General features: G+C 53.4%; 103 protein-coding genes and 3 pseudogenes. 41 read left to right on the top strand and 65 right to left on the bottom strand.

What is annotated here, in order from left to right:
• Window positions 1-404: 404 nt before the first annotated feature.
• Together PAECUDRAFT_RS23310 and PAECUDRAFT_RS26005 are read right to left on the bottom strand one after the other, a co-directional pair.
• Complete coding sequence (locus PAECUDRAFT_RS23310; protein ID WP_006040636.1) at window positions 405-1,190, bottom strand: YheC/YheD family protein; 786 nt, start codon at window positions 1,188-1,190, stop codon at window positions 405-407.
• A gap of 109 nt (window positions 1,191-1,299) precedes the next feature.
• A complete protein-coding gene (locus PAECUDRAFT_RS26005; RefSeq protein ID WP_006040635.1) occupies window positions 1,300-1,458 on the bottom strand; it encodes a hypothetical protein in 159 nt (52 codons plus the stop codon).
• 214 nt (window positions 1,459-1,672) lie between these two features.
• Between PAECUDRAFT_RS26005 and PAECUDRAFT_RS23305 the strand changes: the two genes are divergently transcribed.
• Entirely contained in the window at window positions 1,673-2,629 is a 957-nt protein-coding gene (locus tag PAECUDRAFT_RS23305; RefSeq protein ID WP_006040634.1) for a metallophosphoesterase family protein, read from the top strand.
• A 133-nt stretch (window positions 2,630-2,762) separates the two neighbouring features.
• Complete coding sequence (locus PAECUDRAFT_RS23300) at window positions 2,763-3,776, top strand: ABC transporter substrate-binding protein (protein ID WP_006040633.1); 1,014 nt, start codon at window positions 2,763-2,765, stop codon at window positions 3,774-3,776.
• Between the two features lie 177 nt (window positions 3,777-3,953).
• Here the strand turns inward: PAECUDRAFT_RS23300 and PAECUDRAFT_RS23295 are convergent, their stop codons facing one another.
• The 6 genes from PAECUDRAFT_RS23295 to PAECUDRAFT_RS23270 all read right to left on the bottom strand — a co-directional run bounded on the left by PAECUDRAFT_RS23295 (window position 3,954) and on the right by PAECUDRAFT_RS23270 (window position 8,426).
• A complete protein-coding gene (locus PAECUDRAFT_RS23295) occupies window positions 3,954-4,241 on the bottom strand; it encodes an alpha/beta-type small acid-soluble spore protein (protein ID WP_006040632.1) in 288 nt (95 codons plus the stop codon).
• 155 nt (window positions 4,242-4,396) lie between these two features.
• Window positions 4,397-5,122, bottom strand: coding sequence for a DsbA family oxidoreductase (locus tag PAECUDRAFT_RS23290; protein WP_006040631.1), 726 nt, complete (start codon window positions 5,120-5,122; stop codon window positions 4,397-4,399).
• A gap of 37 nt (window positions 5,123-5,159) precedes the next feature.
• Window positions 5,160-5,510 (bottom strand): DoxX family protein, encoded by a 351-nt coding sequence (locus tag PAECUDRAFT_RS23285; RefSeq protein WP_006040630.1) that lies wholly within the window; start codon window positions 5,508-5,510, stop codon window positions 5,160-5,162.
• A 159-nt stretch (window positions 5,511-5,669) separates the two neighbouring features.
• The gene (locus PAECUDRAFT_RS23280) at window positions 5,670-6,119 is read right to left on the bottom strand and encodes an RrF2 family transcriptional regulator (protein WP_006040629.1); all 450 of its coding nucleotides are present in this window, start codon (window positions 6,117-6,119) and stop codon (window positions 5,670-5,672) included.
• A 144-nt stretch (window positions 6,120-6,263) separates the two neighbouring features.
• Entirely contained in the window at window positions 6,264-7,592 is a 1,329-nt protein-coding gene (locus tag PAECUDRAFT_RS23275; protein ID WP_006040628.1) for a TolB family protein, read from the bottom strand.
• Window positions 7,593-7,628: 36 nt separating this feature from the next.
• Window positions 7,629-8,426, bottom strand: a complete 798-nt coding sequence (locus tag PAECUDRAFT_RS23270; protein WP_006040627.1) for an AraC family transcriptional regulator — start codon at window positions 8,424-8,426, stop codon at window positions 7,629-7,631.
• Window positions 8,427-8,575: 149 nt separating this feature from the next.
• Here PAECUDRAFT_RS23270 and PAECUDRAFT_RS23265 point away from each other — a divergent pair, with 149 nt between their 5' ends.
• Both PAECUDRAFT_RS23265 and PAECUDRAFT_RS23260 read left to right on the top strand, forming a co-directional pair.
• Entirely contained in the window at window positions 8,576-9,802 is a 1,227-nt protein-coding gene (locus PAECUDRAFT_RS23265) for an MFS transporter (protein WP_006040626.1), read from the top strand.
• A gap of 36 nt (window positions 9,803-9,838) precedes the next feature.
• Window positions 9,839-10,054, top strand: a complete 216-nt coding sequence (locus PAECUDRAFT_RS23260; RefSeq protein ID WP_006040625.1) for a hypothetical protein — start codon at window positions 9,839-9,841, stop codon at window positions 10,052-10,054.
• A 417-nt stretch (window positions 10,055-10,471) separates the two neighbouring features.
• On the opposite strand, the gene PAECUDRAFT_RS23255 is transcribed toward PAECUDRAFT_RS23260, so the two are convergent.
• The 11 genes from PAECUDRAFT_RS23255 to PAECUDRAFT_RS23205 form a co-directional block, all read right to left on the bottom strand.
• Entirely contained in the window at window positions 10,472-11,149 is a 678-nt protein-coding gene (locus PAECUDRAFT_RS23255; RefSeq protein ID WP_006040624.1) for an S-layer homology domain-containing protein, read from the bottom strand.
• A 163-nt stretch (window positions 11,150-11,312) separates the two neighbouring features.
• Window positions 11,313-11,603: a FlxA-like family protein gene (locus tag PAECUDRAFT_RS23250; RefSeq protein WP_006040623.1), complete on the bottom strand. Its 291-nt coding sequence runs from the start codon at window positions 11,601-11,603 to the stop codon at window positions 11,313-11,315.
• A gap of 167 nt (window positions 11,604-11,770) precedes the next feature.
• A complete protein-coding gene (locus PAECUDRAFT_RS23245; RefSeq protein ID WP_006040622.1) occupies window positions 11,771-11,971 on the bottom strand; it encodes a cold-shock protein in 201 nt (66 codons plus the stop codon).
• Between the two features lie 188 nt (window positions 11,972-12,159).
• Window positions 12,160-12,726: a class I SAM-dependent methyltransferase gene (locus PAECUDRAFT_RS23240; protein ID WP_006040621.1), complete on the bottom strand. Its 567-nt coding sequence runs from the start codon at window positions 12,724-12,726 to the stop codon at window positions 12,160-12,162.
• An 87-nt stretch (window positions 12,727-12,813) separates the two neighbouring features.
• A complete protein-coding gene (locus PAECUDRAFT_RS23235; protein ID WP_006040620.1) occupies window positions 12,814-13,599 on the bottom strand; it encodes a hypothetical protein in 786 nt (261 codons plus the stop codon).
• A gap of 59 nt (window positions 13,600-13,658) precedes the next feature.
• Window positions 13,659-15,743 carry a molybdopterin-dependent oxidoreductase gene (locus PAECUDRAFT_RS23230; protein ID WP_006040619.1) on the bottom strand — a complete coding sequence of 695 codons (2,085 nt, stop codon included), beginning with the start codon at window positions 15,741-15,743 and terminating at the stop codon, window positions 13,659-13,661.
• Between the two features lie 89 nt (window positions 15,744-15,832).
• Window positions 15,833-16,399 carry a hypothetical protein gene (locus PAECUDRAFT_RS23225; RefSeq protein ID WP_006040618.1) on the bottom strand — a complete coding sequence of 189 codons (567 nt, stop codon included), beginning with the start codon at window positions 16,397-16,399 and terminating at the stop codon, window positions 15,833-15,835.
• Window positions 16,400-16,752: 353 nt separating this feature from the next.
• Window positions 16,753-18,201, bottom strand: a complete 1,449-nt coding sequence (locus tag PAECUDRAFT_RS23220; RefSeq protein ID WP_006040616.1) for a DEAD/DEAH box helicase — start codon at window positions 18,199-18,201, stop codon at window positions 16,753-16,755.
• Entirely contained in the window at window positions 18,198-18,527 is a 330-nt protein-coding gene (locus PAECUDRAFT_RS23215; RefSeq protein WP_006040615.1) for an MGMT family protein, read from the bottom strand. The genes PAECUDRAFT_RS23220 and PAECUDRAFT_RS23215 overlap by 4 nt, the downstream gene beginning before the upstream one ends.
• 339 nt (window positions 18,528-18,866) lie before the next feature.
• A complete protein-coding gene (locus PAECUDRAFT_RS23210) occupies window positions 18,867-19,319 on the bottom strand; it encodes a hypothetical protein (RefSeq protein ID WP_006040613.1) in 453 nt (150 codons plus the stop codon).
• A 78-nt stretch (window positions 19,320-19,397) separates the two neighbouring features.
• On the bottom strand, window positions 19,398-20,069 hold the full coding sequence (locus PAECUDRAFT_RS23205; RefSeq protein ID WP_006040612.1) for a hypothetical protein: 672 nt from the start codon (window positions 20,067-20,069) through the stop codon (window positions 19,398-19,400).
• 264 nt (window positions 20,070-20,333) lie between these two features.
• Between PAECUDRAFT_RS23205 and PAECUDRAFT_RS23200 the strand changes: the two genes are divergently transcribed.
• From PAECUDRAFT_RS23200 to PAECUDRAFT_RS23190, 3 genes are all read left to right on the top strand, one after another.
• Window positions 20,334-20,759 (top strand): DUF1641 domain-containing protein, encoded by a 426-nt coding sequence (locus PAECUDRAFT_RS23200; RefSeq protein WP_006040611.1) that lies wholly within the window; start codon window positions 20,334-20,336, stop codon window positions 20,757-20,759.
• A gap of 37 nt (window positions 20,760-20,796) precedes the next feature.
• Window positions 20,797-21,978, top strand: a complete 1,182-nt coding sequence (locus PAECUDRAFT_RS23195; RefSeq protein ID WP_006040610.1) for an NAD(P)/FAD-dependent oxidoreductase — start codon at window positions 20,797-20,799, stop codon at window positions 21,976-21,978.
• A 153-nt stretch (window positions 21,979-22,131) separates the two neighbouring features.
• Entirely contained in the window at window positions 22,132-23,046 is a 915-nt protein-coding gene (locus tag PAECUDRAFT_RS23190; RefSeq protein ID WP_006040609.1) for a collagen-like domain-containing protein, read from the top strand.
• A 79-nt stretch (window positions 23,047-23,125) separates the two neighbouring features.
• Here the strand turns inward: PAECUDRAFT_RS23190 and PAECUDRAFT_RS25435 are convergent.
• From PAECUDRAFT_RS25435 to PAECUDRAFT_RS23175, 4 genes and pseudogenes are all read right to left on the bottom strand, one after another.
• Window positions 23,126-23,248 (bottom strand): annotated as a pseudogene (locus PAECUDRAFT_RS25435) (IS3 family transposase); the annotation flags it as partial.
• Window positions 23,249-23,574: 326 nt separating this feature from the next.
• Window positions 23,575-24,930, bottom strand: a complete 1,356-nt coding sequence (locus PAECUDRAFT_RS23185) for a polysaccharide deacetylase family protein (RefSeq protein WP_006040607.1) — start codon at window positions 24,928-24,930, stop codon at window positions 23,575-23,577.
• A 47-nt stretch (window positions 24,931-24,977) separates the two neighbouring features.
• The gene (locus PAECUDRAFT_RS23180; protein ID WP_006040606.1) at window positions 24,978-25,694 is read right to left on the bottom strand and encodes a hypothetical protein; all 717 of its coding nucleotides are present in this window, start codon (window positions 25,692-25,694) and stop codon (window positions 24,978-24,980) included.
• Between the two features lie 229 nt (window positions 25,695-25,923).
• On the bottom strand, window positions 25,924-26,856 hold the full coding sequence (locus PAECUDRAFT_RS23175) for an aminoglycoside phosphotransferase family protein (protein ID WP_006040605.1): 933 nt from the start codon (window positions 26,854-26,856) through the stop codon (window positions 25,924-25,926).
• A gap of 221 nt (window positions 26,857-27,077) precedes the next feature.
• Between PAECUDRAFT_RS23175 and PAECUDRAFT_RS25810 the strand changes: the two genes are divergently transcribed.
• The gene (locus PAECUDRAFT_RS25810) at window positions 27,078-27,620 is read left to right on the top strand and encodes a hypothetical protein (protein WP_006040604.1); all 543 of its coding nucleotides are present in this window, start codon (window positions 27,078-27,080) and stop codon (window positions 27,618-27,620) included.
• Here the strand turns inward: PAECUDRAFT_RS25810 and PAECUDRAFT_RS23170 are convergent.
• On the bottom strand, window positions 27,560-28,441 hold the full coding sequence (locus tag PAECUDRAFT_RS23170; RefSeq protein WP_006040603.1) for a TetR/AcrR family transcriptional regulator: 882 nt from the start codon (window positions 28,439-28,441) through the stop codon (window positions 27,560-27,562). The genes PAECUDRAFT_RS25810 and PAECUDRAFT_RS23170 overlap by 61 nt on opposite strands.
• Window positions 28,442-28,612: 171 nt before the next feature.
• Here PAECUDRAFT_RS23170 and PAECUDRAFT_RS23165 point away from each other — a divergent pair, with 171 nt between their 5' ends.
• The 3 genes from PAECUDRAFT_RS23165 to PAECUDRAFT_RS23155 all read left to right on the top strand — a co-directional run bounded on the left by PAECUDRAFT_RS23165 (window position 28,613) and on the right by PAECUDRAFT_RS23155 (window position 31,196).
• Complete coding sequence (locus PAECUDRAFT_RS23165) at window positions 28,613-29,371, top strand: MBL fold metallo-hydrolase (RefSeq protein WP_006040602.1); 759 nt, start codon at window positions 28,613-28,615, stop codon at window positions 29,369-29,371.
• A gap of 5 nt (window positions 29,372-29,376) precedes the next feature.
• A complete protein-coding gene (locus PAECUDRAFT_RS23160; protein ID WP_006040601.1) occupies window positions 29,377-30,531 on the top strand; it encodes an AbrB family transcriptional regulator in 1,155 nt (384 codons plus the stop codon).
• A 227-nt stretch (window positions 30,532-30,758) separates the two neighbouring features.
• Window positions 30,759-31,196, top strand: a complete 438-nt coding sequence (locus PAECUDRAFT_RS23155; protein ID WP_006040600.1) for a MarR family winged helix-turn-helix transcriptional regulator — start codon at window positions 30,759-30,761, stop codon at window positions 31,194-31,196.
• Between the two features lie 84 nt (window positions 31,197-31,280).
• On the opposite strand, the gene PAECUDRAFT_RS23150 is transcribed toward PAECUDRAFT_RS23155, so the two are convergent.
• Entirely contained in the window at window positions 31,281-31,736 is a 456-nt protein-coding gene (locus PAECUDRAFT_RS23150) for a CBS domain-containing protein (protein ID WP_006040599.1), read from the bottom strand.
• A 116-nt stretch (window positions 31,737-31,852) separates the two neighbouring features.
• Entirely contained in the window at window positions 31,853-33,226 is a 1,374-nt protein-coding gene (locus PAECUDRAFT_RS23145; protein WP_040714073.1) for an aldehyde dehydrogenase, read from the bottom strand.
• Window positions 33,227-33,292: 66 nt separating this feature from the next.
• Between PAECUDRAFT_RS23145 and PAECUDRAFT_RS23140 the strand changes: the two genes are divergently transcribed.
• Window positions 33,293-33,967 carry a lysoplasmalogenase gene (locus tag PAECUDRAFT_RS23140; protein ID WP_006040597.1) on the top strand — a complete coding sequence of 225 codons (675 nt, stop codon included), beginning with the start codon at window positions 33,293-33,295 and terminating at the stop codon, window positions 33,965-33,967.
• A gap of 76 nt (window positions 33,968-34,043) precedes the next feature.
• Here PAECUDRAFT_RS23140 and rlmN read toward each other — a convergent pair whose 3' ends face one another.
• From rlmN to PAECUDRAFT_RS23125, 3 genes are all read right to left on the bottom strand, one after another.
• Window positions 34,044-35,117, bottom strand: a complete 1,074-nt coding sequence (rlmN, locus tag PAECUDRAFT_RS23135; RefSeq protein WP_006040596.1) for a 23S rRNA (adenine(2503)-C(2))-methyltransferase RlmN — start codon at window positions 35,115-35,117, stop codon at window positions 34,044-34,046.
• Between the two features lie 200 nt (window positions 35,118-35,317).
• Window positions 35,318-36,550, bottom strand: coding sequence for an MFS transporter (locus PAECUDRAFT_RS23130; protein WP_006040595.1), 1,233 nt, complete (start codon window positions 36,548-36,550; stop codon window positions 35,318-35,320).
• A 6-nt stretch (window positions 36,551-36,556) separates the two neighbouring features.
• Window positions 36,557-36,997 (bottom strand): MerR family transcriptional regulator, encoded by a 441-nt coding sequence (locus tag PAECUDRAFT_RS23125; RefSeq protein WP_006040594.1) that lies wholly within the window; start codon window positions 36,995-36,997, stop codon window positions 36,557-36,559.
• Window positions 36,998-37,333: 336 nt separating this feature from the next.
• Between PAECUDRAFT_RS23125 and PAECUDRAFT_RS23120 the strand changes: the two genes are divergently transcribed.
• Entirely contained in the window at window positions 37,334-38,452 is a 1,119-nt protein-coding gene (locus PAECUDRAFT_RS23120; RefSeq protein WP_006036924.1) for an IS110 family RNA-guided transposase, read from the top strand.
• A gap of 436 nt (window positions 38,453-38,888) precedes the next feature.
• On the opposite strand, the gene PAECUDRAFT_RS23115 is transcribed toward PAECUDRAFT_RS23120, so the two are convergent.
• The 3 genes and pseudogenes from PAECUDRAFT_RS23115 to PAECUDRAFT_RS25585 all read right to left on the bottom strand — a co-directional run.
• Window positions 38,889-39,164, bottom strand: coding sequence for a hypothetical protein (locus PAECUDRAFT_RS23115; RefSeq protein WP_006040593.1), 276 nt, complete (start codon window positions 39,162-39,164; stop codon window positions 38,889-38,891).
• Between the two features lie 110 nt (window positions 39,165-39,274).
• Window positions 39,275-39,508: a hypothetical protein gene (locus PAECUDRAFT_RS23110; RefSeq protein ID WP_006040592.1), complete on the bottom strand. Its 234-nt coding sequence runs from the start codon at window positions 39,506-39,508 to the stop codon at window positions 39,275-39,277.
• Window positions 39,509-39,623: 115 nt separating this feature from the next.
• Window positions 39,624-39,842: pseudogene (locus tag PAECUDRAFT_RS25585) on the bottom strand (SDR family oxidoreductase); the annotation flags it as partial.
• Window positions 39,843-40,769: 927 nt separating this feature from the next.
• Here PAECUDRAFT_RS25585 and ilvB point away from each other — a divergent pair.
• From ilvB to PAECUDRAFT_RS23085, 5 genes and pseudogenes are all read left to right on the top strand, one after another.
• A complete protein-coding gene (ilvB, locus tag PAECUDRAFT_RS23105) occupies window positions 40,770-42,518 on the top strand; it encodes a biosynthetic-type acetolactate synthase large subunit (protein WP_006040591.1) in 1,749 nt (582 codons plus the stop codon).
• Window positions 42,518-43,000: pseudogene (gene ilvN, locus PAECUDRAFT_RS23100) on the top strand (acetolactate synthase small subunit); the annotation flags it as partial. The gene ilvB and the pseudogene ilvN, both read left to right, overlap by 1 nt.
• Before the next feature lie 152 nt (window positions 43,001-43,152).
• A complete protein-coding gene (locus PAECUDRAFT_RS23095) occupies window positions 43,153-43,767 on the top strand; it encodes a Crp/Fnr family transcriptional regulator (RefSeq protein ID WP_006040589.1) in 615 nt (204 codons plus the stop codon).
• A 54-nt stretch (window positions 43,768-43,821) separates the two neighbouring features.
• The gene (locus PAECUDRAFT_RS23090) at window positions 43,822-44,562 is read left to right on the top strand and encodes an SDR family oxidoreductase (RefSeq protein ID WP_006040588.1); all 741 of its coding nucleotides are present in this window, start codon (window positions 43,822-43,824) and stop codon (window positions 44,560-44,562) included.
• 509 nt (window positions 44,563-45,071) lie between these two features.
• The gene (locus tag PAECUDRAFT_RS23085; RefSeq protein WP_006040587.1) at window positions 45,072-45,962 is read left to right on the top strand and encodes a TIGR01777 family oxidoreductase; all 891 of its coding nucleotides are present in this window, start codon (window positions 45,072-45,074) and stop codon (window positions 45,960-45,962) included.
• Here PAECUDRAFT_RS23085 and PAECUDRAFT_RS23080 read toward each other — a convergent pair whose 3' ends face one another.
• The 5 genes from PAECUDRAFT_RS23080 to PAECUDRAFT_RS23060 form a co-directional block, all read right to left on the bottom strand.
• Entirely contained in the window at window positions 45,963-48,755 is a 2,793-nt protein-coding gene (locus PAECUDRAFT_RS23080) for a starch-binding protein (RefSeq protein ID WP_006040586.1), read from the bottom strand.
• Window positions 48,756-49,158: 403 nt separating this feature from the next.
• Window positions 49,159-49,581, bottom strand: a complete 423-nt coding sequence (locus PAECUDRAFT_RS23075) for a hypothetical protein (protein ID WP_006040585.1) — start codon at window positions 49,579-49,581, stop codon at window positions 49,159-49,161.
• Between the two features lie 174 nt (window positions 49,582-49,755).
• The gene (locus PAECUDRAFT_RS23070; protein ID WP_144266641.1) at window positions 49,756-50,223 is read right to left on the bottom strand and encodes a heme-degrading domain-containing protein; all 468 of its coding nucleotides are present in this window, start codon (window positions 50,221-50,223) and stop codon (window positions 49,756-49,758) included.
• A gap of 88 nt (window positions 50,224-50,311) precedes the next feature.
• The gene (locus tag PAECUDRAFT_RS23065) at window positions 50,312-51,751 is read right to left on the bottom strand and encodes a sensor histidine kinase (protein ID WP_006040583.1); all 1,440 of its coding nucleotides are present in this window, start codon (window positions 51,749-51,751) and stop codon (window positions 50,312-50,314) included.
• Window positions 51,752-52,480, bottom strand: coding sequence for a response regulator transcription factor (locus PAECUDRAFT_RS23060; protein WP_006040582.1), 729 nt, complete (start codon window positions 52,478-52,480; stop codon window positions 51,752-51,754).
• Window positions 52,481-52,643: 163 nt separating this feature from the next.
• Between PAECUDRAFT_RS23060 and PAECUDRAFT_RS23055 the strand changes: the two genes are divergently transcribed.
• A complete protein-coding gene (locus tag PAECUDRAFT_RS23055) occupies window positions 52,644-53,540 on the top strand; it encodes a hypothetical protein (RefSeq protein WP_006040581.1) in 897 nt (298 codons plus the stop codon).
• A 91-nt stretch (window positions 53,541-53,631) separates the two neighbouring features.
• Here the strand turns inward: PAECUDRAFT_RS23055 and PAECUDRAFT_RS23050 are convergent, their stop codons facing one another.
• On the bottom strand, window positions 53,632-54,648 hold the full coding sequence (locus PAECUDRAFT_RS23050; RefSeq protein ID WP_006040580.1) for an SDR family oxidoreductase: 1,017 nt from the start codon (window positions 54,646-54,648) through the stop codon (window positions 53,632-53,634).
• Between the two features lie 41 nt (window positions 54,649-54,689).
• A complete protein-coding gene (locus PAECUDRAFT_RS23045) occupies window positions 54,690-55,496 on the bottom strand; it encodes a lipase family protein (protein ID WP_006040579.1) in 807 nt (268 codons plus the stop codon).
• A 201-nt stretch (window positions 55,497-55,697) separates the two neighbouring features.
• On the opposite strand from PAECUDRAFT_RS23045, the gene PAECUDRAFT_RS23040 reads away from it, so the two are divergent.
• Both PAECUDRAFT_RS23040 and PAECUDRAFT_RS23035 read left to right on the top strand, forming a co-directional pair.
• Window positions 55,698-56,759 carry an LLM class flavin-dependent oxidoreductase gene (locus PAECUDRAFT_RS23040; RefSeq protein WP_006040578.1) on the top strand — a complete coding sequence of 354 codons (1,062 nt, stop codon included), beginning with the start codon at window positions 55,698-55,700 and terminating at the stop codon, window positions 56,757-56,759.
• 50 nt (window positions 56,760-56,809) lie between these two features.
• On the top strand, window positions 56,810-57,109 hold the full coding sequence (locus tag PAECUDRAFT_RS23035; RefSeq protein ID WP_006040577.1) for a hypothetical protein: 300 nt from the start codon (window positions 56,810-56,812) through the stop codon (window positions 57,107-57,109).
• A 439-nt stretch (window positions 57,110-57,548) separates the two neighbouring features.
• Here PAECUDRAFT_RS23035 and PAECUDRAFT_RS23025 read toward each other — a convergent pair whose 3' ends face one another.
• Entirely contained in the window at window positions 57,549-58,409 is an 861-nt protein-coding gene (locus PAECUDRAFT_RS23025) for an AraC family transcriptional regulator (RefSeq protein WP_006040576.1), read from the bottom strand.
• Between the two features lie 207 nt (window positions 58,410-58,616).
• Here PAECUDRAFT_RS23025 and PAECUDRAFT_RS23020 point away from each other — a divergent pair, with 207 nt between their 5' ends.
• The 4 genes from PAECUDRAFT_RS23020 to PAECUDRAFT_RS23010 all read left to right on the top strand — a co-directional run bounded on the left by PAECUDRAFT_RS23020 (window position 58,617) and on the right by PAECUDRAFT_RS23010 (window position 60,582).
• The gene (locus PAECUDRAFT_RS23020; protein ID WP_006040575.1) at window positions 58,617-59,267 is read left to right on the top strand and encodes a hypothetical protein; all 651 of its coding nucleotides are present in this window, start codon (window positions 58,617-58,619) and stop codon (window positions 59,265-59,267) included.
• 298 nt (window positions 59,268-59,565) lie between these two features.
• Window positions 59,566-60,168, top strand: coding sequence for a sigma-70 family RNA polymerase sigma factor (locus tag PAECUDRAFT_RS23015; RefSeq protein WP_006040574.1), 603 nt, complete (start codon window positions 59,566-59,568; stop codon window positions 60,166-60,168).
• A 5-nt stretch (window positions 60,169-60,173) separates the two neighbouring features.
• Window positions 60,174-60,344, top strand: a complete 171-nt coding sequence (locus PAECUDRAFT_RS25425; RefSeq protein ID WP_006040573.1) for a YvrJ family protein — start codon at window positions 60,174-60,176, stop codon at window positions 60,342-60,344.
• Entirely contained in the window at window positions 60,334-60,582 is a 249-nt protein-coding gene (locus tag PAECUDRAFT_RS23010; protein WP_006040572.1) for a helix-turn-helix domain-containing protein, read from the top strand. The genes PAECUDRAFT_RS25425 and PAECUDRAFT_RS23010 overlap by 11 nt, the downstream gene beginning before the upstream one ends.
• 311 nt (window positions 60,583-60,893) lie before the next feature.
• Here the strand turns inward: PAECUDRAFT_RS23010 and PAECUDRAFT_RS23000 are convergent, their stop codons facing one another.
• Window positions 60,894-62,066, bottom strand: a complete 1,173-nt coding sequence (locus PAECUDRAFT_RS23000; protein ID WP_006040570.1) for a YhgE/Pip domain-containing protein — start codon at window positions 62,064-62,066, stop codon at window positions 60,894-60,896.
• Window positions 62,067-62,257: 191 nt separating this feature from the next.
• On the opposite strand from PAECUDRAFT_RS23000, the gene PAECUDRAFT_RS22995 reads away from it, so the two are divergent.
• From PAECUDRAFT_RS22995 to PAECUDRAFT_RS22975, 5 genes are all read left to right on the top strand, one after another.
• Window positions 62,258-62,905, top strand: a complete 648-nt coding sequence (locus tag PAECUDRAFT_RS22995; RefSeq protein ID WP_006040569.1) for a TetR/AcrR family transcriptional regulator — start codon at window positions 62,258-62,260, stop codon at window positions 62,903-62,905.
• Window positions 62,906-63,117: 212 nt separating this feature from the next.
• Complete coding sequence (locus tag PAECUDRAFT_RS22990) at window positions 63,118-63,459, top strand: DUF4234 domain-containing protein (RefSeq protein ID WP_006040568.1); 342 nt, start codon at window positions 63,118-63,120, stop codon at window positions 63,457-63,459.
• 68 nt (window positions 63,460-63,527) lie between these two features.
• Window positions 63,528-63,857 carry a DUF2752 domain-containing protein gene (locus PAECUDRAFT_RS22985; protein ID WP_233516810.1) on the top strand — a complete coding sequence of 110 codons (330 nt, stop codon included), beginning with the start codon at window positions 63,528-63,530 and terminating at the stop codon, window positions 63,855-63,857.
• Between the two features lie 145 nt (window positions 63,858-64,002).
• Window positions 64,003-68,349 carry a DUF7507 domain-containing protein gene (locus PAECUDRAFT_RS22980; protein WP_006040566.1) on the top strand — a complete coding sequence of 1,449 codons (4,347 nt, stop codon included), beginning with the start codon at window positions 64,003-64,005 and terminating at the stop codon, window positions 68,347-68,349.
• A gap of 561 nt (window positions 68,350-68,910) precedes the next feature.
• Window positions 68,911-70,377 (top strand): methyl-accepting chemotaxis protein, encoded by a 1,467-nt coding sequence (locus PAECUDRAFT_RS22975; protein ID WP_006040564.1) that lies wholly within the window; start codon window positions 68,911-68,913, stop codon window positions 70,375-70,377.
• Between the two features lie 73 nt (window positions 70,378-70,450).
• Here the strand turns inward: PAECUDRAFT_RS22975 and PAECUDRAFT_RS22970 are convergent, their stop codons facing one another.
• A complete protein-coding gene (locus PAECUDRAFT_RS22970) occupies window positions 70,451-71,695 on the bottom strand; it encodes a chromate transporter (protein WP_006040563.1) in 1,245 nt (414 codons plus the stop codon).
• Between the two features lie 245 nt (window positions 71,696-71,940).
• Here PAECUDRAFT_RS22970 and PAECUDRAFT_RS22965 point away from each other — a divergent pair, with 245 nt between their 5' ends.
• The 3 genes from PAECUDRAFT_RS22965 to PAECUDRAFT_RS22955 are packed head-to-tail and all read left to right on the top strand — an operon-like array spanning window position 71,941 to window position 74,095.
• Window positions 71,941-72,405, top strand: a complete 465-nt coding sequence (locus PAECUDRAFT_RS22965; RefSeq protein ID WP_006040562.1) for a MarR family winged helix-turn-helix transcriptional regulator — start codon at window positions 71,941-71,943, stop codon at window positions 72,403-72,405.
• Window positions 72,406-72,440: 35 nt separating this feature from the next.
• Window positions 72,441-73,736 carry an MFS transporter gene (locus PAECUDRAFT_RS22960; protein WP_006040561.1) on the top strand — a complete coding sequence of 432 codons (1,296 nt, stop codon included), beginning with the start codon at window positions 72,441-72,443 and terminating at the stop codon, window positions 73,734-73,736.
• A 35-nt stretch (window positions 73,737-73,771) separates the two neighbouring features.
• Window positions 73,772-74,095 carry a hypothetical protein gene (locus PAECUDRAFT_RS22955; protein WP_144266639.1) on the top strand — a complete coding sequence of 108 codons (324 nt, stop codon included), beginning with the start codon at window positions 73,772-73,774 and terminating at the stop codon, window positions 74,093-74,095.
• A 320-nt stretch (window positions 74,096-74,415) separates the two neighbouring features.
• On the opposite strand, the gene PAECUDRAFT_RS22950 is transcribed toward PAECUDRAFT_RS22955, so the two are convergent.
• Window positions 74,416-74,943, bottom strand: coding sequence for a hypothetical protein (locus PAECUDRAFT_RS22950; protein ID WP_158306270.1), 528 nt, complete (start codon window positions 74,941-74,943; stop codon window positions 74,416-74,418).
• Between the two features lie 15 nt (window positions 74,944-74,958).
• Entirely contained in the window at window positions 74,959-75,555 is a 597-nt protein-coding gene (locus tag PAECUDRAFT_RS22945; RefSeq protein ID WP_006040557.1) for a TetR/AcrR family transcriptional regulator, read from the bottom strand.
• 157 nt (window positions 75,556-75,712) lie between these two features.
• On the opposite strand from PAECUDRAFT_RS22945, the gene PAECUDRAFT_RS22940 reads away from it, so the two are divergent.
• Both PAECUDRAFT_RS22940 and PAECUDRAFT_RS26530 read left to right on the top strand, forming a co-directional pair.
• The gene (locus PAECUDRAFT_RS22940) at window positions 75,713-76,471 is read left to right on the top strand and encodes an SDR family oxidoreductase (protein ID WP_006040556.1); all 759 of its coding nucleotides are present in this window, start codon (window positions 75,713-75,715) and stop codon (window positions 76,469-76,471) included.
• Window positions 76,472-76,928: 457 nt separating this feature from the next.
• Complete coding sequence (locus tag PAECUDRAFT_RS26530; RefSeq protein ID WP_006040555.1) at window positions 76,929-77,216, top strand: YdeI/OmpD-associated family protein; 288 nt, start codon at window positions 76,929-76,931, stop codon at window positions 77,214-77,216.
• Between the two features lie 48 nt (window positions 77,217-77,264).
• Here the strand turns inward: PAECUDRAFT_RS26530 and PAECUDRAFT_RS22930 are convergent, their stop codons facing one another.
• Window positions 77,265-78,011, bottom strand: coding sequence for a class I SAM-dependent methyltransferase (locus PAECUDRAFT_RS22930; RefSeq protein ID WP_006040554.1), 747 nt, complete (start codon window positions 78,009-78,011; stop codon window positions 77,265-77,267).
• A gap of 51 nt (window positions 78,012-78,062) precedes the next feature.
• Window positions 78,063-78,431, bottom strand: a complete 369-nt coding sequence (locus PAECUDRAFT_RS22925; RefSeq protein ID WP_006040553.1) for a winged helix-turn-helix transcriptional regulator — start codon at window positions 78,429-78,431, stop codon at window positions 78,063-78,065.
• Window positions 78,432-78,589: 158 nt separating this feature from the next.
• On the opposite strand from PAECUDRAFT_RS22925, the gene PAECUDRAFT_RS22920 reads away from it, so the two are divergent.
• Window positions 78,590-79,798, top strand: a complete 1,209-nt coding sequence (locus PAECUDRAFT_RS22920; protein WP_006040552.1) for an MFS transporter — start codon at window positions 78,590-78,592, stop codon at window positions 79,796-79,798.
• Window positions 79,798-80,655, top strand: a complete 858-nt coding sequence (locus PAECUDRAFT_RS22915) for an aldo/keto reductase (protein ID WP_006040551.1) — start codon at window positions 79,798-79,800, stop codon at window positions 80,653-80,655. The genes PAECUDRAFT_RS22920 and PAECUDRAFT_RS22915 overlap by 1 nt, the downstream gene beginning before the upstream one ends.
• Before the next feature lie 186 nt (window positions 80,656-80,841).
• On the opposite strand, the gene PAECUDRAFT_RS22910 is transcribed toward PAECUDRAFT_RS22915, so the two are convergent.
• From PAECUDRAFT_RS22910 to PAECUDRAFT_RS22890, 5 genes are all read right to left on the bottom strand, one after another.
• Window positions 80,842-82,047: an IS256 family transposase gene (locus PAECUDRAFT_RS22910; RefSeq protein ID WP_006037522.1), complete on the bottom strand. Its 1,206-nt coding sequence runs from the start codon at window positions 82,045-82,047 to the stop codon at window positions 80,842-80,844.
• Between the two features lie 400 nt (window positions 82,048-82,447).
• Window positions 82,448-83,305, bottom strand: a complete 858-nt coding sequence (locus tag PAECUDRAFT_RS22905) for a class II fructose-bisphosphate aldolase (RefSeq protein ID WP_006040550.1) — start codon at window positions 83,303-83,305, stop codon at window positions 82,448-82,450.
• A 272-nt stretch (window positions 83,306-83,577) separates the two neighbouring features.
• Window positions 83,578-83,919, bottom strand: a complete 342-nt coding sequence (locus PAECUDRAFT_RS22900; RefSeq protein ID WP_006040549.1) for a zinc ribbon domain-containing protein YjdM — start codon at window positions 83,917-83,919, stop codon at window positions 83,578-83,580.
• A gap of 127 nt (window positions 83,920-84,046) precedes the next feature.
• Window positions 84,047-84,589 (bottom strand): NADPH-dependent FMN reductase, encoded by a 543-nt coding sequence (locus tag PAECUDRAFT_RS22895; protein WP_006040548.1) that lies wholly within the window; start codon window positions 84,587-84,589, stop codon window positions 84,047-84,049.
• Between the two features lie 100 nt (window positions 84,590-84,689).
• The gene (locus tag PAECUDRAFT_RS22890) at window positions 84,690-85,577 is read right to left on the bottom strand and encodes a LysR family transcriptional regulator (protein ID WP_006040547.1); all 888 of its coding nucleotides are present in this window, start codon (window positions 85,575-85,577) and stop codon (window positions 84,690-84,692) included.
• Window positions 85,578-85,709: 132 nt separating this feature from the next.
• Here PAECUDRAFT_RS22890 and PAECUDRAFT_RS22885 point away from each other — a divergent pair, with 132 nt between their 5' ends.
• Both PAECUDRAFT_RS22885 and PAECUDRAFT_RS22880 read left to right on the top strand, forming a co-directional pair.
• On the top strand, window positions 85,710-86,756 hold the full coding sequence (locus tag PAECUDRAFT_RS22885) for a zinc-dependent alcohol dehydrogenase family protein (protein ID WP_006040546.1): 1,047 nt from the start codon (window positions 85,710-85,712) through the stop codon (window positions 86,754-86,756).
• A gap of 17 nt (window positions 86,757-86,773) precedes the next feature.
• Window positions 86,774-88,228 (top strand): aldehyde dehydrogenase family protein, encoded by a 1,455-nt coding sequence (locus PAECUDRAFT_RS22880; protein WP_006040545.1) that lies wholly within the window; start codon window positions 86,774-86,776, stop codon window positions 88,226-88,228.
• A 70-nt stretch (window positions 88,229-88,298) separates the two neighbouring features.
• Here the strand turns inward: PAECUDRAFT_RS22880 and PAECUDRAFT_RS22875 are convergent.
• Both PAECUDRAFT_RS22875 and PAECUDRAFT_RS22865 read right to left on the bottom strand, forming a co-directional pair.
• Window positions 88,299-89,446, bottom strand: a protein-coding gene (locus PAECUDRAFT_RS22875; protein ID WP_085979489.1) for an IS3 family transposase whose coding sequence is annotated in 2 segments (ribosomal slippage) — window positions 88,299-89,188 and window positions 89,188-89,446 — 1,149 coding nt in all. Because the reading frame shifts where the segments join, the coding sequence is not laid out codon by codon here.
• 443 nt (window positions 89,447-89,889) lie between these two features.
• Window positions 89,890-90,780 (bottom strand): LysR family transcriptional regulator, encoded by an 891-nt coding sequence (locus tag PAECUDRAFT_RS22865; RefSeq protein ID WP_006040543.1) that lies wholly within the window; start codon window positions 90,778-90,780, stop codon window positions 89,890-89,892.
• A gap of 118 nt (window positions 90,781-90,898) precedes the next feature.
• Between PAECUDRAFT_RS22865 and PAECUDRAFT_RS22860 the strand changes: the two genes are divergently transcribed.
• Window positions 90,899-91,642, top strand: coding sequence for an SDR family NAD(P)-dependent oxidoreductase (locus PAECUDRAFT_RS22860; protein WP_006040542.1), 744 nt, complete (start codon window positions 90,899-90,901; stop codon window positions 91,640-91,642).
• A 52-nt stretch (window positions 91,643-91,694) separates the two neighbouring features.
• Here PAECUDRAFT_RS22860 and PAECUDRAFT_RS22855 read toward each other — a convergent pair whose 3' ends face one another.
• The 11 genes from PAECUDRAFT_RS22855 to PAECUDRAFT_RS22805 all read right to left on the bottom strand — a co-directional run bounded on the left by PAECUDRAFT_RS22855 (window position 91,695) and on the right by PAECUDRAFT_RS22805 (window position 98,326).
• Window positions 91,695-91,970: a hypothetical protein gene (locus PAECUDRAFT_RS22855; protein WP_006040541.1), complete on the bottom strand. Its 276-nt coding sequence runs from the start codon at window positions 91,968-91,970 to the stop codon at window positions 91,695-91,697.
• 101 nt (window positions 91,971-92,071) lie between these two features.
• Window positions 92,072-92,815 carry a class I SAM-dependent methyltransferase gene (locus PAECUDRAFT_RS22850; RefSeq protein WP_006040540.1) on the bottom strand — a complete coding sequence of 248 codons (744 nt, stop codon included), beginning with the start codon at window positions 92,813-92,815 and terminating at the stop codon, window positions 92,072-92,074.
• On the bottom strand, window positions 92,812-93,285 hold the full coding sequence (locus PAECUDRAFT_RS22845) for a GNAT family N-acetyltransferase (protein WP_006040539.1): 474 nt from the start codon (window positions 93,283-93,285) through the stop codon (window positions 92,812-92,814). Before PAECUDRAFT_RS22845 ends, PAECUDRAFT_RS22850 begins: the two co-directional genes overlap by 4 nt.
• Window positions 93,286-93,320: 35 nt before the next feature.
• Window positions 93,321-93,905, bottom strand: coding sequence for a TMEM175 family protein (locus PAECUDRAFT_RS22840; RefSeq protein ID WP_006040538.1), 585 nt, complete (start codon window positions 93,903-93,905; stop codon window positions 93,321-93,323).
• Window positions 93,906-94,036: 131 nt separating this feature from the next.
• Entirely contained in the window at window positions 94,037-94,576 is a 540-nt protein-coding gene (locus PAECUDRAFT_RS22835; RefSeq protein WP_006040537.1) for a hypothetical protein, read from the bottom strand.
• A 119-nt stretch (window positions 94,577-94,695) separates the two neighbouring features.
• Window positions 94,696-95,337, bottom strand: a complete 642-nt coding sequence (locus PAECUDRAFT_RS22830) for a sterol desaturase family protein (protein WP_006040536.1) — start codon at window positions 95,335-95,337, stop codon at window positions 94,696-94,698.
• Window positions 95,338-95,375: 38 nt separating this feature from the next.
• Window positions 95,376-95,930 carry a pyridoxamine 5'-phosphate oxidase family protein gene (locus PAECUDRAFT_RS22825; protein WP_006040535.1) on the bottom strand — a complete coding sequence of 185 codons (555 nt, stop codon included), beginning with the start codon at window positions 95,928-95,930 and terminating at the stop codon, window positions 95,376-95,378.
• Between the two features lie 134 nt (window positions 95,931-96,064).
• Window positions 96,065-96,508 (bottom strand): SRPBCC family protein, encoded by a 444-nt coding sequence (locus PAECUDRAFT_RS22820; protein WP_006040534.1) that lies wholly within the window; start codon window positions 96,506-96,508, stop codon window positions 96,065-96,067.
• A 33-nt stretch (window positions 96,509-96,541) separates the two neighbouring features.
• The gene (locus PAECUDRAFT_RS22815; RefSeq protein ID WP_006040533.1) at window positions 96,542-97,033 is read right to left on the bottom strand and encodes a MerR family transcriptional regulator; all 492 of its coding nucleotides are present in this window, start codon (window positions 97,031-97,033) and stop codon (window positions 96,542-96,544) included.
• 128 nt (window positions 97,034-97,161) lie between these two features.
• Window positions 97,162-97,617, bottom strand: a complete 456-nt coding sequence (locus PAECUDRAFT_RS22810) for a GNAT family N-acetyltransferase (RefSeq protein ID WP_040714056.1) — start codon at window positions 97,615-97,617, stop codon at window positions 97,162-97,164.
• 115 nt (window positions 97,618-97,732) lie between these two features.
• Entirely contained in the window at window positions 97,733-98,326 is a 594-nt protein-coding gene (locus PAECUDRAFT_RS22805; RefSeq protein ID WP_006040531.1) for a TetR/AcrR family transcriptional regulator, read from the bottom strand.
• Between the two features lie 210 nt (window positions 98,327-98,536).
• Here PAECUDRAFT_RS22805 and PAECUDRAFT_RS22800 point away from each other — a divergent pair, with 210 nt between their 5' ends.
• The gene (locus tag PAECUDRAFT_RS22800; protein WP_006040530.1) at window positions 98,537-98,986 is read left to right on the top strand and encodes a carboxymuconolactone decarboxylase family protein; all 450 of its coding nucleotides are present in this window, start codon (window positions 98,537-98,539) and stop codon (window positions 98,984-98,986) included.
• A gap of 92 nt (window positions 98,987-99,078) precedes the next feature.
• On the opposite strand, the gene PAECUDRAFT_RS22795 is transcribed toward PAECUDRAFT_RS22800, so the two are convergent.
• On the bottom strand, window positions 99,079-99,485 hold a 407-nt coding region (locus PAECUDRAFT_RS22795), incomplete at its 5' end, for an IS4 family transposase (protein WP_006040529.1).

The following is a 99,485-nucleotide window of genomic DNA, read 5'->3' as shown; positions in this document are numbered from 1 at the left end:
CCAATAGGGCAGATTCCTATGCCCTATTCACTCGGCTGGCCTGCGTTCAGCCCAATAGGGCAGATTCCTATGCCCTATTCACTCGGCTGGCCCGCGTTCAGCCCAATAGGGCAGATTCCTATGCCCTATTCACTCGGCTGGCCCGCGTTCAGCCCAATAGGGCAGATTCCTATGCCCTATTCACTCCGCTGGCCTGCGTTCAGCCCAATAGGGCAGATTCCTATGCCCTATTCACTCGGCTGGCCTGCGTTCAGCCCAATAGGGCAGATTCCTATGCCCTATTCACTCCGCTGGCCTGCGTTCACGCGGTTCCCTGCCTGCCCGTCCTCCTCCCCGCCATTAGCTAAATAAACACAAAAAAAAGCGCCCCCCAGCCGATTCGGCCGTAGAGACACCTAGCGCCGCTATTGGGCGTCATGTCGCCCGTAAGCTCTAGCGAACGACATCATCCGCCGATAAGCGGTCGGGTCGATTCGTTTTAACGGGTGAAATTGCGGATGATTCGAGTTTACCTCGAGCACCCACAGCCGCCCCTCACGGTCAAAGGCGAAGTCGATGCCCATCTCGCGCATCCCCTGCTTCTTGCGGCTCAGCAGCTGGGCAACCTCCAGCGCCTTGGCTTTCAGCATCTCTGTTCTCGACGAGCCGATTGCTTCGTCGTACCCTTTTTCCTTCCATAAGCGATTGAGCGTCCATATCTGTCCGCCCTGATAATAATTGGTCACAATGCGTCCAGCTGCACCGACCTTCACCATAAACCCCGTACACGTCCAGGGCCCGCCGGGCTTGCGCTGCACCATAGCCCGAATATCGTAGGGCAGCTCGCTGGTCCCGACACTATCGATCGCAACAGCTTCTTGAATAATCATCGGAGATGAGCTTCTTCGCTTTATTGCCTTATAACAGTCCGTTAAGGTTGCATAGGTATGCTGTACCTGTTTGCGCCACTGCGTTGCATATAGCGTGTAACCGACGTCCGCTCGAGCCAGCTTATTCACGCCGATTCCCATTGAGCCGATATCGGGCTTCACGTATACAACTGCATGGTGATCTAGCATTTCCCGCAAATGGTTCATCGTCAGCGCCTTCGTTTGCGGCACGAGATGCTGCAGCGCGCCGTCGCTTGCAAGATAACGGCACACGCGCTTTTTGCCCCAAATTGCGGCGCTTCTATAAGTTTTGGGATGCATATCTCTCACCTCAAGCTACCCTATGCATTGCTAGAAAGGGCAGCTTGTGCGATTCACGCATAGCAGCCGCACAATGTAGTGCCGCCGCCTCGCCAGCGCATCCCCCGCTCTATTCCCCTGTCGTGATCGGCTGCTTCTCAGGCGTTGCGTCTTGACTTCTCGCTCCAGCATCCCCGCTAGCGCAGCCGGACAATGCAGTTGCAAGAGACAGCGCGGCCACCGCGACGAGAAAAGCGGACTGGATTCGTTTTTTTCCCTTTTTGTTCATAATCAATTCCCCCTCTATATCTGATTGAAAGCGCTTTATATTATACTAATTCGTTCAACTTGCACGGAAATCCTCCTATACAAATCAATGATTATTGTCATTAATTACGTTTACAATTCCTTAGCAATTGCCATCCCCTCCCGTCCTGCTGTCATAATTCCTCAATAGTGAAATATAGATAGATTCTATTCGTCATTTGTAAGGAGAGAACCTCATGCAGCCTTTGCAATTCCGGCCCGACGGGTCGTTCCGCATCGTTCAATTTACCGATCTCCATTGGCAAAATCATTCAACCGACGATCCGCAAACCCGCGATCTTATGAATCAAATCATAGAGCAAGAACAGCCTGATCTCGTCGTATTTACAGGCGACATGATTCACAGCGAATACGTTCAAGACCATCGCGACGCGTTCAGGAACGCGTTCGCCGCCGCGTCCGATCGGCATGTGCCATGGGCGTTCGTCTTCGGCAATCACGATGCGGAGGAAGGGATGAAGGAGCAAATAACCGCGTTCGCACAAGAACTGCCGGGCTGTGTCGTCCCCGCAAGCCATGCAGCCTGCGGCATCGGCAACTATATGCTCCCTATAATCGGCAAGGACGGCGCGGCAGGCGCTGTGCTTTATCTGCTGGATTCCGGCAGCTACGCGCCGCCTGCAATCGGTGATGCGGCCTGGATCTCACGGGACCAGATCGACTGGTACGTCGAGCAATCGAAGCATCAAGCAGCTGTCCGTGGGGGCAAGCCGCTGCCTGCGTTTGCTTTTTTCCATATTCCATTGCCTGAATTTCAGCAGATGTGGGATTTTCACGTTTGCCATGGCTATAACTATGAAGGGGTCGGCAGTCCTCAGCTAAATTCCGGCATGTTCACGGCAATGGTGGAGCGCGGCGATGTTCGAGGCGTATTCGTCGGACATGACCATGTGAATGATTATTGGGGTACGCTGCATGGCATCCGCCTCTGCTATGGACGCGCCACTGGCTTTAGCGGCTATGGACGGGATGATATGCCGCGCGGCGCACGCCTGATCGAGCTCTATGAGGATGATCGCCCCTTCGCAACATGGCTGCGGCTGGCGAACGGCGAGCGGATCGATGCTCAGCCAGCTCATCGTCCCGTATTCGAGGATTTATCGACGCAAATTATGAAGCGACTACTTCCGTAGTCGTTTTTTTGACATTGACATTGATATTAATTCTCATTATCATGAGAGAGGATAAAAGAGCCTGCGGGCGGTTTCACTAAATTACAATTGGCACCATCACGATGACAACTACAGATTCTCAGGGGGCTACGGCATGTTTAACAAGAAATTCGGTAAACTAAGCGTTCTATTAATGGGCATTCTTATCCTGACGATGTTCCTCGCGGCTTGCGGCGATAAGGACAAAACATCGGATAGCGACAAAACGACGACAGAATCGACGCAAGGCGCAGATGCGGCCAAAACAGATGAAACGAAAGCAGCTGAACCGAAGATTGTTACGGACGCTATGGGCCATCAGGTTACGATCCCGGCTAATCCGCAAAAGGTTCTCGGCTCTTACCTGGAAGACCACCTCGTTGCGCTCGGCGTAAAACCCGTTGCACAATGGTCGGTTTCTAACGGCATTCAAGATTATCTGCAAGCAAGCGGCCTGGAAGGCGTTCCGACACTCGGTTGGGACATGCCGGTCGAGCAAGTCGTTGGCTTAGCGCCGGATCTGATCATCATTGGCCTGGAATCGGCAGTCGAGAAAGGTCTGTACGACCAATACAACAAAATCGCTCCAACCTACGTGCTCGGAGCAGAAGTAAACAACAACTGGCGCGCAGCTTTCACCAAAATCGGCGAATTGCTGAATAAATCGGATGAGACAGCTAAGGATCTTGCAGCGTATGACGCCAAAGCATCCGAAGCGAAAGACAAGCTCAAAGCAGCGATTGGCGAGCAATCCGCAGCCGTTCTCTGGCTGGTTGGCGGCAAGTTCTACATCGTTGACGAGACGCGTTCGAGCGGCGAAGTGCTGTACAAGGATTTGGGCATGGCACAACCGAACATCGTCAAAGAGCTGCCTGCTGATCAAAAAGCGAACTGGAATGCGATCTCGGCTGAAAAGCTCGCTGAGCTGGATGCGGATCATATCTTCCTGATCAACAGCGACAAAGAAGCAGCGGACTCCGTCCTCAACCAGAACACGTGGAAAAACCTGAAGGCTGTCAAAGCAGGCCACCTCTACGAGCTGGCGCCATCGAGCAGTTGGCTGTACAGCGGCTACATCGCGAACCAACAAATTATCGACGACGCGCTCAAAGCGCTCGTGAAGGCATAAGAAGGATTAGATAAAAACGGAAAGCACCCTTAGGATCAATTCGACCTCCCCACATGGGGCGATTCGGTTAGATGCTAAGGGTGCTTTTTTGCGCTGCATGCTCGTGCGTGCGTGCGTGCACATCCCATTTTCGCATAGCGCTAGGGCAGCAGCCCTGTCACCTGTCATTCATTGCACCTATTCGCCCGGCTCCTCGGACAGCCGCTGCTGCGCCAGCCGGATCATCTCGCGTACCATAGAGCCGCCTATCTTGCCTCCGACGCGTCCCGCCGACTCTGTCGTCAGCCCGCCATTATCGCCATGCGAGAGCGGTACGCCAAGCGATTGCGCAACTTCGTATTTGACGTCGTCTGGTCGCGACGGATCGACAGCATAGCCCTCGCGCCGCATCACTTCACTCTTAAAGGCATTCATACCCTGCCGCGCCTCTGGCACAAGCAGCCGATTGCGGTTTCTTCTGCTCATTCCTCCACCTCCTCGCCGTACGTAAAATGCCTGCTACACGTACCATCTCCAAGCGGCAGCGTTTTATGAATGCCATTTCCAAGCATAAAAAAGACAGCCCCTAAAACTATGGGACTGCCTGCTGTTTCACAATACTCTCTTGCTACTCTAATCATCTAATCGCGCGATGGCTCTCCATCGATTGCGCACCCATCATCCGTGCATACGCCAGCGGCCGAGCCGCCTGTGTTCACAAGCTGAATCGGATTCGCATCCTCCCATGCTTGCTGCAGCGCCTGCAAGAACACCTCTGGCGGCTGAGCGCCCGACACCGCGTATTTACGATTGATGACATAGAACGGCACGCCGCGTACGCCCAGCTGGTTCGCTTCCTGCTCTTCAGCCCGAACCGCGTCCGCAAATCTTCCCGATCGCAGCGCTTCCGCCGCTTCCTCGCGATCTAGCCCCGCTTCCTCTGCGATGTCCAACAGCGTCGCATGGTCACCCAGATGCTTGGAATCGGTAAAGTACGCACGGAGCAGAAGCTCCGTCACTTCCGAACGTTTGCCATAATGGCCGCCAAAATGCGACAGCCGATGCGCGTCGAACGTATTCGTCAGCACCAGCGTGTCGAACCGGAAATCAAGTCCAACCTGCGCAGCCTGCTCGGTGAGATTCGCGTTCATTTCAACCGCCTTCTCACGCGTCATGCCATACTTCTGCGCCAGCATGTCGTGCACATCATGCGGAATATGAACGTCTGCGTCCAGCGCTAGCTCGAAGCTGCGATAGACGACGTCGACATGATTCTTGTGTTCAAATTGCTCAAGTCCCGCTTCTAAACGGCGTTTGCCGATATAACAGAAGGGACAAGCAAAATCCGACCATACTTCAATTTGCATATAGATCCTACTCCTTTCGATTCCCTTATTCTAGCCTTTACAGATTGATGGCCGCAACGATAGCAGCAAGAAGGAACAGCACGGCGGCTGGCATCGTTTCTTTGGCAGAATCCTTCGCGCGAATATGAACCTGCACCGCCACAAGCATGGTCAATGCCAGCAGCAAGCCGCCCCATAGGGACCAGCTGTCACCGTCTGCCCAGATGCCCACGATAATGATCACAGCCGATACGACCTGATAAAATCCCGTAAACACGCGGAACCATTGCGGCAGCCCCAGCTTGCGGAAGTTTTCGACGTGCATCTTCACACCCGACATCTTCATTATGCCTGCCATCAAAAACATCAATCCGAGCAAAGCCGAAATTACGATCGATATTACGTGCACAACCTATTCCCCCTCTTGTGTTTGTCTATACTGAGCTGTAATCAAGCACAGTATTGTGCAAAATAAAAGCAGCCAATAATGACTGCAACGATTACAAGCACATTATAATTCAGCCGCTTACTTTTTTCAAGTCGTTTATTTTATGCAAACGATTGATTTCTATGCTGTAAAATCAACCTGCCGCATCACATCATCGACCGTAAACTGGCGCAAATAATCAATCGTGTGCTGCTCCGCTTGTCCCATAATCGACTCCAAAACGCTGTCCAGCTGCTGTCCAGCCGCTCCGCAGCCGCCTTCATCGTCAGCTGCGACGCTCGCCTGCTCCGTACCGCAATCGGATTTTACCGCCATATACACATCTGCCAGCGTAATGTCAGCAGGCGATTTGCGCAGAAAATAGCCGCCGTCGCGCCCTTCCTTCGCTTCCACCATACCCGCCTGCACGAGATGCACCATAATACGCCGCAGGAAGGTTGCATGCGAGTTCACTTGGCCTGCCATCATAGCGCTCGACACTACGCATCCGCTCTGCGAAAGCCATACTAATGCATGTACCGCTATGCCAAAACGGGGCGGCCCCGGAATGCTGCGATTCGTCGTATTCATCCGTCCCCACTCCTTCTCGAAAGTAATAGGGCGCCCGCTCCCAGACGCCCCTTTTGCCTCTATTATATCGCTAAAGATGGGGAGAAGGCTACCTCGTCGCCTCTGCAGCCCAATCCATTCGATTCGACTGCTGCATGCACAGCCTTATCTTTTAGCATAATCCAGCACGGCGTCCCAGCCCCACTGCTCATAATAATTGTCTCCGGGATCGATGCTGTTGATCCATATCGCTCCCGGCTGCCCCGCCTTATCCGCAAGCCAAACATTCGCTTGCTGCCCGTCATATCGAATCCATGACAGCTGCTTCCCTGGCAGCAGGATCGGATCATATTCGCCATAACCGCCAGTTGGTGTCGTCAAAGGAAGCTGCTTGCCGCTTGTCAAATCCACAACCACGAGCGACGGCCGCGGACGCTTCTTCGGATCGCTGCTGAAGGCTTGCTCTGCCGCCTGCGAGACGATGATGGAATTCGCCCCATTCCACGTAAAATCGCCTGCGGCTTTCCCTTGCGGCGTATAAACCGTTGGCTGTCCCGCATCAGGCTTCGCCAATACCCTCAGCTGCTTATTGGTCGTGGCCTCACGACCGACGCCGCCAATATAAGCAAGCGATTCGCCCTCAGGCGACCATTGTATCCATTGCTCGTGATTGACCATTTCGTCCACCTTGCGGAACACCTTGCCGTCGGCTGACAGCACACACAGCGTGTTTCCGTCTGCGGACAGGGATGCTGTCGGCGTCGCCAGAAAGGCGATCCAACGGCCGTTCGCCGACCACTTGAACGTGCTCGTCCCGACAGCGAAGAACGCATCCGACTGCTCTGGCAGCGTGTAAAGCGTCACTGCTGGCCCAGCCGAACCCGCTGCTGATATCGGGATTTGGAGCAATCGCACCCGCGTCCAATTGCTTTCCCCATCCAACAGCTTGGATTGCGTCGAAGCGAGAAGCCCGCTCCCGTCCGGCAACCATGCAAAATTGCTCATTTCCCGGGCAATCTCGGCAGGCTTGTCAGGCGACGCAGCGTCTACCACGAACAAGATGCCCTGCCGCAAATAAGCCAGCCGATTCTTGTCCGGCGACCAAGCGAATCGATCGACCTGCTGCGCCACTTGGAGCTCGACGCCCTTGCTTCGTTCGATCACGCGCAGCTGCTGGTTGCTGCTCATCGCGCCCCGTGTATACGCCAGCCATTTCCCGTCGGAAGACCACCTCGGATATCGCGCTGCCGCTGCTCCCGTTCCTCCGGGCGCTAATTGCTGCTCCTGTCCCGCCCGCTTCACCCACAAGCCGCCCCCGCGAATAAACGCCGCATCCGAAACGATTCGCTTGGGGCCGCCATTCGATGGTAGGACTGCTTCCGCTTGTGCTGCTCCAATACCATTGGTCACCGCCTTGGTGGCCGTCGTCCCCATGCCGGTCAGCATGCTCACCAGCGAAACCAGCACAACGCCGAGATAAAGCACCATTCGCATCCTCGCATTAGCCTCCTTAGTTCATTATCATCGTAATCAAATACCCGCCCGATACTGCTCTGGCGTCGTGCCAACTGACTTCTCGAACGCCCGATAAAACTGGCTCGCGCTCGAAAATCCCAGCTTGAAGCTGATGTCCGTTACGGTATCCACGGTCTGGGCCAGCCATTGCTTCGCTTGCTCCATCCGCAAATACAACACGTACTGATAAGGCGTGAAGCCCGTTGCCGACTTGAAGGATCGTATAAAATGAAACCGGCTTTGAAGCGCAACAGCCGCCATTGAATCAATATCCAGCTGCTCTGTATAATGCGCATGGACATACTCCAATACGCGTGCGATATGCGGATCGGCGCTGCTCCAGACAGGCAGTCTCGCAGGCTGAAGCGGCTTGCTGTCTGCTAACAGCCCTTGCAGATCGCCCAGTACCCGAAGCTCTGTCTCCTCCGCTGCCAATCGATCAAGCGCATCCACCTCGAACATCGTCGAGGTCCATTGGCGAAAATAACGCGTAATCACCGTTGGCTCAAAATGATGGCGAACCGCCTGCTCATCACGCCTAATATCCATCAACGGCTGCAGCCGCTGGTCCTTGACGACAACGATAATAACGCCTGCCTCATCGTTCAAGTGAAAGCTGTGCCGATCCCGGGGATGCAGCAGCAGCCCTTCTCCGGCCGATAACGTCACTTGCTTGTTTTCATACGTAAAATGGCATGTTCCATGCGTTGGAATCGTCAGCTGATAGTCCGATTCGTGCGCATGCGGCACGTTCTCGAACCGATTGACGATTTTGTGCAGCTCCAGCTGCGGAAGCTTAATTTGCATATGCATCGGTAGTGCCTGCCCCCTCTCTGACGACTGCTCCAGCTATAATTATTGCTCGATTTCCGCAATTTTCACGATGACACTGGCCTGCTGAATCGGGTAGGATGATGATCAGTTGCAAGCCACCGCCCGATAGATGAAAGGATGATCGCCCTATGTCACAAGCCACGGCGCTAGCCGCGCCCAATCCCACCCGCACGGCCATGACCGTACTGTTCGGCGTGAGCGCCGCGCATCTGCTCAACGATGCCATGCAGAACGTCGTGCCTGCCGTGTTTCCGATGTTCCAGGAAAATCTCCACCTGAGCTTCGCTCAAATCGGCTGGATCGCCTTCACGCTTAATATCACAGCCTCGATTCTCCAACCCTTAATTGGATATTACACGGATCGACGCCCGATGCCAATGCTCTTGCCGCTCGGCATGGTATTTACGCTGCTCGGCATGGTCGGACTGGCGCTCTCGCCTTCACTGGCGTATTTGCTCCTGTCGTCCGCGCTCATTGGCGTCGGATCCTCGGTGCTGCATCCCGAATCGTCGCGTGTTGCCCATATGGCTGCCGGCAAGGGCAAAGGGTTTGCGCAGTCCATTTTCCAAGTAGGCGGCAATACCGGCCAGGCGCTCGCTCCGCTCATGGTCGCTTATATTATCAGCCCGATTGGGCAGCACGGCTTCCTATGGTTCACCCTGCTTGCCGTAATCGGCATCGTCATCCAGGCGAAGATCGGCCAATGGTACCGTGCGAAGACGCGCGAAAAGATGCGTGCCACAGCCCGCGCGGCGGATGCGTCAGCGTCGCCTAGCCGTTTCAGCAAAGGCTTCATTGCGTTCGTGCTCAGCATTCTTGTACTGATGCTCTTCTCTAAGTTCGTTTATCTCTCTAGCATGAGCGGTTATTATTCCTTCTATTTCATGGACAAATACAATCTCCCGCTCGAAAAAGCGCAGCTATGCCTGTTCGCGCTGCAATTCGCTGGCATGGCCGGTACGTTCATAGGCGGGCCACTAGCCGATAAGATCGGCCGGCAAAAGGTCATTTGGTTCTCGATTCTCGGCACAGCGCCATTCTCGCTGCTGCTGCCATACGCAAGCCCGCTCGGCGCAGTGCTGCTGTGCTTGGCGATCGGCCTCATTCTGATGTCCGGCTTCTCCGTCATTATCGTCTATGCGCAAGAGCTGCTTCCCGGCCATGTCGGGACGATTGCCGGCCTCTTCTTCGGCATTTCGTTCGGCCTTGGCGGACTTGGCTCCGTCGTCATGGGCTCCTTGATCGACGCGCATGGCGTCGACTATATGATCAAGCTCTCCGCGTTCCTGCCGCTGCTCGGGCTGTTCGCGCTGCTGCTGCCGAAGGATTCCGTCATTATGGGCGGCAGAAAGTAAGGAGCCGAGAGGGCATGAGGAGGGCGAAGGCACGTTATGGCCGTTACGGCCGTTATGCAGGTCATGGGCCGCATGGGGGTCATGGGGGTCATGACAGTTATAGCAGTCACGGCAGTCACAGCATTCACGACAGTCATGGCAGTCATGGCAGTCATGGCAGTCACGACAGTCACAACAGTCACGACAGTCATGGACATCTATGTCCGCGTTCATTGCAACTTATACAATGAAAAACGGGCGGCACTGCCATAAAGCTCGCTGTCGTTGCAATCCGCGCAATGACAGCACGGCCTAACCGCCAATATCCCAGTCTTCGAAGCAGTAAACCTCCGGCGCGTTGTACAAAATACAATGACAACGCGCATTTTCGCTCCTTCAACCGATGCCATTGTACAAATTGCAACGACAACAACATAATAGGGCACGGTTACTTGTCCCTTCGCTTCCGCCTAACCGCACCGCGTATGCGCGCAGATGCGCGATATCGCGCGACGATGAGCCTCATGCAGCGAAGCTACGCTGCTCGTGGAGGCTTCGCCTTGATCCCGTCTAGACTCTGCTGGGACTTGGCTGAGACTTGACTGAAGCATAATCCGCTCACCACAAAAAAAGGGGATGCTCCTAGGCCTTCACGGCTGGGAACATCCCCTTCCTTGTATAGCTTATCGCCTATTCCGTCGGCGCCTGCCCCGTTTCGCTATCCTTATGCGCAGCGACGAATTGTACAGCCTCATAGATCATAGCGGCTGCATCCTCGCGCGTTACGATCGCCTTCGGCTTGAAATTACCGTCCGCATCCAGCGACGTCAGCTTATACAGCAGCGCGCGCTGGATCGTGCCTTGGTAGGCAACGGTCAGATCAGCTTCGTCATTGATGTTAATGTACATTTTGATAAGCGGGTATTGCCCCGTCTTCTCCAATCCCTGAACGAGCCAATAAGCGAATTGCTCACGCGTTAGCGGCTGACTCGGATCAATGTCGGCGGGGATGTCCAGTCCGTTCGCTTTAGCGATTACGAAATCATCTGCATACCATGCCGTGTTGCTCACCTTGCTGAAGTAGCCTTCAGCCGTTGGCGCTTGATTGAAATCGATCGCCGCAAGGCTGAGCTGCATGCTTCTGACGATTAGCGAGATGCCCTGCGCGCCCGATAATGACGCTTTCGGCTGGAATTCCTTCTCCGTCACCCCATGCACAATGCCTTGCGCCTGCAGCGATTCAATCTGCGACTGCGCGCTGCTGCCGCCAATATCCGTGAATGGCGCCGCAGCGAAAGCTTGCCCGTTGCTCAGCGGTGCAAGCAGTGACAGTGTAAGTGCTGCTGCTATCATCGTTTTCTTCATCATCCATTCTCCTTAGTCTTGATGTATTGTATGCGTAGCGCATTGAATTCTTCCTCTCTAACGGTCCGTCTCTTCAAAATGTTGCAACCTAAAAGAAGAGAGCGCTCCATTCTGCGGCAATGCAGAACAGAGCGCCCTTGGGGCTTCTCCTGTTTTCAAGATCGCACTAAACATGGACGTCTAATGCATCCCCCAGACCGTTATGGTTAACAGAGCCCGAAGAGCCTGATGCGCTGCTGCGCTTCTGTGCGATTTGCAGCTCAATTTGCTGAAGCTGTTGCTGGAGCTGCTGCAGCTTCTCATTCTTCGACTTCTGATCATCCTTGCTCTGCTGCTCCTTGCGAATCTCCGCTTGCAGCGCCGTCCGCTGCTTCTCCAAATCAGCCGTGTTGCTCGCTGTTGATGCGTTCGCGCTATAGGCAGTGCTTGTCCTGCCGGATACTGACGCAATGCTCATCCGTTATCGCCCTCTCTTGATCCGCTGCATGGATTAGAATGTTCTCCCCTAAGTATACGCCGCCGTGGCAGGACAACCCTGAATAACGCCTGAATATCCGCTTAAAATGCGAACGCAAAAACAGCCCCTAACCGAAGTTAGGGGCTGTTTCTATAGGTAGCTGAGTACTACAGTTTTACAACGTTCTCAGCTTGTGGTCCGCGGTTGCCTTGAGCGATTGTGAACTCAACGCGTTGGCCTTCGTCCAACGTTTTGAAGCCGTCGCCTTGGATAGCGCTGAAGTGAACGAATACGTCGCTGCCGCCTTCAACTTCGATGAAACCGAAACCTTTTTCTGCGTTGAACCATTTAACTGTACCTTGTTGCATGTGTATTACCTCCAAAAAGTGTGATGTTGATCATAAAGAAAAAAATTCACATATTGCAAAAGGTTGCATCGCACAAATGTTCACCTTTTGTAATATGTGAATTAAGGTTTTAATTTATGAGCATCTGTAGTATAACACACTCCGCTCAAGAAAGCCAACCCGTTTATGAAAACGTTTAATTGTAAATTTTAGGTTAGCGTTTGCTGCTGGGTTTTATAGACGTAAACCCGCGTCCGATGCAGATCCCGACAGGTAAGAACGCGATCCGGCCGCCAGCCTGGCATCGCGAAGCAGACGCTGATTACGCAGCTCCCGGGAGCCAACTGCCGCTCCAGCAGCGGACGAAGCCGAGCCATTGCGCCGGGGTAAAGGTAACAGACCACCGCATCCACTTCTCCGAACGGATACGCATAGAGATCGCTGCGCTCGAATGCCGCGTTCCGATGAATCATGTAGCGTGCCGCAGCCTTGGCGAACAGATAGGGGATGCGCGAATTTTCTACGCCGATCACGCGCCAGCCGGGGCACTGCTTGGCTATGTGCATCGCCAGTGTTCCCCAGCCTGAGCCCGCTTCAACAAGCGTACCGCGAGAGGCGATCCGGCTCAACTCAGCCGCCACGGCACGCCGAACAGGCGCGGAAGAGGGCATCGGCGTGATTCCGTTGCGCAAGCTTCGATACACGATGGAAAGTGCAGCTAGTAAAGCAAGGGCTACTGCTAGCCCGTAGGTATATGGCAGGATCGCAGATTGCATGAGGTTTGGCTCCTTCATTGTCACACCCTGTTAAGGGCTATGAATGAAGCATACCACCTCTTCCTCCCAGCGAAAACCGTCCCTCTCCTACTCCTTCGCCTGAAACCATCGCTCCATGATAAGCCGCATGGAGGCGCGCCCCTCGGCAAGCTGCCTATGGCGGTGGCCATTCGCGCCTGATGGATGAGGAAAGCCCCACAGGCAAGCATCAACGTCGAGCTCTCCTTCCTCTGCCAACAGCCGCAGCACGCCCTCAACGGTCTTCCCCAAAGGAATCAGCAGGGCAGGCCGGGCAAGGGAACGCAGCTCCTCTCGCATGAAGAACAACGCCCTTTCCTTCAAAAATGCGTTAGCCAGCAGCGGCGGCCGTGCCCCCGTATAGTTGCTCCCCTCGAAAAATACGGGATATTTTAAAACCGAAATCGAATGCAGCAGCTCCTGGCTTCCTTCGAACAAGGCTGCGCAACCGTCGAGCTGCATATAATGCTGGAGCCCAAGCTCATTCAGCATGGCGATCAGATTAGCGCGCATCGGCCCAGCGAATCGCGCTGCCTCCTTCGTTCGGCGGAACAGCTCTTCATCCGAGGCCCCCTCTGCCATTGCTTTGCGCGCCGTCTCGTAGGCGATGCGCATTTGCGTCCAGCCTGGCGTAATACCGACAATGAGAACGGATGCCGCCGGGTTTACATGCTCGTTATGCGGGGCGTAATACATCTCCAGCTTTCCGCTCTGCTCGACGCGAAATGCAGGCGTTAACAGCTCATCCCTCGTTAAAGCCCGGCCTGCTGGCAGCTCTGCAATGAGCGGCTTATAGTTCGCCCACAGCTTCGTCAGTTGCTCTAGTTGTACCGGAGCCGATATGTCGCTTGTCACGCTTTCACCTCATCCTCTCATTGCCAGCCGCTCTTCAGCACGATTCAATCGATCATATCCTACCCGTTCGCAGCGCTTGCGACCCGTTCCACCTGTACGCGCCCGGAGAAAAAGGTCGCGCCGCCGCCCATATCGGCAACCCGGTCCGGCGTTAGCGCATTGACGAAATGCTTCGCATCCCCGCCGTCGGCCCATAAGCCTTGGCTGACGACAACGCCTCGCAGCACCGTCTCCCCGACCGATGCGGTCAGCTCGCACTCGCCGCGATCGTTCCAGATGCGCACCGCATCTCCGCTTGCGATCCCAGCCGCCTCTGCGTCAGCTGCGTTCATAAACAGCTTGGGCGTTTTCTCCATTCGAATATGCTTGTCGTTGTTCGCGAATGTGGAATTCAAGAAATTATGGTTCGGCGCCGGAACGAACAAATATGGATAATCGCCGTCCTGCACGAGCGGCGTGTAAGTTGGCAGCGGCGGATAGCCGTCTGCTTCCATCGCAGCCGAGTACAGCTCGATTTTGCCGCTCGGCGTAGGCAGCCGTTCGATGAACGCGGGCGTTACGTCCGCTTTGACGAATGTCTCCTGTTCCAGCTGCTCGTAATGAATGCCCGCCAAATACGGGTTCGCAGGGAAATCAAGCGCCTGCTCGATCATATCTGCTTCGCTATCCTCGAACATGGCATCCTCATAGCCCATGCCGCGCGCCAGCAGCCGGAATACGTCGACATTGGATTTGCTTTCCCCATAAGGCTCCATCACAGGGAGCTGCAACTGCACATAATGATGCCAATACGAGGTGTAGAAGTCCGTATTTTCGAAGGAGGACGTTGCAGGAAGCACGATATCGGCGTACATCGCCGTCTCCGTCAGGAACAAGTCGTGCACGACCAGGAACAAATCCTCGCGGACCAGCCCGCTGCGCACCTTATTGCCCTCCGGCGCAACGATTGCCGGATTGCAGCTATACACATGCAACGAGCGAATCGGCGGATCAAGCTCAAGCAGGGCGCTGCCCAGCTGATTCATATTGATAAGACGCGCGTTCGGGTCGGGTCTTGCGTCCGGCCGCTGAAGCGCGTCGGTGTTAAACTGGAGGAACCCGCTGTTCCCCTTCATTGCGCCGCCGCCCGGCACCAGCCATTGGCCTGTCAGCGCAGGCAGGCAGGCGATGGTCCGAATGCACATGCCCCCGTTGTCGTGATGCTGCAGCCCGTTGCCGATCCGGATGAGCGACGGCGACGTTTCCGCATATAGCCGCGTTAGCTTATAAATATCCTCGACCGGCACGCCCGTAATCGCCGAAACCGTCTCGGGATCATACTGCTTCACATGCTCCCGCAGCTGCTCATGACCGACCGTGTACGCAGTGAGGAACGCTTCGTCTGTGCGATTTTCGGCGAACAAAATATGCATCATCCCCAGCGCAAGCGCGCTGTCCGTGCCAGGCAGGATCGGAATGAACCAATCCGCCCATCGGCCTGTCTGATTCTGATGCACGTCGATCACGACGACCTTGGCGCCGTTTTTACGCGCTTTTTCCGCGAATACAACCTGATGCATGTTCGTGCTGACCGTATTGATGCCCCACATGATGAACAGCTTCGTGTCCACCGTCGATTCCGGGTCCGTGCCGAAGCTGCCGCCCATCGTATAGGCATAGCCGACGCCTCCCGCCGAAGCGCAAATCGTTTGATCCAGCTGGCTAGCGCCTAATCGATTGAAAAACCGTCGATCCATCCCTTCGGCGTTTAGCCGTCCCATGTTGCCATAAAAGCTGTAGGGCAGAATGCTTTCCGGACCGTAGTCGGCTACGAGCGATTTCCAGCGCGTCGTGATCGTATCGATCGCTTCTACCCAGCTAATCGGCTCGAACTTGCCTTCGCCTTTGGCTCCGACCCGCTTCATCGGCTGCGTCAAACGCTTCGGATCGTACAGCCGCTCGCCCATATGGCGCACCTTGTTGCATATATTGCCTTGCGTAACGGGATGATTGGGATCACCCTCGACTTTAATGATTTTGCCGTCCTTCTTATGCAGCAGCAGGCCGCATTGGTCCGGACAATCCAGCGAGCAAACGGCGGGCACGACACCGTCGCGCTGATGCAGGTAAGCCTCTGTATGTTGTTGACGCTGTTGCGTAGGCACTGGCCCCGCCTCCCCTCTCCTGCTTCATCCTAATAAATTCGTAATTTCTATTATACAACAACCCCACTGCCTATGCGGCGCTGGGGGCATTACTCGATTACGATGGTCATAGATGCCGATAACGTTTGTTTAGAAGCAGAAGAATACTCTTCTAAGCCATATTCTGCTGAAACTTTTAGTGTATAGGTTCCTATAGGCAATGCTGCCGGGCGAACAGCTTCATTCAAGTATTTTTCAGGATCTTCAACATTGTTTTTATGCATGAGATAAGAACCGATAAGAGACTGGGGCAATATTCGCATGTAGGCGTCATTAACATTAAATTTAGACTTTTGTAATACCAGAGAGCCGAGTTCCGAATCACTAAAACCGTCTGCATCCGTAAGGCTATAAGTCACCATCGAACCGCCATAATAGATATCGGAACTTTCTTTGCCGAGATAATTCATTTCAGTCCAAACCGTGATGGGTTCACCATATTTGAACGCTGTTTTGTTTGCTAACATTTTTAGCTGAAAGGTTGCATCCTCTGCGATTGAAACATTTTCAGATTTAAATGTAGTCAACGCGTTATTGTCTATATAGACGGATTTTGATACCGAATCATAACCTACCGCCGCCCCTAATTGATTAGATATATATCTTAATGGGTTCATCTAAAGATTGTGTTTGATTCGTGTTGTTGATGTAGATTGATGCTTTAACAATCGTTGCGGATAATAAATCAGCTGCATACCCACTGGAAGCGAAGCACGTCATGAATATAGCTCCTGCTAGTACAGCCTTTTTAATTTTCATTCATAAAATCCCCTTTGCCTATTTTAATTAGAGCTTGAAACAAACTTATGGATAAATTCCCATCTGCATACAAACAGATTAAATCTCCTCCGAACGTTATTCACGGGTCCAATGATTCATTTTGTAAAACTTCGCAAGGCATCACTCCAAAAATGAGCATAAAAAATAGCCATCATTTCATGAGAACGATGGCTTCATTAACCCGATCACATCACTTCGCCTTATGCACCTTCAGCAGCTTTCCCTTAACGGTCGTGCTCTTCATCGCTTGCAGGACGAGCAGCCCTTTGCCATTCAAAATGTCAACGAACGTCTCGTTATCCTGAATCGCGATAATGCCGATATCATCCGCGGTCATGCCGTCGATACGGGCGATCGTGCCGACGAAGTCGACGGCGCGCAGCTTCTTCTTCTTGCCCCCGTTGAAGTACAGCTTCATAATGCCCGCTTCGGCGCTCACCTGCGCGCTCTTGTCCTTCTTGAGCCGCGTCTGCCGATTGATCTTCCGCTCGAACGCGTCTCGCGCCGACTCAACCGCCTCAGCGGTCGGCTCTTCGATCCGGCGAATGCGGAATCCGATGTACTGCTCCACCTCAGCCAGACGACCCTCATCGCTTGGCGTCACGAAAGTGATCGCCTGCCCGCGCTTTCCAGCACGGCCCGTCCGTCCGGTCCGATGGACGTAGCCCTCTTTGTCAAGTGGAAAATCATAGTTAATCACATGCGTAATATTGTCGATATCGATGCCTCGCGCCGCAACGTCGGTCGCGATCAGGTAGCGGAATTGGCCTCGGCGAAACGCGCCCATTACCTCAAGCCGCTCCTCCTGCGCCATGCCGCCATGAATGCGGTCGCACGGGTATTCCAGGCGCGCCAGCTTGCGGAACAGCTCGTTGACCCCTTCTTGCGTCCGGCAAAAAATAATGCAGCTGTCCGGATTCTCCACGATGGTGATGCTCTGAAGCAGCTCAAGCTTGTCCGCCTCACTTACTTTGATCTGCGCGTGCTCAATCGCGTCGGTCGTCAACCCCGTCGCTTGAATCTCAACGGAGACCGGATCTCGCATATAGTTGCGCCGCAGCTGGTCCACGTCCTCTGGGAGCGTAGCGGAAAACAGCATCGTCACTCGCTCGGCTGGCAGCCGCTTGATGATCGCTTCGACTTGATCGATAAAGCCCATGTTGAGCATTTCGTCGGCTTCGTCAATGACAAGATACGCGAGCTTGCTCAGCGGGAACGTCCCTTTCTCGATATGATCCAGTACGCGCCCGGGCGTGCCTGCAACGATATGCGTCTTTTGCTTCAGCTCCAGCTTCTGGATGTGAAACGGCTGCTTCCCGTATATCGCGGCTGCCTTCACCCTTTTGAATCGCCCGATATTCGTCAAATCCTCTTTCACCTGTACCGCCAGCTCCCGCGTCGGCGTTAGAATAAGCACCTGCGGCTTATTCTCCTCCCAGCTCACAAGCTCGCATAACGGAATGCCGTAGGCAGCCGTTTTCCCGCTCCCCGTCTGCGATTTCACTACGATATCCCGCCCCTGCAGCACAACGGGTATCACCTCGCGCTGCACCTCCGTCGGCTCGTTGAACGCCAATCCCTCCAGCGCTCTCCCGATGTCCTCGCTCAATCCGTACTGTACAAATCCATTCTGGCTCATTCCTCGTCCTCTTCTCTATGCAGCGGTCCCTCGTACCGAAACTTGTCCAAATCAATGCGGCCGAACGCGCATACGATGCCTTCTTGCTCTAGCAAGAACAGCTGGGTGTCGCGCCCTTCGACGTCTTGAATGGCGATCTCGCCCTTCGCGTTCACAACCCGATGCCACGGCAGCCCATGCTTCATGCTCAGCGAATGCAGCAGCCTGACAACCTGCCGCGCCGCTCTCGGGCTCCCTGCCGACGCCGCAATCTGCCCGTAGGTCATGACACGCCCTGCCGGTATGCCCTTAATAATTTCAATGACTCGCAGCGTAAATGGTTCCACGCATGCCCCTCCACCCGCTCTTTTGTCCTTATTATAAAGTATGCTCGGCATAAAGGCATCCAGACGATCGGTTATACTTTATCCACCAAAAAAACAAGCCCGCACACCTCTTGAGGTATGCGGACTTGGACTTTCAAAACCTCCGCGTTACAAATTCTCTTCTACATCGAATTCGTAATTCGACAGTTTAAATTGTCCGTCGCGGTACGACACGTCTGCTTGCAAGTGACCAACATATTGCGGCGTTGCGATCTTCTCGAACATAACACCGACAATGAGACAAAAAAGCTCACCGCCTACTGCACGATGAACTTTATATTAGCGTTGCCGCTCGCTCCGCTATCGCATGCGCCGAATGCGGACCAAATTTTTCTGCAGCACCGTACCGCCTGTCTGCGGCGTGAAGGGCGTGTTGCTTACGCCGAACACGTTAGTTACCAGATTGCGGTCGGCCAGCCGCGTAATGCGAACTTCATATTTGAACTGAACATTCGAAACATCCGCGTACAAAAAATCCGAACGGTTCGCCCCTAGCCACAATGTGCAGCTGCGCGTCTCGCAAGGAAATACGGGCAACGCGACTGGCGTGCCGCTGGACCAGTCATACACGCGAACGGTGACGCTGCGGCTAAACGCGCTGAGATTCACAGCATCGACGAGCGCGAACTGCGTGCCCGGCGGGCGCCGCAGGATGCCAGTTGTGTACGTGGCGAGCGTTGTGGCGGTTCGTCTTCGTTTTGGCTGGCATTTGGACGAATAGCTGCGCTTGTCGGATGCTTTTGAGCTAATCAATCGATTCAGTCCTCCTGTAATTTGACGAGATGCTACAGCAAATGCAGGAGGACGAATCGTTGCTTGTACTTTACATGCTTAATTGTTGAACGCCTTCGGGAACTGCTTCATAATGCCTGCGGACAAAACGTCTGCCAGCATAATGAGGTGATCTTCCCCTTTATCCGTAGCAAGAATGTCGGCTGCCCAATCCTTCTTCAGCCTTGCCCCAACGATCTCTGTAATGAGCTCCAAATGCTTGTACAAAATATCCTTCAGCTGATTCTCCGGCCAGTTCGGATTGATGCTGCTCCAGAATCGCGCGATATCGTCCGCATTGCGATACCATTCCTTGTTGGCTGCAGCCAGCTCCGCTTGATTGCCCGCTTTGGCAGCTGCTAGCACTTTGCCAGCCAGCAAAATGTGCTCCTGCAGCAGCGTTGCCAGCTTATTGCCCGCCGCCTCGCCATAGTACGGCTTAAAGGCATTCCCGATATCCTGCTGGTTGCGGAGCAATCGAGCCAGCACTTGCTCCTGATCCTCCAGACCCGCGATCGCGCTAATGATGTAATACTTCGTCCACTCCGCATGATCGATCCAGAGCCGGCGCATGTCGCAGGTGAGCTTTACTTTGCTGGTCGTCCAGCCCGAATGGGTCTGATGCGCAACGGGCTTCTCCGCAGACGCTGCGCTTACCGCTGCGGGAGAGATGACAGTTGTTGCCAACAAGCAAGCCATTGCAAGTCGAGTGAATCGATTAACCATGAACATTTGTTCTCCTTTTGCACGTAGAATTATCGAATTTCGGATATATTGTGGACGTTTTCATCGATTTCATTCCATTCCCAGCAATAAATCGCTTACATTCGAGTTAAAAAAATTAAATTGTTTTTTATTTCGGTGCAAAAAGGTGTAGAATAGAATCAATAGGTCAAACCCGATTAGGTTCATACGTGTGGTGTATTGTGAAAAATGTTACAACCCTTAATCGAGACCACAGCCTAGGAAACTTCAACGCAAAGGAGGACGTTCTCTATGTCTCAAACAGCTCAACAAGAGGTGGCAGTAGGCCTCGCACAAGAAGCTAAATCGTTAGACGTGCTTGATCAATTGACGAAGCCGGAGATCCAACAATCCCTGACTGTATTGGTGGAAAACCTGCCGAAGCTTGCCGAAATGGTTACGATGATGACGAAAGCTTATGATTTCGCATATGGCGTAGCAACGGACAAAGTACTTATTAACGATTTTGCACAAGGTATTGGCGAGTTCGTCAAACCGGTTCAAGAAAAAGCAAAAGGCATCGCAGCAGCAGCAATCGAAGCAGGAGATCGCGCACAAGCGGATACTTCGACGGTTGGCCTGTTCGGCATGCTCAAAATGCTGAAGGACCCGGAAGTACAAAAAACGCTTCGCTTCGCTCAGGCTTTCCTGAACGTAATGGCTGAACGGAAAAACTAACACCAACTGTACGGTTGAGTAAGAATGGAGGATGGACATGTCGAAACAAATTTTGATCCTGGGCGGCGGTTATGGCGGCGTCCTCGCAGCTATGACAGCGCGCAAGCACCTGACGCCTGCGGAAGCTAGCATCACGATCGTTAACCGTTTCCCGACTCACCAAATCATTACCGAGCTTCACCGTCTTGCAGGAGGCACTATTGCAGAGGGCGCCGTAGCGTTGCCGCTGAATAAGCTTCTGGGCAGCAAAGACATCAACATCGTTGTAGATACGGTTAAGGACATCAAGCCTAACGAGAAGCAAGTGATTCTTGAGAGCGGCGCTGTCCACAAATATGACGCGCTCGTCGTAGCCCTAGGCAGCGAAACGAACTACTTCGGCATCCCGGGCTTGGAAGAGAACAGCCTCGTGCTGAAGTCGGTTGCAGATGCAAACCGCATTCGCAACCATGTGGAAGCGCGTCTAGACGCTTACAAAAAATCGGGCAACAAAGCTGACGCAACGATCGTTGTTGGCGGCGGCGGCCTGACTGGCGTTGAGCTCGTTGGCGAATTCGCTGACAAGCTGCCAGAAGTTTGCCGTGCCAAAGGCATCGACTTCAACGACATTAAGCTGTACTGCGTAGAAGCTGGCCCTGCTGTATTGCCGATCTTCCCTAAAGTGCTGATCGACCGTGCAATGGAGAGCTTGACGAAACGCGGCGTTAACTTCATCACTGGCGTAGCAATCACGGAAGCAACGAAAACATCCGTATCGCTCAAAAATGGTGAAACGATCGAGTCCAGCACGATTATCTGGACTGGCGGCGTTAAAGGCAATCCGGTTGTCGGCAGCTGCGGACTCGCAGAAGACCGCGGCCGTTCGACAGTAACGTCGACGCTGCAATCGACGTCCCACTCGGATGTATTCCTCGCAGGCGACTGCGCGGTTGTATTCCCAGAGGGCAGCGAGCGTCCTTACCCGCCGACAGCACAGCTGGCTTGGCAAATGGGCGAAGTTGTCGGCTTCAACCTGTCCGTTATGTTCAAAGGCGGCACGATGGATAAATTCGTACCCGTATTCTCCGGTACGCTGGGCAGCCTCGGCCGTAAAGACGGCGTAGGCACAATCGGCGGTAACGCAACGCAGCTCAAAGGCTTGCCTGCTACGCTGATGAAAGAAGCAAGTAACATTCGTTACCTGTCGCACATCCACGGCATGTTCGCACTTGCTCACTAATATTGATTCCTTCATAAAGAAGGCGCCAGTGATCCGATCACTGGCGCCTTTTTATGTTTATTTTAGCTCCCTAAAATATTTATTGACGTTAATTTTCAACTATTCTATGATACCAGAGGTAAATATTCGTATTTAAGGACGGTGTTCAAGTACATGTATGTGAATAAAAAAGCATTTATTATCATTGCAGCTGTTATTATTCTTTGCTTATCTGGCATTGGCGTATATGCAGCAACAAGCCAGCCAGTGACCACGACGCAAGTGCTCCAAGCCTGCGTTAAGAAAGATGGCTCGATGCGGCTGCTGCTTCCGACAGCAACCAAAGCTTCATCGTCTGCCGATTCGAAAAAACAAGAACCGGCCAAGCCTTCTTGCGCCAAAACAGAGCAGCTGATCTCGTGGAATGTTGTTGGACCTAAAGGGGACGCTGGAGCAGCCGGGGCAACTGGCGCCAAAGGAACGAAAGGCGACACAGGTGCGGTGGGTGCAACTGGCGCTACAGGAGCAAAAGGCGATACAGGTGCTGCAGGCGCAACTGGCGCTACAGGAACAAAAGGCGATACCGGCGCTGCTGGACCGCAAGGGCCACAGGGTATTCAAGGCGAAACTGGCCCGGTTGGACCGCAAGGCCAGCCAGGAATGATTGGTCCAATCGGACCTCAAGGTCAACAAGGCATCCCAGGTCAGCCCGGGGCGATTGGCCCTGTTGGCCCCGCTGGTCCCGCTGGCCCGGATGGAGCCCCAGGCGCGACTGGACCAGCAGGTCCTCAAGGGCCTCAGGGCATTCAAGGCGAGCCGGGGCCCGGCGTTACAACATTCACTGGTGTAATCAAAGAGGATGGCACCGTGCTTGCTGGTACCGGCGTTACTGCCGCGAAGCAGCCTGATGACAGCATCACCGTTACGTTTCCGGCTTCGTTGCTTGGCTCCGGGTTCTATTACATTCCTTATGTGACGCCAGGCGCAACGGTTAATGGATGGTCCTTTACTGGCGGTGCGCTTACGATCTACGTTACGCCTACTAACGGATACAGCGCATTCGGCGTTACTGCAATGCAGGTTAAATAACACAAAGAGGCTGTCCAAAAGTCATCAAGAGACTTTGAACTGCACCCCGTCAAGTAGACAGGCAAAAAATAAAAGCTAATTAAGCGGCCTTCGTCCTGAACTCCATTGGACTTAGGCCGTTTAGTTTTGCTTGTAGCCGTTCGTGATTGTAAAAGTGAATGTAATCGTCAATAGCCGCTGTATGTTCTTTTTTAGACATGAAAAATGCTCCCTTTACGGCAACACAGGTTTTATTATTTCACCTGTCTACCTTAAGTGGAGCATATCACTTTTAGGGCAGCCTTTCATTTGCTCCACATAGACCTGCTAAGGCAGCTTCGCAGAACGAAGTTTCTTCCTCTTATCTAATTGCTATGCCGTTGCGCTTTGTACAACGAGTAAGGTAGGTTTGGTACGAAATGCAATGAGCAGACTGCTTGCTATTAATCTGATTAATGCACGCACGAACGCCAACCGATGCCGCAGCGCAAACAAAGAGGGTGCCCTTCAGCCATTGTGGCTTCGGGACACCCTTGCAACGTTCATCGCTTATTGAAAAATGACGAATTTCAGCTGTTTCTTCTTTAAGTATTGGATGATTGCAGGCAACGCTTCTACCGTATGCTTCTTCTCATGCAGGACGTATATACCGCCGGATGGATTGATCTTCTCGAAGTACTCAATAATTTCATCGCGCGTATTCGCATCCCAATCCTCCGGATCGCGATTCCACATTAGCACCTTCATCTGCTGATCTTTCACTGCGCCCGCCAATGCATCATTAATTAATCCATATGGAGGCCGGAACACCGTAACCGACTTCGCCCCGTCCTTGTCCAGCTCGCTGTTCGCCTTCGCGATATTCGCTTCGCTGCTTTGCTTGTTCATGCGCGTCAGCTTGCTATGGTCCCAAGAGTGGTTGCCCACGGACATGTTCTGCTTGTACGCATATTCGACAATATCCGGGTATCGCTTCGCGTTGCTCCCAATGAACAAGAACGTCCCCGCCACATCGTTAGCCTTCAGAATTTCAATCAGCTGCTTCGTGTAAACTGACGGTCCATCATCGAACGTCAGTGCCACATAGCCTTTAGGCAAGTCATAGGTGTACTCGTCCGCGGAAAGCTTCATGATACCATATGCGGGCTTCGGCTTGTTCGCCGCCGGCTGTTTCTGCTTCGCAGGCTTAACCGCTGGCTTGCTTTCCGACTGGGCTGCCGGCTTGTTCACCACAGCCAGCTCATTCGCCTGCCGTTTCTCGTCCGGCATCTCAGGCATCTCTCGCAAGAAGCCAGCCGGGGCAAGCCCTACGCCATTCGTCTCGATTTTTGTAATCGTAGGGCCTTGCGTCAGCGGCATCGTCACATTCGAGCTGCTAGCTATCGCTGGATCGTTAAACAGCAAATCGTTCGCCCGAAGGAACAGCAGCAGCAGCATAATCCCAATAACGAGCCATCGCAGTGTCATCGTCCACCGATTCTGACCCAACTGGATGATTCCCACCGCATTGGACTTCCCTGATGCCGACGGCTCCGCCGTTGTCTGCCCTGATCCAGCATTTTCAATGCCCATATCCTTAGGCGAGAAATGTTTTAATTCCTTCAACCGCGACACATAGTCCTCGGAACAAGCAAAATAAAGCGTTTCCCTAAACGTGCCGTTCACGCGGACCAGCGTGCTGTAATAGCTTCGCTGATAAGGGTCCCACTTTGCGTACAGCGAGAGCCGGACACGGTTGCCCAGCGGCTGCAGCAGGGATAGCTGGTCGTACGTATATGTATCTATCTCAAGGACATCGTTGAACACGATTCCATCGTTTCGGGTTATGATAAGCTCCATCTGATAACCAGTGGAGCTTTGCTTGAGCGCTAATAGCTCTATCATCTGGACAGTGTAATTTTCCATGAAGAGGTCCTCGTCTTTCTCCTACCCTCGTGACAAGGACATCGATATTAATCGCCTGCGCGATCGTTCTTGCCTTGCCCAAGCGGCGCGGACATACGACTCGTGAAGTCGCTGATCATATTGGACAAATAATTCTTCTCTTGGCGCATCGATTCGTACTTCTGCTTCATGTGTGAGTTCTCAACTTCGAGTCTTCCGATCTTGTCCTCGAGATCATTAATTTTCTTGGCTTTATCTGACAATGCTTCGTTATGCTTTTGCAGCAAGCTGCCGTATTTCTGCTGCTCCAGATCTATTACGCTCTTCAATTCCTCAATCTCGGCGGTCATCGTGCCTTGCAGCTCCCGATAATCCTCCATCACTTGATCGACCTTGAGGTTTTTCTCCGTCAGCTTTTGCTCAAGCTCAAGAATGTTTTTCTCACGCTCATCGATCACTTTATTGAGGTTCTTAAGATCGCGATTGAGGCGATCGACATGCCCGGCGGAATGCGTCAAACGGTCTTGGAGTTCATAAATGCTCAATTCCGCATGCTGTCTAGCTTGAATAATTTGCTCTACGGCAAATACCAAATCAAGCGATTTCTTATCCATATTCGCTTTGCCTACCGAAGCCATGACGGACTGTACGTCCTCTACAAAAACTTCATCAGCACGTTCTTCGCCTTGACCCTCTAGAGGCTGCGTAGAAGCGTTCGTTTTTTTAAGATTTTGGTCCGCTTGCTTGTCTGTTGTCTCTTTCTTCTTGAAAAAAGGAGAAATCACTTCCTGCTCAACACCTTTTCAGTTAAAATGTCAATAATTGACACACCATGTCGAACTATATCATTACTATTATAGAGGAATTGCCTCCCCGTAAGGTGAGACCTTATGCCTAAATTTAATTAGTTCCAATGACCTAAACCGATTTCTCCGATTTCTCTCTTCCATTTATATCGGTTTTTAGGCGACTTTCTTAGAGATCAACACTCGAATTACGCCGTCAAAAAATGGATTAAAGGCGCTGCAGCAAACTCTTCATATAGTGATCCGTCCGCTCGGCCATGAGCGCATCTGTCAGTCCGGAAACGCCAAGCGCCGTCCAGCCTGGGTAAACGCCAGGTGGGCCATATAAAAAATTGGCCATCGTGATCACATCCCAGTAGGGATCGTAACGAAAACGTTCGCCAGCATGGCGGAGATACGCTTCCAAAAATTGATCTGCCGCAGCCGTGCCAAACAGCAGCGCAAGATTCATCCGGCAATGCCCGACATCCACGCCGGCAGGCCCAATGCACGCATTGACCCAGTCGACTACGCCGCTTATTTTGCCCGCTTCCCATAGCACGTTCGTCGGATGATAGTCGCGGTGAATGAATACGGGGTCAAATGCCGGCCGCGGCCCCCGCACAATTGCTTGAATTTGCGCCCAATCGTTTGTATGCACAGACCAAGTCGGCATTTCCCAAACGGAAACATCTTGGTAGGTAAAATATGCCCACGTTAGGTCATTCGCATCCGTTAAATGGATGCGGGACAGCGCGGCCGCGAGCTCATCCAGCCATTGCGCCTGGTCTATAGGCATCAGGTCGACAGCCCCCGGCAGATGCGACATGAGCACGGCAGGCATGCCAGCCAAGCTGCCCGTCTCATCATAAGCGATCAATTGCGGCGCCGTTGCATCGGTGCGCGATACCCATTCCAGCACAGTGCCCTCATGCCGCGCCAAATCAGGCTCCTGCCGAAGCCAATCCTCGTTATCAAACAGCCGAAGGACAACCCGTACGCTGTCTTCGCCAACGCGAAGCGTCACGCCATACACCGCAGCGGACACCCCGCCTTTCAGCCGATTGGACGCTATCCACTCCGCGCCTTTGCCGATCGATTGCAACACCCATGCTTGCGCCTGCTCCGGCACTACGTTCTCATTTGTTTGGAAGCTGGACATCAGCACTCCTCCTCAGTAATTGAAATAAAACCGTTGCCCCCGACCCTAGCGGGCATGGACAACGGTCTTGATTTGAATGCCGATAGGGCAGGTTTTTATTCTCTATTCCGCCATGCGGCTCGCCTGCGAGCCAATAGGGCAGGTTTTTATTCCCTATTCCGCCATGCGGCTCGCCTGCGAGCCAATAGGGCAGTTTTCTATTCCCTATTCCCTATTCCCTCATGCGGCGCATTCGCGAGCCGATAGAGCAGGTTTTTATTCCCTATTCCCTCATGCGGCGCATTCGCGAGCCAATAGGGCAGTTTTCTATTCCCTATTCCCTCATGCGGCGCATTCGCGAGCCGATAGAGCAGGTTTTGATTCCCTATTCCCTCATGCGGCGCATCCGCGAGCCGATAGAGCAGGTTTTGATTCCCTATTCTCTCATGCGGCGCATCCGCGAGCCGATAGAGCAGTTTTCTATTCCCTATTCCCTCATGCGGCGCATTCGCATGCCAATAGGGCAGGTTTTGATTCCCTATTCCGCCATGTGGCGCATTCGCGAGCCGATAGAGCAGGTTTTTATTCTCTATTCCCTCATGCGGCGCATTCGCGAGCCGATAGAGCAGGTTTTTATTCCCTATTCCCTCATGCGGCGCATCCGCGAGCCGATAGAGCAGGTTTTTATTCCCTATTCTCTCATGCGGCGCATCCGCCGCTTCTCTTACAGCATGTGCTTCAGCTGGCGAATGCTTGGACGAAGCTCCGGCTGCGTGTCCAAATAAGCCATATACACGCGCGTCAGCAGCGAATTCGGCGATTCTTGCTCCAGTTGGGTCTGCAGCAGCCCCGCCACCTCCAGCAGCTCGCCCTTCGAACGCTCCGCCATGTCCAGCCCTTGAATGAAAGCTTGTATCCCTGCGAGCAATTGCAGCAGCACTTGCTGTCGCGATTGCTCGTCCATCGGATTCAGATGATGAAAATAGGCGTTAGCCTCCACGAGCACTGGCTCTGGCGCCGTCTCGATCAGGTCTGTCACGACCGCATCCAGACGAGCGACGATGAAAGCCGCAAGCTCTGCCATCGACAGCGACAGCGTGCGCTGATTCGCGTGGGTTAAGTATTCCGTCAGAACGCCGCGGAATACAGCGACGGCATCCCATATGTAACGCTGGAGCGACGGACCGTACGCTTCCATCAGACAGTCCCGCTGCCAAGCGAGCAGCGTGGCCTTTTTATTTTTCCAAGCCTCTCGAAATCGTTCGTTGTCCTTAATCGGAAGCTCTTTGAAATCAAACAAAAACAGATGATATTCAATAGCGTAATCCATGAGCAGCTCGATCTTGCTCCGCAGCCGTTCCTTCGAATGCAGCTTGTTCGCCGACATCGTACGATCCAGCTCCTCCGCTTGCGCAAATAACAGCTGATGGCATGCGGTGAACGCCTCGGTAAATAAATCTTCCTTAGAATTAAAATGCTTATATATGCTTCCCTTCGCCATCCCGCAAGCTTCTGCAATGTCCTGCATGGATGCGGCAGCGTAGCCTTTATCCCGAAATACGACAATTGCGGTATCTATGATTTTGGCACGTTTCAACTGTTCCATTCGTCAGCACCACCCTACCTCATCTTGCCACGATCAAGTGAGCAGGTCAATGCTGGCTGTTGACACGAAAACTATAAGGTCATATATTGAACTCATGAGTTTTCACCAATCAAATAAGCCTGCACAAGGAGGTGAGCCACGGCTTCGATTAAGAGGCTTTGGCGATTCCAAATGAGAATAGCACCACAAATCGAAATGCTTGAACTTCACGTGTCCGCCGGTGAACGTTCGATGATCTTGAACCCGACCGTCATGATTGACGAAACCGGCTACTGGCTAATCGATACGGGCATGCCCGGCTATTATGAACAAACCCAATCGCTGATCGCGCAAGGGGACATCGATACGCAGCAGCTGAGGCTGCGCGGCATTGTGCTTACCCATCAAGACATCGATCACATCGGCGGTCTCCCGGAATGGCTGGAGAAGCATGCCGCAGACGGACAACTGCCTGTCTATGCACACGAAGGCGATCAATCGGCAATCAATGGCACGACAACACCGATCAAATTCCCGCCGGAGCGGCGCGCGATGCTGCTGCAGGCAATGCCTGCTGCGCTGCGCGAATCGTTCGAACGGACCTTCTCGGGCGAACGCCAAAATGTAACCGACACTATCATCGACGGGCAGACGCTGTCTATCGCCGGAGGGCTGACCGTTATCCATACGCCGGGCCACACGCCAGGCCATGTCTCCTTGTACCACCATGCGAGCAAAACACTTATCGCAGGCGACGCCATGGTCATTGCCGACGGCGTACTGTGCGGCCCGATCCCTGCCATGACGCCGGATCTTACGCTTGCAACCCAATCGTTGTCGCGCTTGGCCGCTTACGACATCGAAACGGTCATCGCTTACCACGGCGGGCGTTATAGCGGACCTGACGTGAACAAGCGTATTGCGGAGCTAGCCGCAGCAGCGCAGGCGTAGCTGCCATGAGCAGCAGCCTGCCATCTACCGAACCCTCTTCGCCGAACGCCCATACCCGCCTCTCGCATCCCGTCGTTCGGCTGCTGTTCACTGCACTGCCTGCCCTCGCGGGCGGGCTTCTGTTCAAGTGGCTGAATATCCCGCTGCCTTGGCTGCTCGGCCCAATGTCCTTCATGCTGGCGGGGACGCGGGCGCTACCGTTCATTAAGCCGTCCTGGCCTGGGCTGCTTCGCAATGGAGCTCTCATTACGATCGGCTACTCCATCGGCTTGTCTTTTACAGTTGAAACATTGGGCCAAATGCGCCATCAGCTGCCGACCATGGTGCTCATGACGACGCTTCTATTGCTGTTCTGCGTGCTGATTGCCGTTATCATATCCAAATTATCCGGCATCTCGTTCCCGACGATACTCATGGGGAGCATCCCGGGCGGATTAAATCAAGTGCTTGTCCTCGCCGAGGATACCAAAGGCATCGACATTACGATCATAACGTTCCTGCAAGTATCCCGCCTGCTTATGATCATTTTCGGCGTGCCGCTGCTTATATTCAGCCCCCTGTTCGGAGCTAGCCATGCTGAAGGGGCGTCTGGCGCAATCGCCGCGGGCAGAGCGGCTGCCGACTGGAGCGGCATGGACGCCCATATCTTGCTGTATGGGGCGATATGCGTCAGCGCTTCGCTCCTTGCGAAGCGTTACCGTTTTCCGTCAGCATTCGTCCTCGCGCCTATGATCGTCACGGCAGCGCTCCACTTGTCCGGCGTCCATGGCCCGGTGCTGCCCTTAAGCGTCCTGAATACTGCGCAGTTTATTATCGGCACCTACGTCGGACTATTGCTGAAGCCTGAGAATTTGACAAACAAGCTGCGTATGGCATCGCTCGCCCTCTTGAGCGGCGTGCTGCTCATGGGCGGCGCCTTCGGCTTAAGCGTGCTGCTCGGGGTACTGCATGACGTGTCGCCGGCGACATCGTTTCTTAGCTTGGCGCCCGGCGGCATGGACCAAATGGGCTTGATCGCGAATGAGGTACACGCCGATCTGTCCATCGTAACTTGTTATCAAGTTTTCCGAACATGGATGATCTACTTCGCCGTTCCGCCGCTGATTCGCTTAACGTTCCGGGCAATCGAACGGCGCGAACGAGCAAAGCAAGCATCCTGATTTTATGGGGGCGTCCAAAAGCCACAATGGCTGAGGGCTCCCCTATTTTGTGCTTAGCGTTGTATTGGAGTTGAGTGCGGACCGCGGTCGGAGAACCCCCGGGACAGGCCGCGCACACCTTTCTCGTTGTACAAAGTATAACGGCAGGGCAAAGCTGTCCCCAGCAATGTTAAAACGTTGGCCATTGTGCTACGATAGATGCATATTGCACAGTTGGAGGTATGGTTATGTACGATCCATCTATCGAAACGATTGAGCTTGAGATGGCATTGCTCTTGCGCCGAATCACGTTCTTATCCAATCGGAAACTGGGCAATCTGGATCGGTCCGCTTATTTGCTGCTGCATTACATTGCCGCCCATGGTCCCGCAGGTGTTAAAGCAATGGCGGACGGGCTTCATCTCGATATTTCGACCGTTAGTCGACAAGCTGCCGCCCTCGAGCAAAAAGGGTACGTCTACAAGGTTCAGGACCCGAATGATCGCAGGTCCTATGAGCTGCATAAGACGGAGCTTGGCAATCAAATGCTGGCGCAATTCAAAGAAATACGGCTGAATTTTATCCAGAATATGCTGAGCGAGTGGCCCGAGGAAGACCGCGAGCGGTTCGGCGAGCTGCTCGGCAAGTTTAACCAATCGTTTCTCGATGCCATTCCACAGGAATAAGCATCCGCTTCAACAGCAAAACCGCAGGCCCGTGGGCCTGCGGTTTTTATTTTAGATAACGCTGCGCGTTGCCGTTCTTATCGATTAAAGCAGGCTCTTGAACGCATGCCGGATCACGTTGCCGCGGCTAATGATGCCGACGAGCACGCCCTTGCGGACAACCGGCACTTTCTTGATCTGCTTGTTTCCGAGCGTCGCTGCAATAGTCTCCACCTCGTCGTCCCATTGCGCAGTCTCGATTTTTTTCTTCGCAATCGTCATGACGTTCAGGTTCAACAAATGCTTCGCCCGTTCCTCGAACTCCTCGTTGTCGCCTTTGACTACCGCCAAATAATAAAACCAATCAATCACATAATCCTTATGCTTGCCAATGTAACGCATAATATCGCCGTCGCTCACGTAACCGACAATTTCATTGCGCTCATTCACGACTGGAACACCGCTGATGCCATGGGCAATGAACTTCTCGATGACCGAGCGTACCTTATCAGTTTCTTTTACTTTGTACACTTGGCTGTTCATGATCTCATGCGCTTGCATGTGTCATTCCCCCTCATGTAGCGAATAAGGTAAACAAGCTATATTTGTATTATACAACTACGCGTTTGACATTTCAATTGAAAGCGCTTTAATAATAGTGCCATTTCCGTCTTTTTCTACCTCAGCAGCCTGCGAATAATCGCCAATCCGCGCCGAGACGTCGGGTATCGGAACGGAATGTCAAACCGCGTCGTCTGATGCAGCACGCTCTTCTGATGCGAGAAAGTGAAGAAAGAATTTGCCCCGTGATACCGGCCTATTCCGCTGTCTCCCACACCGCCAACCGGCAAATACGGCGAAGCAAAATGAAGCAGCGTATCATTCACACAGCCCCCGCCGAACGAGAGACGCTGCAGCACTTCGCGCTGCTGCACGCGGCTATTGCTGAACAGATACAACGCCAGCGGCTTTGGTCGCTCAAGCACCGCATCGTACACCTCGCCAATCGATTTATACGACAGCAGCGGTAGAATCGGGCCGAAAATCTCCTCCTGCATAACCGGCGACTGCCAATTTACCCCTTCAAGCACCGTCGGCGCAATGCACCGCTGCTCGGGATCCACCTGCCCGCCAACAACGGGATGACCATTGGACAAAAAGCTCGCCAATCGCGCAAAATGCCTATCGCTAATGATATGCGTGTAATCGGGATTATGAAGCGGCTCCTGGCCATAAAGCTCCTGAATGGCTTGCGCCAAGTGCGCCACGAATTGCTCCCTTACCTCGCGATGTACATACACGTAATCAGGCGCAACGCATGTCTGCCCGGCATTCGTGAATTTGCCGAATGCGATCCGCTTTGCAGCTAACGCAAGATCTGCATCCTTATGTACAATACATGGGCTCTTGCCGCCCAGCTCAAGCGTCACCGGCGTGAGCTGGCTTGCAGCAGCCGTCATGACAGCCCGTCCGATTTTTACGCTGCCGGTAAAAAAGATATAGTCCAGCTTCTCCGCGAGCAGCGTGGTGCTCACTTCCGCGCCCCCCAGCACCGCTGTCGCCCATTCCGGCTCGAATGCCTCGCCTATGATAGCCGCCAGCGCCTCCGCCACATTCGGCGCCAGCTCCGAGGGCTTCAAGATGACCGTATTGCCGGCCGCAACCGCGCCGATCAACGGCAGCAGCGAGAGCTGCACCGGGTAATTCCAAGGCGCAATGATGAGCGCAACACCGTAAGGCTCCGCCATAATATAGCTTCTGCTTCCCAAATGCGTTAGCGGCGTTCGCACCCGCTTCGGCTTCATCCAGCGTTTTAACCGCTTCAGCGTATGGTTAATCTCGTGATAAACGAGTCCGATTTCGGTCGAGTAGGCCTCCAGCTCCGATTTGTTCAGATCCTGCTTCAATGCATGCAGTAGCGCCGGCTCATGCCGCTTAAGGGCCGCCTTTAATTCGCGCAGCCGATGCTGCCGTTCTTCAAAATAGCGCGTTCGCCCGGAAGCAAATAACTGCCTCTGATGCTCCAGCAATTCATAGATTTGCACATTCATCGTTCCTTTCTAGAAGGTTCGTGATAGAATGATACCATATGCCATCTTTCACCAAGGAGCGATACGATGACACTGAAGTTCGCATTGCCTGCACTCATCTTACTTACGAGCGCGCTTTATATGTTCATCATTCCTGCTGAGCCGCATGCGGTTAAGCTTTTATTCAAATTAATTCCAATGTGGCTAATGATCTCCTATGCCTACTTAAATAGTCCAGATAATAGCAACCGCTTTCACTGGTTTACCCAGATCGGTCTGATCTTCTGCATGTTAGGTGACGGCCTACTGGGATGGTTCGTAATTGGCCTATCTGCGTTTCTAATCGGACACTTGTTCTACATGAGCGGCTTCTTGGGCCAATGGCGTTTCTCCAAGCTTCGGGCAGCTACCTTGATCCCAATAGCGGCATATGCCGTATTCATGAGTACACAGCTCGTCCAGTCGCTTATTCAAGATAACAAACAGGAGCTCATCATTCCGGTCCTGCTCTACATAACCGTCATCGGGCTTATGACATGGTCGGCAATCATGACGGGCCGACTTTGGGCGACAGTAGGCGCGGTTTTGTTCATGATATCGGACTCGTTCCTGAGCTGGAACCTGTTCGTCTCCGAGATCCAGTATGCTGGAACGCTCATTATGACCACCTATTATACCGCGCAATTTTGCATTGCCCGAAATCTCCGTCCGCTGCCTGTTGAGACGAATGAGTCCATTGAATCTCCTACGGTTGCCGGCTAGCACGCTAGCCGCGCTATTCCAACGCGCAACGTCCCGCTATCTCTCAGACGAGGGAGTGCGGGACGTTGTTGCATGCTTATGCTTCTCTAGCGGACCGAATTTGCTTGCTTCGCAGCTGGCCGCAGGCGGCATCAATGTCCGTGCCGTGCTCAAGGCGAACGCTGCAGCTGACGCCTTGTTTTTTCAACGTGTCATAAAACTCGCGAATCGAATCCTGCTCGCTTCGCTGGTACTGGCTGTGCTCATCTACCGGATTGTACGGAATGAGATTGACGTTCGCAAGGCTTCGACGCTCGCCGACAAGCTCTGCCAGCTCCAGCGCATGCTCCTTGCGGTCATTCACGTCCTTGAGCAGTATATATTCCAGCGTAATCCGGCGGTTCGTCTTCGCCAAATAGTAATCGATCGCTTCCATCAGCTTCGCAATCGGAATCGCACGGTTAATCTTCATAATGCGCGTACGCAGCTCATCGTTAGGCGCATGCAGCGAGATTGCCAGATTCACCTGCAGGTTGGAATCGGTAAACTCGTAAATTTTGTTCGCCAGCCCGCTGGTCGACACTGTAATATGCCGCGGCCCAATCGCCAGCCCCTTATGATCCTTCACCACATTGATAAAGTCGACCATATTCGCGAAGTTGTCGAACGGCTCGCCAATGCCCATCACGACGATATGCGTCACCCGCTCGCCCTGCCCCGCCTGATCGAGATGCAGCTGCACCTTCATGATCTGCCCAACGATCTCGCCGCTCGTCAAATCTCGGCTCTTCGCCAGCAGCCCGCTTGCGCAGAAGCTGCAGCCGATGTTGCAGCCGACCTGTGTCGTCACGCACACCGATAAACCGAACTTATGCCGCATAAGCACCGTCTCGATCAAGTTGCCGTCCGTCAAACGGAGTAGAAACTTGATCGTCCCGTCGGTCGACTCCTGCTTGGTATGCTCTTCTAGCGTCGTTATTGCAAAATGCTCTGCAAGCAGCGCAATGCAATCCGGATTAACATCCGTCATCGCCGCATAGTCAGTTACCCGCTTCCTGTAAAGCCATTCCCAAACCTGCGTCGCTCGAAACTTCTTATGTCCTCGCTCCAGCAGCCATGCGGCAAGCTGGTCCTGCGTTAATCCATAAATGGATGGTAGGTTTGTCATCATCTGTCGATCCTCTTTTCACAATTCACAATCGCCAATGCAATCCTCGGCCTGTTTCAATCGCTCTCTCTATTGTCCCAGAACTGGTCTAGGAACACAAGAGAGGTTGCACCCACTATTCCATTTAATCCCAAATATAAAATCCCCTTCGCCAGTCATCAGACTGAGGAAGGGGACGAGACTGCACTTCACTTCGGCCCGCTTTAGTGGCCCTCTGCTTCATCAACATGCTTCAGATGCTTGCGGTTTGCCCACAAATAAATGACCGAGAGCATAACGCATACGCCGCCGACCGTGAATGGCACATGCGGGTTAAACCATTCCGCCAGCTTTCCTGCGAGATACGGCGCAATGGCGCCGCCGATAAAGCGCAGGAAGCTGTATGCGGCCGATGCCGTCGAACGCTCGACTGGCGCTGCATTCATGACCGCCGTCGTGATGAGCGTATTGTTGTTGCCAAGGAACGCGCCTGCCAGAATGACCATGCAAATGACGACTGTTTTGTCCGTCGTCCATTGCGCCATCACGAACAGCGTCAACGCGAACAAAAAGAGCATAAGGCACATCGACGTCAACGTGCCGAACCGTTTCTGCAGCTTAGGCGCCATGAAGACCGACGTGATTGCCAGCAGCAGTCCCCAGCCGAGGAATACGAAGCCTAATCCATGCTCATCAAGGCCCAAATGGCCGAGCACGAGCGCCGCATAGACGAGCAAGGTGAAAAAGCCGAAGTTATACAGGAACGCCGCGATGCCGAATGTGCGAAGCGCACGATGTTTCAGCGCGCGGAATGGATCTGCGAGCGATGTTTTGCGTGCCGACTTATTCGCCTTCGGCGATGGCATAAGGACGATCAAAAGGATGAATGCTAGAAGCATGAGTATCGCTACGCCGAAGAATGGGCCGCGCCATGAGATGGAGCCAAGCTCGCCGCCAAGCAGCGGGCCAACGGAGATCCCGAGGCCTACGGCCGTTTCGAACAAAATAATCGATTTTGCAACGCCTGTCCGTGACAGCGACACGATTGCCGCTAATGCAGTGGCGACGAACAAAGCATTGCCAAGCCCCCAGCCGCCGCGCAGCAGTACGAGCGCCGTAATGCTATTCGAATTGCCGCCGAGCGCGGCGAAGACCGCAATGATGACAACGCCGAGGACGAGCGTCCATTTGGCGCCAAGTCGGGAAGAAATAACGCCGGTAATCAGCATGGCGACGGCCATAACGGCGTTATAGCTCGTGAAGAGCAGCGTCACGTCGCTGGACGAGGCATGCAGCTTTTTCGCGATGGACGGCAAGATCGGATCGACTAATCCGAGGCCCATGAACGCGATGATGCTGGCAAAGGCGATTGCCCATACCGCGATCGGCTGGTTGAACATGCTCGTATTCGGTTGTAATGGCGTGGGTTGAGATTGGGTTTTAGACGGGGACTGCATAGTTGTTCAAACTCCTTCATTTGGTGTGTGTTCTTGATCGAGGGCGATGCATACGCGTTGATAGATCTGACCGATATCGCGGCGAAACTGCGTCATTTTCTCCAGCTTCTCATCGAGCATCTGCAGCTGCTTTTCGATCATTGGCCGGGTCTTCTCCAGTTGGCGCCGCTTCTCTGCTTTGTCTACGGTTTGGCCATAGGCCTTCTTGTAATCCTGAAGCTCTTCGCGAATCGCGACGAACGCTTGAATCTCTTGCAGCGAGGAACCGAGAATATCGCGGGCATTCACGATCTGCTTCAGCCGATCGATATGCTCCTGCGTGTACAACCGCATCCCGCCATCCGTTCGAGACGGAGGGGGCATGAGCCCCAGCTCCTCGTAATACCGAATCGTTCGTTTCGTCAGGCCCGATGCCTTCGAAACCTCGTCAATCTTGTATGGGCCCATTGCGCCTCGACCTCCAATGCTGTTTCCGTATCGTAGTATCGCGACTTCCTTATACTATTCCAAACCTAACGTTCACGTCAACGTTAACTTTTGGGCGCAATAGTCGATGCAAAAAAAGGGTGGTCCGAAGCATAAGCTTGGGATCACCCTTTTACATTTTGAAATTCTAACGGACCAAGCAGCCCTTATTCGACCACAATTATGCACATTTGCGCGCTAGCTATGATGAACGTAAATAAGTAACAGCTCTCCGTATTTGCTTCAGGTCGTAGGTTAAAAATGGATAGTGTGAAAACCACCATTTTCAGAGCTACAAGCAAAAGGAGAGCTGTTACTATGCATTCTGCCACAAAATACATCGGTTTAGATGTGTCCAAAGAAAAAATTTCTGTTGCTATTGCTGACGAGGGAAGAGAAGCGCCTCGTTACTACGGAACCGTTGCGCATACCCCGGCTGCCCTTCGAAAACTAATCAAAGAGTTAGGTCCGGCGGGAAGCCTTTCGTTTTGTTACGAGGCTGGGCCGACTGGCTACGAAACCTATCGCTGGATTGAAACAATGGGCGCTAGCTGTGTCGTCATTGCTCCCTCTCTCATCCCGAAACGACCAGGCGATCACATTAAAACCGATCGTCGAGACGCGGTGCAACTCGCTCGACTATTCCGTGCAGGAGAACTGACGCCTATTCATGTTCCATCGCGTGACAGCGAAGCGTTGCGAGACCTTGTTCGTACTCGTGAAGCTGCGAAAGAAGACAAGCACCGCGCTGCACAACGCATTTTGAAGTTTTTGCTTCGTCACCAGATCCATCCGCCCGTAACGATAAAACGTCGGTGGACCAAAAAGTATCGGGAGTGGCTTGGACAGCTTACTTTTGAACAAGAGGCGCTGCAATTTTGCTTTACTGAGATGCTGCATGCCCTCGAAGAAATTGAACAACGCATGGCGCGAATTGAAAAAGCACTATTCCAATTAGGCACCCAAGGCCCTCATGCGTCAATTATTCAGGCCTTGCAGTCCCTGCGCGGCGTCGCTTTGCTTACGGCAATTACAATCGCCGCCGAGATTGACTCGTTTGAGCGCTTCCGGTCACCTGCGCAATTAATGGCCTATTTAGGCTTAGTTCCGCGCGAACACTCGACAGGGCAAAGTGTAAAAAGAGGAGGCATGACAAGAGCCGGCAACCCTCATTTAAGGCGAGCCTTGGTAGAGTCTGCCTGGAGTTACCGTCACCGCCCATCGGTAAAAGGGGAATTGGCAAAACGGTTAGATGGCATGCCGCCCAACTTGCAACTGCTGTCCTGGAAAGCGCAAGAGAGATTGCATAAGAAGTATCGCCGGCTTGTTTTTGGAATGAATAAGCACAAAAATGTGGCAATTGGAGCAGTCGCTCGTGAATTGGCTGGTTTTATATGGGCGGCCGCTCGCACCTGTGACCAAACAAATTTAGCCTAGTTCTAGGCTGTATTCAAACACGCCAGAAAGAAAAACAATCTCGAGCACTAGGCCCGGGAGCAAACGAAGGTTCAAGAGAGAATCCACGTGGTCCGTTTGCACTAAGTTGAAAAACTGAACGTGCGTTGCTAGCTTGTGATCGCTCTCTTTGACGAAGGCATAAAATGTGGTAACCAACCCACGGATAGCAGCGTGCCAACCGTCGCTCGCATATTTGCTCCCGCGCTTAGTGCTTGAGAAACTGCATGGAAATACTGGAGAATTGACTAAAACGTTCATAGCAACGGACCGAACAGCCGCTATTCGGCCAATATCGTCCTCACGAAGCAACAAAATGGCTAAATAGCGGCTGTGGAGTCCGTTACAGTTGCAACGGACACTTTTAGAGGTGAATAGCGACTCTGAGGTCCGTTAGAAAAAAGAGACCTGTCCGCGCTTAGTGGAGCTTCAGGGCACGACCCTTGTCGTCCATCACGAACTTGCCTTTACGAACCGTATCGCCCTTAAGCATAATCAGAATGCGCGCGTTCGGATCCGAGCTGTCGACTTCCGTCTTCCAGCCCTCGGTGTTGAGCAGTGCCAGCACTTGCTCAAGATCCATGTCTTTATAGCCGTAAAAGCCGCTCAAGCCCGCCCATTCCTTCAACTGCACCGTCACCCGGTGGTCAAGCTTGCTCACGCCTGCAACGCGTTTGTTTTTCGTTCTAGCCATTGTCACGTTCTCCTCTGCGATTAGCCCCCGTATGGGCCGCTAATAGTTGCTGCTCCTGAGATCATAGCATGTTTGAGGGGAGCCGTCTATTCGACTTGGCGGACATGCCGTTATCGGAACATGCTGACATAAACAACAGCTAGGACAAACGAAAGCATCAGTCCAAGAAAGGCGTAACCGAAGTAGCGAACTGGCGCGGGCATTGCGCTAAAATCAGCACTTTGGGCGTTCCCGCCGCCCTCGATGATTTGCATCGGCAGTAGGCCCTCGTCTACATATGGCGACTGCAGCTGCATAGGCTCATACGCTTGCTGCGTTTCATGAACCTTGTTATTCACACTCATGCGCTTCCTCCTTGCGAGTAATATTTCAAGCAGGACATGATGGATGGATTCTTCAAAATATGGGATTTATATCTAAATCCAGCATACTATATTGCCACTCGGGAGCCAAGCTAATTTACACCGCCGTATACCCGCCATCGACGAGCAGCGTGGTGCCGGTAATGAACGATGTATCCTCGCTTGCAAGGAATAGCACGGCCTTGCCAACCTCCTCCGGCCTGCCCAGCCGTCCCATCGGATGCAGGCTGATGAGATGCTGATTCACCGCTTCGCTGCGCCCTTGGATCATCGGCGTGTCGATGTAGCCCGGGCAAATCGCGTTGACGCGAATGCCTCATAAACACCTGTTCATCTTTTGCCAACTGGCGCATATATATGTGCGAGAAGCCATTTTTGGCCTGCACGCTTCCCGTCTGGTCCGGAAAAATCGCATTATATGTAGACTTCCTATTTTTTCAAATGCCTGCTTTGCAAGTGAGATGAACTGTGCTATCATGAGTGAAATTCAAAATGAATCATGTTAAAAAAGCGCAGATGAGAATGAAAGTGCAAGGGCTCTTATGTCCAGAGAGCGAGGGAAACGCTGCAACCTTCGCCATAACCCCCTGTATGATGTCCTCTCGGAGCTTTCATCCGAACGCCTGACGAATCGCTTATGCAATCGCGGGAGCTGGCAAGTAGGCTTGAACGAAGTGGCACCCGTTACCGTGCCGTGACAAGGCAATGCGCCAAGCATTCCCTTGCCCACAAGGCTGATCGCCGCAAGGCATCAGCGAATCAGGGTGGTACCGCGAAAATCTAACCCCTTTCGTCCCTTCGTCCCGGCAGTCGTCTGCCGGAACGGGATGAGAGGGGTTTTGTGCATTCATATGCCATGCGATGATGAGAATAAAAGTGTGCGGGCTCTTGCGCCCAGAGAGCGAAGGAACTGCTGCGACCTTCGCCGTAATCCCGCCATGATGTCGTCTCGGAGCTTTCTAGCGGAACGCCGATCGGACAGAGCCAGCAGGTGCCATGCGCCGCTGCCCTTCCCGAGTTGCAAAATTCGGCCAGTATGCCAGAACGGTCATGCGCCCGTTATCGCGCGGAGACAAGGCAGCTTGCGCTCGCCTTGCCTCCTGAGGCTGGACATCGCAGGATGCCAGCGAATCAGGGTGGTACCACGATAAGCTAACCCCTTTCGTCCCTTCGTACTCGGCACATGCTGCCGGTATGGGATGAAAGGGGTTATTTTGCCATTACACGCGAGGAGGAAGCATCGATGACAACAAGTACGAACGCGAATGCAACGACAAATTTGGAGGGCAAGCACGTGGACCCGGCTATCGTGACCGGCTCGGAAGCGCTGCTGCGCAGCCTATTGCAGGAGGGAGTCGACTGTGTCTTCGGCTACCCTGGCGGCAATGTTTTGTACATCTACGACGCAATGGTCGGTAACCCCGACTTCAAGCATATGCTAACGCGCCATGAGCAAGGGGCGATCCATGCGGCAGACGGCTACGCCCGCTCCACTGGCAAGGTTGGCGTCTGCATCGCCACCTCCGGGCCAGGCGCGACCAACCTTGTCACCGGCATCGCTACCGCGTACATGGACTCGGTTCCGATGGTCGTCATTACAGGCAACGTACCGACAACCGTTATGGGCACAGACGCATTTCAGGAAGCGGATATCGTAAGCATCACCATGCCGATTACGAAGCACAGCTATCTCGTTCGCGACGTTCGGGACCTGCCGCGAATCGTGCATGAGGCGTTCCATCTCGCAAGCACGGGCCGCCAAGGCCCGGTGCTCATCGACATCCCGAAGGACATCTCAAACCATACGTTTGCTTACGAACCGTGCACCTCGATTGCGCTGCAAGGCTACCCGCCCACGCCAGCTCCTGACCTTATGCAGATCGAGCGGCTGTTGGAGGCTATCGCACAAGCGGAACGGCCTGTCATTCTTGCAGGAGGGGGCGTCGTCTACTCCGGCGCTGCGCAAGAGTTAATGGCGTTCGCAGAGAAAACGCAAATACCGGTAGCCGCTACCCTGCTGGGCCTTGGCGGCTTCCCGAGCGGCCATCCGCTATTCATGGGCATGGGCGGCATGCATGGCGCGTATACGGCGAATACCGCGATCCAGAACGCCGATCTGCTCATCTCGATCGGGGCGCGCTTCGACGACCGAATTACGCTGCGTGTAGCAGGCTTCGCGCCGAAAGCGCGCGTGATCGCCCATCTCGACATCGATCCTGCCGAGATCGGCAAGAACGTAAAGACCGACATCGGCTGCGTCGGAGACATTCGCACCCTGCTGGCGCTGGCGCTTGCGAGCGGCTCGATAAAGCCGTCGCGCTCTGCGGCGTGGCTCGCCGAGATCGAAGCCAATAAGCGCACCCACCCGCTTCGTTACGCCGACTCGGAGACGGAGCTCAAGCCGCAGTACGTGCTTGAGATGATGAGCGAGACAACGCAAGGCGAAGCCATCGTAACGACCGACGTAGGTCAGCATCAGATGTGGGTCGGACAGTTTTATAAATTTACGCGTCCTCGCTCGCTCATTACCTCTGGCGGCCTCGGCACGATGGGCTTCGGCTTCCCCTCCGCTATCGGAGCGCAGGTCGGCAATCCCGATCGGCTCGTGATCTCGGTGAACGGCGACGGCGGCTTCCAAATGTGCGCGCAGGAGCTCGCGGTTTGTGCCATTCATAACCTGCCGGTCAAGATCGTTATCCTGAACAATCAGGTGCTGGGCATGGTGAAGCAGCAGCAGGAGCTGATGTATGAGCAGCGATTCGTCCATATCGACCTGCAAGGAAGTCCGGATTTCGTGAAGCTGGCGGGCGCATATGGCGTAAAAGGGCTGCGAGCTTCGACGAAGGAGGAGGCACGGCGCGTATGGCAGGAAGCGCTCGACACGCCAGGACCTGTGCTGATCGAATTCGTTATTCCGAAGGAAGAAAACGTATATCCGATGGTGCTCCCAGGCACCAACTTAGATCAAATGATTGAGGGGGAAAATCTATGATGAAGCAGCAACTAGCGACGCATACGATTGCCGTGCTTGTGCAGGATCAGCCCGGCGTGCTGCAGCGGGTGTCCGGCTTGTTCGGCCGCCGCGGCTTCAATATCAACAGCATTACGGTTGGCTCTAGCGAGGAGCCCGGCTTGTCGCGGATGATTATTACGACGAGTGGCGATGACGCAATGATCGAGCAGATTCAAAAGCAGCTCTATAAGCTGATCGACGTCATTCAAGTCAGGGTAATCAGCGCCAGCCCCATGGTTGCCCGCGAGCTCGCGCTGATCAATGTATCGGCGCTGCCCGCGCAGCGTCCCGAGATTATGGGCGTCGTTGATACGTTCCGAGCATCGGTCATCGATATCGGACCGTCGAGCATCATCATCCAAGCCGTAGGCGATAGCGACAAAGTCGAAGCGATGATCGAGCTTCTGAAGCCTTACGGCATTCGAGAGGTGTCACGCACCGGAACGACGGCGATGCTGCGCGAGGGCCAGCAGCTGCGGATGGAAGAACGCCAGCGTCAGCCACGGGCACAGGAGCAGCTGCCTCGGACGCGGGAGCAGTCGCCGCAGCAAACATCCCAGATGCAGCCAAATGCGCAAGCGCCTCAGACGACAAGCGCAGAGCGGTCGCTCGCATGACGTTCGGCGGCGGCGGACCTATTGACGCCGTTGGCGAAGCCGCATTGCGCGCCGCGCTCCAGCGCATCGCGCCGATTCCCGATGCCCAGTGGGCATCGTTCCGGTCGATCGCTTCGCGGCAATCCATCGCGAAGCAGGTGCATTGGCTGCAGGCGGGCGAGCCCGCGCGGCTCATCGGCTTCTGCACGAGCGGCCTGTTCCGCATGTACTACGCCACGCCATCTGGCGAAGAGTACAATAAAAGCTTTTGCGGCACGGCCGATTTCATCGCTTCGTACAGCTCGCTGCTGCTGGACGCGCCAGCCTTTTTCTCCATTCAAGCGCTTGCCGACAGCGAGCTGCTCGTGTTCCGCTACAGCGAATTTCGATCCCTCTTCGACAAGCATCCCTGCTGGGAACGGATTGGGCGGGTGTTGATTGAGCAGCTGTATATCAAAAAAGAAACGCGCGAGCGCGAGCTGCTCATCCTATCCGCCGAAGCGCGCTACCGGCAGTTCCTCGACCATTACGGCCCTTTGGCAGCGGCCATTCCGCAATATCATATCGCCTCTTATCTGGGCATTACGCCGGTTGCGCTGAGCCGAATTCGCCGACGCATAAACTTAGGTTAATGCGTCGCCTCCCTTCCTCCCTTACAGTTAGACCTAAGAGAGGAGTGGAAGGGATTGAAATTAGCTGGCCATACCATACTCATTACGGGCGGCGCGTCCGGCATCGGGCTAGCGCTGACAGAAGCATTCGCGCAGCGCGGCAATCGCGTCATTGTCGTTGGGCGCGATGAACGCAAACTCAATCAGCTTACAGAGCGACTTCCCGACACAGCTGCGATCGTGTGCGACTTGGGCGTCGAGCAGCAGGTAGATGAGCTTGTTGCGCGACTAGCTGCCGATTTTCCCGAGCTGAATGTACTCATCAACAACGCGGGCATTCAGCATATCGACGACTGGACGACAGATTCAGCGGCGTGCCTCTCGCCGCGCATCGCCCGCGAGATCGCAGTGAATCTAACGACGCCTGCCCAGCTCACCGCCAAGCTGCTTCCGCTGCTGTCGCGCCATGAAGAAGCTGCCGTCGTCAATGTCTCCTCCGGCCTCGGACTCGTGCCGAAGCAGTCCGCCCCCATCTATTGCGCGACGAAAGCGGCGATACACAGCTTCAGCATCGCGCTGCGTTATCAGCTCGAGCCGACCAGCGTCCGCGTCTTCGAGATCATTCCGCCTGTCGTCGACACCGAGATGACAAGGGGACGCGGGCGCGGCAAAATAACGCCCGAGGCGCTAGCCGCCTCGTTTATGAGAAGCTGGCAGCGCAACCGGTATGAGGTGCCGATTGGCAAGGTGAAGCTGCTGAAGGCGCTGAACCGGCTGGTGCCGGCTCTGGCGGCGAATATTTTGCGAAAAGGGTAACAAATAAAGGCGGTGCAGCATACGCTGCACCGCCTTTCGACCTCGCCCCCACGGCAACGGCTATCGCCGTCAGCGTCACCGCCGTTGCACTCTATACAATGGCATCAACGCGAGAGCGGCTATCGTGGGCTGTCGTTGCAATTCGTGCAACGGCATATACGTTGAAACCGCCTATTCCGCCTGCTCCCTGCTAAGCCGCCACTTTATCGTTGTACAGAATGCATTGGTACGCCATTAATCAACGGCAGCGGCACTTTCTCATTGCACAAACTGCAATAACTGCCGCCTAACACCCCACCTACCATAGCGGGACTCAAGGCATCACACCCCAAAAAAAGGCGGTGCAGAATATGCTGCACCGCCTTTTCGACCCTCGACCGCAGCAATAGCCCGCCGCCACTGCCGTTGTACCGCAAATCAACTAACTCGACTAACAAATAGATTGTGAAGTATGCACAAGTATACTACGATGGGTACAAATGGATGCGCATACATAGGAGGAATACCAAGTGAAGAAGAAGGTTGTGTTAGCAGGCGGAACCGGCTTTATCGGACAGTACTTGGAACGCAAATATCAAGAGCTCGGTTATGAGGTCCTCATCCTATCAAGGCAGCCGCAGCATATTTCATGGCAGGATGCCCCTCGCATTAAGGAAGCGCTGGAGGGCGCCGAGCTGCTCGTCAACCTGGCAGGCAAATCGGTAAACTGCCGCTATAATGACGCTAATAAAGAAGCAATACTCCGCTCGCGCACAGAGACGACAGCGATTCTGGGACAAGCGTTAGGCGCCTGCACCTCTCCCCCGCCGCTATGGCTCAACTCCAGCACGGCAACCATCTATCGGGATGCATCAGATCGGCCCATGACCGAAACAGAAGGCGATATCGGCACGGGCTTCTCGGTCGAAGTGGCCAAAACGTGGGAGCGCGCCTTATTCGCCTTCGAGCTTCCACGGACGAGACAAATTGCGCTGCGGATTTCGATCGTACTCGGCGCAAGCGGCGGCGTCATGACGCCCTATCGCAACCTTGTCCGCTTCGGACTTGGCGGCGCGCAGGGCTCAGGCGACCAGCGCTTCAGCTGGATTCACATCGAGGACTTGTTCCGAATCCTTCAATTTCTCCAGCAGCATGAAGAGCTGAGCGGAGTCTTCAACTGCTCGTCGCCCAAGCCCGTAACAAACCGCATCTTCATGCGCGAAATGCGGCGGGCAATGAACCGCCGCATCGGCTTGCCAGCCGCTGCATGGATGCTCGCTGTCGGCGCCTTCGCGCTTCGTACGGAAACCGAGCTCATTACGAAGAGCCGCTGGGTGATACCCGAGCGGCTCTTGCAAGAAGGCTTCGTATTCCAATTTCCTGAATTAGATGCTGCGCTTGCTGATTTATTGACACATTAGTTATTGAAACGTAACGTTTACCACTGGGTTGCTAGCCGATACCGTGTAGGTATGGTTAGCGCCGCCTTCCCATACGACAGTGCTGCCACTTTTCTTGATTGCTTTAAATTGGATGGCAGTGCCTGCAGGCAGATTGACCGTGAACGACCATGTCGGATAATTCGTCGTGCTGCCTGGTCCGATTGCTTTCGTCGGATCCCAGTTGCCCAGCTCCGTCGTGCTGCCGACGAGATATACGCTTTGTCCCGAAACCGTCGTTGCGTTGCTGACATTGAACGTAACTGCCACCATCTGGCCGTCAACTGGCTTCTGAGCCGTAATGACGCCGTCCTTGATCCAAGCATCTTGCGTTACCGCATAACCAGCTTGTTGAGATGCAGGCAGCTGCTGCCCGTTGCTGTTGAAGATCACATTCGCTTTGGTCCAACCCGTCAGCGTGTACGAGTACCAGCCATCGCCTTCACTCGTCATTGCTGCGCCCGGCCATGCAGCATTTACTTTCGTCGGGCTTACGGACTCATCGTAAGCGTAAACGTTCGGCGTTCCCCAAGCGGCAGGCTTGTAGAAGTGTACCGTAATGTTATTTTGCTGCTGAAGCTGCTTCGTGAACGTGAATGTCTTCGACGTGCTCGTTCCCGCAGTCGCATTGGAAGCATTGATCGTCAGCGTGTACGCTGTGCCTGAAGCCGCGCCCGCACCGATCGTAATCTTCTGTCCCGAAGTAAAGGACGTTGCAGCCGCGCCATTCAGGGAATAGCTAGCTGATGTAGCATTCGTGTAGCTCATCGTCACATCAAGGCTATCGGTGCTGAACGTGCCTTCCGCCTTGTCGATGGACACAGTTGGCGTTACTACTGTAACGTCCGGATTGCTCGGATAGATGACGCTGTCCTTAATCCACTTCTCGCCCGTTACTGCAAAGCCCGGTTGGCTTGCGCCCGGCAACTGGTTGCTTCCGGAGTTGAAGATTACTTTCGCTTGCGTCCAAGCTGGAATCGAATAAGCGAACCAGCCGTTGCCTTCGTCTTGCATTGCAGCGCCTGGCCATGCTGCACCAATTTTGGTCGGCGTTACGGAATCATCGTAGTAGTAGATGTTCGGCGTTCCCCAGCTTGATGGCTTGTAGAAATGCACTTTAAGCGCAGCGTTCGGGTCCGCTTTCGTGAACGTGTACGTCTTAGTGACCGCGCCTGCCGTAATTTTCAGCACGAAGGACGTGCCGATTGCTGCGCCTGCCCCGAAGCTGATCGAGGAGCCCGAGCTAAACGAAGTAGCCGTGCCGTTGTTCAGCGAGTACGTAGCTGACGTCGCACCGGAATACGACATCGTTACGCTCAGAGCATCCGTATAGAATGCGCCTTCTGCCTTGTCAATCGAAATGCCTGTTGAAGCAGCAGCTTCATACAGAACTGCGATCTTGCCGCTGCCGAGGAAGCCCGTAATCTTGCCATTGGATACGGTGAACGTGCCGCCGCCTGATGCTTTATTCGTATAAGTGCCGTTTGCAAGGTTCGTATCCGAGTTAATCTGAGCGTCTCCGCCAAGATTAACGATCGTCATGCCCTTCGTTCCGCGCTCCACCAACATGATTTGGCTGCCTTGCGTACGCAAGTACTCGCCTTGGCCAATCATTGCATTATGGAATTTGTTGACTGCAACCACGTCAGCATCTTTCCACAGATCGTTGCCTTGTACGCCCAGCGTGCTTGCGAACTTGCCTCCGCCTGCTGGTCTGTTGAAGAATAATGCATTCGATTGAGCACGAGCTGCGATGATCGACCAGCCCATTTTGATCTGCCAATCGTTTAAATAAGTGGATACACTTTCGTTGTTCGCATACGTATCATGGGATTCTACCCACGTTACCAGTTTAGATGGACTTACATTATCCGCGCTGTAGTCCTTCGCACCGTCTACGTTTTTGTTCGTTACCGCGCTTCGGATGCTGCCGCCGTAGTGGTCAGCCAATAGCCCCATGTAGTTTGAATATGCCGAGAAACGGTCAGCTCCGCCTTGAAGAACTTCACCATAAATGAACTGGCTATCCTTGTTGGTCAGCGAACCTAACACGCGAGTCCAGAAGTTCGAAGCAGCGCCATTAGGATCATCAGGAAGCTCGATATGCTTCGCAGCATCGAATCGGAATCCGTCCGCGCCCAGCGAAATCGCATCATTTAGGAATCCGATAATCATATTTTGCAGCTCTTGATTGGATGTGTTCAGATCCGGTAGGCTGATAGCCCATTGCGTAACCTGCCATCTGTTGCCCCAGTCTTGAACCGTTGTCGCTTGATGCCAGAAGTTCGGGTTATCTCGAATTGCAGGATCGACACTGCCCGAAGGCTGCAGCTGCTGGCTGCCCCCGCCGGCATTCGCTGTGTGGTTGGCGACAACGTCGACGATGATGCTGATGCCATATTTGGCCGCCTCTTCGCACATGCTCTTGAATTGGTCTCGGCTGCCTAGCTGCGCATTGCCGATTTTGAAGTTCGTCGGCTGATAGAGCAGCCACCATTTGCTTCCGTCCATTGTGCTTTCCTTTGTCCCTTGAATCGGGGACGTTTGAATCGACTTGTAGCCCGCTGCCGCAATAGCCGGAAGGTTATTCTTGATTGTATCGAACGACCAGTTCCATGCATGGAGGATGAGTCCGTCCTTCGTTTGGGCCGGAAGCCCATATTCCTCGCCCGCTGCTTGCACCGTGCTTGGCGTCGATGCCGTGTAGCTTATCGCTTGAATCAGTAGAGCCGCGAATAAAACGATGCTCCAAAACCGTATAGCCCGTGTTTTCATACTTACCTTTCCTCTCCCTTATCCGATTAGTTAATCCTTGTCCGACTCATGAAGTGCGCTGCATTTATTCAATTCCATCCACTCTGAAGTAAAATTAAAGCTGGGCTAATGACTGCGTGGTATGTAACCGCTTCCAAAAATGCGCTGATGATTAGTTTCCCGCTATACGCTCCCTCCCGTGAGCTCGCTCCGCTCGACAGCACCAGATTCATCTCATATTCGTTTTTTCGAAATCCGATCCAATTTGCAAACGTTTGCACATTGGCATGTATGCGGTTACAGGTGTATATTAACATCACAAAATCACACAGTCAATGGGTAATAGGAAACCGGTATCCTAGCACCTACTCTCATTAAGGATACCGGTTTCCTATTTTAACAACTCCTGCTTAGGGAATAGTTCTTATAAACCATCGATTGCCGACTGAATTTTCCCGCCAAACTTTTCGATCTTACCGCCTGTAGCGAAATAAACGACTAGCACATTTTGTTTCTCGTAATTTTTAATGGCAGTCAACGTCGTGACGGTGTAATGCTGTTGTTTGATCGCTTCTTTCAAATCTTGGTTAGAATCAAATTGATAAACATAGACGGATTCGGCGTTAGCTGCATCCTCGTTTGGAGCTGATATAGCGAACAAACGCGGTTTTACTTGCGCGAGTGCGTCACTATCCGCTTCTCCTTTGTCAATTGGCGTAAGTCCCTCTGCTTTCATAGCACGAACTACTTCGTCAAGCGTTCTATCATTATCCGCTTCATGACCGACGTTACAGGCTGCCATAATCATTACGAATGCAAAGAGAAGAAGAATAGATCGAAACTTCATAGGCCCTTACCCCCTGTTAAGATACCTATTTAACGCTGAGGTTCCAGGTAATGTTACGCCCTGCCGCTTGGTAAATTAAGGTCGTTTAAGACAGGAACTAAGCAAAAAATAAAAAGCAACTCCAATGGGAGCCGCTTCTATTTAAAACCTGCGCTATTGCTTACTTTATCCCAATTAGCGACTTGCAAGCAGCCGCCGAACGCCCGCAACGGCGACAGCATGATCCTCTTCGCCCGTTAGTCCGGACACGGTTACCGTGCCTACTTTGCCCTGTCCCCGCACGATAATCGGAAACGAGCCGCCCTCGCCCTGATAATCCGATGATGGCAGATTCGCGCTTTCCGCGAACGTCGTCCCTTGCGCTTTGTACGATTCGCCGACATACAGCGAGCTATGCCCAAAGTGGTTTACGACATTCTTCTTCGTGTTCACCCAATACGCATTATCCTTGCTCGTGCCCGCCATGTAATGCGTGAACAGCGGATGCTCATCGTTCTCGATATGAATGGCAATGCCTTGGCCGACTTCCTCATTGGCGATCTGAATAATGAATAAACCCAGCTGCAGTGCGTCTTGGTGGGTGAAGGCATCAAATTGAAGCTCTTCTTCTTGGGTAAGCAATTGTTGCAAAATTTCACTCATCATCGCCATCTCCTTCAGCTTTTCGGCTCAGTGGCCCATCCCCTTATTCTAATCGGTGAAATAAGCGGATCGCAAGACGCGCCCTTGATCAGGGCTGAGGAAATGCAAACCGGAATTCGGCGCCGCCTTCCCGTCCATTAGCCGCTGACAGCTTGCCGCCGCTGCGCTCCACGATAGCCCGGGAGATCGCAAGCCCCAGCCCCGTTTCGCCGCCCTTGCCTTTGACAAACCGATGGAACAAGTTCGGCAGCAGCTCCTCGGTAATTCCTTCTCCATCATCGGTGATCGTCATGACGACCTGCCCCTTCGCAAGCGTCGCCTCAATCCGAATCTGCGCGCCCGCGTGCCTAATGGCATTCGCCACTACATTCAGCAGCGCCTGCAGCAGCTTATCCCGATCCGCATATACGATCAGTCCGGCATCGCACGCAAGGTGAAGGCTCTTCTCATGCTTCACGAGCATCGGATTAACCCGCTCCGCCGTCTCCGTCAGCAGCTCCTTCAGGGGAACCGGCGCAGGCTTATAAATATCTTCTTCGCTATCGAGCTTAGCCAGAAGCGTCATCTCGGTCACGATTTTCTTTAATCTGCCGCTTTCGCGGACGATGATATCAAGCCCTTTGCGCACGCTCTCCCCTTCGAATATGCCGTCCCGTATGCCCTCGGCATAGCCAGCGATCGACATGAGCGGCGATTTCAATTCATGCGAAGCATTTTGGAAAAAGTGCTTCTGCACCCGATTGAACCGATTCAACTCGCCTGCCATCTCGTAGACCGTCTTCGCGACCGACCCGATCTCGCCGCCTGCCCGCACGAGGCTGACCTGCGCGAACTGGCGCGACTTGATCTTCGTTAATTCCTCGCGCAGCTTCATGAGCGGCTTAATAAGCTTCTTCGTTACAAAATAGCTCAGCATCAGCATCAGCACGAAGCTTAGCCCTACGATGAGCAGCAGCTGTTTGAGCAGCGCAAACTCAATTTCCTTTATCTTGCTAATCGGTGACAGCAGCGTTAAAGTCCCCTGCGGGATCTGGTTCACCTCGACCAAATACCGCCCGTCCGTCCCGTCCCACAGGCTCTGCATGCTTAGCGACCCCGCTTTCGCCACAGTGGTGGCAGGCAGCGTTGCGTGTACGCTTTCGAGCGATGACGGCCACTCGCTCAGCACATTGCCTTGCGCATCGGTCACAATCGCCTCTACGCCAGCCGCCATTGGGGCCGACTTTGTTTCCGTAAGCGTCGGCGTGAATACCGGCATCGGCGTCGAAATCCCGCTGCCGTGGACCTCAATCGCGTCGCCCTGCCCTGCTGTCGTCTTATCGACGGGCAGTCCCGGTATCGGAATTGACTCCCCCGGCTGCGCGCTGACCAATTGAGCGGTAATCGCCGTCCCCATCGAACGCATATCCGCTTTCTGCGAGCCGATGAAATGATCGAGCAATACATAGTGGATTAATAACGCCGTAATGCCAAGCACCAGCACCAGCGCGGCGCCGAATGCCAAATTGATTTGATGAACCAGCTTCATCTACAGCACGCCCCCCTCAATTCGCATTCGATAGCCATGGCCCCAGACTGCCTCGATCGGCAGCATGTCCGCCTTCTTCCGTATCCGCTTAATCAAATGGTCAACCGCACGGTCGCTGCCGAAATAGTCGTCCCCCCATACCAGCGTCAGCAGCTCTCCCCGCGTGAAGGCGCGATTCGGATGCTCGGTGAACACCCTCAGCATGTCGAATTCCTTGTTGGTCATCTCAACCTCTTCGCCCTGCCAGAACACGCGCCGCTCCTCGGGGATGAGCGCAAGGCCGTTCACCAAAATACGCGCAGCAGAGGATGCGGCGTCGACCCCCGCAGAGCTGACGCCATCAGGCGCTATCGCCCGCTGCTGCCGCTGCAGCTGCCGTTTCACCCTTGCGACCAGCTCGCGCGGGCTGAAGGGCTTTACCATATAGTCGTCGCTGCCAAGCTCCAGCCCTAATATTTTATCCACCTCGGTATCTCGGGCGGAGATCATGATGATCGGCACCTCGGCCTCGTTGCGAATCCGCCTGCACAATTCATAGCCGTCCATGCCAGGCAGCATCAGGTCAAGCACCCATAGGTCCGGCGGGCTGGCCTTCCACAGCTCCCACGCTTCCTCTCCGCTGCCGAGCCCAACCGTTCGATAGCCTTCTTTATGTAAATAAGCCTCTACCAGCTGGCGAATCGCCTCATCGTCGTCGACGACCGCAATGCAATAGGAGCTGTTGTCCATGACCGCTAAACCTCCCTGATTATCCTGCCTTCAGTATAACAACACGCTAGCCGCAATAGGGGCATGCCATCGTTTTTCCACAAATCCACCAACGTTCTGCCACACCTGCTCTGTACAGTTAGTCATGCAAGGCCAATCCACCTAAAACAGGAGTGTTGAACTGATGAAGAACAAGCTCACGATTACCCGTTTCGCCATGTCCGCTGTCCTGCTGTCCGCCGTCGCTTTCCCGGCTATCTCGAATGCCGACAGCCCGAATACGTCCGCTAAGACCGCACCACTTAACGTATTGACCGTTAAAACAGAGACAGTCGCAGCACCAGCTGGCACCGTTGCTGCGACTCCCGCTTTTGCAGTAACCAGCTTCACCGACCCTACCGAGCTCGCCAAAAAGTATGCGCCGGACACAGTATCCGATTGGAAGGAAACGATAGCGCAGTATGAGAAGCTTGCGGGCGACAAAATCATTCATGGCGGAATCGCAGTAGCGGCTCCAGCGCTGGTGCCAGCTCCAGGTGCTGATGGGAAGATAATCACGATTCAAGCCGACGACAAAGGCGTAATGACAGTAGTTGAAGGCAAAGCAGGCGAGCTTCCTCCGCTGCCCGTGCCGCCTGTAGGTACAGCAACCGTAACGGCGCCCGCCAAGCTTGTTCCCGCTGAGGCCGGCAAGCCTTCCGCAGATGGCAAAGCAACGAAGGTTATCATTGCGCAAAGCGTCAGCGGCACGGGCGCATTGCCTGCACTGCCTGCGCTTCCAGCCGGAGAAGCAGGCAAAGACACAGTGAAGATTGCAAACGCGCCAACTGCCCAGCTCCAAGGCGGTATCTCGATAACCCAAGTCGGCCCACTTGAGGAAGGCAAAGCGATCGAGATTCATGCCGTCTCCGAGATGGATGAGTCGGACATGGCGTTCATCAAAGCCGAGATCGCTTTGGCTGAAGCTGTGCAAGCCGATAAGCCTGGCGACATTAAGCAAGCGCTGAGCGAGCTGCTGAAGCAGTACAAAGTCCAAATTGCCGAGCTAAAAACAGAGACGGCACAAAAAACGACGAAATAACGACACATAAGCAGGACCGGGTTCCCTGCACCCAAAAGAAAAGTCCTCGTTCTCCGCGGCTTATGCCGCTGAGAGCGAGGACTTTTTTGCTTTATTCTTTTATCCGTGCTACGGCATCTTCCAGTACCGCTATCACTTTGTCGCACCAGCGGTCGAAGGCTTCGTCCTCGATCTGATGCTCCGGATGGGCCAATACATAGTCAATCGTCTGCTTAACGCCCTGATCAAAGCGCGTCGTAGCCACGAATGCCGGCACAAGCCGCTTCAGCTTGCTATTATCGAACACAACCGAATTGGCTTTGTCCCCGAGCAGTCCGCCTCTATAATCCTCCGTGCTGCAAGCGTCCAAGAACGCCGATGCCACGTGCACCGCATTCAGCTTCACGCCGAGTGCGCTGGCAATCGATTCGTAAACTTGGTTCCACGTAACCGTCTCGTCCGAGGTAATCTGGACCGATTCGCCAATCGCGTGCAGGTTGCCCATCAGGCCGATGAACCCTTTGGCGAAATCGCTGTTATGCGTCATCGTCCAGAGCGACGTGCCGTCCCCGTGAATAATGACCGGCTTGTTCTCCAGCATCCGCTTCGCAACCTGCCACGTGCCCTTGCTGCCGTGTACACCTAGCGGAATCGACCGTTCGTCGTACGTGTGGCTCGGCCGAACGATTGTAATCGGGAAGCCCTGCTCCCTATATTGCTTCACGAGGTATTCCTCGCAGGCGATCTTGTTGCGGGAATACTCCCAGCACGGATTCGACAGCGGCGTACCTTCGGTGATGCGATAATCAGACAACGGCGTTTGGTAAGCGGAAGCCGAGCTGATAAACATGAACTGCTTCGTTTTGCCATGGAACAAACGGTAATCGCGCTCCAGCTGCTCCGGTACGAAAGCGATAAAATCGGCAACAACGTCGAACGAGTGATCGGCGATCAGCTCGGCGACACGCGCTTCGTCGTTAATATCCGCTTGCAAAATACGAGCGCCCGCAGGCAGCTCCTCGTTCCGCGTTCCCCTGTTAAGCAAGTACAGCTCGCAGCCCTGCGCCAGCAGCTGCTTCGTAATCGCCGTACTAATCGTGCCTGTGCCTCCAATGAATAAAGCTTTCATCACGCACCTCCGTTATCGATGTGAATGCTTGCTTGCTGAGGCTAAGCGTTCGGCTTGCTGCATTTGCAGATATCCGCCTGCTCGTCTCCCATTACATACAAGTATGTACTTAACGCATGATAACATGGAATCGAATGCTTGAGCGGGAACAGCGTCGAGTTAATCGACAAGCCCGGCTCGATATGGCGATAGCCAGCCAGCTCGATCGGCATTTTGGGCACAATGTCCGGCTCATTGAATATGCGCGTCTGGTTCATGTTTAGCGCTTGGAACGCTTCAACGAACGCCTTGTCGCCGACGCGCGGAGAGGCAAAGGTGACAAGCTCGGTCTGCACGCCTTTGCTTGCAGCTACGAAAGCATGCAGCGTCGCAAGCGAGCTGCCCAGGCTATGGCCCGTCACGACGAGCTTCGTGCCTGCGGGCAGCGTATCGATTTGCGCCAGCAGCGTCTGTTGCTGCGGCTTGCTTGGATCGACATACTCAACGAGCATGCCGCGGTACAAGTTCGTAAACCCTTGCTCCGTCTTGCCGCTGCCGGGCACCTCGTGGAACGTTTCGAGAATAAATTCAAAATCGGAAATCCAGTCCATGCCGCTCTCCGTGCCGCGAATTGCGACAACCTGCTGCGTGGGATCGGCTGCCGACTGTGCGATAAAGCCGCCAAACTCCCGCTCATGAATCGATTCGACGCGCGGCGTCATCGTCAGATTCGCGATTCGCTCCCAGCCTGCCGGGAAATTGTCCGGCGTTGCCGGATTCACTTGGTCGGACGCATACATTTGATAAGCGATTTCTACAAACTGTCCCCATGCAATAGCTGTTGCCATGCTCGTAGGTTGATCCATCATCGAGTCCCCCTGTTGTTTGCCAAATATTCGCTGGTTTCTTCTCCCATTGCTTCTACGTAAGCAGGCAGGAAACCTTCTCGACGGGGATGATTTGCGGCGGGTAACCGTTGAAAATGCGATTATTACTTATTTTAATTGAGAAACTATATGTTTTTTAGTAAACTGGACATATAGCAATCTATTTGAGGAGGCGTGTTCATCATGACAAACCCGGTCAACACGATGGAAATAGGCATCAGCACGTTTTTGGAAACAACGCCCGACCCGACGACTGGCGTCATCATGAGCCATGCCGAGCGGCTGCGCAATGCGGTAGAGGAAATCGTTCTTGCCGATCAAGTCGGACTTGACGTATATGGCATCGGCGAGCATCATCGCCCAGACTACGCAGGCAGTTCTCCTGCAACTGTGTTAGCGGCTGCGGCTGCTATGACGAAGCATATCCGACTGACGAGTGCGGTAACTGTGCTTTCATCGGATGATCCCGTCCGCGTCTATCAGCAATTCGCCACGCTGGACGGCATTTCGAACGGCCGCGCGGAAATTATGGCAGGCCGCGGCTCGTTCATCGAATCGTTCCCGCTGTTCGGCTACAGCCTCGACGATTATAACGAGCTGTTCGACGAGAAGCTGGAGCTGCTGCTCGCGATTCGCGATTCGGAGAAGGTGAACTGGCGCGGCGGGCATCGTCCGGCCATTCAGAACTTGGGCGTCTACCCGCGTGCGGTCCAAAGCCCGCTGCCGGTATGGATTGCTACCGGCGGCAATCCAGAGTCCGCCGTACGTGCGGGCATGCTCGGCCTGCCGGTTGCTTTCGCTATTATCGGCGGCATGCCGGAGAGCTTCGCGCCGCTGGTCGAGCTGTACAAGAAAGCCGCGCTGCGCGCAGGCCACGATCCTAGCAAGCTGCAGATCGCGACGCATTCGCATGGCTTTGTCGGCGACACGACCGAGCAGGCGGCGGAATCGTTCTACCTGCCGACACAGACGCAGATGAACGTGATTGGCCGCGAGCGGGGATGGGGCCAGTCGTACAGCCGCGCCACCTACGACCAAGCGCGCAGCCTTCGCGGCGCGCTATATGTCGGCGATCCCGAGTACGTCGCGGAGAAAATTTTGCTGCTCCGCAAAAACCTCGGCGTGACGCGCTTCTTCCTGCACGTCAACGTCGGCACGATGCCGCATCGCGAGGTGATGCGCGCGATCGAGCTGCTCGGCACGAAGGTTGCGCCGATCGTGCGCAAGGAGCTGGCGAAGCCGTAAGCCTCGCCGCACGACGGTGCGGCGCCTTGCGCTAAGGCGAGGCTCGCCGCATGGCGATGCAGCGCCTTGCGCTAAGGCGGGGCTCGCTGCACGGCGGTGCGGCGCCTTGCGCTAAGGCGAGCTCGCTGCATGGCGATGCAGCGCCTTGCGCTAAGGCGAGCTCGCTGCATGGCGATGCAGCGCCTTGCGCTAAGGCGAGCTCGCTGCATGGCGATGCAGCGCGTTGCGCTAAGGCGAGCTCGCTGCACGGCCATGCAGCGCCTTGCGCTAAGGCGAGCTCGCTGCACGGCGATGCAGCGCCTTGCGCTAAGGCGGGGCTCGCTGCATGGCGATGCAGCGCCTTGCGCTAAGGCGAGCTCGCTGCACGGCGATGCAGCGGCCTTGCGCTAGGGCGGGGCTCGCTGCACGGCCATTGCATTTCATGCAATGACTGCGACTCATTTGGCGCGCATGCGTTCCACCATTGCAATTCGTGCAACGGCGTCTGCCGAACGCGCGCGAAAAAGACGTGATTCCCGCTAATTCGGCGATCAGCCGCCAATTGTGATTGTACAGAATACAATGGCATGCCTATCTTCGCCATTTATTCACCGTTCTCATTGCACAAACTGCAATGGGGACTGCATCGCACCGCCCCCGCCCAAAAAATTACATTACGCTTGTCCGATCACACATACAAAAGACGCAACGCCCCCATGCGGATCGCCCTTCCAGCAGCATGCAGCGGCTCGCCATTGTACCTTTACCCAAATAAAACAAGACGACTGGCCCGCAGCCAGTCGCCTTGTTTTATTTTTTCACCACCGGTACCCAAAGCTCGTTCCTATTCTCCTCCATCGGCAGATAGTTCTCAATCGTCGGCAAGTACGCCAACTCATAGCCCGATACAGGGACCCACTCGGTATAGAGCCTCCTCCAGATGTCTTGGAGGTTTTCCGGCGGTCCGGGCGCGTCGAACACGGCCCACGTCGCTTGCGGAAAGTCCAGTTTGTTCATCCCCTCCGGAAGCTCCGTGCAATCGGAATCGGACGCAATCGCCAGCCAGTATTCAAACGATTCATTCCTCCCGAACTCCCCATTCGCGCAAACCCCGAGGATACCCCCGATTGGACATCCCTCTTGACGAATATCCCACAATACGCCGAATATGCCGCGATCCCGCGCGTCTGCCCACAAGCCCGGTATTCTGCTGAATGCCTCCTCTGTGCCCACCTGCTCCTGCAGCCCGACGACCGAGAACGGCCCTGCTTCTTCGATTCGATAATTCATCCCCGCAACCCCTTTAATCGAGAGTTGAAAGGACATCGGCGGGTAAGCTTTGAGCACGGTACCGGCTTTGCGCGCTTCTGTCGGCGTCGTGCCATGGAGCTGGACGAATGCGCGGGTGAAAGCCTCCGGCGATTCGTAGCCATAGCGGAGCGCAAGGTCAACCACCTTGATCGCGCTATGCTGAAGGTCGAACGCAGCGAGCGTCAGCCGTCGCCTGCGAATGTATTCCCCCAAGGAAACATCCGTTATAAATGAGAACATTCGCTGAAAATGATACGACGAGCAACAAGCAGCCTTCGCCGCGTCGGCATATGAAATTTCCTCCTGCATATGATCCTCGATATAGCGAATCGCCGCGTTCATCCGTTCTACCCATTCCATCGTCCACCGACATCCTTTCGCCATTTACTATAACGCCCCCGATTATCGAAAGCCGTGCATGCTGTGCACCATTATGCAAGGTTTTAGCCGATTCCACAATCTCTCCACTGGCGGAGCATACTGGTAAAGGCTTTTACAGACGATTATTAGGAATGGTATAATTTTCAAAAATAAGGCTCGACGCAATCCAGAAAGGGTGAATGCTGCTTGCGATTATTCAAAGGCCTATGCTTGCTGGTCCTGCTCATTGCTTTATCCAGCTGCACGAAAGAAACAGCGCCATCCGACTCGATTCGCGGGAATGCGTCGCCTGCTGCGGCTGAAGCCCGTACCGTGACGATTACCCCCGTTGACCTGTTTAAGGGGGATGGCAAGAAGTTTCAACCTTTTCTAGGCCTAATGTCAGGAGCGTTCAAAGTACAGTACGAAGGCGCTAAGCACAATGCTGCCCTGGATATTGAGCTATGGAAAGACGGCAAAAAAGCCAGCTTGGCCGGCTCGCTTAGCGACTTGTTTCTCAATGCCAAAGATACCGATCAGCGCGAAATTGAACTTATCATTTCAATCGATACGGTTACCAGCGCAAGCAGCAATCAAGAGCAGTTCACAACCATTAAAGTAGCAACGATGCGCGGCGATGGCTCCAGCCTCGCGACCTTCACCATTCCATGGGACAAAAAGCTGAGCACGCGCGGATTGATCCAGCCTAGCGAACCTCGTTCGCTTACCGATGCAGCGCCGATTTACGTGTGGGGCATGCAGGCTACGAGCAATGACATGATTCACACCGCGGATTTTTCACCGGATTCGCTAAGCAGCCTCGAATATGGCCTTCTTTTCACGCTGCGTTTTGATTAATTCCAAGCCATTATGAAATGATTGTCCGAAAGCAGACCCGTGCGCGCTGAACAAGCTTACGTATGTTTGCGTTATATGCCGGCGCCCCTTTTTCCTCTAGCACTCGAAGACCATTCCCCTAAAATGGGTGAATGTGGTATACTCCTAAAACGAACGTATGATCCCCTTTTTTTTATTGCGAAGGGGTTTTTTTGCACCAAAAATAAGAACGTATGTTCCTGTTTTGGTTGATTAATTATCCCCTTCTCACACTTTAGTAGCGTAGGGAGATTGAATTGCTTTGCTAGGAGTGAACCAAATGGCGCTATCAGAAGATCAACGCACCCGATTCTATGATTATTGCGACTGCCACCAAACCGTATTTAAAGACCGTGTCGTTCAGGAATTTTTCCAACAGGATCAGCATATCGAGCTGCTGGTTAATGCTCTTGATGGCAATGCTGAAGAAAAAAGAGCGCTTGAGGACCGATTCCGTAAACATTTCTTCCGTATCCGATTTATAAAATATCTCTTATCTACGATAAAGTATTGCACGCTTGATCAAATGCGGAAACAGCAAAAGCTCGATATAAACATGCCCCTTATCTTTGACCTTCCTTTAAAAGGTGAGGGGGGCAGCTCCACGCTGGGCGAAAGACTAACAAATTCAACCCAGCTAGCTCAAGCTGAACCGATATGCCCAGATCCTGCGAGGTTTGTTGACTTTCTATCTAATGAACAATTGGCACAAGCATTTAGCCAGCTTTCTCAAAAACAGCAGCAAGTAACGATGCTCTGCTATGCCCTCAGCTATAAGGACAATGAGATCGCGAAGATGATTGGCGTATCGCCCCAGGCAGTAGGAAAGACAAGAAACCTTGCCCTTCGGAACCTTCGTCAAGCCATGACTGGAAGGAGGTGATCGCTTTGGACGAAGCATCTCTGCTAACTGCAATCAGCCAAGTCGGCTTTCCCATTGTGTTAACAGGTTATTTGCTTATCCGTTTTGAGAAACGCCTTGAAGTACTCAACGAAAGCATCATGAAGCTAACAGAAGTTATCACTAAAAAAATGAGCGAGGAAAGCCATGGAAAATGATCTTTTTGAATTAGTCGCCCGTGCCCAGGATGGAGACAAAGAAGCTTTGGTCACAGTCATTTCCTACATCGCTCCCGCTATTCATGGGGCGCGATGCAAGATGAAGGGTGATCGTCAGGACGATCTGGAGCAGGTCATCATCGAAACCGTAATTAAAAAAATTATGTCCTATGATCTCCACACGACGCCTGACTTTACTGATTTTTGCCGCCATATCGATGACCAGCATCATAAATAAAGCAAAGAGGTCCCGGGCCAGGGGCCTCTTTGCTTATTTACGGAAAAATCATATACTGGAAAAACCAAGAAAGGGTACTATTCGTCAGTAGAAAAAGAACTTTTCGGAGGAGGCGAATAACCTAAATGAAGGATTCCATCACAAAAACCTATTTATTAAAAACTGTCATTTCCCTATTCCTCTTGCTAATCATTTTGGACATAACACTAATACTATATGCTTTCGATTATGCAATCATTTATATGAAACCCTCATTCTACATAGCGTTAGTCGCGTCACATGGAATACTCTTTCATTTCCTCACCTTACCCTTAAGCCGCTGAATTCACAGCTGTCGTCGCTTTGCCTTTTTTCAATCCGGACAATAATAGCAGCACGAGGAAGCCGCCTGCGATGGACCAGAGTACCGCAGCGTTGTCGCTTGCCGCGCCTAACCCGCCGAAGTACATCACTTCGCGCAAGCCGACTGCGACGAATTTGAGCGGCGTCCACGAATAAATCCAGTCATGGGAAGCTGCTGACAAAAACTCCGGCGCCATGTTCAGCAGTGGCATGGAGAAGAACATAAGCAGCACGAGAATCCCCATGGCAGGGAAGCCGATCCAATTGAGCAATGCCGACTGCAAGAGGAAAAATGCCGATCCCGCCAGCCACAGGAACATCCAAGTTGCCGTTGCTTGCGCAAGCTCCATGCCGTACCACGAGGATGCCATCCATACGAGGAAGCCCGAGCCGAATCCGACGAATACGGTACCGACAATCGGCTGCGCAATGAGCGTCCCCCATCTGCCCGCTCCTGTCTTGCGTGCACTCCCATTAGAGAGGAACAGCACCATGGCTGTAACCAGGCTGCCCATCCACATAATTTGCGTCAGCATGCCTGGCGCATTGCCCGTCGCATTGTTCGTTCCTACCGCGTGAACGGTCTCTTCCGTGACGTTGATCGGGGACAGCAGCGCCTGCGCCGAGGCAACCGGGATTTGCCCTGTCGCTTTCCCCATTTGCTCGAGCATCGACTTGGACAGCTCCGTATTGACCATTTTGATCGCGAGCCCAAGGCCCTGCTTCACTACGGTTGCAGCCTGCGAATTCAAGCCTTCGTTCGCAATGACGAGCGCCGTTGCCGCCTTCGGCGTCGGGCTCATGATCGAAGCAACACCCGCGCTAAGGTCAGCTGGCAGCACCAATGCGCCATAATATTCGCGGTCATCCAACCCCGCCCGCGCTTCCTCTTCTGTCGCCACAACCGTCCAAGTCAGCGGCAGCTGCTTATTCGCCGTCAGCTTTTCCTTCAATGTCTCGCCGATCGCCAGCTTGCCGCCTGTAGGCAGGTCAACGGATTGATCAAGCACGACGAGCGCCACCGGTACATTCTTCGGCTTCACAGACACCACCGAGCCCATCATTGCCGCGCCGAAAATAACGAATACAAGCATCAGAATCAGCAAGCCGATCCATACCATTTTTTGTTTTAACAATGCCATATGGTTTTACGCTCCTTCATTTTATAATAAACACAATGTTGATTAATAATCACACTGTTTATTATAATAAAGGAGCAAAGAAAGACAATAATCACTTCTGCGCGCAGTGTTCATTAATCATCACTGAGGCGTGCCAGTGTTCACTGGGATCATCAATAATTTTAGAATGCGGGAATGCGAGGTGCTGCCGGATGGCTGACAAAATGGATCGGAGACAGCAGCGAACGAAGCAGCTGTTATACGATGCGCTAATGAGCCTGATTGAAGAAAAAGGGCTGGAGCACGTAACCGTTACGGATATCGCCAATCGGGCCGAGGTAAATCGGGGGACCTTCTACTTGCATTATCAAGACGTTCCCGACATGGTTCAGCAGCTCAAGGAAGCGGTGTTTGAACAGATGCGTACCATCATCGTTCGAATAGACCCTCAGCAGTCGATCCAATATGCGAACAAGAACGAGCCATACCCGGTTATTATTGAGTTGTTCGAGGAGCTGGGAAAACATGCTGACTTCTACCGGGTCATGCTTGGTCCCAAGGGAGACCTCTCTTATGCGATCCAATTGCGAAAGCTGATAAGCAAGAATGTATACGAGAAGTTCAACTACCTGCCTCGCAGCAATGGTCTACCTGTTCCGATCGACTACATGATTGCCTTCGTATCGTCAGCGAACCTTGGGATGATTATGCATTGGTTCGAATCCGGGATGTCCCTAACCCCCCGTGAGATGGGCGCGATGATGACGAACATCATTAATTTCGGGCCGCTCACTACGTTTGGACTGCGGGATTTGCCAGTACGCAGCCCAGAGGACCATGAACAAATGAAGGAAACATAGCCGCGCAGACATCGCCTTTATTTCACAAAGCCAGCTTTCCGTAAGGATAACGCTGGCTTTTGTTGCGTTTCGACACTGTTTTCTTATTTTTTACAAAATATTTATTGTCAGCATTGATTTATTCTCATATAATAAAAATGTTGTTTTTTGGAATTTAATTCAGGTTTTTAGATGTATTCTCTGCTAGAAAATATGATCTAGGACGGTGTGTTGTGGTTAACAAGAGGGGCGTCGCAGCAGCAATCATTTTATCTTTCATTACATGCGGAATTTACGCGATTTATTGGTTTATTGTGATGACTGAAGATGCAGGAAAGCTCAGCGGGGATCGTGATTTCACAGGCGGAAAGCATTTCCTCCTCGTGCTCGTTACTTGCGGGATTTGGAACTATATTTGGGCTTACCAGTTGGGCAAGCACATCGACGAAGCTCAGCGCCAACACGGCTTGCCGGTATCCAACAACTCGACGCTGTACGTAGTCTTGAACATTTTTGGACTAGGTATCGTAACGTATGCGCTTGCACAAGCAGATATTAACCGGATGGCTGCCTAAGCATGGCGCCCATTCGCAGGAGGAACCTCAAGCTAGCTTGGGGTTCCTCGTTTGTCGTTGGGGGACTGTTGTATCTTAAAGTCTGGCTGCCGTTGACAGGCCTCGGCATTCCTTGCCTTTTTCATGAGCTCACCGGCTTCTACTGCCCGGGCTGTGGCGTCACTAGAGCTGCCAAAGCTTTGTTGGCGCTCGATATGGAGCAGGCTTTCCGTTACAATTCGCTCATATTCGCTCTGCTGCCGCTTTATCTGGCCTACTTCATTGCCAACAAGAAACAACTGCAGCCTGCGAGCAAACTCCTAATGGCCGCTATGTTAACGTTAACGATTAGCTTCGGCATCCTGCGCAATATTCCCGAGTTCAGCTGGTTGGCCCCCCATGCGGCTATGGCCTCGTAATCTGCCAAGCTGGCAGCCCGATAAACATACTTCTCTTCCATTCCTCTATCTCACCCGTCCCGCTACATTCGCGCAATGTTGCCACATGTTATATCCTGCGCATGCATAAAATCGACTATGCAGCATACGGAAAAGGGGTGGAAAGGTGGCTAGTGAACGGCCAACGAATGACAGCGCACAAGCCGATTATTGGATCGGGTCCGGCGAGTCCGTCTTGTTTGATGCCGGGCAAAATCAAGGGGCAGGCGGGTTTGTCACCTACAACGACCTGCTTCGGATCTCCAAGGGCGCTCAGCTCGTATCTTCCGAGAATTGCGATTGCAAAGCGACGGTTACGTTAGATTTGGATGCCAAAGCCGCATCGTTCGAGTACTACCCGTCCCATCCGCTCGATGTCGTGTTCGTGCTGGACGTCACATCCAGCATGATGTCCGGCAGCAGCCTGAAGTTCGCGCAGGCAAAGCGAGCGATTATTGCGACGATCAACCAGATGTGGGCCGTCAACCGCAATACGACGGTCACCATCGTTCCTTACGGGCGCGATGCATTCCTCCCGAATCAGAGCCCCAGCACGGGCTTCTCGTACAATTATCTCGGTACATTGTTCCAGTGGAAGCGTTCCTCCTCCTTTCCCGGCTATTACATTGGCCAAATACTAGGCTACCGCAACCAATCGAACGTTAGCGCCGCCGCCTTGACCACCTTTCTGACCCAGTCTGCTCCAATGGCGGCGAGCGCCGAGCTGAGCCTGTACAACTACTACAACTATTACAAAATCAAATACAGCGATATCTATGACGATGCCGGCGTTCGCCGTCCTGATACGGTGCTATCCAACTATCTGGCCACGGTTTATAATCCGGCGCTTCCAGCCTACAACTCCAATCAGATCAAATCGGTCGCCACCGGCACGCCGTTAACCGCAACCGAGCTGCCTTACAGCATGAATGACAGCGGCTACGCGAACAACACCATTTTGGATAACCTCATGTGGGCGATCCCCTACTCAGAAGACACGAATACAGAGGCTGGCGTCCGCGCTGCCTATGAACTATTCAAGACGCCGGGCTTTGCCCAGTCGGACGACATCCTTCGCCGTGCCGTCATTCTCATAACCGATGGCCAAGCGAACCGCTCGATCAACCCGAATTATCCGAATTCGTATGCCGCGCCCGGCGATACGGACGCAACCTTTTTCCCTGATGTACCGAACGACCCGTGGAAGTACTTCGTGCAGCTGCAGCAGAGCGTCCCGACGCTGGTAAGCGAAATTTCGAGCAGATCGGCTACATTCAATGAGATTATCCTTGCCTCCCAGCGCGTGCTCGAAGTGACCAACCAGCTCAAAAATCCGGCTGACGGCAACACCTCGGTCTATGTGCTAGGAATCGATATTTCCGCGCAGTCGCCAGGACCCTATAATCGGCAAAATGTGATCGAGCTGCTCGCCAGCTCAGCAACGGCGCCGTCCTTCTTCCGTGAAGCGGCGACTAGCGACCCGCAGAGGCAGATTGAAGCGCTCCTGGCTGCGCTCGTCCAGGATTTGTTCCAGCTTTCCGCCGGACTGAGGGTCGTCCTACACGACCAGATCAATACGGCGCTGTTCGCCTACGTGCCAGGCTCGATTCGCATTAGCGGCATCCGCGACGGGCTGCTGCTCAAATCGCCGAACCAGCCGGTCATTATCGATCCGGATGATCCGGAATTTACTATCTATCCAAAAGCCGCTTTATTGCCCGATGTTAGTGACGCCACCGTATCGAGCAGCGGTACGATCGTTATCGACTTCGGCGTTCTGCCCGTAGGCCTGCTGTCGAACACAAGCAACACCCGCATCTCATTATCCTATCTCGTGCAGTCGAACCCGCTTGCTAATGGCGACCAGCTGCCTACGAATATCGATCAAGAAACGTATGTCACCTTCAACGAGCCTAGCCATCAGCAAAGCGCTGCGGGCGTTGTCGTATACGACACTCCGCCTCGTACGCTGTTTTTCCAATCGCCGACAATCGCCTGCTCCTGCTCGCCTTTCGCCGCTTTATCGGTACTGAAGGTTCCGGACCGCTCAACCGCCTTCGCGGGCGAACAGGTGAACTATATCATTCAAGTCGTGAACACCGGCAATCTGCCGCTAACGAGCATCAAGGTCGATGATGCGCTGCTTGGCATTCATTTGACCATACCGGCACTTGCCCCTCTTCAATCATTCGTAGCCACATTCCCCTACATCGTTCCGCCCAACACGCCGATTGGGCCGCTTACGAACACGGTTGTCGTGACGAATGAGGCCTTCGCCGACCCGCATACGGCGACTGCCGTTGTGCTCATCGTGAATACGCCTTCCTTGCTGTTCACGAAGACGGTCAACAAGAAACAAGCGCATCCCGGCGAGCTTGTCACCTTCACATTGACGACGACGAACAACGGCAATATCGACTTGGTCAACGTGCGTGTCACCGACCCCTTGCTCGGCATTGATACCGTTATTGACCGCATTCCGCAAGGCGCGACGATTACGGCGGATTTCCCTTATATTATTCCACTCAACGCAACGATCGGATCGATCATCGTGAATGTAGCGACCACGGTCGTCGAATCCTTGCCGCCGTTAACGGTAGGAGCCACCGTAGAGGTGCTCGATACCTCATTGCTTGCTATTGAAAAGCTCGTTGATCGAACGCAAGCCGCTCCAGGCGAAACGGTCATTTTCACCCTTATCGTCACCAATAAAGGCAACGCCCCGCTAACGAACGTCCGCGTCACCGACCCTACGTTAGGGCTCGATACGACGCTTCCATCGCTGGCAGCTCAGCAGTCTACGCCGATCACATTTCCGTTTCTCATTCCGCTGGAGACGACGCCTAAAACCTACTTCAACACCGCCGCCGCTATCTCCGATCAGACCGGCCCGGTGGAAGGAAGCGCCCAACTGGAGGTGCTTCCGACGCCCGCCGTCGGTTTAGCCAAAAAAGCTGATCGACTTACAGCGGCTCCCGGCGAGACGATCCAATACGAGCTGATCGTTGCGAACCCCGGCAATGTGGCGCTTGGGCCGTTCCGGCTCACTGACGAGCTGCTCGGCATCGATCAGACTGTATCTGGGCTTGCCGTCGGCGAATCGCAGCGCTTCGAGGCGACGTATACCGTTCCGTTGAATGCGCTAATCGGATCGACCATAGCCAATCTGGCAAGCGCTGTGTCGCCTGAGGCGGGTACCGTCCAAGCGGAAGCTATCGTAACGGTCGTCGGCGCAGTGCTCGGCTTATCGAAGTCTGTTGAGCCCGCATTCGCGATGCCGGGACAGACGGTGTTTTATCACCTATCCGTTACGAATCTGTCGAGCTCGCCGCAGACGAACGTCCGGCTCATCGATGCGACGCTCGGATTGTCCGAAACCGTGCCGCTGCTGCAAGGCGGCGAGACCATTGTGCGGACAATTCCTTTTGTCATTCCAAATGTTCCTGACGGCACCGTCATCCCGAACCGCTTCACTTGCTCGTCCGATCAGGCGCTAGAGCAGAGTGCGGAGGCGGAGGTTGTCGCGTACACCGAGCTGACGAGCACGGCGCTGCGCGTAACGAAGCTGCCCAACGGCACCGTCGCTGCACCGGGCGGTACGATCGTCTATGCCGTCACCGTCGCCAACATTGGCGCCGCCACGGCCACCGATATTATCATTCGCGACTCCTTGACGGGTACGCAGCAGCGGATCGCCGTACTCGTGGCTGATGAAGAGCGGATCGTTACCTTCAGCTACGACGTGCCCGCACATACGGCGCAAGGTACGATTGTCCGCAATCGGGTCATCGTCACTTCGCCGCAGACCGATCCGGTCGAGAGCGAAGCCGACGTCATTATTGCGCTGCCCCATTTCCTGCTGCAGCTGACCAACGTCGTTGACCGCCCCGTTGCTGAACCGGGAAGCCTCGTCTACTTCACGGTGACCGTTCGAAATAACTCTGTATTCACGCTGACGAATGTGCGCATATTCGAAAATCTAACTGCCTTCACCACATCGCTGCCTTCGCTTGCTCCCGGAGAAAGCCGCGCATTCACGCTGCCTTTCCGCATTCCGCCGGACGCCATAGGCGGAACAGAATATGTGAGCATTGCGACCGCCTATTCCAATGAGACGCCGTTCGAGCAAGCGCCTGCTTCCACCGTCACCTTCACGATCCCTGATTTCAAAATCCGCGAAACCGTCGATCGGCCCGTCGTGTTCGGCGGAGAAACGGTGCACTTCACCATTACGTCTACGAATACCGGCAATGTAGACCTGATTCGCTATCGATTCGCAGCGCCGCTGCTCGGCGTTGTGTTCCAGACGGAGCGGTTCCCGATCGGCGCCGTCATTACAGGAAGGTTTCCGTTCGTTACGCCGGAAACTGACGAGGACATCGTCATACCAAGCCCCGTCACGGGCCAGGCAGACAATGCGGGGCCTAAGCAGGCGGAAGCCTCGGTTATTGTCATACCGGAGGATGACGAGTAAATCATCAGAATTTTGCATGAGGCTGCGATGCTGTGCGCCGCTTCGACGATGGATGTCGGAGCGGCTTTTTCGCGTGGCGGCGTGCCTGCGGTGCATGCGTGCTGCATGTCGTTCTAAAGCTCTACTTGCCCCGCTCGGCTTGGTTAACGGACCGGATAGCCGTTATTTGACGAAAATCGCGTCTTTTCCAGCTGCAACGGACCCAGATGCCGCTATTGCCACAAAATCACCCGGCTGACCCTCCATATGTGTGATTTAGCGGCTGTGGGGTCCGTTACACGAGAAACCAGTGCATTTGTGCCGAATAAGGGCCCCCAGGTCCGTTAAATGCATCCGGCATTTCATGAGCCTTCTCCCAACCTCCGTCCTTGCCATCCCTTGCGCCCCCTCGCCTTCCATTCCCTGCTTTCCTCAGCCTCATCGCGTAATTTAGCCTCTAACGAGTTAACAGTCGACTTAATCCGACTCTAATACTGCGCCTACTGTAAATATTATGTCGAACTTTGCCGTTATATGGTATTATGAGGACAACAAATTGAACTGGAAAAAGGAGGATATGTTGTGCATTATATCGAGACTCTGCACCGCCGCAACAAATTGCTCGTCAATATTATCTGGGGGATGCTCGTACTCGGCATAGGCGTGGACCTGTTGACTGGAGCTGGCACTGATTCTATCATCGCCCTATTGATCGTAGGTTCGCTTACCTGTGGCATAGCAACGGTAATGACTTACAAACGGTGGCTCACGCACTACATCATGTACATTATTTCCACAATCGTGACCTTGCTTACTCTGCTTCTCATCCATACCGGTCCTGTCATTACGACCTATTTCCTTGTGTACATCAATCTTGCCATTATGACGCTCTACAGCAGCTCCCGGGCCATTGCCTTCTCCGGCTCCATGGGTGCGGTGCTTACGGCGTATTTCTTCATGAGCGATATGAAAGAAGCTATCTTCGCCGATAATAGCCCCGTTACGATGTTCATGTACTTAGGCATGGTTGCCGTGCCCCTATTCGTCTCTACCAAATTCAGCGAACGGCTGCAGCGCGAAGCGACCGAACAGCGGGAGCACGCGGAGACAGAGCATGCCAAATCGATGAAGCTCGTAGATCAAGTCTCGCATTCCCTTGCGCTGCTTAACGACTTCAGCACGAATCTGAAATCCAATGTCACGTCGACGGGCACGATTTCCAAAGAAGTCACGATTGCCTTCTCGGAGATCACGTCCAGCATCGAGACGCAAACATCCAGCATCACCGACATTAGCGAAGCCATTCGCGAAATCGAGCAGTCTGTCACTTCACTTGCAGATCGTTCCAATGAGATGAGAGACCTCTCGGTCAGCTCCGCTAAGCTGACAAAAGCCGGCAGCCAAGAAGCGGAATCGCTAGAAAAAGAAATGAGGCATGTTAACGAAACGATCGATGCATCCGTCCAGCTCATGAACGAGCTCGGCGAGCAGAACAAAGTGATCAGCGACATCGTGTCTACGATCAAAACGATCTCCACCCAAACGAACCTGCTCGCGCTCAATGCCGCAATTGAAGCTTCGCGTGCGGGCGAGCATGGCAGGGGCTTCGGCGTCGTCGCACAGGAAATTCGCAAGCTTGCAGAATCGTCCAAGGACTCCACTGAGCAAATCGAACTGATTCTTGAACGCATTCGTTCCAAAACAGTCGAGGCTGCAAATCAAGTCCAGCAGGGCCAGCAGTCCGTCGTCAGCGGCAGCGCTGCGGCGGCTAAGGTTGTCGAGGTGATGCGCTCGCTCGCCAGCGATTCCGGCCACTTGGAGGATCAATCCGAACAGGTCGACCGCTCCGCGGAGGACCTGCATCAGCAGTATACGCGCATTACCGACCAGATCGTCACGATCGCCGGCATTACCGAGGAAAATATGGCGGCAACGCAAGACATGTCCGCCAGCATGATCACGCAGGACAGCCAAATTCGCGACATCGTCGAAAGCTTCCTGCAGCTGGACAAGCTGGCTTCGGACTTGAATCAGATGACTGTGCGATAGTGCAGGATGTAGAAAAGGCACCCGAGGGGGTGCCTTTTCTGCATCAATACGAAATAAATACTTTATAGGTTGGCTACAGCCACCCCAACCCCACGCCCCCGGCAACACCGACCAGCACCACCGTCCACGGCGGCAGCTTCCAGTAAGCCAGCATCGAGAACAAAATAACCGCCAGAGCGAAATCTCCGCCCCCGCCAATCGCCGACGTCCATATCGGATCATACAGCGTGGCCAGCAAAATGCCGACCACAGCGGCATTGATGCCAGCCAATGCCCCTTGCATCCGAGGACTGCTGCGCAGCTGGCTCCAGAACGGGAGCACGCCAACCACGAGCAGAAACGCCGGCAGAAAAATCGCCACGGTCGCCACTATCGCTCCGGGCAGACCGCCTGCAATTGCGCCGAGGTAGCCTGCGAACGTGAATAAAGGACCCGGAACGGCCTGCGTCACGCCATAGCCCGCCAAAAAATCCTGCTGGCTAACCCAGCCATTCGCCATCACCTCGTGCTCCAGCAGCGGCAGCACGACATGCCCGCCGCCGAATACGAAGGCGCCTGCTCGATAAAAACGATCGAATAGATCGACCCATAGGTTAGAGCTCCACGAGCTCAACAGCGGCAAGAGTACCAGCAGCGCGCCCAATGCCGCAAGACACGCCAGCCCCAGCCTCCGGCTTGTTTGCATATGATCGCTGACAGGCTGTTTCTGCTCCGCCTGCCGATTATGAAAGAGCCATACCCCCATAGCCCCTGCAGCAGCAATGAGCAGCACTTGGCTGTACGATGTCTGCCATAGGAGGGCAGCAGACATCGTAATAACGGCAATCGCGATTCGGGCGCGATCCGTCAGCAGCTTCTGCCCCATCCCGAGAAGGGCATGCGCCACGACCGCAACGGCGACGATTTTCAGTCCGTGAATCCAGCCCGCCGCGCCTAGATCGAAGCCCTGCATGAGCAAAGCAAATCCAATCAGCGCGATAAGCGATGGCAGCGTAAAGCCGAGCCACGCGACCACGCCACCAAGCAATCCCGCTCTCGCAATTCCGATTCCGATCCCTACCTGACTGCTCGCAGGTCCTGGCAGCAGCTGGCAGAGCGCCACCAAATCCGCATAGCTGCGTTCATCCATCCATTGCCGACGACGGACGTATTCATTATGAAAATAGCCAAGATGCGCGATCGGTCCCCCGAACGAGGTAAGCCCCAGCTTCGTTGAAACGCGCAGCACCTCCAATAACGCAGCGCCCTTGCCAAGCCTTACCGGCTGCTCTTGCCCTACAACGGAGTGGGCTTGTTTCGATACAGGTACATTCTCCAACCTGACTACACGCTCCTTTCCCTAGCGCACCCTACGATTATCGTATCTTATCGATATGACTAGCGATCAGCTTTTTCTCCACTATAGGACATGTATGTAAGCTTACGATTAACTTATCACACAATTGGGCGATGAAGCACCTATTGACATTTAAAGTTAAATCCTTTATTTTAGTTGTACATACAAAATACAATGTAGACGGCAAATCATACCTAAACCAATTCCACCCGAGGAGGAACTTCTACATGTCCAGCGAAATCAACCCGCCCGCCAATGACCAGACTTCCGCTCCTGACGAAGCTTTTTTGCACGAATGCCTCTATTTCACGACGAACCGGCTGAGCCGGGCGATTTCGCGCATCGCTGACGACGCTTTTGCTACGACCGGGCTTGCGCCTGCTTATGGCTACTTGATCCGCCTCGTCATCGGCAAGCCCGGCATTACGCAGAAGGAGCTGTCCGAGAAGCTCTACATTACGCCCTCCACACTGACCCGCTTCATCGATAAGCTCGAAGGCAAGCGGCTGGTCGAGCGCCAAGTGCAAGGCAAGACAGTGCTCGTCTATCCGACAGATAAAGCTTTTGAGCTGGAGCAGCCCATTCGCCAGGCGTCCAAGAAACTGAAAGAAACGTATGAAGCGATTCTCGGCAAGGAGGCTGCTGCGCTGTTGACGGCAAGCGTAGAAAACGCTGGCGTACAGCTGGAGTGAGCCTTAACGAAAAGCAAAAGTACGGAGGGATACCCATGAATACAACAGCTTTATCCCAAGAACCAAAGCGCCGCTCGCGCCTTTATTACGGTTGGATTATCGTGATCCTGACCTTCGCAACACTGCTTGTATCAGCAGGCATTCGGTCGCTGCCCAGCATCCTGCTCGTCCCTTTTCAAGAGGAATTCGGCTGGAGCCGCGGCGGCATTTCAAGCGTAATCTCGACTGGCATCTTCCTATATGGGCTGGTCGGGCCGTTCTCAGCCGCACTGTTGCTTCGCTACGGCATCCGCAAAGTCGTCATCGGAGCGCTATCCGTGGTTGCGGCTAGCCTGGCGATTACGCCGCTCATGACCTCCCTATGGCAGTTCGAGCTGCTCTGGGGCGTCGTCTCCGGCCTCGCTACAGGCATGATGGCGAATGTGCTCGGGGTTACCGTCAGCAATCTATGGTTCGTGAAGCGCAAAGGGCTCATTGTCGGCCTGCTCACAGCGAGCGCCGCTACCGGCCAGCTGCTGTTCCTACCGCTGATGGCCTCCATGACCGCGAACTTCGGCTGGCGTTACGCCATCTATGCCGCAGTCGCCGGCGTGCTGGTCGTCCTTGTCGCGATTGCGATCTGGATGCGCAATCACCCCTATGATCTGGGCATCGCTCCTTACGGCTCCGATGAGATCGTGAAGCCGACTGTTTTCAAAGGCAACCTGTTTCTCGCGCCGCTGCAAAGCCTCCGGCTTGCTGCGAAAAGCCTGACGTTCTGGCTGCTCGCCGGCACGTTCTTCTTCTGCGGCTTCTCGACGAACGGGCTTATCGGAACGCATCTGATCGCAGCATGCGGCGACCATGGCATGTTGGAGGTGACGGCCGCTAGCTTGCTAGCATTGATGGGCCTGTTCGACTTGTTCGGCACGACGATTTCCGGTTGGTTATCCGACCGATTCGACAGCCGCTGGCTATTGTTCTGGTATTATGGGCTGCGCGGGCTGTCGCTGCTGTTCCTGCCCTATGCACTCGATGCGACGCCTGCAATGCTCCTTGTCTTCTCTGTCTTCTACGGGCTCGATTGGATCGCAACCGTACCGCCAACCGCCAAGCTCGCTGGCCAATCGTTCGGCAAAGAGCAGTCCGGCATGATTTTCGGCTGGATCGTCGTGACCCATCAGATCGGCGCTTCGACGGCAGCCTATGGCGCAGGCGTTCTTCGCGACTGGCTCGGCAGCTACTCGCAAGCCTTCGTCATCGCCGGCTTTACCTGCTTCTTCGCTTCGCTCATGGCCATTCGGATCGGCAGAGGCATGGCGAGCAAAACAAGAGTTGTCGCTCAAGACTAACTTTAGTTTACAAAGTCAGAAGAGCCTTCTAGAGCTTGAGTTCTTCGACTGAGAGAATAAGTTTAAAGGATGAAGATGAAATGGTTTGGAGCAAGAAAACGATATGGCAGGGAATCCTCTTTGCGATAATAGTTGAGATGGCATTATTGGGATTCAATTTCCCTCTCATCTCAAGTATGTTCATTGGTTCAAAAGAAGAGGATTTTGTGTTCCATGATTCATATTTCGTTGTTTATCACGGTTTTCTAGACAATAGTCCGAAATTGGCTCTTCTTTTCTGGATGGTTCTTATTTTTATCACTGCAGTATCATTATTTATTTTATTAAAGACCCTCTGGAGGATCATGCGGTCCCGTTAGTGCCGTTGCACTTTGTACAACGAGAAAGGCAGGAGTGGCCTGCCTCGAAGGTTTCCATTGCAGTTCGTGCAACGAGATGCGATCAAGAAGTGACATGAGGCGGCCAAAACATAGAAAGCCGCCTTTCCCGTTGCGCCATATGCAAGGATACCTCCTCGTTTCTGCACTCGGTGTTGATGCCATTGTACGAACTGCAATGAGCATGCCGTTGCACGCAACAGTGCCGCCTGAAATGCGCCGTGCACACAACACCAACCGCTGAAGCGCGAAAAAGGAGTGTCCTCAGCCGTCATGGCTTTTGGAACACTCCTTTTTTCTGCCTATCCATGGCTCGCTTGATTCGCTCGTCTCGGCCGGCTTCGCCAAACCCATACCATGCTGGCAATGAGCAGCGCCGCCGCTATTCCGACTAACAAGTTCCAATGCCAATGCGGTATGGGCACGCGAGTCAGCATCAGGATGCCAATATCATCATAGATGTCTTCCAGCGTAAATTCTTCTGAATTATACCAGCCTACATCATATACCGTCGTTAGCCCTTGCACCCACACATACCAGCCTCTTAGAATGCTCAACAGCAGCGTGCCGGAGGCGGCAACGAATAAATGCTGGAGAGCTAGCAAATAGACATAACGTGGCGCAGCCGCTCGAACATAAAACATAATCATGCTGACAGCCAACGCAAGTGTTCCAAGGGCAGCGATTGCAAAGACGTAGAGCGGCATATAATTGTACTGCAATGAGAACTGCACGATAATGCCCCACAGCACCCACAAGCTCAGTACGGTACTAAATAATATAGCTAAAATGATGGATAATACCCTCATCATCATCCCCCGTTGTTTCATGCTCCGTTGCTCAGCTCAGCCTTCCTTCTTCGCCTTAACCTCCATTGGTCGCCATTGAATGATCAGAATAAGCTGCTCCTGCATATACGAGGTCGATTGCTCAAACCCGGATTCCACCCAGTGAAAAATAAGTCCGAGCAGTGCATGGATCGAATAGATCGCCAGCAGCTCCTGATTCACACCGGTGGTCGGATATTCGAGCTCGTCCATCGATATTTCTTTGAGCGCAAGAAACATCTTCTCTCTCAAGTTCGGCATGACATTGCTGCGCAGCAGCGTCGTGTAAAGCTCCGCATGCTGATGGATATGGTCGAATATTTTCACCGAATTGGCGGTTAGCTCGTTGATGCGAAAAACATCCTGATGCTCATAAGGGGCTCGAAAAGAAGCCAGAAATTTCCGGATCAGCTCATCGATAATGTCATCCAGCAGCGCCTCTTTGTTCTCATAATGGGCATAGAAGGTTCCGCGGTTGTAATTCGCCGACTCTACGATTTCGGTAATCGATATGGCATCGAAGCTCTTCTGGGACATCAGCGCGAGCAGCGCTTGCTTAAGCGCCTCTTGGCTGCGAACGACGCGCCGGTCCTTTTTGGCATGCTCTTGCGGCATAATTCTCACCCTTTTAATGAACAATATAGGCCGAACTGTACGTTACCTAACAATCCGACGGTTTTTACTGATTGTTTGCGTTCTTGCACCTCCATTATACTTCAACTAACAGGTGTATGGTTATTGAACATCTGTACAACAACGGGAGGTAATTCACATGAGACTTTCTGGAAAAGTAGCCGTAATCACAGGTGCAGCTTCGGGTATGGGCAAAGCGATCGCCGAGCTGTATGCAGCTGAAGGAGCTAAAGTCATCGTCTCCGACCTTCGCGTAGAAGCCGCTCAAGCGGTCGTTTCGAACATTGAGGCTAGCGGCGGCACAGCTGTTGCCGTAGCAGCGAACGTAGCTAAAGAAGAAGACGTCCAACAATTAATCGATACAGCAGTACAACAATTCGGCACGGTCGATATTCTCGTCAACAATGCGGGCATCATGGACAATTTTGTACCCGCGGGCGATCTGACGGACGAGCTATGGGACCGCGTTTTTGCAATCAATACGACGGGCCCAATGCGGACGATCCGCAAAGTGCTGCCCATCTTCACCGATAAAAAGAGTGGCGTCATTATCAACATCGCTTCCGCTGGCGGACTGCAAGGCTCCAGAGCGGGCGCTGCTTATACCGCTGCGAAGCATGCGGTGGTCGGCTTGACCAAAAACGTCGGCTTCCAATACGCGCCTCTCGGCATTCGCTGCAACGCCATCGCACCAGGCGGCGTTAATACGAATATCGGCACCTCCCTTACCGCGCCTAACGCGTTCGGCATGGAGCGCGCAATGGCGGGCATTACCTTGAATCCTCGCACAGGCGAGCCAGAGGAAATCGCGAAAGTCGCGCTGTTCTTGGGATCAGATGACGCGAGCTTCGTGAACGGCACAGTCGTTACAGCGGATGCGGGCTGGACGGCTTACTAAAAGCAGGCGAGCGCATCTGCCATATAGCTGCACAAAAACCGCCAGTTAGACATCCGTCTGACTGGCGGTTTTTTAGCGTTTGCAGCCCTGCCGTGGCTTGGCTTCACTTTGTTGAATTTGGTAAAATAAAGAAAAGGAGGCGATCGCGCTGAATAAAAAATCATCCCCGCTGCCGATTCTGCTTTGTGCCGACCAGCAGACGTTTGACCAATGGCTCGCGGACCATCATGCGCAATCATCAGGCGTTCGGCTGCAAATTGCCAAGAAAAATGCGGACATCGTTACCGTCACTTACAATGAAGCACTCGAAAGCGCCTTATGCTACGGATGGGTAGACAGCCAGAAAGAGAAGCTGGATGAGCACGCATGGCTGCAACGGTTCACGCCGCGCGGGCCGAAGAGCATTTGGTCCAAAATCAATAAGGACAAGGCCGAGCAGCTTATCGCGGACGGCCGCATGCAGCCCGCTGGCTTCGCCGCTATTGAAGTCGCCAAGCGGAACGGGCAATGGGATAAAGCCTACGAATCGCAAAGCACGGTGTCGATGCCGGATGACTTTGCAGCTGAGCTTGCGCAGCATGAGGCTGCCAAGCAGTTTTATGAGCAGCTTAATCGGCAAAATCAATTCGCTATCCTGTTCCGTATTCATCAAGCGAAGAAACCGGAAACCCGCGCGAAGCGAATCGAGCAATTTATCGCCATGCTGGAGCGCGGCGAGATGCTGTATCCCAAAGCGAAAGCATAAGCGGCCAAGACACAGCTGCGCCACTGGACGCCGAGCTTCGTTCACAGCCTACTCGGTTGAAGCCGCCTTAAACGCTGCCACTAGTAGGAAAATCGGACGACGCGTCTCATCGCGCATGTCCGGATACTGCTCAATTGCCTCCTGCGTCGGCTGCGGCTCGGACAGCTGGGCGATGGTAAAGCCCGCGCTGATGAGCGCATTGAGCAGCGTCGCGAGCGTGCGATGATATTTTACGACGTCGTTATCGAGAAATCTCGTCTGCCGCAGCCCCTCGCTCTGATAGTCATCGACCGGCCAATGCAGCCGCTCGCCCTCCGCCCCATAGTGCCAGTCCTGCGCAGCACGCGCTGTGAAAATCGGATGCTCGACCGAGAGGACGAACGTGCCGCCTGGGGCGAGCGCATGAGCGATTTGGCGGCACACCGCCTCAAAATCCGCTATGTAATGCAGCGCTAACGAGCTGATCACGACGTCGAACTGCTCCGCGTCAAACGCGATGTCTTCAATCGGCAGCTGCACATAGGTAATCGCCGGATCGTCGCCGTACGATTTTGCACGCTCCAGCATTTTCGCCGATATGTCTACGCCGACAACCGAACGCGCTCCTTGCTCCCGTGCATAACGGCAGTGCCAGCCATAGCCGCAGCCTAAATCCAGCACGCGCTTGTCCCGCAGATCCGGAATGAGCTGCTTCAATGCAGGCCATTCGCCGGCTGACTCCAGCCCGCTGATCGAGCGCGGCATTTCTTTATATTTATCGAAGAAGCCTTGGTCATCATATTTGTTCTGCTTCATCTTCGTCTGCTCCCCCATTCATTCTTGGTTACCACCCTTATGAAGTACTCCTTATTGATTCAAAATGCTGTCCTCAAGCACCGCATATTTGTCCCCGTATTCTTTAATAATATGAGTCTCGCCCCATTCGCACAGCATGTTCAGAATGGATTTGAGGCTGCTGCCGTATTCGCTCAGCTCATATTCCACCTTCGGCGGCACTTGGTTGTAGCTGATCCGATTAATGATGCCATCGTCGACCAGCTCCTTGAGCTGCTGGATCAGCATTTTCTGCGTAATCCCTGGCATGAGGCGCTTCAGGTCGCTCGTGCGTTTTTTTCCATGCGTTAGATGGCATAAAATCACGCATTTCCACTTCCCGCCGATGACCTCAAGCGTTGCTTCTACGGAAATGTTGTACTTTTTCTGCGCCACTGTCATGGCTTTTGCCTCCCTATAATCAGCCTTAAAGGCCGCCGTTGTCCAATTGTTACTTTTTAGTGTCTATGTCACATAAAAGTACGTACTGTTCTTTATCGCTTAGGTCTATCATAATAGCACTTACCGGCCGGTAAAACCATATGAAAGAAGTCGTTCCTATGACGCACAATGCAAAAAGAAGCACGTTCGCACTTCTAGCGCTCGCAATCAGCGCATTCGCGATTGGCACCACAGAATTCATCAGTGTCGGGCTGCTGCCCCTCATCGCTGAAGACTTGCATATATCCGTAACAACTGCGGCGTTGACGGTTACGCTATACGCATTGGGCGTTACAATCGGCGCTCCCGTCCTAACGTCGCTGACAGCCAGCATCCCGCGCAAAACCTTGCTGTTCGGCATCATGATCGTGTTTATCGCCGGCAATAGCTTAGCCGCTGCCGCTGGCGGGATCGGGCTGCTGCTGACGGCACGCATCCTGTCGGCATTCGCCCATGGCGTGTTCATGTCCATTGGCTCGACTATTGCAGCCGAACTCGTACCCGCAGATCGTCGGGCAAGCGCCATTGCGCTTATGTTCTCTGGACTGACGGTAGCGACTGTAACGGGTGTCCCGCTTGGCACTTTCATCGGACAGCAAATGGGCTGGCGGGCTGCTTTCATCGGGATTGTGATCATTGGCGTCCTTGCACTCATCGCCAATATGGTTCTCATCCCTGCAGACCTGCCCAAGGGCACGCGTACGCCGCTTAGCGAGCAGGTGAAGCTCGTCACGAACGGACGGCTGCTGATGGCATTCGCCATTACGGCTATCGGGTATGGCGGCACGTTCGTCGTCTTTACTTATTTATCTCCGCTCTTGCATGAACTATCCGGCTTCAAGGAGCACACGATCGCCGTCATCTTACTCGTCTACGGCGTTGCGATCGCAATCGGCAACATGATCGGGGGTAAGGCGGCGAACCGCAACCCGGTAAAAGCACTGCTTTACATGTTTATTTTGCAGGCTATCGTCCTGCTCGTCCTTGCCTTCACGATACCGTTCAAAGCGGCAGCTATTCTGACGGTATTCCTGATGGGCCTGTTGGCCTTTATGAATGTACCTGGTCTGCAGGTTTACGTCGTCATGCTGGCGAAGCGCTATGCGCCGCAAGCGGTAGACGTAGCGTCAGCCGTTAATATCGCAGCGTTCAACGCCGGAATCGCGCTTGGCGCGTACTTGGGCGGGGTTGTCACCGACTCCATCGGGCTTCTTCATACGACGTGGGTAGGCGCAATTATGGTCGGCGGCGCAGTTTTGTTAACAGGTCGAGCACTTGTTTTGGAAAATAAAGAAAGTAAAGAACACACACTCAGGAGGACTTCATAATGACTACTACACAAACAGCACAGCATTTGCAGGATACAACGACGTTGCACAATGAAGTAAGAATGCCTTGGTTCGGCCTCGGCGTATTCAAAGTCGAAGAAGGCGAAGAGCTTGTTCAAGCGGTCAAAGCCGCGATCAAAAATGGCTACCGCAGCATCGATACGGCCGCAATCTACGGTAATGAAACAGGCGTCGGTCAAGCCATTCGCGAAGCGATAGCTGAAGGCCTCGTTACAAGAGAAGAGCTGTTCGTCACCTCAAAAGTATGGAACGCCGATCTGGGATACGAATCGACGATTGCTGCTTATGAAACAAGCTTGTCGAAGCTTGGCTTGGAATACCTTGATCTGTATCTCATACACTGGCCGAAGGCTGGCAAATATAAAGACGCTTGGCGCGCGCTGGAGACGCTGTACAAAGAAGGCCGCGTGAAAGCAATCGGCGTCAGCAACTTCCAAATCCATCATCTCGAGGACGTCATGAAGGACGCAACGGTTAAGCCGATGATTAACCAAGTGGAATTCCACCCTATGCTGTCGCAAGAACCGTTGCGTGCATTCTGCGCGACGCAGAACATCCAGTTGGAAGCATGGTCGCCGCTCATGCAGGGCCAGCTGCTCGACCATCCTGTGCTGTCGGAAATTGCAGCACGCCATGGCAAATCGATCGCCCAAGTCATTTTGCGCTGGGATCTCCAGCACGGGGTCATCACAATTCCGAAATCGATCAAGGAGCAGCGAATTATCGACAATGCCGCGCTGTTCGACTTCGCTTTATCTGCAGAGGACATGGCACGGATCGATGCGCTTAACGAAGATCGCCGCGTCGGTCCGGACCCGGACAACTTTGATTTCTAATCGCTTGAATACGGATGAAGCTCCCGTGTATCGGGAGCTTTTTTGCTGCGCTATCTTTGTTGGGCGCGTTGGGCCGCGCGAATAGGGCAGATTATTATTCCCTATTCGCACTCTGGCGTGCTAACCGAACGAATAGGGCAGATTTCTATTCCCTATTCGCACTCTGGCACACTAACCAGGGTAGCGTCAAGAAGTTTGTGTAAGCTCTAGGTTGGGGTGATTCGCGGCGTATCGTTCCAGATACATTTGTTCAAGCTTCGCCTTCGTATCAACGTCGACAAATCCCCGTATCGCTCTACCGCACCATTTTTCGTTGTAGTCGAGTGCTTGCAAATAAATAATCTTTTCAGCAGCTTCAATATTGGTCAAGCTATTCATTGGCTTAAGCCGTTTTCGAAGCTCTTTGTTCATCCGTTCGATCGGGTTAGAGGTGTAGATGGCCGGCCACGTGAGTACAGGAAACTTGTAAAAAGCTAGTAAGGTGGGGAGCTGTGCTTCCCACGACTTTACTTCTTTCGGGTATTGTTTGCTCCACTTGGCCTTGAAACCATCAAATACAGCTAAAGCGACATCCCCATCCACCGCAGTATAAACGAGCTTTAGATCGTCGAGAAACGCGGTCTTGTCGGATACGCGGATTTTAGAAAACGTGCTACGGACTTTGTGGACGATGCAGTGTTGCACATCGGCCTTTGGATAGATTTCTCTAAAGGCTTCTTCTAGTCCTGGAAGGCCATCGAAGACGCCAAGCAACACGTCTGTTGCTCCGCGATTTTTCAGGTCTTTGAGGACCTCTCTCCAGCCATTTGCGCTCTCATGCCCGCCTACGTAGAAGCCAAGGATTTGGCGGATGCCTTTTTCGTCAATCCCCATAGCCAAATAAACAGCCTCACTGCTAACGGTGTTACGCTTTAGCTTCACATACAAACCATCTAGGTAGATCACCGAGTAACGCTTCTCGAGCGGACGTTGTTGCCACTGTTCAATGTCTTCCATAACGGTTTGCGTAATGTTGCTGATCGTCGTTGGCGAGTACTGGGAACCAAACATACTCTCGATGAATTTTGCGACTTCTCGCGTGCTCATGCCGCCTTTGTACATGTGGATGATGGCCTCTTCTAACCATCCCTCGCGGCGCTGATACGGCTGGAACAGACGGGTTTTGAAGTAACCTTTCCGATCTCTGGGCACTTGCAAGTCATTAATGGTCCCGTAGCGTGTTTGGTAAGTGCGCGTGTAGTTCCCGTTAAGGCTGGTACGAGGGCCTTGATGCTCCGTGCTAATGTAATGTTTAATTTCTTCACGAAGCAGCAGCTCGAGCTTCTCCTGCACCAGTTTAGTTACAGCATTTTCAAGTAGATTGTTGAAAGAATTTTCGGGTATATTAGTCATCGAGTAGGGCTCCTTCTTGGTGCGTGTGGTAACCCCGAGAATACCCTACTTTTTTGCTGCCTGTTAAGGCTCCAAATGTTGGTACACAAACAACTTTACATCATCCTAACCAGCCGAATAGAGAACTTTTCTATTCCCTATATGCGCACTCTGGCACACTAACCAGCCGAATAGGGCACTTTTCTATTCCCTATTCCCACTCTGGCACACTAACCAGCCGAATAGGGCACTTTTCTATTCCCTATGCGCACTCTGTCGCGCTTACCAGCCGAATAGGGCACTTTTCTATTCCCTATTTGCCCTTCGGCGGGCTAGCCGCGCAGATAGGGCAACTTTTACGCCCCCTAAACGCAAAAAAGGGCTGGACGCTTGTCCAACCCTTCTTGCTTGTGCTGCTATATTAGGCTTTGTTCGACGAACCGAACTCGCGCATTTTACCTGCAACCGTTTGTTTGATCGCTTCACGACCTGGCGCCAGGAATTTACGTGGATCGTAAACTTCAGCGTCGTTCGAAAGGATCTCGCGAGCCACTTTCGTGAACGCGATTTGGTTTTCCGTGTTTACGTTGATTTTAGCCGTACCCAGGGAGATCGAACGTTTGATGTGCTCCGTAGGGATGCCCGTGCCGCCATGCAATACCAATGGAAGCTTGATCGTTTGGCAGATCTCTTCCATTTCTTTGAAGCCGAGGTTAGGCTCGCCTTTGTAAGGACCATGAACGGAACCAAGTGCTGGTGCCAGGCAGTCGATGCCCGTGCGCTCTACGAGCTCGAAGCACTCTTTAGGATCTGCATAGATAACGCCTTCAGCGATAACGTCGTCTTCTTGTCCGCCAACTGTTCCCAGTTCAGCTTCTACCGAAACGCCGCGCTCGTGAGCGTACTCAACCACTTGTTTCGTGATGCGGATGTTGTCTTCCAGCGGATCATGCGAAGCATCGATCATAACGGAAGTGAAGCCAGCGTCGATTGCTTGCTTACATTTTTCGAAGCTCGAACCATGGTCCAAGTGGATTGCAACTGGAACCGTGATTTTCATTTCTTCGATAAGGGATTTAACGATCGCCGTAACAACCGTGAAACCGCCCATGTAACGTGCAGCGCCTTCGGATACGCCGAGGATAACTGGCGATTTCTCTTCTTCAGCAGCTGCAAGAATTGCTTGCGTCCACTCAAGGTTGTTGATGTTGAATTGACCTACTGCATAACCTTCTTTAAGACCTTTGTTGAGCATGTCTTTCATCGAAACCAATGCCATTGTGAAAATCCTCCTTCAAAATAATTGCGATTTACTGCCGGTGACTGACCTTTCAATCATACCCAATTGATCCCTTGTTTAATAATTTAAACAACAGATGAATGAGGACGAACGAAGAAGCCTTTTTAATCCATTCACGTTCACCACATCAGTCTACATGTTATCACAAATATTGTGATAAAACCACCTGTGGAGCATGCTGAAAGCCCTGTCATTCGCGGTCTGGCGCAATTCCTGCCCATTATTTTTTGGATCGTAATGCGATTTATTCGCTATGCCTTCTTTACGTACTGCGATTTTAGCTGCATCGCGCCGAAGCCGTCGATTTTGCAATCGATATCGTGGTCGCCTTCGACGAGACGAATGTTTTTGACGCGCGTGCCGATCTTCACGACCGAAGAGCTGCCTTTGACCTTCAAATCCTTGATCACCGTGACCGTATCGCCATCCGCCAGCACATTGCCGTTGGCATCCTTCACGACCCTCAGATCCTCCTGTTCCTCCGCGCCGCCTTGCTGCGGCCACTCATGGCTGCATTCGGGGCAAATATACAAGCTGCCATCCTCGTACGTGTAGACAGAATGGCAAGCGGGACAATCGGGTAAATGGGACATGCTGCTTCCTCCTTAAGGCTAATCGACTTAGCAAAGCCTTCCTAATACTAGCATCAGCTGCATCGGTCTACAATATAAAGCAAAAAAGAGCATCCCTGTACAGGATGCTCTTAAGCCACTCCGTCATCTATGGGCGCAGCGTCTTGAGCGCGCCGCTCCAAGCGAGCACTTGATCCAGCATGCCATTCACATTCGTCAGATGCAGGTCAGCCGGCTTGAATACCGAGCCGTTCTCGAAATCCGTGAACAGGGACAACGCCGGATGAATGCGAACATCCGCTACGGACAGCTCGCCCAGAATGCCGCGCAGATGCTCAGCAGCGCGCGCGCCGCCGACCGAGCCATAGCTTACGATGCCAGCCGCCTTGTTATTCCAAGCTTCGCGGGCATAGTCGAGCGCGTTCTTCAATGCAGCCGTAATGCTGTGATTGTACTCCTGCACGATGAAGACGAACCCATCCAAGCTCGCCAGCTTGGTGTTCCAAGCCGTCGCTTGCTGCGTCGCATCCACTTCGCCAAACAAGGGCAGCTTGTACTCCGCAATGTCTACAATCTCGTAATTTGCGTCGTTGCGCTTATCGGCGATGCTCTTCACCCATTCTCCCACTTGCGGGCTTACACGGCCTTGACGCGTGCTTCCCAGAATAATGCCGATGTTCAATTCCGCCATTCGTTATCCCTCCTTAATTGACTCATTCTAAATATTATCCAAGACGCTCCCTGTATAGTCCTCCTTGGATGAAAACTAGCATTCGCGCGGCTCCCGCAGTCTAGTTAATACGCTGAAAATAGTCGATAACGAATTGGCGGAACCGCTGCGCCGCAATCGACAGGTAATGCTTGTTGGACCATACTAAGCCGGTCGTCACTTGGCTGTTGGGATGATCGGTGATGCGCAAGCGGTGCGGCATCAATGCGGCCCGTTTCTCCCAAGCCAATTCAGGCACGAACGTAATGCCCAGACCTTTGCGCAGCAGCACTAGCACGGCGTCCGCTTCATCGAGCTCGAACACCGTATTCGGCGTAAATCCGGCTCCCTGCCTGCACATCTCATCCGTAAACGCGCGGAACCAATAGCCCTGCCTCAGGCCGAGAAACTTCTCTTCCTGCAGCTCCAGAAGCGACACGCTCTCTCTGCCCGCCAGCCAATGACCCTCATGCACGGCCAAATAAATATTTTCCGTCCGAAGCGGCGTCCATTCCATGCCATCCCCTTCAATCGGCGCTGTCGTAATACATAGATCAATCTCGCCGTCCTCCAGCATTCGTTTAAGGACAGCCGTCGGTTCGAGCACCTGCCGAAAGTGGACGTTCGGATACTGGTCCAGAAAAGCGCTCAGCAGCTCTGGCAAAATGCTGATAATCGAAGCGGCCAGCGTGATGCTGCCGCGATTAAGCCCCGCCATGTCGCGAACCTCCCGCTTGCCCTCCTCCAGCTCCTGAAAAATCCGGTCCACCCGCTGCAGGAACACTTTGCCGAACGGATTGAGTCGAATGTTGCGCCCCTGCCGGTCAAATAACGGAACGCCAATACTCGCTTCGAGCCTTGCGATCGTCTTGCTAAGCGATGGCTGCGCGATCTGAAGCTCCTCTGCGGCCTTAGTAATATGCTCCAGTCTTGCGACCGTCTGGAAATATTGCAGCTGAAGAAGCTCCATAACGTTTAATTCCCCTTATATATAGACTAATAGCTATCATATCATAGTTTATTATGTATTATACTCCACCATTGCACCTCCCTATAATAGAAATCGAGTTCATACAATTGACACAGGGAGATGACCCTTTATATGAAAGCAGCAGTATTGGAAGCGTTTAACCAACCGTTGGTTGTAAAAGAGGTTGCGGACCCTACCCTTACGCCAGACGGCATTATTCTAAAGCTAGAGGCAACCGGCGTATGCCGCAGCGATTGGCACGGCTGGGCAGGCCATATGACCAACGCCATGCAGCCGCTACCGCATATTCTCGGCCATGAGATGAGCGGCATCATCGAGGAAGTCGGCAGCAACATCCGTAATTTCAAAAAAGGCGACCGCGTCATCGTTCCTTTCAGCCAAGGCGACGGCACGTGCCCGCATTGCCAATCGGGTCACCATAACGTGTGCGACAACATGAAGATGGTCGGCTTCAATTTCGAAGGCGGCTTCGCGCAATACGTGCACATTCCGAATGCCGATCTTAATTTGCTTCATTTGCCAGACGGCGTGGATTTCCTCACGGCTAGCGCAATGGGCTGCCGTTTCATGACGGCCTTCCATGGCGTCGTTTCGCGCGGCAGCGTGCGCCCAGGCGAGTGGGTTGCCGTATACGGTTCCGGCGGCGTCGGGCTTTCTGCGATTCAAATCGCATCCGCGGCTGGCGCTAACGTTATCGCTGTCGATATTGCCGACGATAAGCTGGAATTCGCCAAGCAATTCGGCGCAGTTGCTACGGTTAACAGTAAAAACGTCAATGCGCCGCAAGCGATCAAAGAGCTGACCAAAGGCGGGGCGAATATTTCGATCGATGCGCTCGGCATTCAAGATACGGTAATCAGCTCGCTCCTTAGCTTGAATAAACGCGGACGCCACGTGCAAATCGGCATTAGCCCGAACCCGAATGGCGGCATGACGCCAGTACCGGTCAACCTTATTATGATGAACGAGCTGTCCCTGCTCGGCTCCGTATCGATGCCAATTCCGGAGTATCGCGAAATGCTGCAAATGGTCGAGAAGGGCAAGCTTAACCCCGGCCGTCTCGTGACCAAACAAATCGCATTGGATGACATCAACTCGGCCTTCGAAGATATGACCAACTACGCTGGCTTCGGCTTAACGGTTGTTACCAAATTTTAAGAGCGGAGGGCATCCCTATGTCTGAAAAATATAACAAGCAGTACATCAACGGCGTCTGGCGCGATGGCTCCAGCAAGCAAGTGTACGATAGCGTCAACCCCTACAATAACGAAGTGATCGCTCGCATTAGGCTCGCCAACCGTGACGACATCGACGAAGCCTATGAAGCAGCAAGAGTAGCGCAAAAGGCTTGGGCGAAATCCTCCGCAGACGAGCGGAAGGAAGTGCTCCGCAGTGCCGCTGGATTGCTGATGGAGCGAAAAGAAGAGATGATCGGGCTGATGGTCAAGGAATCCGGAAGCTCCGTCGTCAAGGCCGGCTCCGAATTCATGGTTGCCGTAGGCTCCATTCTGTCTGCCATCGACTATGTTGATTCGATGTTCGCTCCGCATGTGTTCCCTTCGCCCATTCCCGGCAAGGAGAACCATGTCTATCGTTATCCGGTAGGCGTCATTGGCACGATCAACGCCTTTAACTTCCCGCTGTACATGGCTCTGCGCGTCGTCGCGCCAGCCGTTGCGGCAGGCGATGCAGTCGTGCTGAAGCCCGACTCGCAGACGTTCATCACGGGCGGGCCGATCATTGCCGATATTTTCGAGCAGGCGGGCCTTCCGAAGGGCGTCGTTAACGTCATTGCGTACGACGTAGCCGAGGTTGGCGATTACATGATCGAGCATCCCGTGCCGCGGATCATGTCGTTCACGGGCTCGACGGGCGTCGGACGCCATATCGCCGAGCTTTGCGGCAAACACCTGAAGCGCACATCGCTTGAGCTTGGCGGCAACAATGCGTTCGTCGTGCTTGAGGATGCGGATTTGGACCAAGCGGTGAACGCCGCTATTTTCAGCAAGTTTATGAACTCTGGCCAAGTGTGCGTGTGTACGAATCGCTTTTTCGTGCATCGCAGCCTATATGAAACGTTCATCGAGCGGTTCGTCGAGCGGGCGAAGCAAGTGCCGTACGGCGACCCGACCGATCCGAAGGTCGTCATAGGCCCTCTGATCAACGAAAGACAAATCCAGAAAGTGCTCAACATCGCCCAAGAAGCGAAGCAAGACGGCGCACGTCTCGTGCTCGAAGGCAAACGCCTCGGCAACGTCGTAACGCCGTTCGTATTTGCGGATGTCGATCCGAAGTCGCGACTGGCGAAAACCGAAATTTTCGGCCCGATCGCAACGATCATCCCATTCGACACCGAGGAAGAAGCGTTGGCTATGGCGAACGATACCGAATATGGCTTGTCCGGCGCCGTCTTCTCCCGCGATCTGGACAAGGGAACCGCGTTCGCGTGCGCCGTGGAGAGCGGCATGACCCACGTCAATGATACGACGATCAACATGGACATGAACGCGCCGTTCGGCGGCGAGAAATCGTCCGGCATCGGCCACTATGGCGGCGAAATTGGCTTCGAGGAGTTCACGACCTGCAAGTGGGTTTCAGTTCAAAAGGAAGCCCGTGTGTTTCCTTTCTAAAATAAAAGGGGATGTCCCAAAAGCCGCGATGGTCATATCCCCGTCAAGTAGACAGTTAAAAAAGCAGTAACTAAGCGGCGATCGCATTCCTGAATTCAACAGGAGAGCGGTCGCCTAATTTTTTCTGGAATCGTTCTTGGTTGTAATAGGTGATGTACTCCGCAATCAGCTGCTTGGCCTCAACTTCACTTTTTGGCTTTGCCAAGTGAAGCTTCTCCGTCTTCAGGTGAGAGAAAAAGGATTCGATGCAAGCATTATCAAAGCAGTTTCCGCGCCTTGAATGGCTTCCTTGCAGACCATGATCCTCCAGCAGCTTTGCATAAGTCTTTGTGGTGTACTGAAAACCTTGGTCGGAGTGAAGCAACGCTTTTGGCGTCTTCAACTGTTTGACGGTCTCGAGGACAAGCTCAAGGTCATTTCGCGCGCTAAGCTTCCAAGCCATCACTTCATTGTTGAAGAGGTCTAAAATAACGGACAGATAGAGAAATTCATGCCCAACACGAACGTAGGTTATGTCAGTAACAAGTTTGAGTTTAGCTGCTGTTGCCGTGAACTCACGGTTCAACACATTCGGGAATAGCACGGAAGGTTTGCGACCTGCAAAGGGGCGTTTTTTACGAATAACAGACTGAATCCCAAGCTCACGCATGAGTCGTCGTACTTTCTTATGATTCACAGTCAAGCCTTCTTTACGTAATGCAGTGCGCATACGGAAATAGCCGTAATGAGGCCGAATACGGTGAATAGCTAGAATATGCTCTTTTAGTACGGTATCTTCGTCTAGCCGTGCTTGACGGGTTTCGTAGGTCGACAGCCATTTGTAGTAACCAGCACGAGAAACATCCGCTATTTTGCACAGAAGAACGGTCGTAAAGCTTGTTGTCATTTCTCGAATGGACTCGAACCGGGCTTGCTTATCCAACTTCCCTCCCCATGTAGATTTGGATTGAGCTTTTTTAGGTACTCGACCTGTGCTTTCAAATGAGCGATCTCTTCCTCAGCAGAGTTGAAATGTTTCTTCGTCCATTTCCCACGGTAGTCTTCAAACGACTCTCCATTTTGGGCTTTACGGACCCAATTCATGATCTGAGTTTCACTCTTAATTCCGAATTTATCCATGATCATTGGATAACTCCATTGTTCTTCTAAGCGAAGTCTCACCGCTTCTTTCTTCGTTGCTTCATCATAACGGTTAAATGTTTGACCCTTTTTCGCCATGAAAAATCCCCTCCGGTCAACAGTGTTGAGTTCATCATAGCATGAACTCTTTTTTCACTGTCTACCGTAAGGGGATAATACCACGACGGCTGAGGGACATTCCCTTTTTTGCGCTGAAACGGTTGGTGGTGTGTGGGAGTGCGGGGGCACGAGGCGGCGGTGCAGGCGCCGACCTGCTGCTCATTGCAGTTTGTACAATCGAATCAGCTCGTACACGGAAGTGAGGGGGCTTCATTGCATATCGTGCAACGGGAAAGGCGACTTTCTATGCCCGGGAGCACATCGCGCCTCTTCTGGACGCATCTCGTTGCATGAACTGCAATGAGAACCTCTGAGGCCGGCCGATCTTGCCTTCGTCGTTGTACAAAGTGCAAGGAATGGCAGCAGGACCGCAGCATGCGGTGCATCACAACATTTGCTGGGCGTTACGCACGTTACGCGCGCTATGAATCCATGTGGGCAACCTCAAGCTCCTGCTTCACATAGCGATACAGCTTCGCGCTGGCGAACTGCAAGGCGGACGTCCGGCTCGCCAATCCCATAAGCATGTCAATCGAGCTGCCCTTCATCGGCCGGGCTTCCGTGCCACTGGGCAAAGGATCAACGAGAATCCGAGGCACGAGGGCAACGCCCATTCCCTGCGCCACATAACGCTGAAGCGCGATCATGCTGCCGATCTCCATCGTTTCAACCCCAAGGTGACCCGCTTCCTGCAGCATCATCTCTAGCTTCTTGCGGTAAGGGCAGGCAGCTGACGTAATCAATAACCGATGCCCTTCCAAGTCGCTCAGTGCAATCGCGTCCAAACTCGCCAGCGGATGCCCTTCCGGCATGAGCATCATAAACCTCTCGTGAAATAGCGGCTGAAAATAGAGCTCCTTCCCGACATCAGGAGCGGAGCACAAGGCAAAATCGATGCTTCCTTGCTTCAACGCTTCCATTAAAACCGGCGTGCTGGCGATCTCTATCGCGATGCGGATTTTCGGATACTCGTCCATGAACCGCTTCAGCACCTGCGGCATGCGATAGCTCGCCGTCGGCTCCGTCAAACCGATCCGCACCGTGCCCGCGTCGCCTAACTGCAGGTCAGCCAGATTCGCCTGAAGCTGCTCCATCCGCTCCACCATCGCTAAGCTTTGCTCATAAAATAGCTTGCCTGCCTCCGTTAATGCTACCTTTTTGCCGCGCTCGATAAGCTGAACGCCGAGGTCCGCCTCCAGCCGCTGAATTTGCATCGTGACGGTGGATTGCGCGTAGTTCATTTCTTCCGCTGCACGATGGAAGCTTGCGTATTTGACGATCCGATTGAACGTTTTTAACGTTTTGAGATCCATTCAGGTCTCCTTCATGATTCAATAATTTTGAATCCCCTCTTCAATACATTCAATTATACACAATGAACCCCTGCGGTATAAAATGACCCTAAAGATTGTACCGAGGGAGAGGATCACGATGAAGCAGCGATATGATAAAGTCGCATTGGTTACAGGAGGAGGAACCGGCATTGGCAGAGCGACGAGCATCGCTCTTGCGCAGCGAGGGGCAGCGGTCGCGGTGAATTATTCGAGATCGCGAGAAGAAGCGGAAGAAACAGTACGGCTCATTGAGGAAGCAGGCGGACAGGCGATTGCGATCCAAGCGGATGTTTCGCGTGACGATGAGGTCAGGGCGATGGTCCAGCAAATCGTGCAGCAATTTGGCACGGTGGACTGGCTCGTCAATAACGCCAGCATGACCCGCCATATACCGCTCGATGATCTGGACGCAGTAACCGATGAGGTATGGGATGACCTTATCGATGTGAATGTGAAGGGCATGTTTTACTGCGCTCGGGCGGCTGCTCCTATCATGAAGGCTAACGGGCGCGGCGCAATCGTCAACATTGGCAGCATTGCCGGTACGACAGGCAATGGCTCCTCGCTTCCTTATGCCGTGTCCAAAGCTGCTGTCCACGGGCTTACGAAGTCATTGGCGCGAGCGCTAGCCCCTCAGATTAGCGTCAACTGCATCGCACCGGGAGCCGTCGCGACCAGGTGGTGGGCTGGACGGGAGGCCGCGATGCAACGGCTGGCACCGAACCTTTTGCTTCAGCATATTGCAACGCCGGAGAACATTGCCCAACTGGTCTGCGCAGCGCTCGAACAAGAAGCAATGACGGGGCAAATCATTACAGCTGATAGCGGGCAGACGCTGTAGTGCTGCATGCATGAAAAAAGGCGCCTTGCGGCGCCTGCATTGTTCGTTCGTATTAGGCAAATAGGAAAAGAGAGATAATGCCAACCACCCACAGCATCGGCACCAGATTCCAAATAACCGCCGCCCGCTTGTTGCGTTTGTGCAGCACCCAACCTAGAATCGAGCCGAGCAGCACAGCGACGGGATAGATGGCGATTCCGCCTACGAATGAAAGGTTCCACACGCTAAACCCTTGATCGAAGGACATGAACGACATGCCGAATATGAGCAGCCATGGCAAAAAGCTAATTACATAAATGATTTGGCTAATAGCTAAAAATATTTTCACTTCTACGTTCCCCCTGCCGTGAATCGCTGCTCGATGCGTTCACGGTTTTTTATATATAATCGAGCGCTACTATTTTATTACAGGCAGGCGTGGATTGACAATTAGCTGACTGCACATTCGAATACATAAAAATACGTGCCTGCCCCGTACCCTTCCTTTACCTCATGAACAACAATATGCTCAAACCCATTAGCCGCAAGCGTCTGTTGGAACTCCTCCAACGCGTACAAGCGCAGAGGGAAGTCCATAAGCTCGGTCTGCACAACCTCCCCGCCCCGTACCAGCTCATATTTCAGATGAGAGGCCAGTAGGCTTTGCTTCGCGTCATACCGAACTTTCTTATGTACGACAATCGTTTCATCCTGAAATTGCTGCTCGTTCACCTTCGTCCACTCCGGCATTTCTTGAATGCCATCATGTTTCAGCATAATCGTGAGCAGGAGCTTGCCCTTATGCGCCAACACGGCTTTCATACTCGCGAGGCTCTGGCTCACCAGCTCAGTGGGCAGCAGCGAGAAAGAACCGAACGGAATCATAATCAGATCATACTGCTTCTCGCTTGTGAACGCCTCAAGGCGCTGCTTGTACACATTCGGCGCAAGCTGAAGCTTCTTGCCTTTCTCGATGCAGGCGTGAAGCATGTCCTCCGACAAATCGAAGCCTTCGATCGTGATCCCTCTCTGCATGAATGGCAGCAGCATCCGTCCATTGCCGCACATCGGTTCCAATACGCGCATGTTCTGATCCGTAACGAACGAAAGGTAAAAATCAAGCTCCTTGCCCGCTGCGATCGACTTATCGCTTTCATACATGCGCGTGCATAACTCGCCGTAGTATTCAGTCATTGTATCTCTCCCTCTATGATTAGAGACTGCTCCAGCCGAATCATATCCCTGACCTGGATGCCGTTCTCGAATATTGGCTCGCTGTAATTGCGGATGAAAAAATCCCTATCCACGCCGACGATGCGGAAGCCGCATTTTTGATAAAGCGCAAGCTGCCCTACGCCCGAATTGCCTGTTCCGACCGCAATGGACGTGAACCTGCTCGCTCTCGCTTGGCTAATCGCGTGGTTGACGAGCCTCTTGCCAAAGCCTTGGCCTTGAAGCCGCTCGTCGACGGCTACGTTCATCAGCTCCACCGTTCCCGGATGGGTGGGCAGCAGCACGTATACGCCGATGATTGCGCGATCCTGCTCCGCGACGAAGCATTCCCCTGCGGCGAGATACGCTTCTACCAGCTTCTCGGACGGGTCTGCCAGCAAGAGCAGCTCCATCGGAGGCTGTTCTCCCGGCAATAGCTTTCTTATGTTCATTGGTGAAGCTCCTCCCATATCTGCTCCGCTCGTCATTACTCCGCCCGCTTCCGCAATGCTCGTTCAATCCGCTGATCGGGCACAAACCATATGGCTGCCACGAGTACGAAGAAGAAGCAAGATACCCAAGCATTCAGGTAGGCCGTTCCAATCGCGGTGAGATACAGGATCGGTGAAATCATTCCCTTCACATCCCCGCCCATCGCTCCGGCGATTGCCGAACCGGAGGCATGCTGCTGAAGGATCGCATTTTGAAGCAGCTTGTACGATATAGCTGCCAACAGCAATACGATGCCATATAGCGCCGTAGGGGTTGCCGCAAAGCTGCTCTCTCCCATCCATGCCGTGGAGAACGGCACAAGCGACAAACAAAATAACAGCAGCAAATTAAGCCACATAAGCTTCCCGTTCATGGTGCGCACCATGTGGAGCAGATGATGATGGTTATTCCAGTAGATACCCACATAAACGAAGCTTACGGCATAACTGAGAAACTTGGGCCCTAGCTCCACCAACGCGCTCCAATTGTGTCCCTCGGGGATTTTCAACTCTAACACCATAATCGTAATGATGATCGCTAACACGCCGTCACTGAACGCTTCCATTCGATTGACCTTCACTTACTCAGCCCCTCTTGCTGTAGATTGATTTTATTGAACCATATTTTTCCGAATTTGAATATCTGCTCGGTGAGAAACAGGCTGGTTGAAACAGAAAAAACAGCATCTAGACGATGCTGTCTCCTCCTTCATTATTTCTTCTGCACAGTCGAAAATCGAATGCCCGTTCCGCTAACGATCGCACGTGAAACATTCCGGAATACGAAGGCGGCGACATTATTGTAGTTGGCATAGAGATCGGACAGCTCGTCGTTAAAGAACTGGATAATCCGAAGCTTATAAACCGGGTACACGTGCGTGACGCCAAAACCCGTTTGTACGGTAACGAAGCTGAAGTAGCGATTCGTCTTGTATGCCGTACGGTACAGCGCTTCGATTTGGTTTGGCGAAAGCTTGCGCGTGATCGGCTTCACGAGCCTCCCGGCGTTCCGCACGCGTACGAGAACCCGGATCATTCCGAAGGTTTTGGTGCGGGTCAGCAGGGTGGCAAGCGCCTTCGCTTTGCTCAGCCCTTGAACATGCAACGTAATGAGAAACACGCCGGGCGTGATCTCCCGCAGCGGATCAATCCGAACGAGCGGGTCGTTGCCGACCGAAAAGGAGACCTCGCGAAAATACGAGAACTGCGGCGGAGACAGCTTTACCTGAGCACGTCTATGGGCAAGCGCCATGTCGTGTGTAGCCCCCTCTGCAAGGTGAACGCCCTATGGGCGGTGCAGGTTGCTCCTGCCTAATAGCGTATTAGGTACAGGCTGCCTTTGGCTACGTACATCAACCTAATTAAGAACGCCTATTTTGTTCGCCTCTCCAGCTGCTTCGCCGTATCGCTCGTCGGCACTTCCTTCTCGTCCTTCAGCGTTCCGAACAACGCATCCACGAACGGCGTAGAAACGCCATACCAGTAGTTCTCGTTCTTATAATGATGCAAAAGATGCGTCCGCTTGACCCACTTCCCCAGCCTCGTCGCCGGTTGGATCGGCCGATGCGCGATGTAATGCTTCCACTCATACACCAGCAGCATGCATACGAGCCCTGCCGCGAAAGCAAACGTTGCTTCAAGAGTTCCCGTCACCACGTAAAATAACGCCGAAAACACGGTCAAATTCGGCAGACTGTACCAAACCGGCAGAAACAGCAGCTTCAGATCATTCGGGTCGGTATGATGATCGTAGTGTAAGCGCTTAAGGAATCGCAGGAAAAGAGCTTGCTTCGGCGTTTTCAAATGGAACAAAAATCGATGCGTCGTATACTCGCTAATCATGAACGCCACGAGTCCCGCGAGAAACAGCAGTCCGCTCGCCAGCGTGAACGCGTGAATGAGCGTGACTGCTGCCAATGCGGCAAGCACCCCTGCCATGATGACGATATCCGCATGCAGGAAGAAATTGCGGTATAGCCCTTGTTTTGCCGCTGCGACTGATGTTCTAGCCATTGCTGTCATCGCTCCTGTTGGTAGCCTTTATCTATCTCTTAACCTTGCTTTCCTAGCGGCGTCGGCAATCCATCGATGCTGCGCATATTCTTCTCCTGCCGATAAGCAATAAGCCCTTCTTCGCCCTGCTGAACGGACCAGCGCTGCAATGTCGGCCGATCCTCGGTATATGTCATGAAAGGTACCGCGTAGCCGCATGAGGTCTGCACCTTATGCACGTCAACCACAATGATTTGCCGCGCTCCCGGAAGAGGAGGGAACAATGGGTACAGCGCTTCCCATTCCGGCGTTTCAGGCAGTATGACTTTCCCCGTGCCATACAGTCTCAAAATATTCGGAGGCCCTTCAAATGCGCAGAACATAACCGTTATCCGGCCATTTTCCAGCAGGTGGGCACTCGTCTCATTCCCGCTCCCGGTCATGTCCAAGTAGGCCACTCGGTTAGGCGACAAGATCCGAAAGGCGTCATGCCCCTTTGGCGAGATGTTCACATGCCCTTCCTCGGACAGCGGCGCCGACCCTACGAAAAACAGATGCTGCTTCCGAATAAATTCCTCGTGCACCGGCAGTATGGACGCAAACTGTTTGCCCATCGTATAGCCCCCTTTGAAGCTTTAATAGCCTTGTTAGCTATATATTCGCTCCGCCGGACGGTGCTGTCAACCGCTTCTTTCAGCCAAAAAAGCCGTCGAACGCATTCGACAGCTTCAGGATTGGTTCGCACTGCTTAGGCTTCGCCTTCCACCAGCTTGCCGAGCGCGTTAAGCATTTCGCCCGTGCCATGCTCCCGCACCTCCGGCGTATCGTGACCGTCGAAGAATGCGCCCTGCTCGGTGAAAATAAGTCGCGTACCGCCCTCGGTCTTCATCAACTCAATCGTCGTCACCGAAACCGAAATCCGCGTCTCGCCCATATCCAGCGTATACGAATATACGATGCGCTGCTCCGGGACGATCTCTTGGTACGTCGCGTCGAACGTAAACGTCGGCCCCTCCGGCGGTCCGCCGCTGCTGTACTCTTGGCCTCCCACACGGAAATCGAAACGATCCGCCTTCGAGAACCATTGCGCCTTCACCTCAGGGTCTGCCCATGCTTGATACACCCGCTCCGGTGCTGCTGCATAAGTCCGTTCAACGACGAAGGTGGCGTGCTTAACAAATCGTTCACTCATTCGTAATTCCTCCTTTTAGTGTTCGTGATTCATTCAATCCTTCGGTCCATTAGCCAAGAAATTCCCAAGCCGATCCAAGTTCATCTCCCAGCTCTGCTGCCTCTCGATAACCGGCTTCTCCAGCTCCACTTTCATCGCTTGCAGCAGGCTGGCAAAATCCTCTACCGCCAGCTCCGACTTGTCTTGCATCAGCTTGGACGCATGCCGCAGCTGGTCCAGCAGCTTCTGCTGCAGCTTCATCTGCTCCTTGACCCGCTCAATCTGCAAGTTCACGATGTCCAGCGGACTGACCTGTCCGCCAGTGATTGCCGACTTGATCTCCTCCAAGGACAGGCCGAGCTCCTTCAGCGAGATGATTTGATGCAGGCGTGACAGGTCGGAGGCATCGTACAGCCTGTGGCCGGATTCGGTCTGGGCGGATGGCGAGAACAGGCCGATTTGGTCATAGAAGCGTAATGTCCGTACAGTCAGCCCTGTGAGCTTCGCAAGATCTCCGACTTTCCATTGGCATTGGCCGCTGCTCATAATGCTCTCCTTTCGGACATGCAAGATGCCGATGGGTTTATTATAAAACCTAACGTAACGTAAGGTGCAAGTGGAGTTGTCCAAAATAAAACAGCACGCTCAATGGCTTGAACGCGCTGCGAGTCCGGCTATAATTCTTTGGTCATAAATAAGCTGTACGGACTCTCCGGGTAGTCCGCGAATGGACCGCAATAGTGGAAGCCGAAGTTCTCATATAGCTTTGTAGCAGGCTTGAAGGACGGCAATGACCCCGTCTCCAGGCTCACCCGCTTGTAGCCGCGCTCCTTCGCTTCTTGCAGAATCCGTTCCAAAATATGCTTCGCTACGCCTTTGCGGAGGTGCGCTGCCGACGTACGCATCGACTTGAGCTCGCCATGCGTGCTGTCCAGCTCTTTGATCGCCCCGCAGCCCATGATGTCATCACCCTCCCAAGCGCTCCAGAAGGTAATGCCCGGCTTCTTCAATTCCTCAATGCCAAGCGCATACACGCTCTCAGGCGGCGTATCTTCGTGCATCCCTTGAAGATGCTCCTGAATTAAGGCTTGTACTTTCGGTCCCGTGAGGTCATCTACGATGATTTTCAAACAGAATCACCCCGACATTATAGATAAAATTAGGCTTGCATCCTGCCCTTATCATATCAGATTAAGCGCATGCTTTTTAACTATTCTCTTAAGTTTGCCCAATCTCCCGCTCCCTCTAAGCCAAGCATACCTCGCTCAAATAGGTTCTCAGGCTTTCGATATTCATCCGAACATGCCGGTTATCGCCTTCCAGCTTACTGAGCATAATGCCGCCTTCCATGACGGACAATGTAAATGTCGCCAGTGCGTCAATATCGATGTCCGCTTTAAACTCGCCGGACTGCACCCCCTGCGTAATGATCCCCTTCATCGCATTCAAGGTTCGCTGCAGGCTTCCCTGCGCTACCTCGCGCAAAACCGGATGGCCGTCGTCGCTTTCGGTGGCTGCGTTAAGCAGCGGGCATCCCCCGATGAAAGGCGGCGCTTCATTGACGTTGGCGTACACCTGCAAGTAGACCAGAAGCTTGCCCATCGCCGTCTCCTCGCGCGCAAGCCCTGCCTGAATGGTCTTGCCTACGATGCTGCCCGCGTATTGATACGCTTCAATCGCGATTTCGTCCTTGCTGGCGAAGTAACGGTAGATGCCGCCTTTTTTAATCCCTGTCAGCTCCGTAATATCCGATAGGGACGAGCCCGCGTAGCCTTTTTGGTTAAACAGCTCGGCGGACTTCGCTATGATGTGGTTGCGGGTATTTTCCCCTTTAGACATGTGAATGCTCCCTTAGTCGCGTAAAATGTTGTTTTCATTATAACAAATGATGCAGGCAATATGATACCAACCGGTATCTTTTGATTCATACGGCTGGCGGTTGAATCGCGTTCCACAATATTTCTTTCTGCAGCTGTCACAAATCGATGCGCTCAGTTGTCTTAACTAACGAGAACGTCAAAAACAGATTATCCACTGGAGGAATATCACATGAAAATGCGCATGGACCATCGCACGGCCAACCCTGCCGGCTTTCAAGCAATGCTTAAACTAGAGGAAGCCGCATCAAAAATGGGACTCGACCCGCTCCTGTACGAGCTCGTCAAAATCCGCGCTTCACAAATTAACGGCTGCTCCTTCTGCCTCGATATGCACGTAACCGATACGCGCAATTTGGGCGAAACCGAGCAGCGGCTCAGCCTCATCGTCGTATGGCGCGAAGCGCCTGTATTCACGCAGAAGGAACGCGCAGCGCTCGCGCTGACCGAAGCGGTGACGCGCATTTCCGATGCAGGCGTGCCGCAGGAGCTTTATGACGAAGTGCGCGAGCACTTCAGCGAAAGCGAGATCGTCGCCCTGATTATGGCGGTCAACGCCATTAACAGCTGGAACCGCCTTGCGGTTACGACGGGCATGTTCCCGGGCTGCTACAATAGCTAAAGATTCCGCTGGATTGCAGTTCATACAACGAGATCCAATCTTTTATCGCCATCAGTACCGTGTGATTGCAAACTGTGCAGGCCTGTTGATTATCAAGAAACTGGGAATGGGAAAGTGAATGGAAAAGTAGTGAGTGCCACTCTCCATTCGGGAGCCAAATGATGATGTCGAAGTGCACGAACGAATAGGGTTAAGGATAATGAGGCAGATACGTGTACATGGGGAACGACATGATCAAAGAGCATTTTAAGCAAAACATAAACGGTCATGGCAATATATAACTGGCTGTAGACTGCATTAGAGCTCGTGCCAAAAAGGACGGGTACATTGACATGCTGCTTCACCCATCGAAAGAAAGTCTCAATTTGCCAACGAGCGCGGTAGAGCTCGGCGATTTGTTCGGCCGAACGTGTTAAATTGGTTGCCAAAATAACAGGGTTTCCTTTCGGATCCTGCAATTTGATAATTCGGTGGCGCTGCTTCGAACGTTTCGCATCCC

It is taken from the genome of Paenibacillus curdlanolyticus YK9 (assembly GCF_000179615.1).
Lineage (GTDB): Bacteria > Bacillota > Bacilli > Paenibacillales > Paenibacillaceae > Paenibacillus_T > Paenibacillus_T curdlanolyticus.
Note: the sequence above shows the minus strand (reverse complement) of the source record. Positions and strands in the feature narration are given on the sequence as shown.

What these genes read in the sequence shown, in the direction of transcription:
- PAECUDRAFT_RS23310 (WP_006040636.1), bottom strand. Translation starts at nt 1,190, where the DNA reads ATGCATCCCAAAACTTATAGAAGCGCCGCAATTTGGGGCAAAAAGCGC.
- PAECUDRAFT_RS26005 (WP_006040635.1), bottom strand. Translation starts at nt 1,458, where the DNA reads ATGAACAAAAAGGGAAAAAAACGAATCCAGTCCGCTTTTCTCGTCGCG.
- PAECUDRAFT_RS23305 (WP_006040634.1), top strand. Translation starts at nt 1,673, where the DNA reads ATGCAGCCTTTGCAATTCCGGCCCGACGGGTCGTTCCGCATCGTTCAA.
- PAECUDRAFT_RS23300 (WP_006040633.1), top strand. Translation starts at nt 2,763, where the DNA reads ATGTTTAACAAGAAATTCGGTAAACTAAGCGTTCTATTAATGGGCATT.
- PAECUDRAFT_RS23295 (WP_006040632.1), bottom strand. Translation starts at nt 4,241, where the DNA reads ATGAGCAGAAGAAACCGCAATCGGCTGCTTGTGCCAGAGGCGCGGCAG.
- PAECUDRAFT_RS23290 (WP_006040631.1), bottom strand. Translation starts at nt 5,122, where the DNA reads ATGCAAATTGAAGTATGGTCGGATTTTGCTTGTCCCTTCTGTTATATC.
- PAECUDRAFT_RS23280 (WP_006040629.1), bottom strand. Translation starts at nt 6,119, where the DNA reads ATGAATACGACGAATCGCAGCATTCCGGGGCCGCCCCGTTTTGGCATA.
- PAECUDRAFT_RS23275 (WP_006040628.1), bottom strand. Translation starts at nt 7,592, where the DNA reads ATGCGAATGGTGCTTTATCTCGGCGTTGTGCTGGTTTCGCTGGTGAGC.
- PAECUDRAFT_RS23270 (WP_006040627.1), bottom strand. Translation starts at nt 8,426, where the DNA reads ATGCATATGCAAATTAAGCTTCCGCAGCTGGAGCTGCACAAAATCGTC.
- PAECUDRAFT_RS23265 (WP_006040626.1), top strand. Translation starts at nt 8,576, where the DNA reads ATGTCACAAGCCACGGCGCTAGCCGCGCCCAATCCCACCCGCACGGCC.
- PAECUDRAFT_RS23260 (WP_006040625.1), top strand. Translation starts at nt 9,839, where the DNA reads ATGGCCGTTACGGCCGTTATGCAGGTCATGGGCCGCATGGGGGTCATG.
- PAECUDRAFT_RS23255 (WP_006040624.1), bottom strand. Translation starts at nt 11,149, where the DNA reads ATGATGAAGAAAACGATGATAGCAGCAGCACTTACACTGTCACTGCTT.
- PAECUDRAFT_RS23250 (WP_006040623.1), bottom strand. Translation starts at nt 11,603, where the DNA reads ATGAGCATTGCGTCAGTATCCGGCAGGACAAGCACTGCCTATAGCGCG.
- PAECUDRAFT_RS23245 (WP_006040622.1), bottom strand. Translation starts at nt 11,971, where the DNA reads ATGCAACAAGGTACAGTTAAATGGTTCAACGCAGAAAAAGGTTTCGGT.
- PAECUDRAFT_RS23240 (WP_006040621.1), bottom strand. Translation starts at nt 12,726, where the DNA reads ATGCAATCTGCGATCCTGCCATATACCTACGGGCTAGCAGTAGCCCTT.
- PAECUDRAFT_RS23225 (WP_006040618.1), bottom strand. Translation starts at nt 16,399, where the DNA reads ATGAACCCATTAAGATATATATCTAATCAATTAGGGGCGGCGGTAGGT.
- PAECUDRAFT_RS23220 (WP_006040616.1), bottom strand. Translation starts at nt 18,201, where the DNA reads ATGAGCCAGAATGGATTTGTACAGTACGGATTGAGCGAGGACATCGGG.
- PAECUDRAFT_RS23205 (WP_006040612.1), bottom strand. Translation starts at nt 20,069, where the DNA reads ATGTTCATGGTTAATCGATTCACTCGACTTGCAATGGCTTGCTTGTTG.
- PAECUDRAFT_RS23200 (WP_006040611.1), top strand. Translation starts at nt 20,334, where the DNA reads ATGTCTCAAACAGCTCAACAAGAGGTGGCAGTAGGCCTCGCACAAGAA.
- PAECUDRAFT_RS23195 (WP_006040610.1), top strand. Translation starts at nt 20,797, where the DNA reads ATGTCGAAACAAATTTTGATCCTGGGCGGCGGTTATGGCGGCGTCCTC.
- PAECUDRAFT_RS23190 (WP_006040609.1), top strand. Translation starts at nt 22,132, where the DNA reads ATGTATGTGAATAAAAAAGCATTTATTATCATTGCAGCTGTTATTATT.
- PAECUDRAFT_RS23185 (WP_006040607.1), bottom strand. Translation starts at nt 24,930, where the DNA reads ATGGAAAATTACACTGTCCAGATGATAGAGCTATTAGCGCTCAAGCAA.
- PAECUDRAFT_RS23175 (WP_006040605.1), bottom strand. Translation starts at nt 26,856, where the DNA reads ATGTCCAGCTTCCAAACAAATGAGAACGTAGTGCCGGAGCAGGCGCAA.
- PAECUDRAFT_RS25810 (WP_006040604.1), top strand. Translation starts at nt 27,078, where the DNA reads ATGCGGCGCATTCGCGAGCCGATAGAGCAGGTTTTTATTCCCTATTCC.
- PAECUDRAFT_RS23170 (WP_006040603.1), bottom strand. Translation starts at nt 28,441, where the DNA reads ATGGAACAGTTGAAACGTGCCAAAATCATAGATACCGCAATTGTCGTA.
- PAECUDRAFT_RS23165 (WP_006040602.1), top strand. Translation starts at nt 28,613, where the DNA reads ATGAGAATAGCACCACAAATCGAAATGCTTGAACTTCACGTGTCCGCC.
- PAECUDRAFT_RS23160 (WP_006040601.1), top strand. Translation starts at nt 29,377, where the DNA reads ATGAGCAGCAGCCTGCCATCTACCGAACCCTCTTCGCCGAACGCCCAT.
- PAECUDRAFT_RS23155 (WP_006040600.1), top strand. Translation starts at nt 30,759, where the DNA reads ATGTACGATCCATCTATCGAAACGATTGAGCTTGAGATGGCATTGCTC.
- PAECUDRAFT_RS23150 (WP_006040599.1), bottom strand. Translation starts at nt 31,736, where the DNA reads ATGCAAGCGCATGAGATCATGAACAGCCAAGTGTACAAAGTAAAAGAA.
- PAECUDRAFT_RS23145 (WP_040714073.1), bottom strand. Translation starts at nt 33,226, where the DNA reads ATGAATGTGCAAATCTATGAATTGCTGGAGCATCAGAGGCAGTTATTT.
- PAECUDRAFT_RS23140 (WP_006040597.1), top strand. Translation starts at nt 33,293, where the DNA reads ATGACACTGAAGTTCGCATTGCCTGCACTCATCTTACTTACGAGCGCG.
- rlmN (WP_006040596.1), bottom strand. Translation starts at nt 35,117, where the DNA reads ATGATGACAAACCTACCATCCATTTATGGATTAACGCAGGACCAGCTT.
- PAECUDRAFT_RS23130 (WP_006040595.1), bottom strand. Translation starts at nt 36,550, where the DNA reads ATGCAGTCCCCGTCTAAAACCCAATCTCAACCCACGCCATTACAACCG.
- PAECUDRAFT_RS23125 (WP_006040594.1), bottom strand. Translation starts at nt 36,997, where the DNA reads ATGGGCCCATACAAGATTGACGAGGTTTCGAAGGCATCGGGCCTGACG.
- PAECUDRAFT_RS23120 (WP_006036924.1), top strand. Translation starts at nt 37,334, where the DNA reads ATGCATTCTGCCACAAAATACATCGGTTTAGATGTGTCCAAAGAAAAA.
- PAECUDRAFT_RS23115 (WP_006040593.1), bottom strand. Translation starts at nt 39,164, where the DNA reads ATGGCTAGAACGAAAAACAAACGCGTTGCAGGCGTGAGCAAGCTTGAC.
- PAECUDRAFT_RS23110 (WP_006040592.1), bottom strand. Translation starts at nt 39,508, where the DNA reads ATGAGTGTGAATAACAAGGTTCATGAAACGCAGCAAGCGTATGAGCCT.
- ilvB (WP_006040591.1), top strand. Translation starts at nt 40,770, where the DNA reads ATGACAACAAGTACGAACGCGAATGCAACGACAAATTTGGAGGGCAAG.
- PAECUDRAFT_RS23095 (WP_006040589.1), top strand. Translation starts at nt 43,153, where the DNA reads ATGACGTTCGGCGGCGGCGGACCTATTGACGCCGTTGGCGAAGCCGCA.
- PAECUDRAFT_RS23080 (WP_006040586.1), bottom strand. Translation starts at nt 48,755, where the DNA reads ATGAAAACACGGGCTATACGGTTTTGGAGCATCGTTTTATTCGCGGCT.
- PAECUDRAFT_RS23075 (WP_006040585.1), bottom strand. Translation starts at nt 49,581, where the DNA reads ATGAAGTTTCGATCTATTCTTCTTCTCTTTGCATTCGTAATGATTATG.
- PAECUDRAFT_RS23070 (WP_144266641.1), bottom strand. Translation starts at nt 50,223, where the DNA reads ATGAGTGAAATTTTGCAACAATTGCTTACCCAAGAAGAAGAGCTTCAA.
- PAECUDRAFT_RS23065 (WP_006040583.1), bottom strand. Translation starts at nt 51,751, where the DNA reads ATGAAGCTGGTTCATCAAATCAATTTGGCATTCGGCGCCGCGCTGGTG.
- PAECUDRAFT_RS23060 (WP_006040582.1), bottom strand. Translation starts at nt 52,480, where the DNA reads ATGGACAACAGCTCCTATTGCATTGCGGTCGTCGACGACGATGAGGCG.
- PAECUDRAFT_RS23055 (WP_006040581.1), top strand. Translation starts at nt 52,644, where the DNA reads ATGAAGAACAAGCTCACGATTACCCGTTTCGCCATGTCCGCTGTCCTG.
- PAECUDRAFT_RS23050 (WP_006040580.1), bottom strand. Translation starts at nt 54,648, where the DNA reads ATGAAAGCTTTATTCATTGGAGGCACAGGCACGATTAGTACGGCGATT.
- PAECUDRAFT_RS23045 (WP_006040579.1), bottom strand. Translation starts at nt 55,496, where the DNA reads ATGATGGATCAACCTACGAGCATGGCAACAGCTATTGCATGGGGACAG.
- PAECUDRAFT_RS23040 (WP_006040578.1), top strand. Translation starts at nt 55,698, where the DNA reads ATGACAAACCCGGTCAACACGATGGAAATAGGCATCAGCACGTTTTTG.
- PAECUDRAFT_RS23035 (WP_006040577.1), top strand. Translation starts at nt 56,810, where the DNA reads ATGGCGATGCAGCGCCTTGCGCTAAGGCGGGGCTCGCTGCACGGCGGT.
- PAECUDRAFT_RS23025 (WP_006040576.1), bottom strand. Translation starts at nt 58,409, where the DNA reads ATGGAATGGGTAGAACGGATGAACGCGGCGATTCGCTATATCGAGGAT.
- PAECUDRAFT_RS23015 (WP_006040574.1), top strand. Translation starts at nt 59,566, where the DNA reads ATGGCGCTATCAGAAGATCAACGCACCCGATTCTATGATTATTGCGAC.
- PAECUDRAFT_RS23010 (WP_006040572.1), top strand. Translation starts at nt 60,334, where the DNA reads ATGGAAAATGATCTTTTTGAATTAGTCGCCCGTGCCCAGGATGGAGAC.
- PAECUDRAFT_RS23000 (WP_006040570.1), bottom strand. Translation starts at nt 62,066, where the DNA reads ATGGCATTGTTAAAACAAAAAATGGTATGGATCGGCTTGCTGATTCTG.
- PAECUDRAFT_RS22995 (WP_006040569.1), top strand. Translation starts at nt 62,258, where the DNA reads ATGGCTGACAAAATGGATCGGAGACAGCAGCGAACGAAGCAGCTGTTA.
- PAECUDRAFT_RS22965 (WP_006040562.1), top strand. Translation starts at nt 71,941, where the DNA reads ATGTCCAGCGAAATCAACCCGCCCGCCAATGACCAGACTTCCGCTCCT.
- PAECUDRAFT_RS22960 (WP_006040561.1), top strand. Translation starts at nt 72,441, where the DNA reads ATGAATACAACAGCTTTATCCCAAGAACCAAAGCGCCGCTCGCGCCTT.
- PAECUDRAFT_RS22950 (WP_158306270.1), bottom strand. Translation starts at nt 74,943, where the DNA reads ATGAAACAACGGGGGATGATGATGAGGGTATTATCCATCATTTTAGCT.
- PAECUDRAFT_RS22945 (WP_006040557.1), bottom strand. Translation starts at nt 75,555, where the DNA reads ATGCCGCAAGAGCATGCCAAAAAGGACCGGCGCGTCGTTCGCAGCCAA.
- PAECUDRAFT_RS22940 (WP_006040556.1), top strand. Translation starts at nt 75,713, where the DNA reads ATGAGACTTTCTGGAAAAGTAGCCGTAATCACAGGTGCAGCTTCGGGT.
- PAECUDRAFT_RS26530 (WP_006040555.1), top strand. Translation starts at nt 76,929, where the DNA reads ATGCAGCCCGCTGGCTTCGCCGCTATTGAAGTCGCCAAGCGGAACGGG.
- PAECUDRAFT_RS22930 (WP_006040554.1), bottom strand. Translation starts at nt 78,011, where the DNA reads ATGAAGCAGAACAAATATGATGACCAAGGCTTCTTCGATAAATATAAA.
- PAECUDRAFT_RS22925 (WP_006040553.1), bottom strand. Translation starts at nt 78,431, where the DNA reads ATGACAGTGGCGCAGAAAAAGTACAACATTTCCGTAGAAGCAACGCTT.
- PAECUDRAFT_RS22920 (WP_006040552.1), top strand. Translation starts at nt 78,590, where the DNA reads ATGACGCACAATGCAAAAAGAAGCACGTTCGCACTTCTAGCGCTCGCA.
- PAECUDRAFT_RS22915 (WP_006040551.1), top strand. Translation starts at nt 79,798, where the DNA reads ATGACTACTACACAAACAGCACAGCATTTGCAGGATACAACGACGTTG.
- PAECUDRAFT_RS22910 (WP_006037522.1), bottom strand. Translation starts at nt 82,047, where the DNA reads ATGACTAATATACCCGAAAATTCTTTCAACAATCTACTTGAAAATGCT.
- PAECUDRAFT_RS22905 (WP_006040550.1), bottom strand. Translation starts at nt 83,305, where the DNA reads ATGGCATTGGTTTCGATGAAAGACATGCTCAACAAAGGTCTTAAAGAA.
- PAECUDRAFT_RS22900 (WP_006040549.1), bottom strand. Translation starts at nt 83,919, where the DNA reads ATGTCCCATTTACCCGATTGTCCCGCTTGCCATTCTGTCTACACGTAC.
- PAECUDRAFT_RS22895 (WP_006040548.1), bottom strand. Translation starts at nt 84,589, where the DNA reads ATGGCGGAATTGAACATCGGCATTATTCTGGGAAGCACGCGTCAAGGC.
- PAECUDRAFT_RS22890 (WP_006040547.1), bottom strand. Translation starts at nt 85,577, where the DNA reads ATGGAGCTTCTTCAGCTGCAATATTTCCAGACGGTCGCAAGACTGGAG.
- PAECUDRAFT_RS22885 (WP_006040546.1), top strand. Translation starts at nt 85,710, where the DNA reads ATGAAAGCAGCAGTATTGGAAGCGTTTAACCAACCGTTGGTTGTAAAA.
- PAECUDRAFT_RS22880 (WP_006040545.1), top strand. Translation starts at nt 86,774, where the DNA reads ATGTCTGAAAAATATAACAAGCAGTACATCAACGGCGTCTGGCGCGAT.
- PAECUDRAFT_RS22865 (WP_006040543.1), bottom strand. Translation starts at nt 90,780, where the DNA reads ATGGATCTCAAAACGTTAAAAACGTTCAATCGGATCGTCAAATACGCA.
- PAECUDRAFT_RS22860 (WP_006040542.1), top strand. Translation starts at nt 90,899, where the DNA reads ATGAAGCAGCGATATGATAAAGTCGCATTGGTTACAGGAGGAGGAACC.
- PAECUDRAFT_RS22850 (WP_006040540.1), bottom strand. Translation starts at nt 92,815, where the DNA reads ATGACTGAATACTACGGCGAGTTATGCACGCGCATGTATGAAAGCGAT.
- PAECUDRAFT_RS22845 (WP_006040539.1), bottom strand. Translation starts at nt 93,285, where the DNA reads ATGAACATAAGAAAGCTATTGCCGGGAGAACAGCCTCCGATGGAGCTG.
- PAECUDRAFT_RS22835 (WP_006040537.1), bottom strand. Translation starts at nt 94,576, where the DNA reads ATGGCGCTTGCCCATAGACGTGCTCAGGTAAAGCTGTCTCCGCCGCAG.
- PAECUDRAFT_RS22830 (WP_006040536.1), bottom strand. Translation starts at nt 95,337, where the DNA reads ATGGCTAGAACATCAGTCGCAGCGGCAAAACAAGGGCTATACCGCAAT.
- PAECUDRAFT_RS22825 (WP_006040535.1), bottom strand. Translation starts at nt 95,930, where the DNA reads ATGGGCAAACAGTTTGCGTCCATACTGCCGGTGCACGAGGAATTTATT.
- PAECUDRAFT_RS22820 (WP_006040534.1), bottom strand. Translation starts at nt 96,508, where the DNA reads ATGAGTGAACGATTTGTTAAGCACGCCACCTTCGTCGTTGAACGGACT.
- PAECUDRAFT_RS22815 (WP_006040533.1), bottom strand. Translation starts at nt 97,033, where the DNA reads ATGAGCAGCGGCCAATGCCAATGGAAAGTCGGAGATCTTGCGAAGCTC.
- PAECUDRAFT_RS22805 (WP_006040531.1), bottom strand. Translation starts at nt 98,326, where the DNA reads ATGTCTAAAGGGGAAAATACCCGCAACCACATCATAGCGAAGTCCGCC.
- PAECUDRAFT_RS22800 (WP_006040530.1), top strand. Translation starts at nt 98,537, where the DNA reads ATGAAAATGCGCATGGACCATCGCACGGCCAACCCTGCCGGCTTTCAA.